At 61.9% G+C, this 112,055-nt stretch carries 112 protein-coding genes (2 of these 112 cut by a window edge); 30 read left to right on the top strand and 82 right to left on the bottom strand.

Features of this window, described 5'->3' with window-relative positions; genetic code table 11:
* The 8 genes from PMI07_RS20055 to PMI07_RS20025 all read right to left on the bottom strand — a co-directional run.
* Positions 1-225, bottom strand: the 5' end (the start) of a protein-coding gene (locus PMI07_RS20055) for a mannitol dehydrogenase family protein (RefSeq protein ID WP_007760459.1). The gene continues 1,257 nt to the left of window position 1, outside the view; the window shows 225 of its 1,482 coding nt (coding positions 1-225); the start codon lies at positions 223-225; its stop codon lies beyond the left edge, outside the window.
* 22 nt (positions 226-247) lie between these two features.
* Positions 248-1,252: an ABC transporter ATP-binding protein gene (locus tag PMI07_RS20050; RefSeq protein ID WP_007760462.1), complete on the bottom strand. Its 1,005-nt coding sequence runs from the start codon at positions 1,250-1,252 to the stop codon at positions 248-250.
* A gap of 11 nt (positions 1,253-1,263) precedes the next feature.
* On the bottom strand, positions 1,264-2,088 hold the full coding sequence (locus PMI07_RS20045) for a carbohydrate ABC transporter permease (RefSeq protein WP_007760466.1): 825 nt from the start codon (positions 2,086-2,088) through the stop codon (positions 1,264-1,266).
* Positions 2,089-2,097: 9 nt separating this feature from the next.
* Complete coding sequence (locus PMI07_RS20040) at positions 2,098-2,970, bottom strand: sugar ABC transporter permease (protein ID WP_007760469.1); 873 nt, start codon at positions 2,968-2,970, stop codon at positions 2,098-2,100.
* A gap of 34 nt (positions 2,971-3,004) precedes the next feature.
* Positions 3,005-3,139 carry a hypothetical protein gene (locus PMI07_RS35990; protein WP_280949775.1) on the bottom strand — a complete coding sequence of 45 codons (135 nt, stop codon included), beginning with the start codon at positions 3,137-3,139 and terminating at the stop codon, positions 3,005-3,007.
* A gap of 49 nt (positions 3,140-3,188) precedes the next feature.
* Positions 3,189-4,514 carry a sugar ABC transporter substrate-binding protein gene (locus PMI07_RS20035; RefSeq protein WP_007760472.1) on the bottom strand — a complete coding sequence of 442 codons (1,326 nt, stop codon included), beginning with the start codon at positions 4,512-4,514 and terminating at the stop codon, positions 3,189-3,191.
* Between the two features lie 146 nt (positions 4,515-4,660).
* Entirely contained in the window at positions 4,661-5,614 is a 954-nt protein-coding gene (locus PMI07_RS20030; protein WP_007760486.1) for a sugar-binding transcriptional regulator, read from the bottom strand.
* Positions 5,615-5,754: 140 nt separating this feature from the next.
* A complete protein-coding gene (locus PMI07_RS20025; protein ID WP_245277206.1) occupies positions 5,755-6,138 on the bottom strand; it encodes a Fic family protein in 384 nt (127 codons plus the stop codon).
* On the opposite strand from PMI07_RS20025, the gene PMI07_RS35770 reads away from it, so the two are divergent.
* Positions 6,037-6,285 carry a hypothetical protein gene (locus tag PMI07_RS35770; RefSeq protein WP_245277207.1) on the top strand — a complete coding sequence of 83 codons (249 nt, stop codon included), beginning with the start codon at positions 6,037-6,039 and terminating at the stop codon, positions 6,283-6,285. The genes PMI07_RS20025 and PMI07_RS35770 overlap by 102 nt on opposite strands.
* A gap of 51 nt (positions 6,286-6,336) precedes the next feature.
* Here the strand turns inward: PMI07_RS35770 and PMI07_RS20020 are convergent, their stop codons facing one another.
* The 3 genes from PMI07_RS20020 to PMI07_RS20010 form a co-directional block, all read right to left on the bottom strand.
* Positions 6,337-6,555 carry a hypothetical protein gene (locus PMI07_RS20020; protein ID WP_007760490.1) on the bottom strand — a complete coding sequence of 73 codons (219 nt, stop codon included), beginning with the start codon at positions 6,553-6,555 and terminating at the stop codon, positions 6,337-6,339.
* Positions 6,556-6,670: 115 nt separating this feature from the next.
* Positions 6,671-8,518 carry an ABC transporter ATP-binding protein gene (locus tag PMI07_RS20015; protein WP_007760492.1) on the bottom strand — a complete coding sequence of 616 codons (1,848 nt, stop codon included), beginning with the start codon at positions 8,516-8,518 and terminating at the stop codon, positions 6,671-6,673.
* Positions 8,519-8,532: 14 nt separating this feature from the next.
* Positions 8,533-9,696 carry a M20 aminoacylase family protein gene (locus tag PMI07_RS20010; RefSeq protein WP_024163964.1) on the bottom strand — a complete coding sequence of 388 codons (1,164 nt, stop codon included), beginning with the start codon at positions 9,694-9,696 and terminating at the stop codon, positions 8,533-8,535.
* Positions 9,697-10,021: 325 nt separating this feature from the next.
* Between PMI07_RS20010 and PMI07_RS20005 the strand changes: the two genes are divergently transcribed.
* From PMI07_RS20005 to PMI07_RS19990, 4 genes are all read left to right on the top strand, one after another.
* Positions 10,022-11,731 (top strand): peptide ABC transporter substrate-binding protein, encoded by a 1,710-nt coding sequence (locus PMI07_RS20005; protein WP_007760189.1) that lies wholly within the window; start codon positions 10,022-10,024, stop codon positions 11,729-11,731.
* Between the two features lie 77 nt (positions 11,732-11,808).
* Positions 11,809-12,819: an ABC transporter permease gene (locus PMI07_RS20000; protein ID WP_007760186.1), complete on the top strand. Its 1,011-nt coding sequence runs from the start codon at positions 11,809-11,811 to the stop codon at positions 12,817-12,819.
* Positions 12,812-13,738: an ABC transporter permease gene (locus PMI07_RS19995; protein ID WP_007760185.1), complete on the top strand. Its 927-nt coding sequence runs from the start codon at positions 12,812-12,814 to the stop codon at positions 13,736-13,738. Before PMI07_RS20000 ends, PMI07_RS19995 begins: the two co-directional genes overlap by 8 nt.
* 128 nt (positions 13,739-13,866) lie before the next feature.
* Positions 13,867-14,064: a CsbD family protein gene (locus tag PMI07_RS19990; protein WP_007758233.1), complete on the top strand. Its 198-nt coding sequence runs from the start codon at positions 13,867-13,869 to the stop codon at positions 14,062-14,064.
* A gap of 310 nt (positions 14,065-14,374) precedes the next feature.
* On the opposite strand, the gene PMI07_RS19985 is transcribed toward PMI07_RS19990, so the two are convergent.
* The 3 genes from PMI07_RS19985 to PMI07_RS19975 all read right to left on the bottom strand — a co-directional run bounded on the left by PMI07_RS19985 (position 14,375) and on the right by PMI07_RS19975 (position 16,519).
* Positions 14,375-15,316, bottom strand: coding sequence for a sensor histidine kinase (locus PMI07_RS19985; protein ID WP_245277195.1), 942 nt, complete (start codon positions 15,314-15,316; stop codon positions 14,375-14,377).
* Positions 15,317-15,479: 163 nt separating this feature from the next.
* Positions 15,480-15,644 (bottom strand): DUF1328 family protein, encoded by a 165-nt coding sequence (locus PMI07_RS34365; RefSeq protein WP_007758228.1) that lies wholly within the window; start codon positions 15,642-15,644, stop codon positions 15,480-15,482.
* A gap of 80 nt (positions 15,645-15,724) precedes the next feature.
* Positions 15,725-16,519: a response regulator gene (locus PMI07_RS19975; RefSeq protein WP_007758225.1), complete on the bottom strand. Its 795-nt coding sequence runs from the start codon at positions 16,517-16,519 to the stop codon at positions 15,725-15,727.
* Positions 16,520-16,687: 168 nt separating this feature from the next.
* Here PMI07_RS19975 and PMI07_RS19970 point away from each other — a divergent pair, with 168 nt between their 5' ends.
* Together PMI07_RS19970 and PMI07_RS19965 are read left to right on the top strand one after the other, a co-directional pair.
* The gene (locus PMI07_RS19970; protein WP_037087568.1) at positions 16,688-16,870 is read left to right on the top strand and encodes a NepR family anti-sigma factor; all 183 of its coding nucleotides are present in this window, start codon (positions 16,688-16,690) and stop codon (positions 16,868-16,870) included.
* A complete protein-coding gene (locus PMI07_RS19965; RefSeq protein ID WP_007758222.1) occupies positions 16,867-17,433 on the top strand; it encodes an RNA polymerase sigma factor in 567 nt (188 codons plus the stop codon). Before PMI07_RS19970 ends, PMI07_RS19965 begins: the two co-directional genes overlap by 4 nt.
* Before the next feature lie 23 nt (positions 17,434-17,456).
* Here PMI07_RS19965 and PMI07_RS19960 read toward each other — a convergent pair whose 3' ends face one another.
* On the bottom strand, positions 17,457-17,801 hold the full coding sequence (locus tag PMI07_RS19960; RefSeq protein WP_007758220.1) for a response regulator transcription factor: 345 nt from the start codon (positions 17,799-17,801) through the stop codon (positions 17,457-17,459).
* Positions 17,802-17,935: 134 nt separating this feature from the next.
* Here PMI07_RS19960 and PMI07_RS19955 point away from each other — a divergent pair, with 134 nt between their 5' ends.
* A complete protein-coding gene (locus PMI07_RS19955) occupies positions 17,936-18,694 on the top strand; it encodes a Crp/Fnr family transcriptional regulator (RefSeq protein ID WP_007758218.1) in 759 nt (252 codons plus the stop codon).
* A gap of 16 nt (positions 18,695-18,710) precedes the next feature.
* Here the strand turns inward: PMI07_RS19955 and PMI07_RS19950 are convergent, their stop codons facing one another.
* The 21 genes from PMI07_RS19950 to PMI07_RS19850 form a co-directional block, all read right to left on the bottom strand.
* Positions 18,711-19,166, bottom strand: coding sequence for a hypothetical protein (locus PMI07_RS19950; protein ID WP_007758217.1), 456 nt, complete (start codon positions 19,164-19,166; stop codon positions 18,711-18,713).
* Positions 19,166-19,513 (bottom strand): DUF883 family protein, encoded by a 348-nt coding sequence (locus PMI07_RS19945; RefSeq protein WP_007758216.1) that lies wholly within the window; start codon positions 19,511-19,513, stop codon positions 19,166-19,168. Before PMI07_RS19945 ends, PMI07_RS19950 begins: the two co-directional genes overlap by 1 nt.
* A gap of 231 nt (positions 19,514-19,744) precedes the next feature.
* The gene (locus PMI07_RS19940) at positions 19,745-21,139 is read right to left on the bottom strand and encodes an amidase (protein WP_007758215.1); all 1,395 of its coding nucleotides are present in this window, start codon (positions 21,137-21,139) and stop codon (positions 19,745-19,747) included.
* Between the two features lie 21 nt (positions 21,140-21,160).
* Positions 21,161-21,979, bottom strand: coding sequence for an ABC transporter permease (locus PMI07_RS19935; protein ID WP_007758214.1), 819 nt, complete (start codon positions 21,977-21,979; stop codon positions 21,161-21,163).
* Positions 21,976-22,926 carry an ABC transporter permease gene (locus PMI07_RS19930; RefSeq protein ID WP_007758213.1) on the bottom strand — a complete coding sequence of 317 codons (951 nt, stop codon included), beginning with the start codon at positions 22,924-22,926 and terminating at the stop codon, positions 21,976-21,978. The genes PMI07_RS19935 and PMI07_RS19930 overlap by 4 nt, the downstream gene beginning before the upstream one ends.
* Before the next feature lie 192 nt (positions 22,927-23,118).
* On the bottom strand, positions 23,119-24,648 hold the full coding sequence (locus tag PMI07_RS19925) for an ABC transporter substrate-binding protein (RefSeq protein ID WP_155956571.1): 1,530 nt from the start codon (positions 24,646-24,648) through the stop codon (positions 23,119-23,121).
* A 142-nt stretch (positions 24,649-24,790) separates the two neighbouring features.
* Positions 24,791-25,720 carry a LysR family transcriptional regulator gene (locus PMI07_RS19920; RefSeq protein WP_007775631.1) on the bottom strand — a complete coding sequence of 310 codons (930 nt, stop codon included), beginning with the start codon at positions 25,718-25,720 and terminating at the stop codon, positions 24,791-24,793.
* A gap of 81 nt (positions 25,721-25,801) precedes the next feature.
* Complete coding sequence (locus PMI07_RS19915; protein WP_024163962.1) at positions 25,802-26,551, bottom strand: ABC transporter ATP-binding protein; 750 nt, start codon at positions 26,549-26,551, stop codon at positions 25,802-25,804.
* A complete protein-coding gene (locus tag PMI07_RS19910) occupies positions 26,548-27,399 on the bottom strand; it encodes an ABC transporter ATP-binding protein (protein ID WP_155956590.1) in 852 nt (283 codons plus the stop codon). Before PMI07_RS19910 ends, PMI07_RS19915 begins: the two co-directional genes overlap by 4 nt.
* A 2-nt stretch (positions 27,400-27,401) precedes the next feature.
* The gene (locus PMI07_RS19905) at positions 27,402-28,334 is read right to left on the bottom strand and encodes an ABC transporter permease subunit (RefSeq protein ID WP_007756971.1); all 933 of its coding nucleotides are present in this window, start codon (positions 28,332-28,334) and stop codon (positions 27,402-27,404) included.
* Positions 28,331-29,398: an ABC transporter permease gene (locus PMI07_RS19900; protein ID WP_007756972.1), complete on the bottom strand. Its 1,068-nt coding sequence runs from the start codon at positions 29,396-29,398 to the stop codon at positions 28,331-28,333. Before PMI07_RS19900 ends, PMI07_RS19905 begins: the two co-directional genes overlap by 4 nt.
* Positions 29,399-29,437: 39 nt before the next feature.
* The gene (locus PMI07_RS19895; protein ID WP_007756973.1) at positions 29,438-31,045 is read right to left on the bottom strand and encodes an ABC transporter substrate-binding protein; all 1,608 of its coding nucleotides are present in this window, start codon (positions 31,043-31,045) and stop codon (positions 29,438-29,440) included.
* A gap of 47 nt (positions 31,046-31,092) precedes the next feature.
* Positions 31,093-32,142 carry a dipeptidase gene (locus PMI07_RS19890; protein ID WP_007756978.1) on the bottom strand — a complete coding sequence of 350 codons (1,050 nt, stop codon included), beginning with the start codon at positions 32,140-32,142 and terminating at the stop codon, positions 31,093-31,095.
* A 92-nt stretch (positions 32,143-32,234) separates the two neighbouring features.
* On the bottom strand, positions 32,235-32,912 hold the full coding sequence (locus PMI07_RS19885; RefSeq protein WP_024163961.1) for a phosphoribosyltransferase: 678 nt from the start codon (positions 32,910-32,912) through the stop codon (positions 32,235-32,237).
* A 9-nt stretch (positions 32,913-32,921) separates the two neighbouring features.
* Complete coding sequence (locus PMI07_RS19880) at positions 32,922-34,709, bottom strand: adenine deaminase (RefSeq protein ID WP_024163960.1); 1,788 nt, start codon at positions 34,707-34,709, stop codon at positions 32,922-32,924.
* Positions 34,706-35,647 (bottom strand): nucleoside hydrolase, encoded by a 942-nt coding sequence (locus PMI07_RS19875; protein ID WP_024163959.1) that lies wholly within the window; start codon positions 35,645-35,647, stop codon positions 34,706-34,708. The genes PMI07_RS19880 and PMI07_RS19875 overlap by 4 nt, the downstream gene beginning before the upstream one ends.
* Positions 35,648-35,659: 12 nt before the next feature.
* Entirely contained in the window at positions 35,660-36,685 is a 1,026-nt protein-coding gene (locus PMI07_RS19870; protein ID WP_007750732.1) for an ABC transporter ATP-binding protein, read from the bottom strand.
* Positions 36,678-37,460: an ABC transporter permease gene (locus PMI07_RS19865; protein WP_007750735.1), complete on the bottom strand. Its 783-nt coding sequence runs from the start codon at positions 37,458-37,460 to the stop codon at positions 36,678-36,680. The genes PMI07_RS19870 and PMI07_RS19865 overlap by 8 nt, the downstream gene beginning before the upstream one ends.
* Positions 37,457-38,299, bottom strand: coding sequence for an ABC transporter permease (locus tag PMI07_RS19860; RefSeq protein ID WP_007750738.1), 843 nt, complete (start codon positions 38,297-38,299; stop codon positions 37,457-37,459). The genes PMI07_RS19865 and PMI07_RS19860 overlap by 4 nt, the downstream gene beginning before the upstream one ends.
* A gap of 206 nt (positions 38,300-38,505) precedes the next feature.
* Positions 38,506-39,528, bottom strand: a complete 1,023-nt coding sequence (locus PMI07_RS19855) for an ABC transporter substrate-binding protein (protein WP_037087565.1) — start codon at positions 39,526-39,528, stop codon at positions 38,506-38,508.
* Between the two features lie 11 nt (positions 39,529-39,539).
* Positions 39,540-40,622, bottom strand: a complete 1,083-nt coding sequence (locus PMI07_RS19850) for a LacI family DNA-binding transcriptional regulator (RefSeq protein WP_037087563.1) — start codon at positions 40,620-40,622, stop codon at positions 39,540-39,542.
* 153 nt (positions 40,623-40,775) lie between these two features.
* Between PMI07_RS19850 and PMI07_RS19845 the strand changes: the two genes are divergently transcribed.
* Positions 40,776-42,203, top strand: coding sequence for an amidase (locus PMI07_RS19845; protein ID WP_007750744.1), 1,428 nt, complete (start codon positions 40,776-40,778; stop codon positions 42,201-42,203).
* Between the two features lie 38 nt (positions 42,204-42,241).
* Here PMI07_RS19845 and PMI07_RS19840 read toward each other — a convergent pair whose 3' ends face one another.
* Together PMI07_RS19840 and PMI07_RS19835 are read right to left on the bottom strand one after the other, a co-directional pair.
* On the bottom strand, positions 42,242-42,922 hold the full coding sequence (locus tag PMI07_RS19840; protein ID WP_007750745.1) for a hypothetical protein: 681 nt from the start codon (positions 42,920-42,922) through the stop codon (positions 42,242-42,244).
* A gap of 143 nt (positions 42,923-43,065) precedes the next feature.
* Positions 43,066-43,983, bottom strand: a complete 918-nt coding sequence (locus tag PMI07_RS19835; RefSeq protein WP_007750747.1) for a LysR family transcriptional regulator — start codon at positions 43,981-43,983, stop codon at positions 43,066-43,068.
* A gap of 114 nt (positions 43,984-44,097) precedes the next feature.
* Between PMI07_RS19835 and PMI07_RS19830 the strand changes: the two genes are divergently transcribed.
* Positions 44,098-45,273, top strand: a complete 1,176-nt coding sequence (locus PMI07_RS19830; RefSeq protein WP_007750756.1) for an acyl-CoA dehydrogenase — start codon at positions 44,098-44,100, stop codon at positions 45,271-45,273.
* Between the two features lie 92 nt (positions 45,274-45,365).
* Here the strand turns inward: PMI07_RS19830 and PMI07_RS19825 are convergent, their stop codons facing one another.
* Together PMI07_RS19825 and PMI07_RS19820 are read right to left on the bottom strand one after the other, a co-directional pair.
* Positions 45,366-45,857: an SRPBCC family protein gene (locus PMI07_RS19825; protein WP_007750758.1), complete on the bottom strand. Its 492-nt coding sequence runs from the start codon at positions 45,855-45,857 to the stop codon at positions 45,366-45,368.
* An 11-nt stretch (positions 45,858-45,868) separates the two neighbouring features.
* On the bottom strand, positions 45,869-46,342 hold the full coding sequence (locus PMI07_RS19820) for a VOC family protein (RefSeq protein WP_007750761.1): 474 nt from the start codon (positions 46,340-46,342) through the stop codon (positions 45,869-45,871).
* A 223-nt stretch (positions 46,343-46,565) separates the two neighbouring features.
* Here PMI07_RS19820 and PMI07_RS19815 point away from each other — a divergent pair, with 223 nt between their 5' ends.
* From PMI07_RS19815 to PMI07_RS19805, 3 genes are all read left to right on the top strand, one after another.
* Positions 46,566-47,147, top strand: a complete 582-nt coding sequence (locus PMI07_RS19815) for a cupin domain-containing protein (RefSeq protein WP_007750764.1) — start codon at positions 46,566-46,568, stop codon at positions 47,145-47,147.
* Positions 47,148-47,291: 144 nt separating this feature from the next.
* The gene (locus PMI07_RS19810) at positions 47,292-48,728 is read left to right on the top strand and encodes an NAD-dependent succinate-semialdehyde dehydrogenase (protein ID WP_007750767.1); all 1,437 of its coding nucleotides are present in this window, start codon (positions 47,292-47,294) and stop codon (positions 48,726-48,728) included.
* A gap of 138 nt (positions 48,729-48,866) precedes the next feature.
* The gene (locus PMI07_RS19805; RefSeq protein WP_155956589.1) at positions 48,867-49,964 is read left to right on the top strand and encodes a DNA alkylation repair protein; all 1,098 of its coding nucleotides are present in this window, start codon (positions 48,867-48,869) and stop codon (positions 49,962-49,964) included.
* Here PMI07_RS19805 and PMI07_RS19800 read toward each other — a convergent pair.
* From PMI07_RS19800 to PMI07_RS19740, 13 genes are all read right to left on the bottom strand, one after another.
* The gene (locus tag PMI07_RS19800) at positions 49,961-50,980 is read right to left on the bottom strand and encodes a sulfate/molybdate ABC transporter ATP-binding protein (protein WP_007750771.1); all 1,020 of its coding nucleotides are present in this window, start codon (positions 50,978-50,980) and stop codon (positions 49,961-49,963) included. The genes PMI07_RS19805 and PMI07_RS19800 overlap by 4 nt on opposite strands.
* Complete coding sequence (gene cysW, locus PMI07_RS19795; protein ID WP_007750778.1) at positions 50,977-51,876, bottom strand: sulfate ABC transporter permease subunit CysW; 900 nt, start codon at positions 51,874-51,876, stop codon at positions 50,977-50,979. Before cysW ends, PMI07_RS19800 begins: the two co-directional genes overlap by 4 nt.
* Positions 51,877-51,878: 2 nt before the next feature.
* Positions 51,879-52,700, bottom strand: a complete 822-nt coding sequence (gene cysT, locus PMI07_RS19790; RefSeq protein WP_007750779.1) for a sulfate ABC transporter permease subunit CysT — start codon at positions 52,698-52,700, stop codon at positions 51,879-51,881.
* 81 nt (positions 52,701-52,781) lie between these two features.
* A complete protein-coding gene (gene cysP / locus PMI07_RS19785; protein WP_007750786.1) occupies positions 52,782-53,780 on the bottom strand; it encodes a thiosulfate ABC transporter substrate-binding protein CysP in 999 nt (332 codons plus the stop codon).
* A 207-nt stretch (positions 53,781-53,987) separates the two neighbouring features.
* Positions 53,988-54,191: a DUF1059 domain-containing protein gene (locus PMI07_RS19780; RefSeq protein ID WP_007750788.1), complete on the bottom strand. Its 204-nt coding sequence runs from the start codon at positions 54,189-54,191 to the stop codon at positions 53,988-53,990.
* Between the two features lie 124 nt (positions 54,192-54,315).
* Positions 54,316-55,209, bottom strand: a complete 894-nt coding sequence (mmsB, locus tag PMI07_RS19775) for a 3-hydroxyisobutyrate dehydrogenase (protein ID WP_007750790.1) — start codon at positions 55,207-55,209, stop codon at positions 54,316-54,318.
* A gap of 23 nt (positions 55,210-55,232) precedes the next feature.
* Entirely contained in the window at positions 55,233-56,312 is a 1,080-nt protein-coding gene (locus PMI07_RS19770; RefSeq protein ID WP_007750793.1) for an enoyl-CoA hydratase/isomerase family protein, read from the bottom strand.
* A gap of 24 nt (positions 56,313-56,336) precedes the next feature.
* Complete coding sequence (locus PMI07_RS19765; protein ID WP_007750795.1) at positions 56,337-57,932, bottom strand: GMC family oxidoreductase; 1,596 nt, start codon at positions 57,930-57,932, stop codon at positions 56,337-56,339.
* A 69-nt stretch (positions 57,933-58,001) separates the two neighbouring features.
* Positions 58,002-59,000 (bottom strand): branched-chain amino acid ABC transporter permease, encoded by a 999-nt coding sequence (locus PMI07_RS19760; RefSeq protein WP_007750797.1) that lies wholly within the window; start codon positions 58,998-59,000, stop codon positions 58,002-58,004.
* Between the two features lies 1 nt (position 59,001).
* Positions 59,002-59,889: a branched-chain amino acid ABC transporter permease gene (locus PMI07_RS19755; protein WP_024163958.1), complete on the bottom strand. Its 888-nt coding sequence runs from the start codon at positions 59,887-59,889 to the stop codon at positions 59,002-59,004.
* Positions 59,890-60,157: 268 nt separating this feature from the next.
* A complete protein-coding gene (locus PMI07_RS19750) occupies positions 60,158-60,859 on the bottom strand; it encodes an ABC transporter ATP-binding protein (protein ID WP_007766515.1) in 702 nt (233 codons plus the stop codon).
* Positions 60,859-61,641, bottom strand: coding sequence for an ABC transporter ATP-binding protein (locus PMI07_RS19745; protein ID WP_007766518.1), 783 nt, complete (start codon positions 61,639-61,641; stop codon positions 60,859-60,861). The genes PMI07_RS19750 and PMI07_RS19745 overlap by 1 nt, the downstream gene beginning before the upstream one ends.
* Positions 61,641-62,843 (bottom strand): ABC transporter substrate-binding protein, encoded by a 1,203-nt coding sequence (locus PMI07_RS19740; protein WP_007766520.1) that lies wholly within the window; start codon positions 62,841-62,843, stop codon positions 61,641-61,643. Before PMI07_RS19740 ends, PMI07_RS19745 begins: the two co-directional genes overlap by 1 nt.
* A 181-nt stretch (positions 62,844-63,024) precedes the next feature.
* Here PMI07_RS19740 and PMI07_RS19735 point away from each other — a divergent pair, with 181 nt between their 5' ends.
* Complete coding sequence (locus PMI07_RS19735; RefSeq protein WP_024163957.1) at positions 63,025-64,011, top strand: LysR family transcriptional regulator; 987 nt, start codon at positions 63,025-63,027, stop codon at positions 64,009-64,011.
* Here PMI07_RS19735 and PMI07_RS19730 read toward each other — a convergent pair.
* The 3 genes from PMI07_RS19730 to PMI07_RS19720 form a co-directional block, all read right to left on the bottom strand.
* Entirely contained in the window at positions 63,960-67,121 is a 3,162-nt protein-coding gene (locus PMI07_RS19730) for an efflux RND transporter permease subunit (protein WP_024163956.1), read from the bottom strand. The genes PMI07_RS19735 and PMI07_RS19730 overlap by 52 nt on opposite strands.
* Positions 67,122-67,148: 27 nt before the next feature.
* Positions 67,149-68,306, bottom strand: a complete 1,158-nt coding sequence (locus PMI07_RS19725; protein WP_007770983.1) for an efflux RND transporter periplasmic adaptor subunit — start codon at positions 68,304-68,306, stop codon at positions 67,149-67,151.
* A gap of 69 nt (positions 68,307-68,375) precedes the next feature.
* Positions 68,376-68,978, bottom strand: coding sequence for a TetR family transcriptional regulator (locus PMI07_RS19720; RefSeq protein ID WP_037087558.1), 603 nt, complete (start codon positions 68,976-68,978; stop codon positions 68,376-68,378).
* A 282-nt stretch (positions 68,979-69,260) separates the two neighbouring features.
* On the opposite strand from PMI07_RS19720, the gene PMI07_RS19715 reads away from it, so the two are divergent.
* A complete protein-coding gene (locus tag PMI07_RS19715; RefSeq protein WP_007770985.1) occupies positions 69,261-71,204 on the top strand; it encodes a PAS domain-containing sensor histidine kinase in 1,944 nt (647 codons plus the stop codon).
* Positions 71,205-71,256: 52 nt separating this feature from the next.
* A complete protein-coding gene (locus PMI07_RS19710) occupies positions 71,257-71,532 on the top strand; it encodes a BON domain-containing protein (protein WP_007770986.1) in 276 nt (91 codons plus the stop codon).
* Between the two features lie 66 nt (positions 71,533-71,598).
* Here PMI07_RS19710 and PMI07_RS19705 read toward each other — a convergent pair whose 3' ends face one another.
* A complete protein-coding gene (locus tag PMI07_RS19705) occupies positions 71,599-73,941 on the bottom strand; it encodes a glucose/quinate/shikimate family membrane-bound PQQ-dependent dehydrogenase (protein WP_007770988.1) in 2,343 nt (780 codons plus the stop codon).
* Positions 73,942-74,119: 178 nt separating this feature from the next.
* Between PMI07_RS19705 and PMI07_RS19700 the strand changes: the two genes are divergently transcribed.
* Positions 74,120-74,845 carry a glutathione S-transferase gene (locus tag PMI07_RS19700; RefSeq protein ID WP_007770990.1) on the top strand — a complete coding sequence of 242 codons (726 nt, stop codon included), beginning with the start codon at positions 74,120-74,122 and terminating at the stop codon, positions 74,843-74,845.
* A 113-nt stretch (positions 74,846-74,958) separates the two neighbouring features.
* Here the strand turns inward: PMI07_RS19700 and PMI07_RS19695 are convergent, their stop codons facing one another.
* A complete protein-coding gene (locus PMI07_RS19695) occupies positions 74,959-75,450 on the bottom strand; it encodes a sigma-70 family RNA polymerase sigma factor (RefSeq protein ID WP_245277204.1) in 492 nt (163 codons plus the stop codon).
* Between the two features lie 203 nt (positions 75,451-75,653).
* On the opposite strand from PMI07_RS19695, the gene PMI07_RS19690 reads away from it, so the two are divergent.
* The gene (locus PMI07_RS19690) at positions 75,654-76,502 is read left to right on the top strand and encodes a Ku protein (protein ID WP_007770992.1); all 849 of its coding nucleotides are present in this window, start codon (positions 75,654-75,656) and stop codon (positions 76,500-76,502) included.
* Positions 76,503-76,504: 2 nt separating this feature from the next.
* Entirely contained in the window at positions 76,505-79,021 is a 2,517-nt protein-coding gene (gene ligD / locus PMI07_RS19685; RefSeq protein ID WP_007770993.1) for a DNA ligase D, read from the top strand.
* 61 nt (positions 79,022-79,082) lie between these two features.
* On the opposite strand, the gene PMI07_RS19680 is transcribed toward ligD, so the two are convergent.
* Positions 79,083-79,883 carry a Ku protein gene (locus PMI07_RS19680; RefSeq protein WP_007770994.1) on the bottom strand — a complete coding sequence of 267 codons (801 nt, stop codon included), beginning with the start codon at positions 79,881-79,883 and terminating at the stop codon, positions 79,083-79,085.
* A 108-nt stretch (positions 79,884-79,991) separates the two neighbouring features.
* On the opposite strand from PMI07_RS19680, the gene PMI07_RS19675 reads away from it, so the two are divergent.
* Positions 79,992-80,192, top strand: coding sequence for a hypothetical protein (locus tag PMI07_RS19675; RefSeq protein WP_007770996.1), 201 nt, complete (start codon positions 79,992-79,994; stop codon positions 80,190-80,192).
* 192 nt (positions 80,193-80,384) lie between these two features.
* Positions 80,385-80,564, top strand: coding sequence for a hypothetical protein (locus PMI07_RS19670; protein ID WP_007770999.1), 180 nt, complete (start codon positions 80,385-80,387; stop codon positions 80,562-80,564).
* 18 nt (positions 80,565-80,582) lie between these two features.
* On the opposite strand, the gene PMI07_RS19665 is transcribed toward PMI07_RS19670, so the two are convergent.
* On the bottom strand, positions 80,583-80,912 hold the full coding sequence (locus PMI07_RS19665) for a hypothetical protein (protein WP_024163955.1): 330 nt from the start codon (positions 80,910-80,912) through the stop codon (positions 80,583-80,585).
* A 146-nt stretch (positions 80,913-81,058) separates the two neighbouring features.
* On the opposite strand from PMI07_RS19665, the gene PMI07_RS33725 reads away from it, so the two are divergent.
* Entirely contained in the window at positions 81,059-81,451 is a 393-nt protein-coding gene (locus tag PMI07_RS33725) for a BON domain-containing protein (RefSeq protein WP_007751363.1), read from the top strand.
* An 86-nt stretch (positions 81,452-81,537) separates the two neighbouring features.
* Positions 81,538-82,035 (top strand): ferritin-like domain-containing protein, encoded by a 498-nt coding sequence (locus PMI07_RS19655; RefSeq protein WP_007751366.1) that lies wholly within the window; start codon positions 81,538-81,540, stop codon positions 82,033-82,035.
* 109 nt (positions 82,036-82,144) lie between these two features.
* Here PMI07_RS19655 and PMI07_RS19650 read toward each other — a convergent pair whose 3' ends face one another.
* Positions 82,145-82,393, bottom strand: a complete 249-nt coding sequence (locus tag PMI07_RS19650) for a hypothetical protein (RefSeq protein WP_007751370.1) — start codon at positions 82,391-82,393, stop codon at positions 82,145-82,147.
* A 173-nt stretch (positions 82,394-82,566) separates the two neighbouring features.
* Between PMI07_RS19650 and PMI07_RS19645 the strand changes: the two genes are divergently transcribed.
* Entirely contained in the window at positions 82,567-82,914 is a 348-nt protein-coding gene (locus tag PMI07_RS19645; RefSeq protein ID WP_007751380.1) for a DUF2934 domain-containing protein, read from the top strand.
* A gap of 296 nt (positions 82,915-83,210) precedes the next feature.
* Positions 83,211-84,686, top strand: a complete 1,476-nt coding sequence (gene glgA, locus PMI07_RS19640) for a glycogen synthase GlgA (protein ID WP_051484218.1) — start codon at positions 83,211-83,213, stop codon at positions 84,684-84,686.
* A gap of 28 nt (positions 84,687-84,714) precedes the next feature.
* Here glgA and PMI07_RS19635 read toward each other — a convergent pair whose 3' ends face one another.
* The 3 genes from PMI07_RS19635 to PMI07_RS19625 form a co-directional block, all read right to left on the bottom strand.
* Positions 84,715-85,800: a helix-turn-helix transcriptional regulator gene (locus PMI07_RS19635; protein ID WP_155956569.1), complete on the bottom strand. Its 1,086-nt coding sequence runs from the start codon at positions 85,798-85,800 to the stop codon at positions 84,715-84,717.
* Positions 85,801-85,946: 146 nt separating this feature from the next.
* Positions 85,947-88,025, bottom strand: a complete 2,079-nt coding sequence (glgX, locus tag PMI07_RS19630) for a glycogen debranching protein GlgX (protein WP_037087550.1) — start codon at positions 88,023-88,025, stop codon at positions 85,947-85,949.
* A gap of 72 nt (positions 88,026-88,097) precedes the next feature.
* A complete protein-coding gene (locus PMI07_RS19625) occupies positions 88,098-88,349 on the bottom strand; it encodes a hypothetical protein (protein WP_007751412.1) in 252 nt (83 codons plus the stop codon).
* Positions 88,350-88,463: 114 nt separating this feature from the next.
* Between PMI07_RS19625 and PMI07_RS19620 the strand changes: the two genes are divergently transcribed.
* On the top strand, positions 88,464-88,727 hold the full coding sequence (locus tag PMI07_RS19620; protein WP_007751414.1) for a hypothetical protein: 264 nt from the start codon (positions 88,464-88,466) through the stop codon (positions 88,725-88,727).
* Between the two features lie 74 nt (positions 88,728-88,801).
* Complete coding sequence (locus tag PMI07_RS35985) at positions 88,802-88,924, top strand: hypothetical protein (RefSeq protein ID WP_007751416.1); 123 nt, start codon at positions 88,802-88,804, stop codon at positions 88,922-88,924.
* Between the two features lie 36 nt (positions 88,925-88,960).
* On the opposite strand, the gene PMI07_RS19615 is transcribed toward PMI07_RS35985, so the two are convergent.
* The 5 genes from PMI07_RS19615 to coxB are packed head-to-tail and all read right to left on the bottom strand — an operon-like array spanning position 88,961 to position 94,626.
* On the bottom strand, positions 88,961-90,025 hold the full coding sequence (locus tag PMI07_RS19615) for a c-type cytochrome (RefSeq protein ID WP_007751418.1): 1,065 nt from the start codon (positions 90,023-90,025) through the stop codon (positions 88,961-88,963).
* Positions 90,025-90,666, bottom strand: coding sequence for a cytochrome c oxidase assembly protein (locus PMI07_RS19610; protein ID WP_007751420.1), 642 nt, complete (start codon positions 90,664-90,666; stop codon positions 90,025-90,027). Before PMI07_RS19610 ends, PMI07_RS19615 begins: the two co-directional genes overlap by 1 nt.
* A complete protein-coding gene (locus tag PMI07_RS19605) occupies positions 90,663-91,046 on the bottom strand; it encodes a hypothetical protein (RefSeq protein ID WP_007751424.1) in 384 nt (127 codons plus the stop codon). The genes PMI07_RS19610 and PMI07_RS19605 overlap by 4 nt, the downstream gene beginning before the upstream one ends.
* On the bottom strand, positions 91,043-93,559 hold the full coding sequence (gene ctaD / locus PMI07_RS19600; protein ID WP_007751426.1) for a cytochrome c oxidase subunit I: 2,517 nt from the start codon (positions 93,557-93,559) through the stop codon (positions 91,043-91,045). Before ctaD ends, PMI07_RS19605 begins: the two co-directional genes overlap by 4 nt.
* Positions 93,556-94,626, bottom strand: coding sequence for a cytochrome c oxidase subunit II (gene coxB, locus PMI07_RS19595; protein WP_007751428.1), 1,071 nt, complete (start codon positions 94,624-94,626; stop codon positions 93,556-93,558). The genes ctaD and coxB overlap by 4 nt, the downstream gene beginning before the upstream one ends.
* Positions 94,627-94,827: 201 nt before the next feature.
* Between coxB and PMI07_RS19590 the strand changes: the two genes are divergently transcribed.
* Both PMI07_RS19590 and PMI07_RS19585 read left to right on the top strand, forming a co-directional pair.
* Complete coding sequence (locus PMI07_RS19590) at positions 94,828-95,025, top strand: hypothetical protein (RefSeq protein ID WP_007751430.1); 198 nt, start codon at positions 94,828-94,830, stop codon at positions 95,023-95,025.
* Positions 95,026-95,088: 63 nt separating this feature from the next.
* The gene (locus PMI07_RS19585; RefSeq protein ID WP_007751433.1) at positions 95,089-95,649 is read left to right on the top strand and encodes a type 1 glutamine amidotransferase domain-containing protein; all 561 of its coding nucleotides are present in this window, start codon (positions 95,089-95,091) and stop codon (positions 95,647-95,649) included.
* 1 nt (position 95,650) lies between these two features.
* Here the strand turns inward: PMI07_RS19585 and PMI07_RS19580 are convergent, their stop codons facing one another.
* The 9 genes from PMI07_RS19580 to PMI07_RS19540 form a co-directional block, all read right to left on the bottom strand.
* On the bottom strand, positions 95,651-96,730 hold the full coding sequence (locus PMI07_RS19580; protein ID WP_051484227.1) for a DNA topoisomerase IB: 1,080 nt from the start codon (positions 96,728-96,730) through the stop codon (positions 95,651-95,653).
* An 82-nt stretch (positions 96,731-96,812) separates the two neighbouring features.
* On the bottom strand, positions 96,813-98,513 hold the full coding sequence (locus PMI07_RS19575) for a sensor histidine kinase (protein WP_051484226.1): 1,701 nt from the start codon (positions 98,511-98,513) through the stop codon (positions 96,813-96,815).
* A 169-nt stretch (positions 98,514-98,682) separates the two neighbouring features.
* Complete coding sequence (locus PMI07_RS19570) at positions 98,683-98,904, bottom strand: hypothetical protein (RefSeq protein WP_007751444.1); 222 nt, start codon at positions 98,902-98,904, stop codon at positions 98,683-98,685.
* A gap of 63 nt (positions 98,905-98,967) precedes the next feature.
* Positions 98,968-99,768, bottom strand: a complete 801-nt coding sequence (locus PMI07_RS19565; protein ID WP_007751447.1) for a BON domain-containing protein — start codon at positions 99,766-99,768, stop codon at positions 98,968-98,970.
* Positions 99,769-99,868: 100 nt separating this feature from the next.
* A complete protein-coding gene (treZ, locus tag PMI07_RS19560) occupies positions 99,869-101,728 on the bottom strand; it encodes a malto-oligosyltrehalose trehalohydrolase (protein ID WP_007751450.1) in 1,860 nt (619 codons plus the stop codon).
* Between the two features lie 131 nt (positions 101,729-101,859).
* The gene (locus PMI07_RS19555) at positions 101,860-102,966 is read right to left on the bottom strand and encodes an ABC transporter ATP-binding protein (protein ID WP_007751454.1); all 1,107 of its coding nucleotides are present in this window, start codon (positions 102,964-102,966) and stop codon (positions 101,860-101,862) included.
* Between the two features lie 6 nt (positions 102,967-102,972).
* Positions 102,973-103,854, bottom strand: a complete 882-nt coding sequence (locus PMI07_RS19550; RefSeq protein ID WP_007751459.1) for a carbohydrate ABC transporter permease — start codon at positions 103,852-103,854, stop codon at positions 102,973-102,975.
* Positions 103,851-104,777, bottom strand: a complete 927-nt coding sequence (locus PMI07_RS19545; RefSeq protein WP_007751463.1) for a sugar ABC transporter permease — start codon at positions 104,775-104,777, stop codon at positions 103,851-103,853. The genes PMI07_RS19550 and PMI07_RS19545 overlap by 4 nt, the downstream gene beginning before the upstream one ends.
* Before the next feature lie 111 nt (positions 104,778-104,888).
* A complete protein-coding gene (locus tag PMI07_RS19540) occupies positions 104,889-106,139 on the bottom strand; it encodes an ABC transporter substrate-binding protein (RefSeq protein ID WP_197032547.1) in 1,251 nt (416 codons plus the stop codon).
* A gap of 266 nt (positions 106,140-106,405) precedes the next feature.
* Here PMI07_RS19540 and PMI07_RS19535 point away from each other — a divergent pair, with 266 nt between their 5' ends.
* Positions 106,406-107,458 carry a LacI family transcriptional regulator gene (locus tag PMI07_RS19535; RefSeq protein WP_007751468.1) on the top strand — a complete coding sequence of 351 codons (1,053 nt, stop codon included), beginning with the start codon at positions 106,406-106,408 and terminating at the stop codon, positions 107,456-107,458.
* A 90-nt stretch (positions 107,459-107,548) separates the two neighbouring features.
* Here the strand turns inward: PMI07_RS19535 and PMI07_RS19530 are convergent, their stop codons facing one another.
* The 4 genes from PMI07_RS19530 to PMI07_RS19515 all read right to left on the bottom strand — a co-directional run.
* The gene (locus PMI07_RS19530) at positions 107,549-109,054 is read right to left on the bottom strand and encodes a tripartite tricarboxylate transporter permease (RefSeq protein WP_007751471.1); all 1,506 of its coding nucleotides are present in this window, start codon (positions 109,052-109,054) and stop codon (positions 107,549-107,551) included.
* 10 nt (positions 109,055-109,064) lie between these two features.
* Positions 109,065-109,526: a tripartite tricarboxylate transporter TctB family protein gene (locus tag PMI07_RS19525; RefSeq protein ID WP_007751473.1), complete on the bottom strand. Its 462-nt coding sequence runs from the start codon at positions 109,524-109,526 to the stop codon at positions 109,065-109,067.
* Positions 109,527-109,709: 183 nt separating this feature from the next.
* Positions 109,710-110,693: a tripartite tricarboxylate transporter substrate-binding protein gene (locus PMI07_RS19520; protein WP_007751475.1), complete on the bottom strand. Its 984-nt coding sequence runs from the start codon at positions 110,691-110,693 to the stop codon at positions 109,710-109,712.
* A 209-nt stretch (positions 110,694-110,902) separates the two neighbouring features.
* A protein-coding gene (locus PMI07_RS19515) for a sigma-54 dependent transcriptional regulator (RefSeq protein WP_007751478.1) crosses the window boundary here: on the bottom strand, positions 110,903-112,055 show its 3' portion. The gene runs 218 nt beyond the window's last position; the window shows 1,153 of its 1,371 coding nt (coding positions 219-1,371); its start codon lies beyond the right edge, outside the window; the stop codon is at positions 110,903-110,905.

Raw genomic sequence — 112,055 nt, 5'->3', positions numbered from 1 at the left:
GCGCATGGCCCCGTCGGACGGCATTACGCCGGCGCCGATGATCGCCCAGTCATGCGCCTTGCCGGTGTTGAACAGGTCGTCGAGATAGATCGCCTGGTGGGCGCGATGGAAATTGCCGACGCCGAAATGCAGGATGCCGGCGGTCAGGCTTTTGGGATCATAGGCCGGCACGGCGGCGGTGGCCGCAGCGTCATTCAAGCTCGCCAGCGAAAGCTTCACAGTCATTGTCTTTACTCCAGTCTCGCGCTCAGGCGCGAAGGGCCAGGCCCTTGTCATCGAACCGATGCAACTTGGTCTCATCGGGCGTCATGTAGACCGTATCACCGTGATAGGCGCCGAATTCCCCGTCGCAGCGTGCGGTGATCTGGCCCACACCCTCGACATCAAGGTGCAGGAACGTGTCGGCGCCGAGATGTTCGGCGACCTTCACGACGCCGCGCCAGATGCCGCTGTCCTTCGACAGGCCGAGATGCTCGGGGCGGATGCCGGCGGTCTTGGCGTTCTTCGACTGGGCGTAGGTGCCGGTAACGAAGTTCATGTGCGGCGAACCGATGAAGCCGGCGACGAACAGATTGCGCGGGCTCTTGTAGAGTTCGAGCGGCGAGCCGACTTGCTCGATATTGCCGCGATTGAGCACGACGATCTTGTCGGCCATGGTCATCGCCTCCACCTGGTCGTGGGTCACGTAGACCATCGTCGTCTTGAGCTGGTGGTGCAGGTCGCTGATCTCCAGCCGCATCGTGCCGCGCAATGCGGCATCGAGGTTGGAAAGCGGCTCGTCGAACAGGAAGGCCGAAGGTTCGCGCACGATCGCGCGGCCGATCGCGACGCGCTGACGCTGACCGCCGGAAAGCTGCGAGGGGCGGCGCTCCAGATAGTCGGTCAGGTTCAGCACACGGGCGGCATCCGCCACCTTCTTGTCGATCACCGCCTTGTCGAGCTTCGCCATCTTCAGGGGGAAGGCGATGTTGTTGCGCACGCTCATATGCGGATAGAGCGCATAGGACTGGAACACCATGGCAAGGCCGCGCTCGGCGGGTGCCGCGTCGGTGACGTCCTTGCCGTCGATCAGGATATGCCCGCTCGAAACGTCTTCCAGCCCGGCTATCAGACGCAGCAGCGTGGACTTGCCGCAGCCCGAGGGACCGACGAAGACGACGAATTCGCCGTTGTTGATTTCGAGGTCGATGGACGGAATGACCTTGGCCTCGCCGAACACTTTCGACACTTTTTGGAGCGTGATGCTGCCCATGTCCGTTTTCCTTACTTAACCGCGCCAAACGTGAGGCCGCGAACGAGTTGTTTCTGTGAGAACCAGCCGAGGATGAGGATCGGTGCGATCGCCATGGTCGAGGCGGCCGATAGCTTTGCCCAGAACAACCCCTGGGGACTGGAGAAGGATGCGATGAAGGCCGTCAGCGGCGCCGCGTTGGTGGTCGACAGCCGGATCGTCCAGAACGACTCGTTCCAGGCGAGGATGATGTTGAGGAGCAGCGTCGAGGCGATGCCCGGCACCGCCATCGGCGTCAGCACGTAGACGATTTCCTGCCAGAGACCCGCCCCGTCCATCCGCGACGCTTCCAGGATCTCGCCCGGAATTTCGCGGAAATAGGTGTAGAGCATCCACACCACGATCGGCAGGTTGATCAGCGTCAGCATGACGGTCAGCCCGATGCGGCTGTCGAGCAGGCCGAAATCGCGGAACAGGAGGTAGATCGGCACCAGCACGGCGACCGCCGGCATCATCTTGGTGGAGAGCATCCACATCAGGATGTCCTTGGTCCGCTTGGTCGGCGAGAAAGCCATCGCCCAGGCGGACGGGATCGCGATGATCAGCGCCAGGATGGTGGAGCCGACCGACAGGATCACCGAGTTCATGAACGGCTTCAGGTAATCGCGCTGCGTCTGGACCGTGATGTAGTTCTCGAACGTGCCGGACGGCCACAGGCTGAAGCCCGCGATCGCTTCCGGCTCCGTCTTGATGCTGGTGATGATCGTGTAGAGGATCGGGAAGAAGATGATCAGCGCGACGATCCAGGCGGCGACCGTGGCGGTGATCTTGTGTCTTGTCGTAACGTTGCGTGCCATGATCTTCTCCTACCGGTCCAGGTTCTTGCCGACGGCGCGCATCAGGAAGAAGGCGACGATATTGGCGAGCACGACTGCGATAATGCCGCCTGCCGAGGCGCCGCCGACATCGTAGCCGAGAAGCGCCGTGCGGTAGATCAGGAAGGCGAGGTTGGTGGAGGCGTAACCGGGGCCGCCATTGGTGGTGACCAGGATTTCCGCATAGACGCCCAGCAGGAAGATCGTCTGGATGAGGATGACGACCGTGATGGACCGGGCGAGATGGGGCACCACCAGGTAGATGAAGCGGTTGAGGAAGTTGGCGCCATCCATCTCCGCCGCTTCCTTCTGTTCGCCATCGAGCGACTGCAGGGCGGTGAGCAGGATGAGCGTCGCGAACGGCAGCCACTGCCAGGCGACGATGATGACGATCGAGAAAAGCGGATATTGCGCGAACCAGTCGATCGGCCGGAGCCCGAAGAATTTCGAGATGTCGGCAAATACCCCGTAGCTCGGGTTCATGATCATGTTCTTCCACACCAGCGCCGCAACCGGCGGCATGACGAAGAAAGGTGAGATGATCAGGATGCGGACGATGCCCTGCCCGAAGATGGGCTGGTCGAGAAGCAGCGCGATCGCGATGCCACCGATGACGGTGATCAGCAGCACCCCGCCGACGATGACCAGCGTGTTCCAGATCGACTGGAAGAAGGCCGGGTCGGTATAGAAGAACTGGTAGTTGAAGAGACCCGTGAAGCTGACATTGGACGGATCGAGCAGATTGTAGTTCTGGAACGAGAACCACAGCGTCATCGCCAGCGGCACGATCATCCAGATGAGAAGAAGCAGAACGGAGGGCGCCATCATCAGGCGCGCCAACGTCTTGGTGTTTTGCGTTGCCATATCGACGCCCTCCCATGGAACGTAATCGTTCCAGTTATCCCGCGCCTTTTTCTTTTGGGGAAGGAGACGGACGCAGGATGCAGGTTTTTGTTGTTATCTGGTTGTTACCGGATTGCCCTGCCCGATCATCGGCCCGCATCAAAGCCTCAAGGCGGGTGATCTCGGCCAAGATCCGGCTGTCCGGCGCAGGATTGCCGGACAGCCGTTGGCTCTGGAGGTTACTTCGGATAGCCGGCGCGCTTCATTTCGCGCGTCGTAGCCGTCTGGGCCTGGGCAAGCGCATCGGCGACCGTGGACTGGCCGGCGACGACTGCCGAGAACAACTGACCGACATTGGTGCCGATCGCCTGGAATTCAGGGATCGCCACGAACTGGCCACCGGTATAGGGCACCGGCTTGACGGTCGGCTTGGTGATGTCGGCAGCGCCCATCGCAGCAAGGGTCGGCGCTGCGAAGGCGGCGGCCTTCTGATAGTCCGCATTGTTGTAGAGCGAGGTGCGGGTGCCCGGAGGAACGTTGGCCCAGCCTTCCTTGGCGGCGACTAGCTGGGTATATTCCTTGCTGGTTGCCCAGGAGATGAACTTCTGCGCCGAGTCGGCCTTCTTCGAAGAGTTCGGAACGGCGAGGTTCCAGGACCACAGCCAGTTGCCGTGGTTCTTCAGCTCGCCCTTGGTCGGGAAGAGCGCGTAACCCACCTTGTCGGCAACCTTGGAATCCTTCGGGTTGGAGACGAAGGAGGCCGCCACGGTGGCATCCATCCACATGCCGCACTTGCCCTGCTGGAACAGCGTCAGGTTTTCGTTGAAGCCGTTCGAGGAGGCGCCGGCCGGACCGGCATCCTTCATCAGGTCGACGTAGAACTGCAGGGCAGCCTTCCATTCCGGCTGGTCGAACTGCGGGTTCCACTTCTCGTCGAACCAGCGGCCGCCAAACGAGTTGGTCAGCGCCGTGATGAAGGCCATGTTCTCGCCCCAGCCGGCCTTGCCGCGCAGGCAGATGCCGTTCACGTCAGCCTTGCGGTCGGTGATCTTGCGGGCCGCGTCGCCGATAAATTCCCAGGTCGGGTTTTCCGGCATCTTCAGACCGGCTTTCTCGAACAGGTCCTTGCGATACATGATCATCGCCGACTCGCCGTAGAACGGTGCGGCATACAGCTTGCCGTTGACCGTCAGGCCACCCTTGATCGCCGGCAGGATGTCGTTGGTGTCGTACTTGTCGCCGAGCTTGTTCAGCTCCAGCAGCCAGCCCTGCTTGGCCCAGATCGGAACTTCGTAATTGCCGATCGTCAGGATGTCGTACTGACCGCCCTTGGTGGCGATGTCGGTGGTGACGCGCTCGCGAAGAACGTTTTCTTCGAGCGTGACCCAGTTGATCTGGATGTCCGGATTGGCCTTGGTGAACTCGGCGGTGAGGCCCTGCATGCGGACCATGTCGCCGTTATTGACCGTCGCGATGGTGAGGGTTTCGGCCGAAGCCGCGGTGGAGAAAAGGCCGGCAAGCGCCAGCGCCGAGCAAGCGCCCAGCAAAATCGTCTTCAATGTCATATCTTCCTCCCAGAAGATGAGTAACGAGCATTCGCTTTGCTCATGGGCAATTACCCACTTATTGCCACCAAAAGTCAATCGCCATTCGTCGCTGCATTGCAGCAGAGGAAGGTCATGTCCTTGATTTGACTAACTATAATTTTTGCTCAGCGAGCGAGCAATTGCTCTGCAGTCGCCTCGTCGGTGATCACACCGTTGATGATATTGCCCTTGAGCGCGGCGGAAATCGCCTGGAATTTCTTGCGCCCCTGAGCGATCCCGATAACGGAGGAGGTCTCTCGAGGGGGGATCGGCACGCTGGCGACGCGGTCGTTGATGGAATTGGCGAGAAGCCGGCCCTGGCTGTCATAGACCCAGCCGCAGATCTCACCGGCCGCCCCTTCCTGGACGAGCTTCAGCATCTCCTCCTTGCCGAGAAAACCGTCGACGCAGAGCGGACCGTCAGGCCCAAGTTCGCCGATGCCGACGAAGGTGACGTCGGCCTGCGCCCCGAGCTTGAGCGTCGAGCGTACCAGCGCCTGGTCGTGCAGGGTCTCGCGCTCCTCGGCCGAGGAACAGAGAACCGGCAGCGGCATCGGAAAATGCCGCGCCTTGATCGCGTCTGCCATCGAGAAGATGACGTTATAGAAGGCGGCCGACCCATCCGGCCCGATATTGCCGGTGAGCGACACGATCCGATGCTGCGGACATTCCATCGGCGGCAGCTGGTCGACGGCAGCCTTCAGCGTGCGGCCGGTGCCGACCGCGATGACGATCGGGTCCGGCCGTTTCAGCCAGCGCTCGATTTCGGCGGCTCCGGCTTCGGCGATCCCGACGGTGCTGGAGATCCCTGCCGGGTCGCTCGGCACCACTTCCACATGCTTGAGATCGTATTTCTTGCGCAAGCCCTCGGCGAGTTCCAGGCAGGCGGCGATCGGATGGTCGAGGCGCACCTTGATCAGCCGCTCGGCAACCGCGAGCGACACCAGCCTCTGCGCCGACTGCCGCGAAATGCTCATGGCCGCAGCGATCTCGTCCTGGGTCCGCCCGGCGACATAATAGAGCCAGCCGGCTCTTGCCGCATCGTCGAGCCGCCCCTGCGTATCAGACCGTTTTGCCATGGCAGAAATTCTCCTCCGCGTGTTGCTGCCATGGTTTCGGATGGTCTGTCAAACGGCGAAACGGCGGGGGAAGAGTGATGCAACCTTTATGATATAGCCTGCGGGAACCTCGTGACGACCACTCCCTGACGACCACTCCCTCACGTCAGGCGCAGCGCATCGTTTATCACCCGTCCCATGAGATCGTATTGAGCACGGTGAGCTTCTTTCGACCCCTCCAGCCATCCGGCCGCGTCGATCTTCGTCAGGTCGAGGGGATGGCCTGCCCGCTCCGAAAGCTGTTTCAAATATTGCAGCTGGGTCCGGCCGTTCCCTTCGCGAAAAGGATGGACATAGTTCACGTCGCCGATAATCCGGGCAGCCTCTGTCGCAAATACCGATCGCTCCAGATCTTGCAGAAAATCGGATTTCGCGATGCGGCGGTGAACATCGGCCATGCCGATTTCGATATATTGCCGGAACTGGAATTGGCTCTCGCCCTTGGAAATCTCGACCGTCCGCACCTGCCCCGCCCATTCATAGATGTCCTGGAAAAGGTGGCGGTGGATTGCCTTCAGATGCTTGAGATCGAAATCGCCTCGTGGAATGCCTTGCCGGACACGAATGGTCGAAAACCGACGCTCCGCAAAATCCAGCTCAGCGGGGTCTCTGATATCCAGCTTGTTTCGTAAGATTTTCGTACCTGGATAGACGTACGGATCGTCGCTCATCTAGGCAGCGGGCTATCGTCTGGCGACAGCGGAAACAATCAACTCTTCCTTTTCGCGCATTCGCTTTTTCAGGTCGTCGCGAACATAGGCCAACTGCTCCTCGGTCGAAAACCCTTCACGGTCGAACATCTCGAACATGGCCATGTCGTCCACATCGAGGGGATTGCCCTCGATCATTTGGAGATGCGCCGCTTCAAGAGTGCGTTGCCGGATCGTGTCTTTGTCGCTCATGTGAGAAAGTGTCCTCATATCAAGACGGCAAATCGCCCGGATTTCTGACATCACAAAGATACCAGAAATCCGGGCGACCGGCAAATTCGGCAATCACTGGCAGCGTGGAAAACCCTTACGCCACCTGCACCACATGCCCCGCGGAAACCTCGCGGTACTCCCGCTTCGGCGGCACGTAGTTGACCGGGCGGATGGGGCTCTTGATCTCGTCGGTCGACATGTTGCGCTTGATCCGGCGGCGCGATGGATCAGGCACCGGCACCGCCGACATCAGCTTCCTCGTATAGGGATGCTGCGGGTTTTCGAACACCGCCGCCCGCGGGCCGATTTCCACGATTTCGCCCAGATACATGACCGCCACCCGATGGCTGACGCGCTCGACGACGGCCATGTCGTGGGAAATGAACAGGAACGCGAGATTGAGGCTCTGCTGCAGGTCGAGAAGCAGGTTGCAAACCTGCGCCTTGATCGACACGTCGAGCGCCGAGACCGCTTCGTCGGCGACGATGATCTTCGGGTCGAGCATCAGGGCGCGTGCGATGGCGATGCGCTGGCGCTGGCCGCCGGAAAACTCGTGCGGGAAACGCTTCATCATGTCGGCGGAAAGGCCGACCTTCTCCAAGAGGCCGGCGGCCTTGTCGCGGGCCTGCTGTTTGGTGCCGAGGCCGTGCTCGATATAAGGCTCCATGACCGCCGAACCGATGCTCATGCGCGGGTTGAGCGAGGCAAACGGGTCCTGGAAGACCATCTGGATCGACCGGCGCATCAGGCGCAGCGTCGGCTGGTCAAGCTTCATCACCTCATAGCCGTCGAGAGTGACCTCGCCGCTGGTCGGCGTGATCAGACGGGTGACGGAGCGGCCCGTGGTCGATTTTCCACAGCCCGATTCGCCGACCAGCGACAGCGTCTCGCCCGGGAACAGGTTGAAGGAGACCTTTTCGACCGCGTGCACGGCGCCGGACTTGCGGCCGAACAGGCCGGAATGAATATCGAAGCGGGTCGTCAGGTCCTTGACGTCCAATATCGGCGTCTTGCCCTTGCCGACCGTGTCGGTCACGTCGGCGAGCGGCTGCTGTTCGCCGGTCTTGACGTCGACGATCGGGAAACGCAGCGGCAGCTTGCGCTCGCCCATCGAACCGAGCCGCGGCACGGCGGAGAGAAGCGCGCGGGTATAGGGGTGCTGGCCGCGGTGGAAAATGTCGCTGGTCTCGCCCGTCTCGACTGCATCGCCGCGATACATGACGATGGTGCGGTCGGCGACTTCGGCGACGACGCCCATGTCGTGGGTGATGAACAGGACCGACATGCCCTCCTCTTCCTGCAGCACCTTGATGAGGTCGAGAATCTGGCCCTGGATGGTCACGTCGAGCGCAGTGGTCGGCTCGTCGGCGATCAGCAGCTTCGGCCTGGCGGCGAGCGCCATGGCGATCATCACGCGCTGGCGCATGCCGCCGGAGAACTGGTGCGGATATTCGTCGAAACGCGACGACGCGTTCGGGATGCGCACCTTTTCGAGCAGGCGGATGACCTCGGCCTTCGCATCGGCATTGCTGATGTCGGTATGGACGGTCAGTGCCTCGGCGATCTGCTTGCCGATCGGGAAGATCGGGTTGAGCGAGGTCATCGGCTCTTGAAAGATCATCGAGATGTCTTTGCCGCGCACGCGGCGCATCTGCTCTTCCGGCAGCGACAGCAGCTCGCGGCCGTTGAGGAAGATCTGGCCTTCGATCTTGCTCGTATTCTTCGGCAGCAGTCGCATGATCGACAGCGAGGTGACGCTCTTGCCTGAGCCCGATTCGCCGACGATCGCCACCGTCTCGCGCGGCGCCACATCGAAGGAGATGTTGCGCACCACAGTGCGCCATTCGTCGTTCACGCGGAACGAGGTCGAAAGATTGCGGACCGACAGGACGGGGGTCACCGAACCGCCGCCCTGTTCCATGGAAGTTCCCGAAAGCAGCATGGAGATCTCCTGGTTCAGGCGGCGAGCGCGGTTTCGGCAAGCGTGACCCAATAGCTGACGCCAAAGGGGATAGCCTCGTCGTTGAAGTCATAAGCCGCGTTGTGGAGGCTCGCGGTATCGCCATTGCCGATGAAGATGAAGGCGCCGGGGCGCTTTTCCAGCATGTAGGAAAAGTCTTCCGCGCCCATATGCGGCGCCATGCCGGTCAGCACGGCCTTCGGCCCGGCGACCTTGCCGGCGATCTCGGCCGCAAAATCGGTCTCGTTATCGTGGTTGAAGGTGACCGGATACCCGCGGCGATACATGACGTCGGCCGTGGCGCCATGTGCGATCGCGGTCGATTGCGCCACTTCGCTCAGGCGCTTTTCGGCGAAATCACGCGTTTCCGGCAGCAGCGTGCGCACCGTACCGGTCATCTTCACAAAGGCCGGGATGACATTGCTCGCCTCGCCGCCATGGATGGAGGCGACGGTGACGACGAGCGACTTCAGGGGATCGGTCTCTCGCGACACGATCGACTGCAGCGCCAGCACGATATGCGAGGAGATCAGGATCGGGTCGATCGAATTGTGCGGCTGGGCGGCATGGCTGCCGCGGCCGTGGACGGTGATCTCGAACGTGTCGGCCGCCGCCATGATGCCGCCCTTGCGGATGGCGAAATTGCCGACCGGAAGCCGCGGCTCGTTATGCATGCCGTAAACTTCCTTGATGCCGAATTTCTCCATCATGCCGTCGTTGATCATGGCGAGCGCGCCGGCGCCGCCTTCTTCCGCCGGCTGGAAGATCACCGCGACCGAGCCTTTGAAATTGCGGGTTTCGGCAAGGTATTGTGCTGCGCCGAGCAGCATGGCGGTGTGGCCGTCATGGCCGCAGGAATGCGCCTTGCCGGGCGTCTTGGAAGCCCAGGGCTTGCCGGAGGTCTCGAGAATCGGCAGCGCGTCCATGTCGGCGCGGAAACCGATGACCGGACCGTCGCCCTGGCTGCCCTTGATGATTGCCACGACACCGGTCCTGCCGATGCCGGTCTCGACGATGTCGCAGCCGAAGGCCCGCAGCTTCTCGGCGACAAATTTCGAGGTCTCGTGGACGTCGTAGAGCAGCTCCGGATTCTCGTGGATATGGCGCCTCCATTCGGCAACCTGATCCTGCATTTCGGCGACGCGATTGATGACCGGCATTATACGGACCTCATTGTTTTTCTGCTGTTTCCCACTCTGGTCGGGGCGGATATTGCGACGCGATGGCACGATTTTGCAAGCTTCAATTTTCCGGCTTGAACGGAAAATAGGCCTATGCTTAGATGGCTCAAAATTTGATCATGCTCGCCAAAGGCGGCAGGATACCACATGTTCTTAAGGTAGTTTCGGAGGAGGAAGCAGAGCGAAATAGGCTGCGAAGTCAATAAGTTGAGGAAGGCGACTTCGCAGTCCCGAGGCACAAGAAGCCGGCTTGACCGGCATGCCCAACCACAACTCATAAGAGAACGATAAGGGGAATAGCAGCATGAAAAACCTCAAACTTCTTCTGGCCGGCACCGTTGCCGCCTTGGCCTTTGCAGGCTCGGCCGCCTACGCGGCCCGCGGCACCGACGGGGATCTGAAGATCCTGTTCTGGCAGGCCGTCTCCACCATGAACCCCTACCTCTCCGGCGGCACCAAGGAAGTCTATGCTTCCTCGATGGTCATCGAGCCGCTCGCCCGCTACGACGAGAAGGGCGAACTGGTGCCGACGCTGGTCACCGAGATTCCGACCGTCGAGAACGGCGGCGTCGCCAAGGACCTGATGAGCATGACCTGGAAGATCAAGCCAGGCGTCAAATGGTCGGACGGCACGCCTTTCACGGCCGACGACGTCATCTTCACCTGGAAATACTGCATCGCGCCGGATGGCGGCTGCGCCCAGGCCGCCCAGTATGAAGGCGTCAAGAGCGTTGAGGCCCCGGATCCTCAGACTGTCAAGATCACCTTCACCGAACCGAAGCCCTATCCCTACAGCGCCTTTGTCGGCGCCCAGTCGCCGGTCATCCAGAAGAAGCAGTTCGAAAACTGCGTCGGTGCCAAGGCGCCGGGCTGCACGTCGGCCAATTTCGGCCCGATCGGCACCGGCCCGTTCGTCGTCAAGGAATTCAAGCCGAACGACGTCATCACGCTGACCGCCAACACCAACTACCGCGATGCGGCCAAGCCCGCCTTCGCGACCGTCACCCTCAAGGGCGGCGGTGACGCGGCGTCGGCTGCACGCGCCGTTCTTGAAACCGGTGAATATGACTATGCCTGGAACATGCAGGTAGAGCCGGAAATCCTCGCCAAGATGGTCGCAGCCGGTAAGGGCAAGCTCGAAACCGCCTTCGGCACCCAGGTCGAACGTATCAACCTCAACCACTACAATGCGGACCCGTCGCTGGGCGCAAAGCGCTCCACCAAGGAAGCCGGCCCGCATCCGTCGCTTTCCGACCCGGCCGTTCGCCGCGCACTGTCGCTCGCCATCGACCGCAGCATCATCGTTGAGGCCGGTTACGGCGCTGCCGGCAAGGCAACCTGCAACATCGTTCCCGCACCCGATGCCGTCGCTTCGACCAAGAACGACAGCTGGTGCCTGAAGCAGGATCTCGCAGCCGCCAACAAGCTGCTTGACGATGCCGGCTGGAAGAAGGGCCCGGATGGCATCCGCGCCAAGAATGGCGTGAAGCTCTCCTATCTCTACTCCACGTCCACCAACTCGGTTCGCCAAGCCACCCAGGAACTGGTGAAGGACATGTGGTCGCAGATCGGCGTCGGCGCTGAACTGCGCAACGCCAGCGCCTCGGTCTTCTTCGGCGGCGATCCGGCATCTCCTGACACCTTCCAGAAGTTCTATGCCGATGTGGAAATGTACACCAACAACTTCGACGGCACCGACCCGGAAAAATATCTCGCAGAATGGCTGTGCGACAAGGTTCCGGGCCCGGCGAACGGCTGGCAGGGCCAGAACATCCCGCGTTACTGCAACCCGGCCTACGACAAGCTGGTCGGCGAACTTTCGAAAACCGCCGAACTCGACAAGCGCGCCACGCTTGCCAAGCAGCTCAACGACATGCTGACCGAGGAAGGCGCGCATATCCCGCTCGTCCACCGCGGCAGCGTCTCCTCGCATTCTCTCAAGCTTGCCGGCGTGAAGATGAATGCCTGGGATAGCGAACTGTGGAACGTCGCCGACTGGTCGCGCGCGAAGTAATGCCGATCGCGGGGCCTGCGCTCAGCGCAGGCCCCGCGCCCGCATTTTCTTCTCCGCGCTAGTCTGGAGACTTATTGATGTTCACCTACACTTTGCGGCGATTGCTCTTCGCAATCCCGACGCTGCTGATTATCAGCTTCGTCATTTTCGCGCTGCTCGATCTTGCACCCAACGATCCGACCGGCGACCTGCCGTTGACGATCCCGCCAGAGGTCCGCGAGCAGATCCGCGCATCGCTCGGCCTCGATCAGCCATTCTTCTTCCGTTATCTCTACTGGCTGCAGCAGTTCTTCATCAACGAACCGCTCAACATCCTCGAGCGCCTGACGGGATGGCAGTTCGGCGACGGCAACCGCATGCGGGTGCTGTCCTGGGCGACCAGAAGCCCGGTCGTCGACCTGATCGTCCAGCGCCTGCCCCAGACACTGTGGGTCGTCGGCCTGGCCTATCTGTTCGGCGTCATGATCGCCGTTCCGATCGGGGTCATCTCCGCCTACAAGCAGTATTCCATTTTCGACCAGATCGGCACTTTCCTGTCGATGGTCGGTTACTCGGTGCCGACCTTCTTCACCGGCGTCCTGCTGGTCGTCATCTTCTCCTCCTACCTGCAATGGTTCCCGTCGGTCTATGACACCAATCTTGTCGTCAACGACTTCTCGAGCTTCGTTCAGCAGATCAAGCAGATGGCTCTGCCGGTGACCGTCCTGTCGCTCTTCAACGCCTCGCAGATCACCCGTTTCGTGCGGGCCTCGATGCTGGACAACCTGCATCAGGACTATGTGCGCACGGCGCGCGCCAAGGGCGTCAAGGAAAAGTCGGTTCTGCTCATCCACGTGCTGCGCAACAGCCTGATCCCGGTCGTCACCGTGATCGCGCTCGGCGTGCCGACGATCTTCTCCGGCGCCATCATCACCGAGCAGATCTTTCGCGTGAACGGCCTCGGCCAGCTCCTCATCATCGCGGTACAGGGGGCCGATATCCCGCTCGTCCAGACCCTGACCTTCATCTTTGCGGTGCTGATCGTTCTCTTCAACCTCATCGCCGACGTGCTTTACGGCATTCTTGACCCGAGGATCCGTTATGACTGATGCGACCATAACAGCGACGCCGCCCGCCAAGGCGGCAACCCCCACCCGTTCGGCGTTCGCAGACATGTGGCGCCAGTTCCGCTCCCACAAGGGCGGAGTGGCGGGGCTGATCGTCTTCACGTTCATCGTGCTGGCGGTCTTTGTCGGCCCCTATATCCATCGCGTCGCACCGAACGCCATCAACATCCGCGACAAGAACCAGTGGCCTTCCTGGGCTCATCCGTTCGGAACCGACAATCTCGGCAAGGACATGCTTGCCCAGGTGCTGGCCGGCGGCCGCATCTCGCTGGCCGTCGGCATCACGGCCATGCTGCTGGCGCTTTTCCTCGGAACCCTGGTCGGCGTGGTCTCCGGTTATATCCGCAGGCTCGATGGCCCGCTGATGCGCATCACCGACCTGTTCCTGGCACTGCCGCTCCTGCCGCTGCTGCTCGTCATCCTGATGCTCTTCCGCGATACGCTGAGGGCCGCCTTCGGACCGGAAACCGGTATCTTCATCCTGATCGTCTTCGTGATCGGGATTACAAGCTGGATGCACACCGCCCGTATCGTGCGCGGCGATGTGCTGGCCGTCAAAAGCCAGGAATTCATCCTGGCGGCCAAATCGAGCGGCATGCGGGAATACCGGATCATCCTCAGGCACATCCTGCCCAACGTGCTGAGTTCGATCATGGTCTCGGCGACATTGGGCATCGCCTCGGCGATCATCACGGAATCAGCGCTGAGCTTCCTGGGCCTCGGCTTTCCCTCGGATTTCCCGACCTGGGGACGGCTGTTGTTCGACGGCGCCAACTTCCTGCAGCTGACGCCCTCGCGTGTACTCTGGCCGGGTCTGGCGATCTCGCTGACCGTGCTCAGCGTCAACTACATGGGTGACGCGATCCGCGACGCGCTCGACCCGCGTGCGCTGAAACACTGACCGCAAAACGATCCTCGAAAAATGGCGGCTTCAGCCGCCATTTTTGTTTGGCTGGCTGGAACAGCAGGCCTCGAACGTAGTTTGGCGACCGGCGGAATGGTCCGTCAGCAATCAGGAGGAAACAGGCGATGAACTGGAATCAGGTCGAAGGAAATTGGGAACAGTTCAAGGGCAAGGTCCAGGCGCAATGGGGCAAGCTGACCCGTGACGACATGGACGTGATCGCCGGCAACCGCAAGCAGCTCGCAGGCAAGATCCAGGAGCGTTACGGCAAGGCCCAGGAAGACGCCGACCGCGAGGTCGACGATTGGCTTCGCAAGCACTGAATTTTTTTTCGAACGCCCTGGAACTTATTTCCGGGGCGTTCGTTATCACATTGTTCGAAGGCGACCCCCCGTCCCCCGCCCTACAAAGCCTTCGGACATACTCTTCAATCCCCCTCGAAGAGACGAACTGGCTCGGCTCCGTCAATCGGAACCGGGCCAGCTCAGTTTTATGGGTAGTGGGTAGTGGGTAGTGGGTAGTGGGTAGTGATCGCTACGACGGAGCAGGATTTTGGCAAATGCTTTCGTTGCGAGAGGTCAGCGGGCGACCTCGAAAACTACTCACTAACGACTAGCCACTAACGACCATCCCTCAATCCCCTCCGCTCTCCAGCGGGAATACCAGCCGATAGCTGATGCGGTCGTTCGAGATGACGTATTGCGCCTTGCCGTTGACCGAGGCGGGTACGACGCGTTCCAGCACCGTACTGCCGAAATGCGCCTTCAATGAATCCTCGGTATCATCCGAACTCTGGCTGGCATCCAGCACCTCGTCCCAGATCATTTCGAGCGAGTCATGACCGTTGAGGTGCATGCGGGTGCAGGTGACGTTGATCACCCGGCCGCTGCGCAACAGCGAACCGTGGCTGACCGCATTGACGATCAGTTCGTGCAGCGCCAGCCCGATATGCAGCGAGGCGTTCGGCGTCAACAGGATATTGTCGCCGTGCACGCGCACCAGATGCTTGTTCTCGGGCAGGTATTTTTCCGTCTGCTGCTGCACCAGTTCGAAGAAATAGGCGCCGCGCCAGCTGGAATCGGTGATCAGGTCCTGGCTCTGCGAGAGGGAATAAAGCCGTCCGCGGAACTTGTGCAGGAAGAGTTCCAGCGAGCCGGAATAGCGCGCCGTCTGCAGCGCAATGCTCTGGATGATGGCGAGCAGGTTCTTGGACCGGTGGCTGACTTCGCGCAGCAGCGCGCGCAGCAGCCGCTCGCGATGACGCTCCTCGGAACGGTCGATGATCGTGGTGACGAAATGCAGGCCGCCCTTGGCGAACTCCACCGTCTGGACGCGGAACTCGTAGATCTGCTCGGTGCCGATGGAAATCTCGATATGCCCCTTGCGACCGGGTTCCGTCATGCCGCCCTTGAGGGTCGTGAGTTTTGCACCCACATCGTCGCCGAACAGGCTGATATCGGTCGGGGTCTGAACATGCTCGACGGCCCAGACCTCCGGAAGATGGGTGACGAAGAGATAATTGCCGCCCGCATCCTGGATCATGATGCTGGCGCCGAGATCCACCAAGGCCGGCATGAAAAATTCGCGTAACTTGTCATCACTCTGACCAGCCTGCTGCCATGTCAGGGGATGCACCAAATTCCTCACTCCGTCTGCGGGCTTTCCGGGGAAACCGGGCGCCTGCTGCGTAGGCAGGCGCCCGGATTTATGAGTATGATTATCCACCTTTTATAAGACGTCAAACGCGCCGGAACAACCCGACGACCAGCGATATCAGCAGCAGCGCGAGAAACAGGAAAAACAGGAGCTGCGCGAGACCGGTGGCCGTACCCGCAATGCCGCTGAAGCCGAGCGCACCTGTGAAGATCGCGACGAGCAGACAGACAAGAGCATAATACAACATGGTTTTTCCTTTTCGGATGCGCCAGAACGCCACCTGTTGCATTTTGTTCCGGCCCGCCCGCGCGACTGCCGCCGGTGGAATCAAGCGGCCGCCTTCACTGCTTCGTTGAAGAACAGCGCCTGGCTGATCAACGCCTTCACCATATCCGGGTTGAAAGGCTTGGTGACCAGAAAGGCCGGTTCCGGGCGTTCACCGGTCAGAAGCCGTTCCGGGAAGGCGGTGATGAAGATCACCGGCACGCTCGAAGACTTCAGGATCTCGTTGACCGCGTCGATGCCCGAGCTGCCATCGGCGAGCTGGATGTCGGCAAGCACCATTTTCGGATGCGAGGACTGGAAGAGCGACACCGCTTCCTTGTGGGTGCGGGCGATGCCCGTGACGCGATGGCCGAGATCCTGCACCATCTGCTCGATGTCGAGCGCGATCAGCGGCTCGTCCTCGATGATCATGATGTCGGTTGCGACCTGGCGCGAGATTTCGCGGGTGGCGTCGTCGAGCAGACGATTCACCTCGCCCGTGCTGACATCGAGAACTTCGGCGGCTTCCTCGATGGTGAAACCTTCGACCGAGACCAGCAGGAAGGCATGCCGGGACTGGGAGGGAAGCATCGAGAGATTGGCTGCCGCGCGCTGTTCCCAGGCAAACGGCGATTCGATCGGGCGGATCTCGATGTCGGTGGAACCAAAAATCGCGACAAACAGTTTATAAAGCGAGACACGGTCCTTGGACGTTTCAGGGAAAATCGAAACGTCTGCGATCAACGCTTCCAGGACCGCGGCAACATAGGCGTCTCCCGAAGTCTGTGATCCGGTGACGGCGCGAGCATACCGACGCAGATATGGAAGGTGAGACGCAACGCGTGTGGTGAGTGACATACAAAATCTCCCTCGGTGCCCAGCGGGCAATTGACCTGCAATGAACGTGGGCCTGCAAAAAAAGTTCCGCAAGAGTGGAACTTTTTTTCCCGCCAGGAATTCCTTTGCCCGACGATATCGCAACAGGCTGCCCGCGTGATGAGTGACGAAAATAGAAAAAAAGAAGAGATGACAGAAATCCAGCCCCATGAAGTCCGACCCGGAGCGGTGCCGCCGAACGCTTCCATATCCCGCAAGCTGCGGGACTTCTACGACGCGGTGCAGGAGGAAGGGATTCCGGATCGTTTTCTCAATCTCCTCGAGCGCCTGGAACAGGCGGAGAAGAACGCTAAGCCGGTGAACGCAAAATGAGTAAAGAAGACGAGATCGACGATCGCGGCTTCAAGCGCGACCTTCTCGCGTCGCTGCCCAATCTGCGTGCTTTCGCGGTATCCCTGACAGGCCGGCACGACAAGGCGGATGACCTTGTGCAAGATACGATCATGAAGGCCTGGGCGAACCAGACCAGCTTCACCGCCGGCACCAACATGCGGGCGTGGCTGTTCACCATCTTGCGCAACGAATTCTACAGCCAGATGCGCAAGCGCGGACGCGAGGTGCAGGACAGCGACGGCCTGTTCAGCGAGCGGTTCTCGGTCCATCCCGAGCAATATGGCCGTCTCGACCTGCAGGACTTCCGCAAGGCGCTCGACAAGCTGCCCGACGACCAGCGCGAGGCGATCGTTCTGGTGGGTGCCGCCGGCTTCGCCTACGAGGAGGCCGCTGCGATCTGCGGCTGTGCCGTCGGCACGATCAAGAGCCGTGTTTCCCGCGCCCGTACCCGCCTGCAGGAACTGCTCGGCGTCTCCGGCGAGGGCGATTACGGCCCCGACGCGGGCGACGCGGCGATCACCTCACGCGCCTTTGGCAGCTGATCCGGAAATGGAGAAAACGCCGCTCACACCCGGGCGGCGTTTTTGACGGCTTCGACAAGGTGGTGGTCGTCGAAGGGTTTGGAGACGACGGTAATTCCGTCCCAGCCCTGCATGCCAGCCATATCCTCGAACCCGAGCGTGGTGAAAACCAGGCCTGCCCCGGAGGCTCGCAGTCGACGGGCGGCCTCCCCGTTCTCCGCATCGATCAGCGCGGAATCGATGACGATCACGTTGAACCGGGCGCGCTCCAGCTCGACCGCATAGTTGCGCGGCGTGGCGATCTGTACTTCGCAGGGAAGGGCCTCGGCAAGCACGGCCTCTACTTCCATGGCCACCAGAAATTCCCGATCGACGACGAGGATCCGCAAAGAAATGTCCGCCCTAAATTTCGACAATGAAATCGGGCTAGACCACCGAAAGATCGCGTGGTCATTTAAAAAAGACACAGACGGTGGGAAAACAGCCTACTATTGTTCGTGGGTTCCTTCTTTCATTGAGTCCTATGGCAAATCCCAAACCCGTCGTCCCCACCCGCATACCCTGCGAGCAATGTCCGCTGCGCCAGCGCCCCGGTTTCCGTGACTTTACGCGCGAGGAGCTGGCCTTCGTGTCGAGCTTCAAGATCGGCGAATTGCTGGCCGATCCGGGCATGTCGATCATGGTGGAGGGCGAAAGCAATCCGCAGCTCTATACGGTGCTGTCCGGCTGGGGTTTTCGCTACAAGATTCTGGAGGACGGGCGGCGGCAGATCCTCAACTACGTGTTGCCGGGCGACCTGGTCGGCCTGCAGGGCAATATCATGGTGGAGATGCAGCATTCGGTCGAAGCGCTGACGAAGATGACGCTCTGCATGTTCGAGCGCGACCGGCTCCCGACCCTGTTCCAGAACCACCCGTCGCTGGCCTACGACATCACCTGGCTCGCCGCGCGCGAGGAGTCCATGCTCGACGAACATATCCTGAGCATCGGGCGGCGGACCGCGCGGGAACGGGCCGCGTATCTGCTGGCATTCCTCGATGCGCGCGCCAAGGCGACGGGTGCGGCTCCAGCGGACAAGCCTGCGCCACTGCCGCTGACACAGCAGCATGTGGCCGACACCCTGGGCCTGTCGCTCGTGCACACCAACAAGACGTTGCGAAAGCTCGTGGACCAGGGACTGGTCCGCTGGCTCGACCGAGGTTGCGAGGTGCGGAACCGCGAGGGGCTTTATCAGGTCGCGGAATGGCGGCCGCCCGCGGAAGGCAGGCGGCCGTTTATCTAGATCAGATCAGCCGCGCCTATTCGGCAGGATCGGAATACCGGCGGTTGGAAGCGCCCATGGTCTTCGTAGCAAGGAACCCGAGACCACCAACGATCGCAACAAGCAGCAGCGGGCGCGATTTGACGAGCAGCGGCAATGCCGTCAGAGCCGCCGTCATCATCAGCGCCTTGGAACTGTTGGAGGCTGCGGCTTCCCGCTTGCGACGCTGCTCGGACGCGTTGGCGATGACCACGCAAAGGTAGAAGATCAATGCCAGCAGCAGCGCACCGCCGGCAACCGCAAGCAGCGCGATCGGCGGTCCCCAGATTCCGGCGAGATAGACGGCAAGCGCCGCCACCGCCAGCCCATAGGCCGTCAGCAGGAAAAGCAGCACGAAGGCATAGAGCATCGCGTTTCTTTTGAGCTTGCGCGCGAACGCCGCGATATCCATCGCGGCGAGCGAAGCCAAAAGGGGACCAAGGCCTGTCATCATCAGCGACGCGTCAGCAGCGCGAACAGGAACCCGACGCCGGCGGCGATGGCGACGGCCTGGATAGGGTTGGTGCGAATCTGGCGCTCCAGGTCCTTTTCCATCGACAGGGCCTGATCGCGGGCGGCTTCCACCATCTGCATCGAAGCGTCTGCGGCATCGTTGGCGACCCGGCGGGCCTTGCCCTTGTATTCGCTGGCCTTCTCGTTACCGACGGCGGCAACGCTGCGGGCGAGCGCTGCGATATCGTCCCGGAGCTGCTGGATCTGGGCTTCGACATCCTTGTTGGTTGCCGAGTTCGGGCCGGTGCCATTGCGGGTGAAGTCGGTCGTGGGGTTGGCTGCAGGCATATCGATCTCCTTGTTTTGCGGACCTTAGAGGATGCGCGCCGGGGAAGGCTTTGCGCGGGATCAAACGACGTTGGAAACGCGGAAGGGATCATTTTCCCAAGCAAGCAAACGCACGACCCGCGCATCCTGCTCACGTTGCGTTTCTGTGGCCGCCGGTGAACGCGGCAAAAGCGCGATTGTTCCCCCGTGCCAGCGCACGGGAGGTGAAATAGCCGAATAAGCTGGAGAGGATCAGGCGGCCGGCGGTTCGGGCCAGGCGGTGACGCCGCCGGTCCATTGCTCGAAGGCGCGCGACAGTTTCAACACCCTGAGGTCGTCGTAGCGCGGGCCGACGATCTGCAGGCCGATCGGCATGCCGGATTTCGAAAAACCGCAATTGATCGAGGAGGCCGGCTGTTCCGACATGTTCCACGGCACGGTGAAGCCGATATGCTCGAAGGGCAGCGCCGGATCGTTGGTAGGGGACGCCCATTCCGCCGGATAGGAGACGATCGGGTTGGTCGGCGAGATCACCGCATCGACGGTGGAGAACAGGCGGCCGCACGTCTTGCGCATCTCGATCGTCTGGTTGAAGCCGCGCACCGCCTCGACGCCGGAAATGGAAGTGCCGCCTTCCGCCCACTGGTAGATATAGGGCAGGATCAGCGCCCGACGTTCTTCCGGCATGGTCTCGATGTCGCCCCAGAACCGCGAGCGCCAGAAACTGTCGAGCCCGTCGAGCATGACGCGGGTGATCACCGGCCCAACTGGAATGATGATCGCGCCCGCCTCCTCGAAACGTTTGGCGGCGGCCACCACGGCATCGCGGACCTCCTCGTCCACGGCAAGGCCGATGCCGGCATCGAGCATCAGGCCAATCTTCATGCCCTTCACGTCGATATCGAAATCCAGCCAGTCGAAATCGTTGGGCGGCAGCGAGGTGCCGTCGCGCCAATCGGGCCGCGACAGCGTCGCCATGGAATAGGCGGCATCCCCGACCGTGCGGGTCATCGGCCCGGCGCAGCGCCCGACATAATAGGGATCGACCGGGATGCGGCCCTGGCTCGGCTTGAAGCCGAACAGCCCGGTCCAGCCGGCCGGCAGGCGCACGGAGCCACCGATATCCGTGCCGATATGCAAGGGGCCGAAACTGGCGGCGCCGGCGGCAGAAGCGCCGGCGCTCGAACCGCCGGGGTTCTGCGTCAGGTCCCACGGGTTGCGACTCAGATGGTGGAAACTCGACAGGCCGGAGGAGAGCATGCCGTAGTCCGGGCACGTGGTCTTGGCGAAGATCACCGCACCGTCCTCACGGCAGCGGGCCGCGATCGGCGCATCTTCGGCCGCAGGCGTCAGTTCGACGGCCGCCGTGCCGAGCGGCACCGGCTGGCCCTTGGTGGCAATCAGCTCCTTCAGCGTCACCGGAATGCCGTCCAGCACGCCCAGCGTCTCGCCCTGCATCCAGCGTTCGGTCGAGGCAGCGGCCTGCGCCCGCGCACTCTCCGGATCATAGAGGTAGAGCGCCTGCACATGCGGTTCGAAGGCGGCGACGCGATCCTCGACGGCCAGCCAGTATTCCGAGGGCGACAGCTTCTTGGCCGAATAAAGATCGAGCAATTCGTGGATCGTCAATTTCAGGAGGTCATTCATGGCAATATCTTCGTTTCGAAATCAGGAATTGTCGCGGGGATCGAGAAGGTCGCGCAGGCCGTCGCCGAGCATGTTGAGGCCGAGCACGGCAAGCGCGATCGCAAGCCCCGGCATCAGCGCCAGCCACGGCGCCTGGCCGAGGAAGGTCTGAGCATCCGCGAGCATCCGCCCCCAGGTGGGCGTCGGCGGCGGCATGCCGAGGCCGAGGAAGGACAGGCCCGCCTCGGTGAGGATAGCCAGGCCGAGCTGGATCGTCACTTGCACGATGATCTGGTTGGAAATGTTCGGCAACACATGCACGAGCGTGATCTTTGCTTTCGGCCGCCCCATGCTGACGGCGGCGGTGACATAGTCCCGCGTCCAGATCTGCAGGGCAGCGCCGAGCGAGAGCCGCGCGAAGACCGGCACCATGAACACGCCGATGGCGATGATCGCCGTGAAGCGTCCTGAACCGATGAAGGCGCCGAGCATCATCGCCGACAGGATCGGCGGCACGGCGAAGACGATGTCGCAGCCGCGCATGACGACGAGCTCCAGCCAGCCGCGCCGCATGGCAACGATGACGCCGGTTGCCGTGCCGATGCTTGCGCCGAGGAGGACGGCGAGGATGGAGGTCGACAGCGAGTTCCAGGCGCCGACCATCAGCATCGAGGCGACGTCGCGGCCGAACTGGTCGGTACCGAGAAGGCCAAAATCGAGCGGGGCCTTCAGCTTCTGGACGATGTTCATCTTCGTCGGCGGAAACGGCGTCCAGACGATGGCGACCAGCGCCACGGCAAACAGCGCGAGCGTGATGGCGAGCCCGATGAGGAAGACGGGGCGGCGGAGAGCTTTCCTCATTGAGCGCCTGCCCTCAGACGCGGATCGACCACCAGATAGGCGAGATCGACCAGAAAGTTCATCAGGATCACCAGGGCCGAGAAGAACAGCACGACGTCCTGCATGACGATGATATCGCGCTGGGAAAGCGCCTGATAGGCGAGCCGGCCAAGGCCCGGCAGGTTGAAGACGTTCTCGACCAGCACCGCGCCGGCGATCAGGAAGGTGAATTGCAGACCGAGCATGGTGAAGACCGGCACCAGCGCATTCGGCACCGCATGCCGCCAGATGGCGACGCCGTCGCTCACGCCCTTGGCGCGGGCAGTGCGTACGAAATCCTCGTTCATCACTTCCAGCACCGCAGCGCGGGCGACCCGGGTCAGCACGCCGGCCTGCGGCAAAGCGAGCGCTACAGCCGGCAGGATCAGTGCCTTGAGGCCGGCGAGAAAGCCGGCATCCCAGCCCGGAAACCCGCCGGCCGGCATCCAGCCGAGCATGGTCGAGAACAGGATGATCAGCAGCAGCCCGACCCAGAAGGCCGGCACCGCGATGCTGATATAGGAGAAGAGGCCGGCTGCGAAATCGAACACGCCGTTATGCTTCCGTGCCGCCTGAACCCCGAGAGGGATGGCGATCGCCACCGAGAGAACGATCGCAATGAGCGCCAGCGGCAGGGTGACTGCAAGCCGCTCCGCGATCAGCCCTGCGACCGGCACGCCATAGGTATAGGACTGCCCGAGATCGCCCCGGAAGACCCCGGCGAGCCAGGCGAGGTAGCGCACGGGAAGCGGCTGGTCGAGACCCAACTGTTTCTGGAGTGCGGCAAGCGTTTCCGGGCTCGCCGAGGTACCCAGCATGATCGCCGCCGGATCGCCGGGCAGCAGGTCCATGACGGTGAAGATCAGCAGCGAGACGATGAGCAGCGTGACGGCAAGGCTGAGGATGCGGCGGATGAGGAGGGAGATCATGGGCGGCATACTCCCTCTGATCTCCCCCCTTGCGGGGGAGATGTCATCGGAGATGACAGAGGGGGGTGGCGCCGCGAACACAATTGTCGAAGAATATGGGGAACTACCCCCCTCTGCCCTGCCGGGCATCTCCCCTTCAAGGGGGGAGATCGGTCTGCCGCACGCACTTCACTCCAACTCATCGCGTGAACTTCACTCTTCCCAATGCACATCCGTGAGCACGTTCGAGGGGATCGGTTCGTTTTCCCACAGGCCCTTCACCTTGCCGTCCCAGACGCCGAGCTTCGGCATGACGAACAGGAAGAGCGCCGGCACGTCGTTGGAAAGGATGGTCTGTGCCTCGCCGTAGAGCTTTTCCTGTCCGGCGGCATCGGAGGTCATCTCGACCTTTTTCAGCACATCGTTGAAGGCCGGGTTCTTGTAGTTGAAGTAGTAGGGATCACGGGAATAGATGTCGATGTCCATCGGTTCCGCATGGGCGACGATGGTCATGTCGTAGTCGGCGGCCTTCAGCACGTCGGCCACCCATTTCGCCGGGAATTCGGTGGTCTCGATGTTCATCGTCACGCCGATTTCCGCAAACATCGCCTGCAGCACCTGCGAGGTGCGCTGCGCATAGGCCATCTGCGGCGCCTTAATGGTGAAGGTGAAGCCATTCGGGAAGCCGGCTTCGGCCAGCAGCGCCTTGGCCTTGGCGGCATCATAGGGATAGACGCCGGTGAGGTCCTTGTAGCCGCGGTCGTTCGGCGTGTAATGGCTGCCGATCGGCGTCCCGAAACCGGACCAGGCGCCTTCGACCACGGTAGCGCGGTCAACCGCCATCATCAGGGCCTGACGCACCTTTTTGTCGCTGAACGGCTTGCGGGTGTTGTTCATGCCGGCGACGACCTTGAGCTCGGTATTGCCGATGACCGTCGTTAGCCGCTTGTCGCCCTCGAAGGACTTGATCAGTTCCGGCGCGCCGAATTCCGGGAAGGCATCCACATCGCCGGCCTTGAGAGCCGCGGCCTGGGCCTGCGGATCACTGATGAAACGGAAGGCGGCGGTATCGAGCTTCAACGAGATGCTCTTGTTCCAGTAGTCGGCATTCCTGGCGAGATCGACCTTGGAACCCTTGGACCAGCTGACGAACTTGAACGGGCCGGTGCCGACCGGGGTCGTCTTGTTGTCGGCGGCCGATTTCGGCTCAACAATCGTCGAGGACGGCCAGCCGAGCCAGTAGAGCAGGCTGCCGGCCGGCTGCTTGAGCTTCAGGACGAGCGTCGAAGCATCCGGCGTCTCGACCGTGTCGATCGAGGCGAAATAGCGCTTCTGCGGGTTGACGGAATCCGCACCGCGGGCGCGGTCGATCGAGTACTTGGCGACGGAAGAATCGAAAGCCACACCGTTATGGTACTTGACGCCTTGGCGGAGCTTGAATGTGTAAGTCAGGCCATCGGGCGAGATCTGCCAGCTTTCGGCAAGCTGCGGCTTGACCTTGCCGTCCTTGTCGATCGTCGTCAGGCCCTCGAAAATATTCTGCCAGGTCACCTGACCGATCGCCACCGGTGCGGCGATCGTCGGATCGAGCCCGGCCGGTTCGATCGCCATACCGACGGTGATTGCGGTCTTTGCCGCCGCCTCTGCCCCCGTCTGTCCCAAAAGAAGGCCTGTGCTCATCACAAGGCCGAAGGCTGCGCTTTTCAGAAAAGTCGCGGAGCCCAGAAACGTCGTCCTGCCCATCATCATCCCCTTTTTGACATGCGACCCAGCCTGATCGGCACCTGCAGGATCATCAATTGCAAAAAGTGTGTCATTTCGCAGGTGCACACACAATGCAGAATTTTGTGTTCTCTGTGTAGCCGAAAACGCTACACTGGAGCACTTAAGCAGTCGCTTTCCTGAGCGTCGATTTGCGGGTATCCGCACCGCGCATGAAACGCTCGATAAAGTCGACCAGCTTGCCTGCCGCGAAAGAGAGCTGCCGGTCGGGCGCGACGCAGAGATCGATCGGCGTGCGCACCGCCTTGCCGGCGGCAAGCGGCACCGCGGCAAGCTGGCCGGCATCGATTTCCCGTTGCACGGCGAGTGCCGGCAGAAGCGTGACCGCCGCGCGGCGCAACACGAGTTCCTTCAGCATTTCCAGCGAGCCGGTGACGAACACCGGATCGAGTTCCAGCCCGTCCTTGGTGAACAGTTCCTCGAAGGCCTGCCGAGCGCCAAAGTTCTTGTCGGGCAGAGCGAGCGGCATGTGGATCAGGTCGCGCAGGGTGAGTTCGCTTGCGCCGGCGGACGGATGGTCGGCGGCCATGATCACGTCATAGGTAATTTCGGAGCGCAGCCGCACCTTCACCCCGGATATCTTCGGCGCAAACAGCGTCACGACAAGATCGGCTTCGGCGGCGGCGAGCGCCTCGACCGCCTCGCGGGCGCTGGTGATCGCCACCTCGAACCGGAGCTTCGGATAGCGAAGGCTGAATTCGGCAAGCACCGGAGCGATCAAATTGGCGACGGTCGCACCGTTGGCATAGATCACCACTTTGCCGCGCTGCAGGCCCTGCAGATCGTCGATCAGTTGGTGGACGTGCTTGAGTTCGCGCAGCGTCCGCCCTGCCCGCGCCGCCAGCAGTTCGCCGGCCGCCGTCAGCTTGATGCCGCGATTGCTGCGCTCGACGAGCGGCGTGCCGAAATAATGTTCGAGATTCTCGATTTGGCGCGACACGGCAGTCGCCGCGACGTTGAGATTTTCGGCCGCCGCCCGCATGGAATTGGTGCGGACCAGTTCGTCGAAATACATAAGAGCCCGAAGCTGCATGCGATCCTGCCGGCTGAAACATGTCGCCCGAAAGCGGGGGCCGGTTTCGGGATGGTGACATACATAAAATCGAGACGCCCGTCAGCCGCGGCGGAAACCTTCGCTGGCGACGAGCAGCTGGCGGGTATACTCGGCTGAAAACTCGCGGTTTTCCAGTGCTTTCCGCGGCACCGTCTCGACCACCTTGCCGGTTTTCATCACCGCAAGCCGTTCGCACATATGGCTGATCACGCCGAGATCGTGGCTGACCATCACGAAGGTGAGGTTGCGGTCGCGGCGCGCCTGTTCGAGCAGGTTGAGGATTTCCGCCTGGATCGAGGCGTCGAGCGCCGAGGTCGGCTCGTCGAGCAGCAGGATCTTCGGCTCCAGGATCAACGCCCGGGCGATCGCGATGCGCTGCCGCTGGCCGCCGGAAAGCTGGTGCGAATACCGGAAGCGGAAGCCGGACCCGAGACCCACCTCGTCCAGCGCGCGGTTGATGCGTGTCTCGATATCGGTGAAACCGTGGATGACCAGCGGTTCCAGCAGCAGCCGGTCGACCGTCTGGCGCGGATGCAGCGAGCCATAAGGGTCCTGGAAGACCATCTGGACGGTGCGGTAGAACTCCTTGTCGCGCTTGCGTCCGGAATAAGAGCGGCCGGCAACGCTGAGCGTGCCTTGGTCGAAAGAGGCAAGGCCGGATATGGCGCGCAGGAGCGTCGATTTGCCGGAGCCGGATTCGCCGACGATGCCGAAGGATTCGCCGGTGCCGATATCGAAGCTGACATGATCGAGTGCGGCGAACTCATCATAGGTGACGACCATGTCGCGGATCGAAAGAGCCGATGTCATAGCGCCCACTCCGGCTTGCGGTCGAGAACCGGCAGCGGATGCCGGTCGGAACCGATGGTCGGCAGGCAGTTCAACAGCCCGCGCGTATAGGGATGCTGCGCATCGGAGAGATTGGCGGCTGGCAGTTCCTCGACGATCCGGCCGGCATACATGACGATGACGCGGTCGCAGAAGGAGGAGACGAGCCTCAGATCATGGGAGATGAAGATCAGCCCCATGCCCCGGTCGGCCACCAGCTTGTCGAGAATACCCAGCACTTCGAGCTGCACGGTGACGTCGAGCGCCGAGGTCGGCTCGTCGGCAATCAGCAGTTCCGGGCCGCAGACCAGCATCATGGCGATCATCGCCCGCTGCCCCATGCCGCCGGAAACCTCGTGCGGATAGAGCGAGAAGACCCGTTCCGGATCGCTGATCTGCACCGCCTCCAGCATGGCGAGCGCCCGGGCCTTGGCGGCCGAGGTCGAGATTCGCTCATGCGTCCTCAACGTCTCGACGATCTGCCGGCCGATGGTCATCACCGGGTTCAGCGAATATTTCGGATCCTGCAGGATCATCGCCACCTGCTTGCCGCGCAGCTGCCGCCGCTCGCGGGCCGGCATGGTGAGCAGGTCTCGGTCGCCGAAGGCGAGTTTTCGCGCGCTGATCTTCGCATGGCCGGGCGTCAGCCCCATGATCGCGCGGCCAGTCTGCGACTTGCCGGAACCGGATTCCCCAACGATGCCGAGCCTTTCGCGGCCAAGCGCGAAGGAAACGCCGCGCACGGCCTGCACGTCGCCGGTGCGGGTCGGAAAGGTGACGCGAAGATCCTCGACCGTCAGAAGCGGGGCCTTGGAGACCTGCTTTGCCATTCTCATTGACCGGCCTCCTTAGGATCGAGCGCATCGCGCAATCCGTCGCCGAGCAGGTTGAAACCGAGGCTGACGATCAGGATCGCAAAACCCGGCATGGCAGCGACCCACCACTGGTCGAGAATGAAGCGGCGGCCGGAGGCGATCATCGCGCCCCATTCGGGAAGCGGCGGCTGGGCGCCGAGGCCGAGAAAGCCGAGACCGGCTGCTGTCAGGATGATGCCCGCCATGTCGAGCGTGACGCGCACGATCAGCGACGAAATGCAGAGCGGCATGACGTGGCGCAGCACGATGCGGAAGGGCGAAGCGCCCATCAGCTTTACCGCGGCGATGAATTCCGAATTGCGGAAGGTCATCGTTTCGGCGCGGGCGATGCGCGCATAGGGCGGCCAGGAGGTGACGGCGATTGCAAGAATGGCGTTCTCGATGCCGGGGCCGAGGGCTGCCACCAGCGCCAGCGCCAGCACAAGCTTCGGGAAGGCGAGGAAGATGTCGGTGATCCGCATCAGCACCGCATCGATCCAGCCGCCCGCATAGCCGGAGACCGTGCCGACGATGAGCCCGATCGGGGCTGCGATGATCGCCACCAGCACCACCACCAGCAGCGTGAGCCGCGAGCCGTAGAGCAGCCGCGAGAGGATGTCGCGGCCCTGGTCGTCGGTGCCGAGCAGATAACCCGGCGAGCCGAGGGGCAAGAGGCGGGAATTGCGCAGGTCGCCGACAACGGGATCGTGGGGGGCCAGAACGCCCGCGAATGCGGCGACGAATATAAGCCCGAGGATGATCACCAGCCCCATCAGCGCCAGTCGGTTTTCGGCAAACCGGCGCCAGACGATATAGGCCCGTCCGAAACGCGCCTGGCGGCGCGAGGTCGGCCGGTCGGAGAGCAGCCATTCGCGGCTATAGGGTTTGAGACTGGTTTCCGCGATACTCATCGGCTGCGCGTCCTCGGATCGAGTGTCCGGTAGAGAAGATCGGAGAAGATGTTGATGCCGACGAAGACGGCGCCGATCACCAGCGTGCCGCCGAGCACCGCATTCATGTCGGCATTCTGCAGCGAGTTGGTGATGTAGAGTCCGAGCCCCGGCCAAGAGAAGATGGTCTCGGTCAGCACCGAGCCTTCCAGCAGGTTCGCATAGGAAAGCGCAATCACGGTCACCAACGGCACGGCGGCATTGCGCAGCGCATGGAACCAGATGATCCGCGTTTCCGACAGACCTTTCGCCCGCGCCGCCACCACATATTCCTGAGAGAGCTCGTTCAGCATGAAAGAGCGGGTCATGCGGCTGATATAGGCAAGCGAGAAATAACCGAGCAGTCCGCCCGGCAGCGCGATGTGGCGGAACAGATCCCACATCACCTCCCACTGGCCCTGCATGGCGGCATCGAGCAAATAGAAGCCTGTCTGCGGCGTGAAACTGTATTCGTAGACGATGTCGACGCGGCCCGGGAAGGCGACCCACCGGAGCTGTGCGTAGAACAGCACCAGCGACAGCAGTCCGAGCCAGAAGATCGGCACCGAATAACCGATCAGGCCGATGACGCGCACGATCTGGTCCGCAATGCTGCCGCGCCGGACGGCGGCCAGCACTCCGAGCGGGACACCGACGATCGAGCCGATCAGCGTACCGATGGTGGCGAGCTCCATGGTTGCCGGAAAGACGCGCCGGATATCCTCCAGAACGGGATTGCTGGTCAGCACCGAAGTGCCGAAATGGCCGGAAAGCGCCTGTTTCGCATAGATAAAGAACTGCTGGTAGATCGGCAGGTTCAGGCCGAGCTCGATCCGGGTTCGCTCATAGAGGTGCGCCGGCGCCCGGTCACCGACGATCGCCAGCACCGGGTCGATGGGGATGACCCGGCCAATGAAGAAGGTGACGACCAGCAGGCCGAAGATGGTCGTGACCACCGTCACCGCGAAACGCAGGACGGAGGTCGCGAAGGACGATGCACGGCGCCGATTGCGCCGTGTCGCCACGGAGGTTTCAGGTAAGGTCAAGGAATTCGCCTTTCGGGCTCAGGGCCTGCAACCGGACCCCTATTCCTTGGAGACGTTGAACACGTAGTTCGTATCGAAGGTCGGGCCGAGCTTGTAGCTCTTCACGCCCTTGGCCACGCCTGCGACTTCCGTCTGCTGGAAGACCAGCACGAACGGTCCGCTCTGCAGCACCTTTTTCTGCAAATCCTCGTAGATTGCTGCGCGTTTGGCCGAATCCCGTTCCAGGAAACCGGTCTTGGTTTCCTTCGTCAACTCCGGAACATCCCAGGCATTGCGCCAGGCCAACGTCTTCGTGGTGCCGTCGTCGGCATTGTTCGGGTTCGACGTGAAGGTTTCCGCGTTGGAGTTCGGATCCCAGTAGTCGACGCCCCAGTAGCCGATATAGATGTCGTGGGTGCGGGCGCGGTATTTGGTCAGCGTCTGCTTGCCGTCGCCGGGGATGATTTCCATCTTGATGCCGGCCTGGGCGAAGGTCTGCTGGATCGACTGCGCGATGCCGGTGGTCGGCTCGTTGTTGCGCACGTCCATGGTCACCGAGAAGCCGTCCTTCAGGCCCGCCTTGGCAAGCAGTTCCTTGGCCTTGGCAACGTCGAGCTTGTAGGGCTTGTCGTCGATCGAACCGAGAATGCCCTTCGGCAGGAAGGTCTGGTGGATCTGGCCGACTCCCTTGATCAGGGTCGAGCCGATCGCGTCGTAATCGACGAGATATTTCATCGCTTCGACGACTTCAGGCTTCTTGAGGTTGGGGTTCTTCTGGTTCAGGCTGAAATAGAAGACCGAACCCTTGGGCGTGCTGGTGACCGCCGTGCCCTTCTTGGAAACCGCGTCGATATCGTTCGGCTCGAGGTTGCGGGCAACGTCAATGTCGTTGTTATCCAGAGCCAGGCGCTGTGCCGCGCTTTCCTTCATATGCCGGTAGATGACGCGGTTGAGCGGCGGCTTCTCGCCCCAGTAATTGTCGTTGCGCTCCAGCACGACCACTTCGTTGGCGCGCCATTCGCGGATCTTGTACGGGCCGGAGCCGGCGAAATTCGTCTTCAGCCAGGCATTGCCATAGTCGTCATTGGTGACGTGCTGCGAAACGACCTTCTTGTCGACGACGGCAGCGACCGTGGCGGTGAGGCAGTTCAGAACGAAGGACGGAGCGTAGGACTGGTCGACGGTCAGCACGAAGGTATTGGCGTCCTTGGCGACTGCCTTGCTCGTGATATTGTCCTTCTTCAGGCCGAACTGGTTGAGGATGAAGGCCGGCGGGCCGTCGATCTTGACCGAGCGCTCGAACGAATAGGCGACGTCTTCCGCCGTAATCGGGTTGCCGGAGGCGAACTTCAGGCCCTGCTTGATCTTGAACGTGTAGGTCAGGCCGTCATCGGAGACAGTCCAGCTCTCGGCGAGGTCCGGCTTGACCTTGGACGTGTCGGCGATGTCCAGGCGCACCAGGCGGTCATAGCTGTTGCCATTGACTTCGCCGGCCGAGAATTCGAACGCCTGACCCGGATCGAGCGTAATGATGTCGTCGAAGGCAAGCCCGATGACGAGTGTGTCCTTCGGCGTCACCGCGAAGGCCTGCGGTGCGGCAAGCAGCATGAGCGACAGCGCCGCGCTCGCGGACAGCAGACGGACTCGTCCCTGAAGTGCATGAATCATGGTCGTTTTTCCCCTTTTGGTTATTTGACCTCTGGGGAAAACCAGCCTTATTCGTGCCAGGCCTTCCCCAAAACTCTCAGCCAGTTTTCCCGGCACAGCTTTTTTAGCTCTGCATCAGCGTAGCCCGCTCCCTTGAGCGCCGCAACCAGATTTTGATTTCCTGCAGCATCATGTATTTCTTCAGGAATCGAGGCCCCGTCGAAGTCCGATCCCAGCGCCACGTGATCGATGCCCATGCGTTGCACCATATGATCGATATGGCGCACCATCTCCGAAATCGGCGTGGCGACATTGTCGCGTCCGTCCGGACGTAGCATGGTCACCGCATAATTGAGGCCCACGAGGCCGCCGCTCTCCTTGATGGCATCAAGTTGGCGATCCGTGAGGTTACGGGCGACCGGCGTCAGCGCATGTGCATTCGAATGGCTGGCAATCAGCGGCTGGTCGGAAGTCTTGGCGACATCCCAGAACCCCTTCTCAGTGATATGGGCAAGATCGATCAGGATGCCGAGCGTGTTACAGGCCTTGACCAGTTCGAAGCCATGGTCGGTCAGGCCGGGGCCAGTGTCGGGCGACATCGGATAGGCGAAGGGTACGCCGTGGCCGAAGATGTTGTGCCGACTCCAGACCGGGCCGAGTGAACGCAGGCCGGCGGCATGGAAGACTTCGAGATTGTCGAGATCCGGATCGATCGCCTCGCAGCCTTCCATATGCATAACAGCAGCGAAGATGCCTTCGTCCATCGCCTTGCGGATGTCGGCGGTCGAACGGCAGAGCCGCCAGGCGCCCGCGCGGTCGAGGCGCAGCGCGATCGAGGCCTTTTCGAGCGCGATCGTCAGCGAGGGGAGATGATCGAGCGGGGTGGACAGCGGCGTGACGTAATGGCCGTTCTGGTCGGGCTCCTTGAGCACCAGTTCGCCGGACGGGATATAGATGGCGCAGAGGCCGCCGGCGAGACCGCCGGCCTTGGCGCGCGGTCCGTCGATATGGCCGTTCGGCGTGCCGTTTGCAAATTCGGCGATCGGATCGCCGCCCGCCTTCATGTTCCGCCAGAGCCGCAGGAGCACGTCGTTGTGGCCGTCGAACACCAGTTCCATGAAGTCTATTCCCGATTTTCTTGTGAAAGTTCCAAGGTGAGCAATGGGCCGATCCTAGCCAGCCCCTTCTCTTTCGCAAGCCGGAAAACGCGTCAGGCCGTCCAGCTCCCCTCGCCCGCCTTTTTCAGCATCGGGGTTGTGAAAACACCGGCTACGCGCGGCCGCCACTCCGGGCCGAACGCATCGAGCTTGTCGTGCCAGCGCTCCGATTGCAGCATGGCGGCACCGACGACGACCGGCTCGATGCCGAGCGAGACCATCAGCGTCAGGCCAGAGACGATCGAGGTGCCGCTGGAAATCACATCGTCGATCAGCGCGACCCGCTTGCCCTGGATCAGCGGCAGCATGCGCGGATCGACATAAAGCCGTTTCTGCTGTTCCGGCGTGGTGATCGAGGACAGCGGCACCGATAGGCTTTCGTCGTACCAGAATTTTCGCGAGGTCCCGAGCGGCACGTAGCGCGCATAACCGAGCGCGCGGGCGACGGCTGCAGCAAGCGTCAGGCCCAAGGTCGGCAAGCCCACGATGACTTCCGGGCGGAAGGCTGCAATCTTCGGCGCCAGGTCAGCGGCAAGCGCATCCTGAACGTCGAAACTCGCCTGGTTGATGATCAGAGAGGCAAGCGCGTGCTCTCCGTCGGCAAGCGGCCGGATCGGCAGCCGGATCTGGCTGCCGTCGTCCAGTGTCGCGGGGAAGAAGCCGGAAAACGGCCCTGCCCTGTCGAAAGAACCCACTGGGTGGACGTCCTGCCAGAAATCATGCGGCTGCATGCGCTTTTCCTATTCGAGAATTTCGAGGATCGGCGATTCCAATAGCGTGCCGGTGGCGACATCGGCAATGCCGCGATCGGTCTGGTGCGGGCCGGGATTACAGGCGAGCGTCGCGCCGAAACAGGCCTTGAACACGAGATAGGGCGGCTGCCAGTCGACAATGCGGTCCATGACGGCGCGGATATTTCGGAAGCCACCGGCAACCTCTGCCATCGGCGCCTCCGAAACGAGGCCGGAGAGCGGCAGCGGCAGGAGCACTTCGACCTTGCCGCCAGTTGCCACCGCCATGCCGCCGCCGGCTTCGATCACCGCGTTGGCGGCAGCAGCCATGTCGGCTGGGTCGGAACCGAAGACGGTGAGGTTGTGGCTGTCATGGGCAAGCGTGGTGGCGAAAGCCCCTTTCCACGTACCCCAACCGGTGAGGAACCCAAGACGGGTGCGGCTGTCGGCCCGGCCGTGGCGGTGGGTCACGGCGATCAGTGTCGTGCCCTCCGGGGATACCACGTAGCCATCGACGACATCCGCATCCGTCTGCCCCCAGTTCGTGAAGCGCGGACGATCGATCGTCGCAAGCCTGACTTTGCGTCCCTCGGCCGGCAGCTTGAAATCTTCCTCCCGAAGCGGGTCGAGCTTGACCGAACCCTGCAGCAGGCAGGGGTCGGTCGTGTGGAGTTCGACGGTCATGGCGCCGTCACGCGCAATCAGCGTGCCGCTGGCAAAGACATGGCGGGCGCGGAAATCCGTGAGATCCTCGAAGAGCACGATATCGGCCCGGCGGCCTGCGGCGATCAGGCCGAGGTCGGGACGGCCGATACGCGCAGACGCGTTCAGCGTGGCGGCCTGCAGCGCCCATTCCGGTTTCATGCCATAGCGCACCAGCCGGCGCACCACGTCGTCGAGGCCGCCGCCCTGAACGAGGTCGTCTGGAAAGACGTCGTCCGTGCAAAGCGTCACCGTCTGCGGCAGACGGCCAAGCGCGTTGAGCGCCTCGACGAATTCCGGCAGCAGATGGTCGTGAGAACCGCGCATCTCAATGGTCAGGCCGGCACGCAGCTTGGCCATCAGGTCGGCGGCGGAGACGAGCTCGTGGTCGGAGGTGATGCCCGACGCCATGAAGGCGGCAAGGTCCGGCCCGACGAGACTGCGGGCATGGCCGCAGACCAGCTTTTCGGACACCAGCGCGGCCTGCACGATGCCGCTCATGCGCGGATCGCGGTCAATGACGCCGCGCATGTTCATGACCTCGGCAAGCCCGCCGATCTTCGGCCAGAACAGCATTTCCTCGATCGTCGCCGCGTCAAAATCGGCCCCGGCCATTTCGAGGCCCGGCGCAGACGGCACGCAGGATGGCGCCAGAACGACGGCGCGCAAAGGCAGCGGCGTCACCGCTTCGAGCGCCCAGGCGACCCCTTCTGTCCCATTCACATTGCCGAATTCATGCGGATCCCAGACAATGGTCGTCACCCCGCGCGGCAGCACGGCGCCGGCATAGGTCGCCGGCGTCACCATCGAGCTTTCGATATGCATATGCGTATCGATGAGGCCGGGCGAGATGAAGGCGCCCGTCGCGTCGACGATCTCCGCGGCATCCGAGCGGGAACCGGTCTCGTGGACGCTGGCGATCACCGGTCCGACGAGACCGATATCGGCCGGGCGCAGCTCGCCCGTCACCATGTCGACCAGCGTGCCACCCGATATCAGGATATCGAACGGCGCATCGCCGCGCGCCGCGGTGACGGCACGGTCACGCAAAGCGGGTTCCGTGAATTCCTGTACGCTTGAGATGATGTTCTTCACCAGCTCGCCTCCGCATGCAAAGTCTCGAGAATGACCGCCTTCGCCTTTTCGACGTCGATATCGACGCCGTAGGTGGCATTGAATTCGCCCCGGCCAGTGCGCGTCTCGACGACCGTGCGGCCGCGCGTCAGCGTCCCGGAAAGTTCGATATCGATGCGCGCCTCGCGCCAGGTGACGTGTTCCGGAAACACGAAGGCGACGGCCGCGACCGCATCGTATAGCGCCATGGCCGGACGGCCGCGGCTGGTGGCGATGGCGACGAAACCGGCCAGCAGATCGGCGACCAGTTCTGCATTGCGCCCGCCCGCAGCCCGGATCGGAGCGACGTCGTCGGGAGCGCAAAGCACCTTGCGACAGAGATCAAGATCGACCATCCGCAGCGGGATCTGGTGGGCGAGCACGATCGCCAGCGCTTCCGGATCGGCAAAGGCGTTGAACTCGGCGGACGCCGTGTGGTTGCCGGTGGTGACACCGCCGCCCATCCACGTGAGATCGGTGATCTTGGCCGCAAGATCCGGCCGGGCGAGTACCACCGCCGCGATATTGGTGAGCGGCCCGAGCGCCATGATGCGGCGCTCGCCCTGCTCTTCGCCATCACCTTTACCCTTTTCAAGCCAGGCACAGAGCGCTTCGAATGCGTCGGTATGGAACGTATCCGGGGCTTCCGGCAGGGCTTGGCCGGCGGTCGGAATGCCGGTCTTGCCGAGAATGTTGGTCGCGGTCTCCAGCCTGGCCAGCACCGGTGCGGCGCGGCCGGCATGCACCGGGAACGGCCAGACGAAGGCCGATGCCGCGCCCGCCGCATTGTGGCGGACGTGGTCGAGCGGCGCATTGCCGAAGACCAGGGAAACGCCGTCTATGCCAAGCCCCGCATGCGCCGCGACCATGATCGCGGCGATGTCGTCAAAGCCCATGTCGGTGTCGATCCAGATACCCATGTCAGCCGCTCCTTACACGAACCGCAGGAGCGGCGCAGCTTTTTCGGGCGGCAGATCGAAGAACAGGTCGGCACCCAGCGCATGCGCCGGCTGGCTCGCCTCCACCTCGGCCTTGATCGGGCCGAGCGAGGTGTCGAGCAGGTATTCCCTGCTGTCGCCGGCAAAGGATGTACCGCGCACGGTGCCCTGGAAAGGACCTGTCCCCAGGGACACCATACGCGGCCGCCAGGCAAGACCCGCCGCTGAAGGGGGCTTGCCCGAGAGATCGATGAGACCTGCACTGGTCTTCATCTTTCCGTTTTCGAGCGGGAAAATGTTTTCGAACCCGACAAAATCCGCAACGAAGGACGATGTCGGGCGGTTGTAGATGTCTTCCGGCGAACCGATCTGCTCTATCTTACCGCTCTTCATGACCACAATGCGGTCGGCGAGCGCCAAAGCTTCGGCCTGGTCGTGAGTGACGAAGATCATCGTCACGCCCGTCTCCTTTTGGACACGCTGCAGTTCGGTGCGCATTTCCAGCCGCAGCCGGGCGTCGAGGTTAGAGAGCGGCTCGTCGAGCAGCAGCACCTTCGGCTCCATCACCATCGAACGGGCGAGTGCGACGCGCTGCTGCTGGCCGCCGGAAAGCTCGGCCGGCTTGCGGTTCGCGAAGGTGGACAGACCGACAGACTTGAGGCCGGACTGGACCTTGGTCTCGAGCTCCGGCCCACGCATGCCCTTGAGCTTCAACCCGAAGGCGACGTTCTCGTAGACGGAGAGATGCGGGAACAGCGCGTAGGACTGGAACATCAGGCCGACGGCGCGTTTGTTGGCGGGAACGCGGGTGATGTCGGCGCCGTCGAGGCGGACATGACCGCTCTTGACCGCCAGCAGGCCCGCGATCGCCCGCATCGTCGTCGTTTTGCCGCAGCCCGACGGGCCGAGAAGCGCGATCAGCTCGCCCTTGCGGATGTTGAGATCGAGGTTGGCGACGGCGACGGAATCGCCATAGGCGAGCGTCAGCTTTTCGAGCGAGAGATAGGACGCGTCAGACATAGCGGGAGAACCCCAGGAAACGTTCGGCAACAAAAACGATGCCGATGGAGAGGAAGGCGAGCAGCGAAGAGAGCGCTGCGACGGACGGATCGAAGACGATTTCCATATAGGCGATCATGTCGACCGGCAGGGTGCGCACGCCAGGCCCCGAGAGGAACAGCGACACTGGCACCTGGTTGAAGCTGGTGACGAAGCCGAGGATGAAGGCCGACATGATGCCGCCGCGGATGTTCGGCATCACCACACGGAAAAAGGCACCGAGTCGCGAGGAACCCAGAAGCACGGCCGCTTCCTCGATATCGGAGCGCAGGTTGTCGAGGCTCGCCGAGACGACCCGCACCGCATAGGGCAGGACCAGCGCGGTATGGGCGAGGAACAGCGCCAGCGTGATACCGACCTGGAAGGGCACGACGATGTAACGCAGCAGGGCCAGGCCCACGATGATTCCTGGCACGATGATGGGCGCCGAGACCACGGTGCGGACGATCTCCGCTCCCGGCAGCTTGTAGCGCGACAGGGCATAGGAAGCTGGGATGCCGAGGATGAGTGCTGCCGCCGTGCCGCCGATCGCCAGAAACAGCGACATGCCGAACGAGGCGCGGAAACTCTCGACCGTGAAGACCTTTGCGATCCAGCGCAGCGAAAAGCCCTGCGGCGGGAAGGCAAGCGTCTCGCCGGCAGAGAAGGAGGCGGCGACGATGATCAGGAACGGCCCGATCAGGAAGGCGATCACCAGAAGAAGCGTGATCGGGATGAAGAGGCTGCGCAGCGTCATGCCTGGCTCCTCTGCTTGTTGCGCGCCGTGGCGACTCGCTTGAGAAGGATGTTGGCGGCAAAGCTCATGACGATCAGGATGAAGGCGATGACGCTTGCCGCGACGAAATTGTTGGAGACCGCAACCTGCTGGTAGAGCAGTGTTTCGAGCATCAGCACCTTGGAGCCGCCGAGGATGGCGGGGGTGATATAGGCGGTCAGCGAACCGGTGAAGACCAGCGTGCCGCCGATCACGAGGCCTTCCTTGGTGAGCGGCAGCACGACCTTCCAGAACACCTGGAACCAGTTGGCGCCGAGCACCCGGGCCGCCGGAATGGCGTCCTTCGGCATGTTCTCAAGCGCCGAGATCAGCGAGATGATCATCAGCGGCAGGAAGAGCTGCAGCAGGCCGATGAAAATAGCCGTCTCGGAAAACAGGATGCGCAGCGGCGCTTCGGTGATGCCGAGCGCCTGGAAAGCCTGGTTGACGATGCCGGTGCGGCCGAGGATGACGATCCAGGCATAGGTGCGGGCGACCGGCGAGATCATCAGCGGCAGCACCACGAGGCCTGTGACCTTGCCCTTGGCGCCAGGCTCCAGGCTGACGATCGCAAACGCCGCAGCATAACCGATCACAGCCGAGGCGATCGTGACCAGGGCGCCTAGCCGCAACGTACGCAGGAAGACGGCCTGGTTCAGCGAATTGGAGAAGAAATCCGTATAGGCGGAAATCGTCCAGCCGCCGGTCGGCACGCGAAATCCATCGGACAGCAGGATCACGACAGGCACGAGAAACACCGCCGCCGCGAAGATCGCGGCCGGCAGCGCAAGTGCCAGCGCTTCAGTCCTGTTCTGGAACATTGGTCGTCTTCTCCTGCGCCCCCGCGCCAAGCGGAGGGTGTTGTAAAAAAAACCCCTTCTGGCCTGCCGGCCATCTCCCCCACAAGGGGGGAGAAAACTCGTGGCACCATCTCGCCCAATTCAAGCTGCGAGGGCGCGGCAGGTTAAGCCCCTCCCCCTTGTGGGGAGGGGTTTGGGGCGGGGTCTTATTATGGTTCGGCCAGCCCTTACTGCCCCACCTTCTCATTCCAGGTCTTGATCCAGCCGGCGCGGTTGTCGAGAGCGACAGCAGACGGAATCAGCTTCAGGCTCTTGGCCGTTTCCTCGCCATAGGTGAGGTTGTTGGCGATCGCGTCGGACAGCTTGACGTCCTTGTTGGCCGGGCTGTCGATCAGCTTTTCGGCGAGCTTGGTCTGGACTTCGGTGGAGATCCAGTAGTCCATGAACTGCAGCGCCAGGTCCTTGTTCTTCGAACCCTTGGTGGCGACCATGACATTCATGCCGCCGGTCTGACCTTCCTTCGGCATGGCCCAGGCGATCGGGAAGCCGAGCTTGGTGAAGGGCGCCCAGGTGAAGCGGCCGATCGGCGCGGCCCAGATTTCTTCCTGCTGCATCAGCTGCACGAGCTGCGAGGACTTCTCGTAGAAGGTGACGATTTCGGCCTTCTTGGCGCCGACCGCTTCGATCGGGGCCTTCAGGTCAGCCGTGTCCTTGGCGAGAGCCAGGCCCAGCATGTAGAGCGCCGGCGGGCCCTGGTTGGTGGTGACGTTCGGCCATGCGACATGGCTTGCATATTCCGGCTTCAGGAGATCGGCCCAGCTGTCGATCTTCATCTTGTCGGAACGATAGGCGATCGAGGTGGCGTAGAACGTGTAGCCGACGCTCATGCCGTCCTTGTTCGGATCCTTGGCCACGTCATAAAGCTTGCCGAAGTTGGAGAGCTTCGAGGTGTCGACCTTGTCGATCAGGCCGGCGCGCGAGGCAGCCAGCGCGTCTGCCATCGAGATGACGGCCATGTCTACGACCGGGTTGGCCTTGTTGGCCTCCATCTTGGCGAGGCGCTCGACGCTGTTGCCGGTCTCGACGACCAGCTTGCAGCCGCAGATCTTCTCGAAGGGATCGTAGACGATCTGCTTGTATTCGTCCTGGGCGAGCGCATAGACGGAAATCGTCAGCGTCTTCTGCTGCGCCTCGGCGGCACCCACGGTGAGCATCAGGGCAGCGCCCGATGCGAGAATGACCTTGTTCATGGCTTGTATTGTCATGGCTTGAGTTCTCCTGCTGTCGGCTTGTTTGGGGTTCTGGCATGTAAATTCGGCACGCCGTCGGCGTGCGGAGCACCCGTGGACTGGCGCACGATGAGCTGCATCGGGACCCGGTCGATCTCGGAGGTCACCTTGCCGGCGGCCTCCTCCTCTTCGCCCTCGGATTCGATTACGCGGATGAGGGCCGCAATCGCCAGATCGGCGATAACGGCCATGTCCATGCGCACGGTGGTAAGCGCCGGCGTGACGACTGCCGACCAGATGAGATCGTCGAAACCGGTGACGCTGACCATTTCCGGCACGCCGATACCGGCGCGCTGCAGCTCCGTCAGTGCCCGAAGCGCCGAAAGATCGGAAACCGCCGCAAAAGCCGTGAAACCGGCCGCGGCCTTCTCCGCAAGACCGAGCGGGCAGCCTTCGCCTGAAACCGCCTCGACCCTTTCGATCCACATCGTATCGCATTCGACGCGGGCGCCGAGCCCGGCCTTCAGCCCGCCGATGCGGTCGTTCTGCACGTTCGAGGATACACTGGTGCCGATCAGCAGGACCTTGGCGTGGCCGAGCGCTGCGAGATGCCGGCCCATCTGCGCCCCGCCCTCCCAGTGGTCGGCGGCAACCGTGTTGCCGGGCGTGGAAGGCGTATCGATGACCGCGACCGGACAGCCGACATCGGCAATCCGCGTGCCACGCCGGGGAACGATGACCATGCCGTCCACGCCGCGTTCGAGAAGCCTGCCGATCGCCTCCGTCTGGGCAGCGATGTCGCCACGGGAGTCGGCGATCAGCACGCCATAGCCAGCATTCGAGGCGGCGTTCTCGATCGCCTGGGCGATCTGCGGGAAGAGAGGATTGGCGATGTCAGGCAACACGAGGCCGAGCACGCCGGTACGGCCGGTGCGCAGCGCCCGCGCGGTCAGGCTCGGCACGTAACCCAGTTCGCTTGCCTTGGAACGCACCTTCTCGATAAGCTCCGGCGATACGCGTCCCTTGCCGGAAAGCGCATTCGACACGGTCGCGGCCGACACGCCGAGGGCGGCGGCGATCGCGCTCATGTTGGGTCCGGGACGAGGTGAAGCCATAGGATGCTCTGATTAAACGTTTAAGCACGAATACTTTGCTCAAAAGGCTTTGTCGAGTCGTTTGTAATTGTGGGCCGACGCTATCCCCACATCCTGCCTTGACTCCTCGACCTCCACCAGTGGAAATCCTCGGATATTCATGAGGGAAGAGCGATGCACGACGACGAGATCACCGGGCTTTCGGCGACAGCCCTTTCGGAAGCGATTCATGACGGCCGGGTCTCCTGCGTGGGAGTGATGACGGCCTATCTCGACCGGATCGACAGGCTCAATCCGGCGATCAACGCGATCGTCAGCCTGCGCGGCCGGGACGAACTCCTGGCTGAGGCCGCCGCATGCGACGTCGAGCTTGCTTCCGGCATATCACGCGGCTGGATGCACGGAATACCGATCGCCATCAAGGATCTCTGCGAGGTCAAGGGCATCCGCTGCACCTACGGCTCGCCGATCTTTGTCGATTTCGTGCCCGACAAGGACGAGGTGATGGTCGAGCGCATCCGGGCGGCCGGCGCAATCATCATCGGCAAGACCAACACGCCGGAACAGGGGCTCGGTTCGCAGAGCTACAATCCCGTCCACGGCGTCAGCAGAAACCCCTACGACCTGTCGAAAACCGTCGGCGGATCGAGCGGCGGTGCGGCAGCCGCCCTTTCGGCGCATCTCCTGCCAATTGCCGACGGCAGCGACCAGATGGGCTCGCTGCGCAACCCCGCCGCCTTCAACAATGTCGTCGGTTTCCGCCCGAGCTTCGGCCGCGTCCCCTCCTCCCTGAAGCCCGAAAACTTCTTAGGCCAGCTTTCGGTGCTCGGACCGATGGGCCGCACGGTGCGCGACGTCGCCGCCCTGCTCTCGACGCAAGCCGGTTACGATCCGCGCGATCCGCTGTCCTTGCCGACCGAAGACCTGATGCCGCGGGAAGACCGCGATTTCTCCGGCGCCCGCATTGCCTGGCTCGGCGATCTCGGCGGTTACCTGCCTTTCGAACCGGGCGTGCTGGAACTCTGCCGGGCGACGTTGCCGGTCTTCGAAAGGATCGGCTGCACGGTCGATGACGTCGTGCCGGACTTCGACATGGCTGACGTCTGGCGCTCCTGGACGACCCTACGCAGTTGGCTTACCGCAAGCGGCATGCGTGACAACTACGACGACCCGGCCAAGCGCGCGAAGATGAAGCCCGAGATCATCTGGGAAATCGAGCGCGGGCTCGACATGACCGCACGCGAGGTGCATTTCGCCTCCAAGCGCCGCAGCGCCTGGTATCAGTATCTGCTGACGACGTTCGACCGCTACGACTACCTGATCCTCCCCGCCGCCCAGGTCTTCCCCTTCGATGCCGACACCCATTGGCCGAAGGAAATCGCCGGACGGACGATGGACACCTATCACCGCTGGATGGAAGTCGTGATCCCCGCCTCGATGGCCGGCCTGCCGGTCGCGGCCATGCCCGCCGGGTTTGGGACAAATGGTTTGCCGAACGGCATTCAGATCATTGGGCGGCCGAGAGGAGATAAGGCTGTCCTGGAACTGGCGCTGGCTTATGAGGCGGCGACGGATTGGTTGAGGAGAAGGCCGAAGCTTTAGGTGTAGACTGCCGCTCTTTTGGAATGACGGCCATGCGGTCATTCTTTCTTGACAATTGACTTCGGCAGCAAATCGACGATTTTTGTCGCTATTCCACCGACGATATCAACTTTGGCCAGGACCGCCTCAAGAATGTCTCGCCCAGGTTTTAATGGAATCACACCCAGACAATCGCTAGCGTAATCCGAATAAGCTTCAGATAGTGCATCAATACCTTCATTGTACAACTCGTATGCAGGAATGACGGAATTCGTTATAATGTCGCGATATTCCAACGCCATTTTCGTTATGATATCATTCTTTTTGGTCCAATAAGCTTCATCTTTGCCTTTCGAATTATATCCTCCCTCCAATATAGCAAGTGAACGCCTATGGCCGCTCATCGATGTCAACGCAGATTTATGAGAAGCCTTGATTAAGCTATGGCTTTTTTCCAGCTCTTTTCGAGATTTATCCAGGTCAACAAAAGAACTTTCGAAAAATACACTCCACGTGCCCCGCTTGCACCGAGCGACCATACGCTCTGCGTTTCGATAACGTTTGGCTACTGATTTGGTTTCCTTGTCCACCGGCAGCCATAGATCATCGATCCGCTCGAAAGAGCTGAGCTCTTTGTTAAGATCTCCATTTACGGAGGCATCACCACTAGAAGCATGCGCAACTACAGATCCACATGTAAATATTATAGCGATCACAGCATTTCTAAGAGTTATTTTCATAGTCCCTCACAACGTCAAACAATCGTCAACAAAAATAGCCATTAACAACCATAGGTATGAAAGATAAAAATACAACCTGAATTATTGGGGGTTTTATACTTTAGTTCAGAGACATATGAATTTGAGCAAGGCTCTATCCCGCCTCACCACCCCACCACGTCCTCCCGATACCGCCCGATCTCCTCCAGCAGCCACGCCCGGAATGCCACCACTGGCCGGAAATCCGCCTTGCTCATCGGCGCGACTGCATAATAGGCGCTGGTGCTTCTGACCTGATGTGGAAAAGCCTCGACGAGTTGGCCGCTCGCCAGCTCCGAGTCGATCAGGAACAGCGGCATCAGCGCCACGCCCAAGCCGGCGATACAGGCCTGCGCCACGCTGCCGAACTGTTCGAACCGCATGCCCTGCAACGGCGTGCCGGAGACCCCGAGGCTCTCGAACCAGTGATTCCATGCGCCCGGCCGCGAGGCCATGTGCAACAGCGGCAGGCGCAACAGGTCCTCTCCCTTGCGGATCGGATGCGCGGCGAGGAAGGCCGGCGAGCAAACCGGCGCCACCATTTCCTCCATCAGGAAGGTGCATTCCGCCCCCGGCCAATCCGGCTGGCCGATATGGATCGCCATGTCGATCCCGTCGCGGTCGAAATCGAAGACCCCGATGCGGGTGGCGAAATTCAGCGTGATCTCCGGGTGCCTGGCGACGAATTGCGGGATGCGCGGCATCAGCCAGCGGGTGCCGAAGGTCGGCAGGATCGCGAGGTTCAACTGGTCGCTATGCCGTTTGGTCATGACGGCTAGCGAGGCCGAACGGATCTGCGACAGGGCGTTCGCTACCGCCTTGGCATAATCCGCCCCTGCCGAAGTGAGGCCGACGCCGCGGCTGGTGCGGTCGAACAGCTGCACGCCCAATTGCTCTTCCAGCCCTGAAACCTGTCGGCTGATTGCCCCTTGCGTCAGCGACAGCTCTTCCGCAGCCGCCGAGAAACTGCCGAGCCGCGCGACGGAATCGAAAGCGGCGAGCGCCGAGGTGGAGGGAAGCAGTTTTCGCGAGAGGCTGACCATGCCCTATTACTATAGATCATGACCGGATGAGTAAACGGTGCTTGCTCTTCGCCTGCCGCTAGCGATAATTCTTCAAACTTCAAATTGCCCGATTTCAAACCGGAGGCGAGACCCGTGGCTTTTTCCTGGAATGATCCCTTTCTTCTCGAAGACCAGCTGACTGAAGAGGAGCGGATGATCCGCGACGCGGCGGCCGCCTTCGCCAAGTCCGAATTGATGCCGCGCGTCAATGAAGCCTATCTTGACGAGACGACTGACAAGGGCCTGTTCAAGCTGATGGGCCAGACCGGCCTGCTCGGCGTGACGCTGCCGGAAGAATATGGCGCGGCCAACGCTTCCTACGTCGCTTACGGCCTCGTTGCCCGCGAGATCGAACGCATCGACTCGGGCTATCGCTCGATGATGAGCGTGCAGTCGTCGCTGGTCATCTACCCGATCTTCGCCTACGGCTCCGACGAGCAGAAGAAGAAATATCTGCCGGGCCTCGTCTCCGGCGAGCTGATCGGCTGTTTCGGCCTGACCGAACCGGATGCCGGTTCCGATCCGGGCGGCATGAAGACCCGTGCCGAAAAAATCGAGGGCGGTTATCGCCTGCGCGGTTCGAAAATGTGGATTTCCAACGCGCCGATCGCCGACGTCTTCGTCGTCTGGGCGAAGTCGGAAGCCCATAACAACGAGATCCGCGGCTTCGTGCTCGAAAAGGGCATGAAGGGCCTGTCGGCCCCGAAGATCGGCGGAAAACTGTCGTTGCGCGCCTCGATCACCGGCGAGATCGTTTTGGACAGCGTCGAAGTCGGCGAGAATGCGATCCTGCCGAACGTTTCGGGCCTCAAGGGCCCCTTCGGCTGCCTCAACCGCGCCCGCTACGGCATTTCCTGGGGCGTCATGGGTGCGGCGGAAGACTGCTGGTTCCGCGCCCGCCAGTACGGCCTTGATCGCAAGCAGTTCGGCAAGCCGCTCGCCGGCATGCAGCTCTACCAGAAGAAGCTCGCCGACATGCAGACCGAGATCGCGCTCGGCCTCCAGGGTTCGCTGCGCGTCGGTCAACTGATGGACCAGCACAAGATGGCCCCGGAAATGATCTCGATCGTCAAGCGCAACAATTGCGGCAAGGCGCTGGATATCGCCCGCCAGGCCCGCGACATGCACGGCGGCAACGGCATCCAGATCGAATACCATGTCATGCGCCACTCGCAGAACCTGGAAACGGTCAACACCTACGAGGGCACGCATGACGTCCACGCACTGATCCTCGGCCGCGCGCAGACGGGTATTCAGGCATTCTTCTGAGAAAGCGTTGCCTTTTCGGCAAACCGGCCCGGCCGCCTACCAGCGCGCCGGGCCTTCTTATGACCGCGTTTCAGCCAAACAGCGATCGTGGGTTAGGCGCTCGCGCCCAGGGTGACGAGAAGTTCATCCAGCTGCCCGAACTGTTCGGGCATCGCACCTTCCATGCCGGCACAGGATTCGTCGCACGCCTCCTTGGAAGGATAGAGCTCGTGCAGGACCAGCAGCGTCCTGCCGTCCTGCTCCTCGAAGGTGACCGTAGTGACGGAGCCGTTTTCGCTTTCGTCATTCGTCCAGACGAGGCGCGAAGGCGGCGACACTTCGAGATATTTGCCGAAGAAGGTCATCGAGCTGGAGGCGTCCTGTCCGAATGTGACACTATAGCCGCCTCCGGTGCGCGCATCCATCTCGCAGGCAAGAAGCGGAACGCCGCTGGATTTCGGTGCCCACCACTGCTTGAACAATTCCGGCTTGGTCCACGCATCGAACACGAGGCGAACCGGAGCGTTGAAGCTGCGCGTCACGACGAGTTCGCGCTCGGACCTCCGTTCGACCGCCGTGCGCCCGTCACTCGCTTTCTTGTCCATCGATTTTCTCCTTAACCGCGGCGGGCGGCTTCGATAGCGGCAACGTCGATCTTCTTCATGGTCATCATCGCATCGAAAGCGCGTTTCGCCTCGGCGCCACCGGCAGACATCGCTTCCATGAGGACGCGAGGCGTGATCTGCCAGGAGATGCCCCATTTATCCTTGCACCAGCCGCACTCGCTTTCCTGGCCGCCATTGCCGACGATGGCGTTCCAGTAACGATCGGTTTCCTCCTGGTCTTCGGTCGAGATCTGGAAGGAAAAGGCTTCGTTGTGCTTGAAGATCGGCCCGCCGTTCAGGCCGATGCACGATACACCCGCAACGGTGAATTCCACCACCAGCACGTCTCCCTGTTTGCCGTCCGGGTAATCACCGGGCGCGCGGGTTGCAGTGCCGACTGCACTATCCGGAAAAGTCTCGGCATAGAAGCGGGCAGCCTCCTCTGCATCCTTGTTGAACCATAAGCAGATCGTGTTCTTTGCCATTTCAGTTCTCCCTTTCAATCCTGACTACGAGGCCGTCAGTCACGACCGCTCCTTAAAGACGTACCTACTTTCGGCGATCCGACATCCAGCGCGAAAAAATCTCAAATTCCCTCACACCCCACGCCGTTTTTCGTCATTGGCGAAATTTCCGCCTTCGGTGTATCAGTGAAACGGGCTCCCCTCGCGGGGCTGAGCAGGGATGGAATAAAGGTCGATTGGAAGAATGCATGCCACGGAGAATGCGGCTGAAAGCGCCGAGGGCGGTTTCGATGTCGGTGAACGGCTTCGCCTGGTGCGCAAACAGCACGGCCTTTCCCAGCGCGCGCTGGCGGTCAAGGCGGGCGTCACCCATTCGCTGGTCTCGCTGATCGAGAAGAACAAGGTGAGCCCTTCGGTTGCCTCGCTGAAGAAGATCCTCGAGGCGATCTCCTACCCGCTCACAGATTTCTTCGCCCTAACCCTGCCACCCGTAGACCAGATCTTCTATCGCGCCGACGAGTTGACGCCGCTCTCCACCGGCGCACTGACGCTGCTGCAGGTGGGGGATGCGAAATCCCACAGCGTGCAGATCTTCCACGAGTTCTACGAACCGGGCGCCGATACCGGCGAAACCATGCTGAGCCACGAGGCCGAAGAAGGCGGAGTGGTGGTTGCCGGCGAGCTGGAAGTGACCGTGGGCAGCCAGACGCGCATCCTGAAAAAGGGCGACGCCTTCCTGTTCGACAGCCGTCTGCCGCATCGGTATCGCAATGTCGGAAATGAGCGCTGCGAGGTAGTAAGCGCCGTAACACCACCCTATCTTTAATCACAGCGCGCCAAAGATTTTCATCCTGCGCATCTGAATATTGATTGTTCCTGTCAATTATTTTAGGTCAGATCAACACACCCTCATCTCCTCCCCGCGCCGCCTCCCCGGCCATTTCCAGCGATCAACCGAAAGTGGACACCCATGCATAGCTATCCCGACGTCAAGCTTTTCATCAACGGCGAATGGCGCGATGCCATCGGCGGCGAAACCATCGATGTTTCCGACCCCGCGACGGAAGAAGTGATCGGGAAAATAGCCCATGCCCGCAAGGTGGACCTGGACCTGGCGCTGGAAGCCGCCGAAAAGGGTTTCAGGATCTGGCGCGATACCTCGCCCTTCGACCGCTCGAAGCTGATGCGCAAGGCTGCCGACCTGCTGCGCCAGCGCGTCGACCAGATCGCCTATTACATGACCCGCGAACAGGGCAAGCCGCTCGCCCAGTCGAAGATGGAAGTCATGGGCGCCGCCGATACGATCGACTGGTTCGCCGAGGAAGCCCGCCGCACCTATGGCCAGGTCATCCCAGCCCGCTTCACCGGCGTTTCGCAACTCGCGATCAAAGTGCCGGTCGGCCCGGTCGCCGCCTTCACGCCCTGGAATTTCCCGCTCAACCAGGTGGTCCGCAAGCTCTCCGCAGCCCTTGCGACCGGTTGCTCGATCATCGTCAAGGCGCCTGAGGAAACTCCGGCATCGCCGGCCGAACTGATCCGCGCCTTCATCGATGCCGGTGTGCCTGTAGGCGTCGTCAACCTTGTCTACGGCATCCCGGCCGAGATTTCCGAATACCTGATCCCGCATCCGGTTATCCGCAAGATCTCGTTCACCGGCTCCACCCCGATCGGCAAGCATCTGGCGGCGCTGGCCGGCAAGCACATGAAGCGGGCCACGATGGAACTCGGCGGCCATGCGCCGGTGATGATCTTCGACGATGCCGATCTCGAAAAGGCGATCGAGGTCACCGCCATGTCGAAATTCCGCAATGCCGGCCAGGTCTGCGTCGCGCCGACCCGCTTCCTCGTGCAGGACGGCATCGCGGACAGGTTCACCGCCGGCTTCGTCAAGGCGGCCCAGGCGATCAAGGTCGGCAACGGCCTGGAAGAGGGCGTCGGCATGGGACCGCTCGCCAACGAGCGCCGCATCCCGGCCATGGAAGCGCTTATCCAGGACGCCGTCACCCATGGCGGCGAACTGAAGACCGGCGGCCACCGCATCGGCAACAAGGGCCATTTCTTCGAGCCGACTGTTCTTTCCGAGGTCCCGACTTCGGCCAATATCATGAACGAAGAGCCCTTCGGTCCGGTGGCGATCATCAACCGCTTCTCGCATTACGACGATGCGATCGCCGAGGCCAACCGCCTGCCCTTCGGCCTCGCCTCCTACGCCTTCACCGGCTCGGTACGGACCGCCCATGCGCTGAGCCGCCAGGTGGAAGCCGGTATGCTGACCATCAACCACAACGGTCTCGCCCTGCCGGAAGTGCCGTTCGGCGGCATCAAGGATTCTGGCTACGGCACGGAAGGTGGCTCGGAAGCCACCGAAGCCTATCTCGAAACCCGTTTCGTCAGCCAGATGAGCTGATCTGACGGCTTTCGAACCGAGTTCTCAACGCCGGTCGGTGCTGACGCATCGGCCGGCGTTTTCTTTTGCCCCTTGCCGGTTTCATGCGAGTCGAATACCAAAACAAACAGTGAACATTCGGATAAGCCCATGGCCGAGATTGAGACCGAAGCAGCACCGCTCCTCAAGGAAATCTTCAACCGCGACCGCCTCGAGCATTTCGCCCGCGAGACGGTTGCCGTGCATCCGGATTTCGACGGCGCACGTTTCCTGACGCTCGCCTCCATTGGCCTCGACGATCTCAGCATCATGCAGCGGCTGCGGCAGATTGCGGTCGTCTATCACGACGTTCTGCCCGGCGGTTTTGCGACCAATCTCGAAATCCTCCGAGCCTTAGCGCCGCGCATCAACCACGGTTTCGCTTCCATGGTGCTCTCGGAGTATGTGGCGCTCTATGGCCAAGACCACTTCGACCTCTCCATGGATGCGTTGGCCTTCTTCACCCGCTTCGGCTCGTCCGAATTCGCCGTCCGGCATTTCCTCTTAAAGGACCTCGCCCGGACGCTGAAAGTGATGGAGCGCTGGTCGCGGGACGACAACGAGCATGTGCGCCGGCTGTCGAGCGAAGGTTGCCGGCCGCGCCTGCCCTGGTCCTTCCAGCTGAAAGACCTGATCTCCGATCCCTCGCCCGTTGCGCCGATCCTCGAAAACCTGAGAAGCGATGCGAGCCTTTATGTGCGCAAATCCGTCGCCAATCACCTGAACGACATCACCAAGGATCATCCGGCCTGGGTGTTCGACAAGATCGCCGACTGGCCGAAGGACGATCCGCGCACGTCCTGGATCATGAAACAGGCGCTGCGCACGCTGATCAAGAAGGGCGACGCCCGGGCACTCCATTTCTTCGGCGCGGGCCACAAGGCGGAGGTGACGGTCGACAGTTTTTCCGTGACGCCGTCGTCGTTGAAACTCGGGGGCGCGGTGAAGATAGCCGTCAGGCTCATATCGACCGCGTCGGCATCGCAAAAACTCGTCATCGACTACGCGGTCCACTACGTGAAGAAGGCCGGCGGCACGTCCAAGAAGGTCTTCAAGTGGAAGGAGGTCACGCTTGGTCGCGGTGAGACTTGCGACCTCGCCATCAGCCGCGCCATCCGCGATTTCACCACCCGAGTCCACTACGCCGGACGGCATTCGGTGGAACTGATCGTCAATGGCGAGGTGTTGGCGGATTGCGCGTTTGAGCTGACGACCTAGAGCGCGAACACCTTCGCCCTGCGCAACGTCACGAAACCGCCGTCGCCGGCCTTCAGTCCACGTTCCGGCTCGACGTCAAATTCCAGCTGTTCTCCGGTTTCGGCAGTCGCCAGCACCCGCCGGCCGTCCGGGCGGTCGAGGACGCGGGTGATGCTGGCCGGGATGCCCGGCCCCTGTGCAGACCAGTCGAGATCGGCCGGACGCGCGTAAAGTTCGGCCTTGCCGTCCGCCATGCCGAAGACGTCGATCGCCGCGCCGCTCGCATAGGCCCTGCCGTCGCGCACTTCGGCGGCGAGCACATTGGCATCGCCCAGGAATTTCATCACGAAGGCGGATTGCGGGTTGCGGCAGACGTCCTCCGCGGTGCCCTGCTGGATGATGTGGCCGTCTTTGAGGATGACGACGCGATCCGCGAGATCGAGCGCCTCCTCTTGGTCGTGGGTGACGAAGATGGTGGTGATGCCGAGCTCGCGGTGGATCTCGCGCAGCCAGCGGCGCAGGTCGTGCCTCACATTGGCATCGAGCGCGCCAAAGGGCTCGTCGAGCAGCAGAACCTTCGGATCGACCGACAGGGCACGGGCCAAGGCGACACGCTGCCGCTGGCCGCCGGAAATCTGCGCCGGAAACCGGTCACCGAGGCCTTCGAGGCGCACAAGCCGCAGCAGGTCGGTAACCCGCACCTCGATCGCGGCCTTCTCGCGCTTCACTCTGGAAACCTTCATGCCAAAGGCGATGTTTTCGGCAACCGTCATATGCGGGAAGAGCGCGTAGTGCTGGAAAACGAACCCGACGCCGCGGTCGCGCACCGGGATGTCCGTCGCGTCCTGATCGCCGAAATAGATATGGCCGCCGTCGGCATATTCGAGACCGGCAACCATGCGCAGGATGGTCGTCTTGCCGGAACCCGACGGGCCGAGCAGCGCGACGAGCTCGCCGCTTTCGATCTCCAATGAGACGTCACGCACGGCGCGAAAGGTCTCGAAGGTTTTGACGACGTTTTCGAGGCGGATTTTCATGAAGTTTTCTCCGCGGGATTGGCAACGAGAGCGGGCCGAGTGGCGGAACTGCGAACGCGGCCGGCCCCCTGGCGCTCCAGCGCCACCTTGGCGATGATGGTGAAGACGGCGATGAGCGCCAGGATGGAGGAGGCGGCAAAGGCGCCGGCCGCCTGGTAGTCGTGATAGAGCAGCTCGATATGCAGCGGCAGCGTATTGGTCTGGCCGCGGATATTGCCCGAAACGATTGAGACCGCACCGAACTCGCCCATGACGCGGGCATTGCAGAGCACAACGCCGTAGAGCAGCGCCCATTTGATGTTCGGCAGCGTCACCGAGAAGAAGGTGCGCCAGCCGGATGCGCCGAGCGAGGTTGCCGCCTCTTCGAGATCGCGGCCCTGCGCCTGCATCAGCGGGATCAGCTCGCGGGCGACGAAGGGTGCGGTCACGAACATCGAGGCGAGGATGATGCCGGGGATCGCGAACAGGATCTTGATACCGTACTCGTCCAGTGTGGGACCGAATATGCCCTGCAGGCCATAGACGAACAGATAGGCGACACCGGCGACGATCGGCGAAACCGAGAACGGAATCTCGATCACGACCAGCAGAAGACGTCTGCCCCGGAAATCGAACTTGGTGATCGACCACGCGGCCGCCACCCCGAAGGCGGTATTGACCGGCACGGCGACGAGCGCCGCAAACACCGTGAGCCCGATCGCATGCAGCGTATCGGGGTGAATGATCGTATCGCGATAGACGGCCCATCCCTTGGAAAAGGCCTCGACGCCGATGATCAGCAGCGGCGCGAGGATAAGGATGGCGCCGATCACCAGCACGATGCCGATCAGCAGGCGGCGGAAGAGCGGCCCGTCGCCGACGCGCGGCGGTTTGCGGCGTTTGGGTGTGGCACTCATGGTCAGTTCCTCACCGTATAACGAAGCGCCCGCGACTGCATCCAGTTGGTGAGCGCCAGCATGACGAAGGCGGTGACCAGCAGCACCGAGGCCACCGCCGCGGCCGCCTGGTAGTCGTATTCCTCCAGCCGGATGAAGACGAGAAGTGCGGTGATCTCCGTCGACATCGGCTGGTTCCCGGCAATGAAGATGATCGCGCCGAATTCACCGAGCGAGCGGGCAAAGGAGAGCGACACGCCGGCCAGAAGCGCCGGGGTCAGGAGCGGCAGGATGACCTTGCGGAAGATTGTCCAGTCCGAACCGCCGAGCGATTGCGCCGCCTCTTCCAAAGCCGGATCGAGATCCTCCAGCACCGGCTGCACGGTGCGCACGATGAAGGGCAGCGATGTGAAGCACATGGCGATCATGATGCCGAGCGGCGTATAGGCGACCTTGATGCCGAGATCGGCGAGGATGGAGCCGAACCAGCCGTTGGTGGTAAACAGCGCGGTCAGCGAAATGCCGGCGACCGCCGTCGGCAGCGCGAAGGGCAGATCGACCATCGCATCGACGATGCGCCAGCCGGGGAAACGGTAGCGCGTCAGCACCCAGGCGAGCGCGAGGCCGAAGAACAGGTTGAAGATCGTGGCACCCAGCGCGCACAGAACGGTGACGCGATAGCTCGCCAGCGCTCGGGTGGAGGAGACGATCCGCCAGTAATCCTCCGGTCCGAGGCTCGCCGCCTTGAAGACGAGTGCCGCGAGCGGCAGGACGACAATCAGCCCGGCGTAAAGCAGCGTCACGCCCAGCGACAGGCGTAATCCGGGCAGGACATTGCGTCTCAAGCGATCGTTTCCTCTTTGCACGGCAAAGCCCGGCGAACCCTCGTTCGCCGGGCAAAGATGAATTGAAACTCCAGTGAGCGCTTAACGGCTGCCGTAGAGCTTGTCGAGAGTACCGCCCGAAGCGAAGTGATCCTTCTGGATCTTGTCCCAGCCGCCGAAGACGTCGTCGACATTGACGAGACGGATCGCCGGGAACTGATCCTTGAACTCAGCCGCGACCTTCTCGTTGTTGACGCGATGGCCGAACTGAGCGGCGATGCGCTGGCCTTCCTCCGTATAGAGGAAGTCGAGATAAGCCTTGGAAAGTGCTTCGGTGCCGTGCTTCTTGGCAACCTTGTCGACCACCGCGACCGGGAATTCGGCGAGCAGGCTGACCGACGGGATGACGCTCTCGACCTTGGAAGCCCCATACTGCTTGGCGATGCCGCGGGTTTCAGCCTCGAAGGTGATCAGCACGTCGCCGGTTTCGCGCTCGACGAAGGTTGTGGTGGAGGCGCGGCCGCCGGTATCGAAGACGGGAACGTTGTCGAAGATCTTGGTGATATAGGCTTCGATCTTCTCCGCGTCGCCCTTATAGGCTTCCTTGGCCCAGGCGTAAGCCGCGAGATAGGTGTAGCGCGCATTGCCCGAAGTCTTCGGGTTCGGGAAGACGGCATGCACGTCGGCGCGGGCGAGATCGCCCCAGTCCTTGATGTTCTTCGGATTGCCGGCGCGCACCAGGAAGGACGGGAAGGAATAGAAAGGCGAGGCGTTGTTGGGATACGCCTTGGTCCAGTCCTTGGCGACGAAGCCGTTCTTGGCGAGGAAATCGATGTCCGTCGACTGATTGAAGGTCACGACGTCGGCTTCGAGGCCTTCGAGGATCGAGCGGGCCTGCTTGGAGGTACCGGCATGCGACTGGTCGATGGTGACGCCCGGATGGCTCTTGATGAAGGCCTCGTTCTCGGCGACGAACAGTTCGCGTGACACGTCGTAGGACGCGTTGAGCAGTTTCGTCGGGGATTGCGCCAGCGCGGGGGTGACGAAAAGCGCGGCCAGGGGAGCAATAAGGGCGGCGCCGAGGATCAGGAGGCGGTTCATGCAAGTCTCCGGTGTTCGATGGTGACGGTGAAACTACCGGTACCTCCATCAAACCGCGAGGAACCTCGCACCCTGCTTTGTGAGCGCCTTAGAAATTTTGTCCATTTTTCGCCATGTTGGCGGAGCTTTTCGCTCAAGCACTAGAAGCGCTCCCTCCACCAAAGGAGGAAGCGCCATCGAAGCTACGCCAGCTCGATCACGGATACCTCAGGCGACACTACGCGACGGTTCCATCTCGTGGATGGCCTTGGTGATTTCCGAACGGAACTCCGGCGTATCCTGATGACCGTGTACGGTAATGGCGTGCTGAACCGCCGCGTTGACGAGTTCGTCCATGCTGTCGGCCGAGATGGCTACGGTGCATTTCATCTCGCTCGGAAACTCGCGGCAATCGATAAATTTGCGTCCCATGCTGACCTCCATCCCAAGTCCTGACATTGATCTGCCAGGAAGACACGGATTTTACTCTCTTTGCCCGGAGGAAACATACCCCAAAGGGTTTACCCACGCGGCTTCCAAGACACTGGCGACCCACTCAACCGTTCCTGCCTGCCTTCTCTCGCAGCATGTGGATAATGGCGGAAAAATCGTCCGCGCCGTGCCCGGCCTTTTCGAACTCGGCATAAAGTTCGGCCGCGTGTGCGCCGAGCGGCGTCGCCGCACCGGACTGTCTTGCCGCCTCCTGCGACAGCGTCAAGTCCTTCAGCATTAGCGCCGCGGCAAAACCCGGCTTGTAGTCGTAGTTTGCGGGCGAAGTCGGCACCGGGCCCGGCACCGGACAATAGGTGGTGAGCGACCAGCACTGGCCGGACGAGGTGGAGGCGACGTCGAACAGCGCCTGATGCGAAAGGCCGAGCTTTTCCGCCAGGCCAAATGCCTCGCAGACGCCGATCATCGAAATGCCCAATATCATGTTGTTGCAGATCTTTGCCGCCTGGCCGGCGCCCGCGCCGCCGCAATGGACGATCTTCTTGCCCATCGCCTCGAGGATCGGCAACCCAAGTGCAAACGCCTCTTGCGAACCGCCGACCATGAAAGTGAGCGTGCCGGCCGCAGCGCCGCCGGTGCCGCCGGAGACCGGCGCGTCGAGCGAGATGCAGTTCATGACATCCGCCAGTTCATGCGCCTTGCGGGCGCTTTCCACATCGACGGTGGAGCAGTCGATGATCAGAGTACCCTCGGGGATGAGCGTGGCGAGGTCGGTCCAGACCGCGATCACGTGCTGACCCTTCGGGAGCATGGTGATGACGCAATCCGAATCCGAAACGGCTTCGGCAAGAGCCACAGTCCCCTTGACGCCCGTCTCGATCGCCGCCTTCACCGACGCTTCCGAGAGGTCGAAGCCACGCACTTCATGGCCGGCCTTTACCAGATTGGCGGCCATCGGCCCGCCCATATTGCCCAGCCCCACGAAAGCGATCTTGGTCATGTCTTCCTCCCGTCCTTCTTGTCTTAAAGTCTGTGATCCGGAAACAGCACCGGATGGCGCGCGGCAAAATAGCGGTCGAGATCGGCCTGGCCGACATCCTCCAGCCTTGCCGGAGACCATTTCGGATTGCGGTCCTTGTCGATGATCGCGGCGCGCACGCCCTCGTAGAAATCGTGGTTGCGCAGGATTTCTGCGCCCGCGGTGAATTCCCGCTCCAGGCACTCGACCAGGCTCGAACTTTCGCGGCCGCGACGAAGCAGCCGCAGCGCCAGCTTGAGGCTGGTCGGCGAGCGCTTGGCGATGGTCCCGCGCGCCGCGATGGAGAAGGCATCATCCTCCCTGTCGAGAGCTTTCACAATCTCCTCGATCGAATCGAAGCAAAAAGTCCGGTCGATCAGTTCGCGATGGATTTCCAGCCGGCTTTCGCCGGGCGTGACGGCAAAACGGTCGATCACCGCCCTCACCTGCTCGTCGGATGCGCCGCCCTTCAGCTCGCCCAGCGCCTCGACAAGTGCTGTGAGCCGTTCCGAGGGCACGTTGACATCGGCGAGACCAGCATAGATGGCGTCCGCCGCGCCGATCACCTCGCCCGTCAGCCCCATCCAGGTGCCGGTTTCGCCCGGCGCGCGGGGCAGCAGCCAGGTGGCGCCGACATCCGGCACGTAGCCGATGCCGGTCTCGGGCATGGCGAGCCGGGTGCGCTCCGTGACGATCCGATGCGCGCCATGCGAGGCGACACCGACGCCGCCGCCCATGACGATGCCGTCCATCAACGCCACATAAGGCTTGGCGTAATGCGAGATCGCGTAGTTCAGCGGGAATTCCTCCCGCCAGAACCGCGTGACCTCGGGATCCGCCGACCTGCCGCTCTCGTAGATGACGCGGATATCGCCGCCGGCGCAGAGGCCGCGTTCCCCCTCGCCAACCAGTATGACACAGGAAATCTCCGGGTCGTCGGCAAACCGCTCCAGCGCCGCCTTCATCGCACGCACCATGGAAAGGCTGAGGCTGTTCAGCGCCTTCGGCCGGTTGAGCCAGATGACGGCCGCCGAGCCGATGCGGTCGATGAGGACCTCGTTATTCTGCATAGGGGTATCGGGCATGCGTGTCTCCGCTTCGGCGCCAGTTCAGCGATTATCCGCCAGGATCATCTCGGCCGCTTTTTCGGCGATCATGATCGTCGGCGAATTGGTGTTGCCGGAGGTTATATTAGGCATGATCGAGGCATCAGCGATACGCAGCCTTCCGACTGCGCGCATTTTCAGGCGCGGATCGACGACGCTGTCCGGGTCGGATCCCATGCGGGCGGTGCCGACCGGATGGAAGATCGTCGTGCCGATATCGCCCGCCGCCTTTTCGAGATCCGCGTCGGTTTCGTAGGACGGGCCAGGCCTGTATTCTTCCGGGTGGTAGCGGGCGAAGGCCGGCCTCTTGACGATCTCGCGGGTGATCCGGATCGACTTGACGGCGACATCTCGGTCGGCGGCGGTCGACAGGTAATTCGGGTGAATGCCCGGCGCTGCGGCGAAATCCGGGCTCTTCAGATGCACCGAACCGCGGCTTTCGGGACGCAGGTTGCAGACGCTGGCGGTCATCGCCGGGAAGGAATGGACCGGCTCGCCGAACTTGTCGAGCGACACGGGCTGGACGTGATATTCGAGGTCCGGCGTCTCCTTGTCCGGCCCGGACTTGGTGAAGATGCCGAGCTGGCTCGGCGCCATCGACATCGGACCGGACCGCTTGAGCGCATATTCGAGCCCGATCGAGGCCTTGCCGATCAGGCTGGAGGCCTTTTCGTTGAGCGTCGGAACCCCGGTCACCTTGTAGACGAGGCGGAGCTGCAGGTGGTCCTGCAGGTTTTCGCCCACACCCTTGACCTCCTTGACCACGTCGACGCCGGCATTGGCAAGCACGTCGCCACGGCCGATGCCGGAGAGTTCGAGGATATGCGGCGTGCCGATCGCACCGGCGCTGAGCACGGTTTCGCGTTTCGCAAAAGCCTTCTTCGCCACGCCGTCGTGCTGGAACTCGACCCCCTTCACCTCGCCGTTCTCGATGATCAGGCGGCGCGCATGCGCTTTGGTAAGTACGGTCAGGTTCGGCCGTTTCATCGCCGGGCGCAGGAAGGCCTTCGACGTGTTCCAGCGGATGCCGGAGCGCTGGTTGACGTCGAAATAGCTGGAACCCTCGTTGCTGCCGCGATTGAAATCGTCGACGATCGGGATCCCCGCCTCTTCGGCTGCCTTCTGGAAGCTGTCGAGCACCGCCCATCGGAGGCGCTGCTTTTCGATGCGCCATTCGCCGCCGGTGCCGTGCATGTCGTCGGCACCCTTGTAGAAATCCTGGCTTTTCTTGAAGATCGGCAGCACGTCGTCCCAGCCCCAGCCGGTGCAGCCCATCTGCCGCCACATGTCATAATCGTAGGCCTGGCCGCGCATGTAGATCATGCCGTTGATCGACGAGCAGCCGCCGAGAATCTTTCCGCGCGGATAGGAGAGCGAGCGGCCGTTCAGGCCTTCTTCCTTCTCGGTCGTGAAACACCAGTCGGTGCGCGGATTGTTGATGCAGTAAAGGTAACCGACGGGAATATGCACCCAATGATAATTGTCGTTGCCGCCCGCTTCGAGGATCAGCACCCGGTTGCCGGGATCCTTCGAGAGCCGATTGGCCAAGACACAGCCGGCGCTACCCGCGCCGATGACAATATAGTCGTAATTTTCCATGCTCATGCTCCATGGAAAAGCGCCCCGCGAACCATGTCCGCAAGCCGCCTCCCCCGCCCTCCCTCAATCCTAGCGTCTATGCTCGAAGCCGAGCTTTCGGCCGAGGCGGGATGCGTAGAATTCTCCGATGATGCCGCGCCGGAAGACGAGGACGCAGACCATGAAGACGACGCCGGTGATGATGGTGACCGGGAAATCCGAGGTCGCCAGGTAGTTCTGCAGCGTGACCACCAGGCCGGCCCCGAAGATCGGCCCGATCAGCGTGCCGATACCGCCGAGCAGCGTCATCAGGATCACCTCGCCCGACATCTGCCAGGCGACATCCGTGAGCGTCGCGAACTGGAAGACCAGCGCCTTCAGTCCGCCGGCAAGACCAGCCAGGGCCGCCGACATGACGAAGGCGCCGAGCTTGTAGCGGGCGACGGAATAGCCGAGCGAGATGGCGCGCGGCTCGTTCTCGCGGATCGACCTGAGGATCATGCCGAAGGGCGAATTGATGAACCGCCAGATGATCACCATGCCGATCAGGAACACCGCCAGCACGAAATAGTACATGTTGGTCGAGCTCAAGAGATCGATGAAGCCGAACAGATGGCCGCGCGGCACCGACTGGATGCCGTCCTCGCCTTGCGTGAACTTCGCCTGCAGGCAGAAGAAGAAGAACATCTGCGACAGAGCGAGCGTGATCATCGCGAAATAGATGCCCTGCCGGCGGATCGCGAAGAAGCCCATGACAAGGCCAAGAAACGCCGCACCGACGACGCCGGTCAGGATGCCGAGTTCCGGCGTAAATCCCCATTCCTTCACCACATGCGCGGTGAAATAGGCAGCCCCGCCGAAGAAGGTCGCATGGCCGAAGGAGAGCAGCCCGGTATAACCGAGCAGCAGGTTGAAGGCGCAGGCAAACAGCGCGAAGCAGAGGAGCTTCATCAGGAAGATCGGGTAGAAGAACATCGGCGCTATGATCAGGGCCGCAAGCCCGATGATCAGGAAGATCGCATAGGTCCTGGCGGCGGTGGCCGACCGTTCGATACGCGGCTTGGCAGCTGTCTGGGTCATTTCGCTCATCTCACGCATCCCGTCCGAAGAGGCCGGCAGGCCGAAGCAGAAGCACGATCGCCATGATCACGAAGATCACGATATTGGATGCTTCCGGATAGAACACCTTGGTGAGGCCTTCTGCAATGCCGAGCATGTAACCGGTGAGGATCGCCCCCATGATCGAGCCCATGCCGCCGACGACGACCACCGCGAAGACGACGATAATGATGTTCGACCCCATCAGCGGCGAGACCTGGTAGATCGGCGCGGCAAGCACGCCGGCAAAGGCGGCAAGTGCGGCCCCAAGCCCGTAGGTCAGCGTCAGCAGCACCGGCACGTTGACGCCGAACGCCTGGACCAGAACCGGGTTTTCCGTCGCCGCCCGCAGATAGGCGCCGAGCTTGGTCTTTTCGATCAACAGCCAGGTGCCGATGCAGGCGACCAGCGAGACGATCACCACCCAGCCGCGATAGATCGGCAGGAACATGAAGCCGAGATTGGTGCCGCCGGCAAGCTGCGTCGGCACCGCATAGGGCTGGCCGGAAGAGCCATAAAGATAACGGAACGTGCCTTCGATGGTCAGCGCCAGGCCGAAGGTGAAGAGCAGGCCGTAGAGCGGATCGAGATTGTAGAGCCGCGACAGCATGGTGCGTTCGATGAAGGCTCCGAACAGGCCGACGACGATCGGCCCGAGGAGCAGCGCGAACCAGTAATTGATGCCGAAATATTGCAGCATCAGCATCGCCGCAAACGCGCCGAGCATGTATTGCGCGCCATGGGCGAAGTTGATGACGCGCAGCAGGCCGAAGATGACCGCAAGGCCGAGGCTGAGCAGCGCGTAGAAGGACCCGTTGATAAGGCCGATCAAAAGCTGCCCGAGAAAAGCCTGAAGCGGTATGCCGAAGATCATCGTCATGGGGCGAGGCTCCTGGACGGGTCGGTCAAGTGCGGAATGAGGGTGCGGCAAACGCCCGATCTCCCCCCTTGAGGGGGAGATGTCACCGGAGGTGACAGAGGGGGGTGGCGCCGCACACTCAATTGTCGAAGAGTATGCCGCAGCACCCCCCTCTGCCCTGCCGGGCATCTCCCCCTCAAGGGGGGAGATTGGTATGCCGCACCCGCTCCACCTACATCCAACAGACCTGATTTACGGACAGAAGCGTAATTTCCAATCTTCATCGGACCTACACCCCCAAGACTTTGTGCAGCATGTCCATGCGATCAGGTAGCTCGCCGACCGGGAAATCCGCCACCATCCGCCCGTGATCCATCAAGTAGAAGCGGTCCGCGACCCGGCTGGCGAACCGAAAATTCTGCTCCACCAGAAGCACCGTCATGCCGCGCTCCTTCAGCGTCTTCAGCACTTCGCCGATGCGCTGCACGATGACCGGCGCAAGCCCCTCGGTCGGTTCGTCGAGGATCAGCAGCTTGACGCCGGTGCGCAGGATGCGGGCGATCGCCAGCATCTGCTGCTCGCCGCCGGAGAGTTTGGTGCCGGGGCTGGAACGCCGTTCCTGAAGGTTCGGGAAGAGTTCGTAGATCTCGTCGAGCGACATGCCGCCTTCGGCCACCACCGGCGGCAGCATCAGGTTTTCCTCGACCGTCAGCGTCGAAAAGATGCCGCGCTCTTCCGGCACGAAACCGATGCCGTTATGCGCTGTCTTGTGCAGCGGCACGTTGGCCATGTCCTTGCCCGCAAAGCGGATCTCGCCCTTGCGCTCGCGGATGATGCCGACGATGGTCCTCAGCGTCGTCGTCTTGCCGACGCCGTTGCGGCCGAGGATGGTGATCGTCTCGCCTTCCCCGACCGTCATGTCGACGCCGTGCAGGACGTGGCTTTCGCCATACCAGGCATTGAGGTTGGAAACCTGCAAGAGCGGTGCCATCAAGCCTCCTCCGTGCCCATATAGGCGGTGCGGACGCGCGGGTCCTGGCTGACGGTGGCGTAGTCGCCTTCGGCGAGGATCTCGCCGCGCTGCAGAACCGTCACGTGGTGGCAGATGTCGGCGACGACGGAGAGATTGTGCTCCACCATCAGCACCGCGCGGGTCTTGGCCACCTCGCGGATGATGTTGGAAACGGTGCCGATATCCTCCTGCCCCATGCCGGCCATCGGCTCGTCGAGCAGCAGCACCTTCGGATCGAGCGCCAGCGTCGTGGCGATCTCCAGCACGCGCTTGCGGCCATAGGAAAGGTCGGCGGCGAGCGCATTGCGTTCGCGCTTCAGGCCGACCGACTCGATCAGCTCGTCGGCGCGGGCATTCAGCCGGTCGAGCGAGGAGACCGGCAGCCAGAACTGCGTCGAAAGCCCGTTCGGCCGTTGCAGCGCGACACGCACATTGTCGAGCACTGTCAGATGCGGGAAGACCGCCGAAATCTGGAACGAACGGACGAGCCCCATCCGCGCGATCCTGTCCGGCTGCGTCTTGGTGATGTCCGTGCCCAGAAGCGTGATCGAGCCCGCAGTCGGCTGCAGGAATTTTGTCAGCAGGTTGAAGACGGTCGTCTTGCCGGCCCCGTTCGGGCCGATCAGTGCATGGACGCGCGCATGCCGGACGTCGAGATCGACTTGTCTCACCGCCATGAAGGCGCCGAAGCTCTTCGAAAGGCCGCGGGCGGACAATACCACCCGCGGCTCTTCCTGTCTTGCTGTCGCGGCGACCGCCATTACTTCACCAGATCGCAGCCGCTCTTGGCGGGATCCATGTAGGCGTCCTTGCCTGGAATGGTGGCGAGTACGGTGAAATAATCCCAGGGCTCCTTGCTTTCGCCCGGCTTCTTGACCTGCAGCAGGTACATGTCGTGGATCATCCGGCCGTTCTTGGCGACCGTGCCGCCACGGGCGAAGAAATCGTCGACCGGCATTTCGTGCAGTGCCTTGGAAACGGCATCCGTATCGTCGGTGCCGGCCTTCTGGATCGCCTTCAGATACTGCGTGACCGCCGAATAGGTGCCACTATGGACCATGTTCGGCATCTTCTTGGTGCGGGCGAAGAACTTTTTCGCAAACTCCCGGCTCTTGTCGTCGAGGTTCCAGTAGTACCCCTCGGTCAGGGTCAGACCCTGCGCCGCCTGCAGACCAAGGCCGTGCACTTCGGCAAGCGTGAAGAGCAGTGCCGCGAGGCGCTGACCACCGGCGGTGATGCCGAATTCCGCCGCCTGCTTGATGGCGTTTGCCGTATCGAGGCCGGCATTGGCAAGACCGATGACCTTTGCGCCGGAGGACTGGGCCTGCAGCAGGAAGGACGAGAAGTCCGTGGTGGCGAGCGGATGGCGGACCGCGCCGACGATCTTGCCGCCGGAGGATTTCACGAAGTCGCCGGTCTGCTGCTCGAGCGAATAACCGAAGGCATAGTCAGCGGTGAGGAAGAACCAGCTGTCGCCGCCCTGCTTGACGAGCGCGCCGCCGGTACCGACCGCGAGCGCATGGGTGTCATAGGCCCAGTGGAAACCGTAGGGGCTGCAGGCCTTGCCGGTCAAATCGGTGGTCGCCGCACCCGTGACGATATCGATCTTCTTCTTTTCCTTGCCGATCGCCTGCACTGCAAGCGCCACCGACGAGGTCGTCAGTTCCATGATCGCATCGACCTGCTGGGTATCGTACCACTGGCGGGCGATGTTGGAGGCGATATCCGGCTTGTTCTGGTGGTCGGCATCGACGATCTCGATCGGCTGCCCCAGAACCTTGCCGCCGAAATCCTCGACCGCCATCTTGGCCGCCTCGACCGACGACTTGCCGCCGAAATCGGCGTAGACGCCCGACTGGTCGTTCAGGATACCGATTTTCACCTTGTTATCGGATGCACTCTGCGCGAATGCCGCGCTGCTTGCGAGAAGGACGGCCAGTGATGTCAGAATTGTCTTGTGCATGATTTCTCCTCCCAGAGAATGTGCCCAGAAAATTTGAAAGGTCTGTTCAAAATTGGTGAGCCGTTCTCCTCAAAGCGGCTGTTCCAGATTGCATGGTTCAGGAAAACCGCCGTTGACGCAAGCAGGCTGCTGTAATTAATTGCAAACAGCATCTGTGCATTTTTGAACAGACGGGAACATCTTGAGCAACAATCAGAACTTCACCTGGGACGATCTGCAATATTTCCTGGCCGTGGCACGCAGCGGGCAGTTGTCGACTGCGGCCCGTCAATTGCGCACCAGCCACGCGACGGTCTCCCGCCGCATCGACCGGCTGGAATTCGCTCTCAAGGTCAAGCTCTTCGAGCGCAATCCGCGTGGATATGTCCTGACCGGCATGGGCCAGCGCTTCATCGAGACGGCGGAGCGGATCGAGACGGAGGCGGACCGGCTGCAGGCGGATGTCGCCTCAGGCACCACGGCGCAACGCGGCGTGGTTCGCTTAAGCACGCCGGAAGGGTTTGCGAATTTCTTCTTCGCCGACAAGATCCGCAGCTTCTGCGACAGCCACCCGAACATTTCGCTGGAACTGGTAACGATCCAGCAGATCATGTCGCTGTCGCGCAAGGAGGCGGATATCGCCGTGTCGCTCGATCCGCCGAAGGAAGGACCTTACCTGACGGAAAAACTGACCGACTACAGTCTCAACGTCTACGGCACGAAGTCCTACCTGGCGAAGGCCGACCCGATCCGCAGCCGGCAGGATCTGCTATCGCATCCGTTCATCGGCTATATCGAGGATATGATCTTCGCGCCAGGGCTCGACTATCTCGGTGACGTCCATCCGGGCATCAAGGCACGCTTCCAGAGCTCCAGCATCTTCGCGCAATTGACCGCGACGCTGAACGGGCTTGGACTCTGCGTGCTGCCGCATTTCATCACCCGGGTGCAGCCCGACCTCGAAATCGTGCTGCCGGACGAGGTGGAGCTAAGACGCAGCTATTGGCTGATGTGCCATCGGGATCTCAGCCAGATCCCGCGGGTCAGAATGGTGACGGACTATATCGTCCAGTCCGTCAGGGCCAATCAGCACGCCTTCCTCAGGAATTACCAGGCTCCCGAGGAAGGCGCTCGCCGTCACTCTGCCGCCATGGGCAGGTCGTCACGGCTGTCGAAAAGGTCACCCTGATTGGCGGGCGTCCGGTCGTCCTTATCGTCTTTCTTCTTGGGCTCGCGGCCGAAGAACAGGGCATAGGCGGCCGGCAGGACGAGGATGGTCAGCACGGTCGCGACCAGGATGCCGCCCATCATCGCATAGGCGAGCGGCCCCCAGAACACCCCGCGCGAGATCGGGTAGAGCGCCAGCACCGCAGTCATCGCGGTCAGCATGATCGGTCGGAAACGACGCACGGCCGCGCCGACGATCGCCTCCATCCGCTCCATCCCCGCCGCGATGTCCTGGTCGATCTGATCGACCAGGATGATCGAGTTGCGGATGATGATGCCGAGCAGCGCGATGACGCCGAGGATCGCCACGAAGCCGAACGGCGCGCCGGTCATAAGCAGCGCCATGGCAGCGCCGATGATACCGAGCGGGCCGGTGGCCAGCACCAGCATCGCCTTGCCGAAATGCTGCAGCTGGATCATCAGCAGCACGAGGATGACCAGGAGCATGATCGGCGCCTTGGCGGCGATCGAGTTCTGGCTTTCGGCCGCATCCTCCGCACCGCCCTGGATCTCGACCTTGTAACCGGCCGGCAGGTTGGCCCGCAGATCGGCCATGCTGTTGTAGAGGTTGAGCGACACCTGGGTCGGTTCGACACCGTCCGGCAGCGTCGCCTTGACCGTGATCGTCGGCAGGCGGTCGCGGCGCCATTCGATGCCCTGTTCGAGAACCGGCACGACCTTGGCAATCTGCGAGACCGGCACGAAGCCGCCGAAATCCGTCGGCACATAAACCGACTGGACCGCCGAGAGCAGGTTACGGGTGGCATCCGGCTCGCGAACGACGATCGAGACGGTTTCTTCGCCATCGCGGAAGTCGCTGATCGGCGCCCCGGCGGTAGCGGCCTGCAGCATCTGGCGGACACGCTGCGAGGTGACGCCCAGCGCCCGGGCACGGTCCTGGTCGATGACCAGTTTCATGGCCGTCACCGGTTCCATCCAGTCGTCATGGATCGCGCCGAACAGCGGCTGCTGCTGGTAACGTTCCTTGACCTGGTCGGCGATACGACGGACTTCCGACGGGTCCGGACCGGTGATGCGCATCTGGACCGGCCAGCCGACCGGCGGACCGAGGAAGAGGCGGTCGACCTTGCCGCGCACGGTCGGAAAGTCCTTGGCCAGGATATCCCTGAGCTTGACGATCAGCCGTTCGCGGGCGTCGACATCCTTGGACATGATCAGGAGCTGCGCATAGTTCGGGTTGCGGAGCTGCTGGTCGAGCGGCAGGAAGAAGCGCGGCGCGCCCTCGCCGATATAGGTGGCGACGAAGGTCTTGTCGGTGTCGGGCAGGATCTTGTCTTCGAGAGACTTCGCCTGGCGTTCGACTTCCTCGATCGCCGTGCCTTCCGGCAGCCACAGATCGACCAGGATTTCCGGCCGCGATGACTGCGGGAAGAAGCTCTGCGGGATGAACTGGAAGGACCAGAGACTTCCGAAGAAGGCGCCGAAGGTCAGGAGAAGCACCATCGCCTTGTGACGCACGGACCAGCCGACGGCATGTCGGACGCCGCGGTACATGCGCGTGTCATAGGCATCGTGATGGGTACCGGCGTGCGCCCGCTGCTTGAGGATCATGTAGCCGAGCCAGGGGGTGAAATAGACGGCCACGAACCAGGACGTGACGAGCGCGATGCCCACCACATAGAACAGCGAGCGCACGTATTCGCCGGCGGTGGAATCGGCGAACCCGACCGGGATGAAGCCGGCAGTGGTGATCAATGTGCCGGTCAGCATCGGGAAGGCGGTGGACGAATAGGCGAAGCTCGCCGCGTCGAGGCGGGCGAGCCCCTCCTCCAGCTTGCGTTCCATCATCTCGACGACAATCATCGCATCGTCGACCAGCAGGCCGAGCGCGATGATCAGCGCGCCGAGCGAGATCCGCTGCAGCTCGATGCCCATGTAGAACATGATTGCGAACGTCGCAGCCAGCACCAGCGGGATGGTGATGGCGATGACGATGCCCGAACGCCAGCCGATCGAAATCAGCGAGACGATGAGGACGATGACCAGCGCTTCGATCAGCGCCTGGGTGAACTCGCCGACCGCTTCGGTGACGACTTCGGGCTGGTTGGAGACCTGCTCGACGGACACGCCGACCGGCAGCGTCTGTTCGAAACGCTCATAGGTCGCTTCGACCTCGTGGCCGACATCGGTGACCTTGAACCCGGGCGCCATGACGACACCGACCTGGACGCTGTCGTGACCGTTGAAGCGGAACTTGCGCTGATAGGGGGTTTCGAGGCCGTCAGTGACGGTGGCGACATCGCCGAGCCGGATCACCTGGTCGCCGGCCTTTATGCGCAGTTCGCGGATGTCTTCCGGCGTGGTGACGCCACCTTCGACAGCGATGCGTACCGAGCGCTCGGCGGTCTGAACGCTGCCGGCGGGATCGATATTGTTCTGGCCCGACAGCGCATCGCGGATGTTGAGGACCGTGAGGCCCCGTTCGGCGAGAGCCTTGGAGGAGACGTCGATGAAGATCTTCTGCGGCTGATCGCCGAGAATGACGGCCTTTTCGACGCCGGGCGTGGCGAGCAGCATGTCGCGGGCCTGGATCGCGAACTGCTTGAGTTCGGGATAGCTGTAACCTTCGCCGCTGATCGAGTTCAGCGTGATGTAGGTGTCGCCGAACTCGTCGTTGAAATAGGGACCGAGCAGGCCGGCCGGCAGATCCTGGGTGATATCGCCGATCTTCTTGCGGACCTGGTAGAAGGCGTCCTTGACCTCGGCGGTATTGGTATCGCCCTTGATCTGCACCGTAGTGATCGCCACGCCGGCGCGGGTATAGGACTTGACCCAGTCAAGATGCGGGGTTTCCTGCAGCTTGCGCTCGATCTTGTTGACCACCTGATCCTGCATCTCCTGGATGGAGGCGCCGGGCCAGACGGTCTGCACGACCATGACGCGGAAGGTGAAGTCCGGATCTTCCTTCTGGCCCATGTTCATGACGCCGAGCGCGCCCATGACGATGATGAGGCCGAAGAGGAAACGGGCAATGCTCGGATGGGCGATCGCCCAGCGGGACAGGTTGAACCGGGCCTTTTCCGAGGGATTGGCCTGATGAGAGGAGCTCATGGTCTTAGGTCCTTTAAGCCGGGGCGATCAGGGCGCGAGCGATGCGGTGGTAAGGCCGCTGACGCTGCCGAAGCGGGAGGCGACGGTTTCCGGCAGCTTGACCTTCATGTCTTCCTTCATGAACTGCGTGCCGGCCGAGACGACGAGGTCGCCTTTGGCAAGTCCTTCGGCGACGCGAACGCCGTTATCCGAGAAGTCGGCGACCTTGACGGCACGCGAGTTGACGGTGCCCTTGCCGCGATCGACGATCCAGACGACGGACTGGCCGTCCTTCTTGGAAAGCGCCGCAAGCGGAATGGCATAGGTGGCGACGGCATTGTTTTCGGCGGCTTCGATCGTCGCGGTCATCCCGAGCAGGACACGGCTGTCCTCAGGCAGGCTGACGCGGACCGCAAAGGTGCGAGACTGGGCGTCGGCGCTGCCGGCGACCTCGCGGACCTTGCCGTCGAGCACCAGATCGGTGGCGGACCAGAAGCGGGCCTTCACCGTCTTGCCCGGCGTGAACTGGGCGACATCCATTTCGGGAACGGCGATCTGCACTTCCTTGCTGCCCTCGACGGCGACAGAGAGGACCGGCGTGCCGGACGCGACCACCTGGCCGATATCGGCGCTGACCGCGGTGACGATGCCGTTCTGGTCGGACTTCAATTCGGTATAGGCAACCTGGTTGCGGGCCTGGTCGAGCGCCGACTGGGCCGATTCCCTTTGCGAAACGGCCTGGTCATTGGCGAGCTGCGCCTGTTCGAGCTGCGATTGGGACGAAATACTCTTCTCGACAAGCGTCTCAGCCCGGCGGCGGGCGAGCCCGGAGATTTCCACCTGCTTCTGAGCGGATGCGAGATCGGCCTCCGCGCGGCGCACGGCGAGCTGGTAGTCGACGGCGTCGAGCTTGGCGAGCACATCGCCGGGGCGGACGCGCTGGCCGACATCGACGAGCCGTTCGGTGATCTTGCCGGCGACGCGGAAGCCGAGGTTCATCTCGGTGCGCGCCTTGACGGAGCCGGAATAGTCCATCTTGCGGCCGTGATCGGCAGCAGCGACCTCGGTCACCTTGACCGGACGGACGATTTCCGGGGCTTCAACTTTCTTCTCTTCCGAGCAGGCCGCCAGCGCGCCGAGCGCGGTCGCAACTAAAAGGCCCTTGAAGAGAAACGAGACATCACGTCTGGTCTTTACGAAAAACATAGTCCGCACTCCTGATGGCGGGTTTTCGATCAAGACGCCCCTGTAAACAGTGGGAGTGGGCGCCGGTGTTTACTTGAGGGCCCTGAGGGCGAATTCGACGAGATCGGCCGGCATCATGCGCCGGTCCTCGATCAGGCATTCAGCGACGATCTGCGGATGGCAGAGCGTGACGACACTGGCACACATGCACTCCGAGGCAAGAATGGCATCCTGCTCACGAAATTCGCCGACGGCGATACCCTCGCGGATGACGCCGGCGACGATCGCCTGCAACTGCTTAATGTGATCCTCCACGACGGACCATTGTTCTTCGATGGCAATGACCACCATCTCGTGGACCTTGTTTTCATGCAGAAAGGTTTCCACCGTGATCTGATGCTGCTGCAGGAAATGGTCGCGCAGACGCTCCGTCGCACTGACCGGACGGGCCGCATTGGCACGCGCCACAGCACGGCTGGCTTCCAACATCCGATGTGCCAGCGCTTTGTGGATGTCCGCCTTCGACGAGAAGAAACGGTAGATATTGGCCGGCGACATGCCGAGATCGCGGGCGATGTCGGCAACATTGGTCTTGGTGTAGCCGTAGTGCTTGAACAGCCGCTCGGCCGCATCGAGGATGCGGGTGATATTGTCCTGCCGCGACGTGTCCAGCGTATTTTCGTTGGTATCCATACCGCTGATGGCTTTCGTTTTACGTGTGACGATTTTCATCTTTCGTCAGTCGTAAACGGAAAATCGTCATTCGTCAAGCCGTCTCATGTCGCCGCCGCTTCGGCGCAAGATAAAAATTTTCCGAAAGATGGAACCAAAATGGGAATCAGACATTATTTCGCGTTGGACCACCAATGCGGTGGCCCGGGGACAATAAATGAGCAGGCTGCAGAGTTACGACGTCTGGGACGTCGCATTGTCATGTTGCGTTAGACCACGAACGTCGTGGGCTGGGGACAGTAAATGAGCGTGCCGAAAGGTTACGATGTTTCGTTGCTTGACGAAGAGCGTTATCGTCTTCTCGTGGACGCGATCACCGATTACGCGATCTACATGATTGACGCTGACGGCAAGGTCGCCAGCTGGAATCCCGGCGCTCAGCGCTTCAAGGGATACGAGGCCTGGGAAATCCTCGGCGAACACTTTTCCCGCTTCTATACGCCTGAAGACAGGTTGGCGCGGGCTCCCGAACACGCTTTGCGGACCGCTGCGACAGAAGGCCGTTTTGAAAAGGAAGGCTGGCGCGTCCGCAAGGACGGCACCCGCTTCTGGGCGCATGTCATCATCGATCCGATCTGGAGCCGTTCCCGCGAGCTCATCGGTTTCGCCAAGGTGACCCGCGATCTGACCGAGCGGAAACAGGCCGAGACGGAACTCCGGTTGAGCGAGAAGAAATTCCAGATCCTCGTCCAGGGCGTCACCGACTACGCCCTCTATATGCTCGACCCGGATGGTTACGTCAGCAACTGGAACCCCGGCGCCACGCGCATCAAGGGCTATACGGCTGACGAAATCGTCGGCCAGCATTTTTCGCAGTTCTATACGCCGGAAGACCGCGAGCGTGGCGAACCGACCCGGAGCCTGGAAACCGCACGGCGCGAGGGGCGGTTCGAAAGAGAAGGCTGGCGGCAGCGCAAGGATGGCACGCGTTTCTGGGCGCATGTGATCATCGACGCGATCCGCAACGAGGAAGGCAGGCTTCTCGGCTTCGCCAAGATCACCCGCGACATCACTGAAAAGGTCGAGGCGCAAAAGGCCCTCACCCAGGCGCGCGAAGAACTTTTCCAATCCCAGAAGATGGAGGCGATCGGCCAGCTGACAGGCGGTGTCGCCCACGATTTCAACAATCTGCTGATGGCCGTGCTGGGCAGCCTGGAAATTCTCAAGAAACGCCTGCCCGACGACTCGGCGCTGATGCCGCTGCTGGACAATGCCATCCAAGGTGCCGAACGGGGCGCAGCGCTCACTCAGCGCATGCTCGCCTTCTCCCGCCGGCAGGAATTGAACATGCAGGCGATCGACGTGCCGGCACTCGTGAACGGCATGATGGATTTCATGCAGCGCTCGCTCAGCGCCTCAGCCTCCGTCGAGACCCACTTCGCCGAAAACCTGCCACCTGTCTCGAGCGATCCAGTTCAGCTTGAGACAGCGCTTCTGAACCTTGTCGTCAATGCTCGAGACGCAATGGCTGGCGGCGGCACGATCATCATCGGCGCCGAGGAATATTGGGCCGACAAGGACACCGGCAGGCTGAAGCCCGGCCGTTACGTGCGACTGGCAGTCACCGACAGTGGCGAGGGCATGGACGAGGAGACCCTCATTCGCGCGACGACGCCCTTCTTCACCACCAAGGGCGTCGGCAAGGGAACCGGGCTCGGACTTTCCATGGTGCAGGGTCTGACCGAACAGTCGGGTGGCAAACTCGAGATCGAAAGCCAGAGGGGCAAGGGCACGACGGTTTCGCTCTATCTCCCCGCGGCAGATGCAAACGAATGTCCGCAGTCTTCGGAGAAACCCATGCCTTCGCCCGCCACAGCCCCCAGAGGACGCCTCACCATTCTTGCCGTCGACGACGACGCGCTGGTATTGATGAACACGACGCTGATGCTGGAAGATCTCGGCCACACCGTGATCGAGGCTTATAGCGGCGCCGATGCTCTGAAGGAACTGAGAGGCGGCACCCATGACATCGACATCGTCATCACCGATCATTCCATGCCGCGCATGACCGGCTCGGAACTGGCCGCCGTCATTCGCGAAGAAAGGCCGGGCCTGCCGGTGGTGCTGGCGACCGGTTATGCGGAATTGCCCACAGGCGGCGACAACCGCCTGCCGCGATTGCCGAAGCCCTTTTCGCAGAGCCAGCTTCAGGAGATCATCGCCACGGTTCTGAGCGGAGGCCGCTGAACCAATCGCCCCCGCCGCGCGTTGTCGTGCCATGTCAGAACGGAGAACGACAATGGTCTTCAAGCATCAGCATTTTCACGAGACACCCCCTGAGGTAGAGGCGGAATTTCCCCCGAGCGCAACGCTCGAAGGGGCGGTCTCCGATGCGCTCGCTTCGACCGGCGGTGTCGATGCAAGCGATGTCACCGTCACCGCCAGTGGATCCGAGATCACGCTGGGCGGGACCGTCCAATTGGAGACAGAAGTGGCGCGAGCCGAAGAAGTGGCGCTGAGCGTTGCTGGCGTGACGGACGTTCGCAACGAAATCCGTTTCACTGGCGTCGCCTAATTCAGCCGAAGCCGAATGCAGAAAGGTCCGGACGCCAGACATCCGGACCTTTTTTGTTGAGCTCTCCTATCGCGGCAGGGCGTAGGCGATCACGTAGTCGCCGGGCTTGGTGCCGACGGAGCCGTGACCACCGGCCACCATCACCACGAACTGGCGGCCGTCATCCACCGCATAGGTCATCGGCGTCGCCTGACCGCCGGCCGGCAGCCGCGCCTTCCAGAGTTCGCGACCGTTGGTGAGGTTGTAGGCACGCAGATAGTTGTCGACCGCAGCGCCGAGGAAAACGACACCGCCCTTGGTGATCATCGGCCCGCCGATCCCTGGCACCCCAACTTTGAAGGGTAGCGGCAGTGGCGTCATGTCATAGACCGTGCCGTTGCGGTGTTTGTAGGCGATCTCCCCGGTGCGCAGATCGACGCCCGAGACATATCCCCAGGGCGGCGCCTGGCAGGGGATCTGCAGCGGGCCGAGGAACGGCCCCATGAAGACGCCGTAGGGCGCACCGTCGTTGCGGTTGAGGCCCTGTTCGCTGGCTTTCTCGTCCTCGCCCTTTGGCGGAATGTCTGCGCGTGGAACCAGCCTCGAGGTGAAGGCGAGATAGGTCGGCATGCCGAACATCACCTGCCGTTCCGGATCGACCGCGACGCTGCCCCAGTTGAAGGTGCCGAAATTGCCCGGATAGACGATCGAGCCCTTCAGCGACGGCGGCGTGTAGCGGCCGAGATAGTTGTACTGGTGGTACCAGATGCGGCAGACCATCTGGTCGAACATGGTGATGCCCCACATGTCCCGTTCCTCGAGCGGCCGCGGCTTGAAGGTCAGAGCCGAGGTGGGCTGCGTCGGCGCAGTCCGGTCTTCCGGGATAGCCCCGGCCGGCGCCGGCTCCTCGGTGACCGGGATGATCGGCTCGCCGGTGCGCCGGTCGAGCACGTAGATGTCGCCCTGCTTGGTTGGGCCGACCAGCGCCGGCACGACCGTATTGTCCTGCTTGGTGATGTTGAGGAGGACCGGCTGAGCGGGGACGTCCATGTCCCAGAGATCGTGATGCACCGTCTGGCGCACCCAGCGATCGGCGCCGGTATTGAGATCGAGCGCGACGATGGAGGAGGAATATTTCTCGACATTCTCGCTGCGGCCCATGCCCAGTTGGTCCGGCACCTGGTTGCCGAGCGGGATATAGACGAGACCCAAGTCTTCATCGACGCTGAACACCGACCAGCTGTTCGGCGAATTGGTCGTATAGGTCTGGCCCGGCGGCAGGGGTTGTGTCTGGCTGGGATTGCCCGAATCCCAGTTCCAGATCAGCTGTCCCGTCTTGACGTCGAAGGCCCGGATAACGCCGGATTGCGACTGGGTGGAATAGTTGTCGTTGACCGCTCCGCCGATGATGATCTTGTTGCCGGCGATCGCCGGCGGCGAGGTCGAGTAGTAGTAACCGGCCGGATTGTACTGCATGCCGCTGGTGAGCTGCAGCGTTCCGTTGTCGGCAAAGGACGTGCAGACCTGGCCGTTGGCGGCATCGAGCGCGATCAGCCGCGCATCCGAAGTCGGCAGATAGACCCGTTCCGCACACGGACTGCCGGCAGCGGCGGCCGCGTCCTTATAGTAGCTGACGCCGCGGCAGGTCTGGTGCTGTCGGTCCGGGTTCATGCCGGAATTCGGATCATATTTCCACTTCTCCTTGCCGGTCGTCGCATCGAGCGCGATTGCGAGATTGTGCGGCGTGCAGAGATAGAGCGAATTGCCGACCTTGAGCGGCGTCACCTGATAGGTGGTCTCCCCGACATCGTCCGGCCGTTTCACGTCGCCGGTCTGATAGCGCCAGACTTCGGTGAGGTGAGCGACATTGTCGACCTTGATCTGGTCGAGCGGCGAATAACGTTGGCCAAAGGGCGTTCGCCCATACTGGTGCCATTCGCCGGGCGGCACGTTGCCCCCCATCGGCGGAGCGGCGGCGACGGACTGTTCGGGAAGCGCGCCGCTCTGGTCGTGCGGATCAAGGAACATCGAGACGATGGCGGCGACGATCGCGATCATCAGCGAAATGCCGAGCGGCAGGGCGCTGGCGCCGTAACGCATGCCCGTCGGGCTCGAAAAGCCGAGCGGGGTGCGAATCCAGGGGGTCAGGAGCCAGAGGCCAAGAAGGATAATCAATCCGCCGCGCGGGCCGAGCTGCCACCAGTCGAACCCGACTTCCCAGATCGCCCACACGAGCGAGGCGAGCACCAGGACGGTATAGACCCTGAGCGCCATGGCGTTCCTGAGAAAAAGCAGGATGGCGGTCAGCACGAAGCCGAGACCGCAGATGATGTAATAGGCGCTGCCGCCGAGCAGCACCAACTGCCCGCCGCCGATGGCCAGCGCCACCCCGATCAACGTGAAAAGGATCGCGGTAATCCTGATAGCCATATTCAAAACCCTGTCCAAAGGCGAAACTGCCGGGCGCGAAAACGTCGCGACACCATCCGCCCCTTTCAACCCAACCTCTGTGCAAAAGTTCCAACTTGTGCTGCCGTCAGGCAGATTTAAAGGAACAGTCACACGGGAAAGCCGGTTGTGCCTTCACTTAAGGGAGTCCGAAACTGAAATGACCTACGAGCTTTATTACTGGGACGGCATTCAGGGCCGTGGCGAATTCGTGCGGCTGGCGCTGGAAGAAGCCGGAGCCGACTATGTGGATGTTGCCCGGGGAGATCGTGGCACCCCGAAAATGATGGACTATATCCATGGCAAGCACGGCTACGACATGCCCTTCGCGCCGCCCTTCCTCAAGGATGGAGACATGATCGTCTCGCACGTCGCCAACATCCTCCATTATCTCGGGCCGAAGCTGGACCTCGTGCCGAAGGACGAGAAGTCCCGCATCTTCGCCCATGCCCTGCAGCTGACAATCACCGATTTCGTCGCGGAAGTGCACGACACGCACCACCCCATCAGCACCGCCGACTATTACGAGGATCAGAAGCGAGAGGCCAAGGCCCGTTCCAAGGCGTTCCTGAAACATCGGGTGCCGAAGTTCATGGGTTATTTCGAGCGCATCATCGCGGCCAATCCGGCAAAGAGCGGCCACACGGTGGGCGACGCCTTGAGCTATGTCGACCTGTCACTCTTCCAGATCGCTGAAGGCCTCGCCTATGCTTTTCCGCGCGCCATGAAAAACTTTGACAAGGATTACCCACTCGTCGCCGAGCTGCGTGACGTGGTCGCCAAACGCCCGAACATCGAAGCCTATCTCAAGTCCAAACGCCGGCTCGCCTTCAACGAGTCGGGCATATTCCGGCATTACCCGGACTTGGACGAGGATCCGGCCTGATCGGCCTAGATGAACGCAAAAACCGGGGCGATCGTCACCAGGACGACCACCGCCGCAATCAACATAAATTTCATGACGACCTCCAAAAAACTGAGCTGCGGGATTGCGGCAGATCAGTTCGTTTCTTCCCCCAATTCCTGCAGAATTTGATGCCGCGCCCGATTGAGGCGGCTTTTCACCGTGCCGACCGCGCAGTCGCAGATCTCGGCCGCCGCCTCGTAGCTTTCTCCAAGGATCGCGACCAGCGTCAGCACTTCGCGGTAGTGCGGCGGGAGTTTCTGAAGTGCCCGCTGGACCTCGCGGGCTCTGGCCGCCATCTCCTGGTTTGCTGCAACCGGCGTATCCCCCGAAATGTTCTCCTCTATCCCCGGAGCCTCGCGGCCAAGCACCTTGATGCGCGTATAAAAGGTGTTGCGCATGATGGTGAAGAGCCAGCTCTTCAGCTTGGTGCCCGGCTCGAACTTGTCGAGATTGGCGAGCGCCTTCATCAGCGTCTCCTGCACCAGGTCGTCTGCATCGCTGGGATTGCGGCAGAAAGTACGGGCAAATGCGCGGAGAGCCGGAATTAGCCTCACTATGTCTGCACGTGCAGGATCACCATTCAACTGTGATTCAGACACCGTTGCCTACCTCTCCGAAGTCTTCATGGCTGGAATGACGGGGGCAAACGCACGCCTTGCGTATTTGGTTCCCCTAAGATGAATGCCCTGTTCATCTTCCTGACAGAAACCCTTGTCGCTTGCGCGGAACAAACAGGCCGGCAGGCCTGTTGATAAGGCTTTCACTGAGTTCTGCCGGGAGTTCTGATATGGCGCCGCGTGCAAACTGGAAAGGGTATCTGAAGGTCGGAGAGCTGAGCTGCCCGGTGGCCCTCTACACGGCCGCCTCGACATCCGACCGTGTCAGCTTTCACATCATCAATCGGGAGACGGGCAACCGCGTCCATCGCCAGATGGTCGACGCCGATACCGGCAGGCAGGTCGAAAGCGACGACATCGTCAAGGGTTACGAGGTTTCGAGCGGCCAATACGTCTTTCTCGAGCCGGACGAGGTGAAGGCGGCGGTGCCGGAGAGCGACAAGACCCTCGAGCTCGAAACCTTCATACCCTGCGACGGCATCGACACCATCTTTATCGATCGCCCCTATTACCTGGCGCCAGCCGACAAACCCGCCGCGGAAGTCTTCGAGTTGATCCGCAAGGGGCTGAGCGAAAAGAATGTCGCAGCACTTGCCCGCACGGTGCTCTTCCGGCGGCTGCGGACAGTGCTTATCCGCCCAAGCGAACAGGGCATGACCGCCAGCACGCTCAACTACGACTACGAAGTGCGGCCGGCCAAGGAAATCTTCTCCGACATCAAGAGCTTCGAGATCGAGGGCGAGATGCTCGATCTCGCCGAGCACATCATCGACACCAAGCGCGGCGAGTTCGATCCGGCCGGGTTCGACGATCGATACGAGGCAGCGCTCGCCGAGCTGATCAAGGCGAAGATCGAGGGCCGCAAGCTCAAGAAGAAGCCGAAGCCGGAACCGAAAAAGGTTTCCAGCCTGCTCGATGCACTGCGCCAAAGCGCCGGCGACAAGAAGACTGGACCGAATAAGCCCGCCAAGAAAACCGTATCTCGTAAGACTGCCGCCCCGCAGAGAAAGGCGAGCTGATCATGGCGCTCGAAACCTATAACCAGAAGCGGAACTTCAAGGTTTCGCCGGAACCCCACGGCCGCAAGGCCAAGGCATCGGGCAACAGTTTCGTGATCCAGAAACACGACGCCACCCGCCTGCATTACGATTTCCGGCTGGAGATGGATGGCGTGCTGAAAAGCTGGGCCGTCACCCGCGGCCCGAGCTTCGTACCGGGCGAAAAGCGGCTGGCGGTGCATGTGGAAGACCACCCGCTCGATTATGGTGGTTTCGAAGGCATGATCCCGAAGGGCAATTACGGCGCCGGAGCGGTGCTGTTGTGGGATCGCGGCACCTGGGAACCGATCGGCGATCCTCACAAGGCCTACAAGAAAGGCCACATGGAGTTCGAGCTAAAAGGCGAGAAGCTCGAAGGCCGCTGGCACCTCATCCGCATGGCCCAGCGGCAAGGCGAAAAGCGCGAAAACTGGCTGCTGGTCAAAGGCGAGGACGAATTCGCCCGCGCCGAGGGCGACAAGGACATTCTTGAGGAAATGCCGCTTTCGGTGAAAACCGGCAAGACGCTCGACGACATCTGGGGCCGCGAGGGATCGGCGGCCAAGGGTGCCGCCAAATCGAAAACGAAAGCTAGGCCTGTTCCCGAACCGGAAAAATCCGACATTGCAGTTTCTGAGATCAAAGGTGTCAGGAAAGCCGAACTTCCGGATTTCATCGAGCCCCAACTGGCGACGCTGGTGAAGGGTGCCCCCTCCGGCAAGCGTTGGGTCCACGAGATCAAGCTGGACGGCTATCGACTTCAGGCGCGTATCGCTGACGGCAAGGTGACACTGCTGACGCGGACCGGGCTCGACTGGACGCACAAATTCGGCGCGGAGATCGTTGCGGAATTCGCAAAGCTTGCCGCTTCCGGCGCGATCATCGATGGCGAAGTGGCGGTCGAGGCAGGTTCTGGCGCTACCGATTTTTCCCTGCTGCAACAGGATCTCAGCGAAGGCCGGGACGACCGGTTCACCTTCTACGCCTTCGACCTGCTGCATATCGACGGCTACGACCTGACCGGCGCAACACTCCTGAAGCGAAAGGAGGCGCTCGAAACCCTGCTGGCCGACAGCGGCCCGGCGTTGCGCTACAGCGAGCATTTCGGCGACGAAGGCGGGCTGGTACTGAAACATGCCTGCCGGCTGAGCCTCGAAGGCATCATCTCCAAGATCGCGGATGCGCCTTATCGACCCGGCCGCGGCCGCGACTGGGTGAAGTCGAAATGTTCGGCCCGGCAGGAATTCGTGGTCGCGGGGTTTGTCCCCTCCTCCGTGTCCAGGACCGCGATCGGATCGCTGGTCATGGGATATTACGACAAGGGAAGGCTGCGGCATGCTGGCCGCGTCGGCACCGGTTATTCGAATGCCGTGGCGCAATCGCTCTTCAAGCGCCTCAACGAGATCCAGGCCAACGAAAGCCCGTTTGACGAAAAGCTCGTCGGGGTGGAAAAGAAGGACGTCGTTTTCGTCAGGCCCCAACTGGTGGCGGAAGTGGAATTCCGCGGTTGGACGGCGGATGCGCATATCCGCCATGCGGCCTTCCGGGGCTTGCGCGAAGATAAGGACCCGAAGGATATCGTCCGGGAAGGAGGGCCAGTGAACGTAGCGGAACAATCCAAGCCGCCGAAGCGGACGGTCAATCTCACCCATCCGGATCGGGTCTACTGGCCGGACGTCGGCGTGACCAAGGCCGGGCTTGCGGACTATTACACCGAAGTCTGGCGGCTGATGGCGCCCTTCGTCGTCAACCGCCCGCTGGCGCTTTTGCGGGGTCCCGACGGCATCGGCAGTCAGCTTTTCTTCCAGAAACATGGCTGGAAGGGCATGACCAAGAACGCCGTGCTCGTGAAGGACCCCGCCGATCCGGCGGAAGAGGATATTACCATCCGCAACCTCGACGGGCTGCTCGGCCTTGTTCAAGGCGCGACGCTGGAAATCCACCCCTGGGGTTCCAATCTCGACGACTGGGAAAAGCCGGACATGGTCAATATCGACCTCGACCCCGGCGAAGGCGTGTCCTGGACCGATATCATTGCCGCGGCCCATGACGTGAAGCGCCGTTTCGAGGATATGGGGCTGGTCGCCTTCGTCAAGACTTCGGGCGGCAAGGGCCTGCACGTCGTCGCACCCGTCAAACCCAAGGCGGAATGGCCGGAGGTGAAGGCGGCGATGAAGGCGCTGGCCGACGGCATGGCCGGCGACGATCCCGACAAATATGTCTCGACGATTACCAAGTCGAAGCGAAGCGGCAAGATCCTCATCGACTACCTGCGCAACGGCCGCGGCAACACCGCGGTAGCTCCTTATTCCACCCGTGCCCGGCCCGGCGCACCGGTCTCCATGCCGGTCGGGTGGGACGAGCTCGGCGGCGCGATCGGCCCCAACTATTTCACGGTCATTAACGCCCCGGCGCGCGTTGCCCAGCAGACGAAGGATCCCTGGGGGGATTTTCGCAAAGCGGAAGCGGTGATCGAGTTCAAAATGAAGAAGAAACGGTGAAGGCTGAGGCGAGACGGTGCGTCTTGCCAATCTCCCCCGCAAAGGGGGAGATCAGGGTGTCTCACCGCCCCTTTCGCTCAGCTTCCAGGCTCTTCTTCAGCGCGGCGGTGATATCGATCACATTGCTGCTGCGCTCCGGCGCCTTCTCCTCGACCTTCTTCCTGGTCTTGCGGCTCTTCTTGCGTTCGGCGATGATTTCGAGCAGCCGGTCCTGGACGGGGTCGTCCGCCATGGAAGGCTTCCAGGCTTCGGTGCGCTCGTCGATGATCTTCTTCATCATCGCCAGATGCTCGACATCAGCCTTTTCCTTCGGTTCTTCGACGGCGTATTCGTCGGCGTCGCGCACTTCGTCGCCGTACCGCAAGGTCCATACGACGATCCCCTTGTCCTTGGGCAGCAGCAGAACCGCCCGCTCGCGACGATACATGACGAGCCGGGCAATGCCGCCGGTATTGGTCTTCGCCATGGCTTCACGGATCACCGCGAAGGCCTCTGCGCTCACCTCGTCGTCGGGCGCCAGATAGTGCGGCCGGTCGTACCAGATCCAGTCGATCGAGCCTGATGACACGAAAGTCTCGATATCGATGGTGCGGGTGCTTTCCAACCCGACATCCTCGATCTCCTCGTCTTCCAGGAGAACATAGTCGTTTTCGCCCTTCGGATAGCCCTTGACCTGATCTTCGTCCTCGACCGCCTCGCCGGTCTCGGCATCGACATACTGGCTGAGGACGCGATTGTTGGTCTTGCGGTTGATGTTGTGGAACCGCACCTTGGCCCCTTCGGAGATAGCCGGCGTCATCGTCACCCGGCAGGTGACGAGCGAGAGCTTCAGATAACCTTTCCAGAATACGCGCGGTGCCACGGGAAAACTCCTTCGTTTGCCCGATAACCCGCGCTGCCTTCGCTTGGTTCCGGAACAAACGCACGATCCAAACCGTTTTCGGGATGAAACAAGCCAGGAGCCAATCAGATGAGCATCAACACCACCCCGAACTCTGCGCGGAAAGAGCCCGACAAGAAGGCCGAGCAGTCGGTTCGCGAGCGCGGCGAAAAGAATGAACTGGATGAACAGCTCAACGAAGGCCTGGAAGACACGTTTCCGGCGAGCGATCCGGTGTCGAGCACGGTGACATCCATTCCCACCGGCACGCCAAAACCGCCCAAGCACTAACCTTTTTAAAAATCTTTGGAACAAAAAGGGCGGCTTCCCGGATAGGAGGTCGCCTTATTTCATTTTTCCTCTGTGACTTTTTCGGGATATCCGGGATCGACCCTATTGATGTATGGGAGCTGATATAGGGTTATAACGGGCGGATATGGTAGCGGCATCGGATATTCCGGTGGGGACGCATCAGAGGTCGGGATGACGAAACAGAACACTCCGCTTGCGGAAGAAGACATCAGGATGGGACGGCGGGTCAGCCGTCAGGTCTCGGTTCTTCTGACCGAAATTGAAAAGGAAGACGTTCCTGATCGTCTGCTCGAACTGGCCCGCGAACTGCAGAAGGCGCTCAACGAAAAGATCGACGGCCACGCCGACTGACTCTCTCCGCCACGCCGGTCAGAGCTGGGTTGAAACCACGTTGTCGATGCGCACACGGCCACCGATCACGCCCCTTGGTCCGTTCGGCGCGAACCGGCAGCTCGTATCCTCGATCACCGTATAGAGCTTGTCGCTGCGGAAGGCGCTCGCCATTTCGGTCGAATTGCCTTCGCTTGGCGAAGCATCGATTTCCATGAAATCCAGTTCCGCCTGGCTCGCCACGAGCCGCGCATCGCCGGCGGTCTTGGCCCGGACCACTACTTCGCCATGTGGCGGCGAGTTCTGCCAGTTCGGATCGTTAGGCGCGGCCGTCGGCACCAGCCGATAAATCTTCAGCCTGTCCTGCATGTCTCTCTCCCGTCGCAAGCAGTTTTCTAGTTGAAGACCTAAACGCGGTTCGGGCGTTCCGGTTCCATCAACTCGCGCGGAACTTTTCCGGCAACCATGGGTTTCTCCGCTGCGGGCGATCATGCCCCCTGAGAAGGAGAAAGCCGATGAAGAATGAGCAGCCGAAAGCTGGCCGTCCCGGCGAGACCTCGCAATGGCCTCGGTGGGAGGGCCCGGCAGAAAGCCGCCCGAGCGGTTATCTTCAGGGCGAAGCCAATATCTTCGCTGAGGGACCGGAACAGGAAAAGCAGATCGGAAAGGGGCCGAGCGGTTACGACCGGCCCGACGATCTGATCGCACGGGACGTAAACCAGCAACTGACTCAGGACGCCTTTCTCGACCCGGCCAACATGACGGTCTCCGTGGAGAACGGCGAGGTAAGGCTGGAGGGTTATGTCGCCCACCTTGCCGACAAGACCCGGGCAGAAGAGGTCCTCCTCGACATCGAGGGGGTCACCGCCTGCCGCAACAATCTTCGGATTGCGCCCGAAAGGCACTGATCCCCGTGGAACCTGTGAGGCACCTGCTCGTTAGGTGCCTCGCAATCCCTTGCCATAAGAATACCCATCAACAAGGAGAGAGACCAATGGCTAACAAGACCCTCGACGACCTTTTCCATGAAACCCTCAAGGACATCTATTACGCCGAGCGCCAGATCGTGAAGGCGCTGCCGAAGATGGCGCGCGGTGCCCAGGATCCGAAGCTGAAGGCGGCATTCGAGAAGCATAGGGAAGAAACCGAAGGCCAGATCGATCGCCTGAAGCAGGTGTTCGAGATCATCGGCAAGCGGGCCCAGGGCAAGACCTGCCCGGCGATCGACGGCATTATCGAAGAAGGCGAGGAAATCCTGGACGAGTTCAAGGGCACTTCCGCTCTCGACGCCGGTCTGCTCGCCGCAGCGCAAGCGGTCGAACATTACGAGATCAGCCGCTACGGCACGCTGCGCGCCTGGGCTCAGCAACTCGGCCACCGGGACGCCGTAACGCTTCTCGAACAGACGCTCGCCGAGGAAAGCAAGACCGACGAGGCTCTGACGGTCCTTGCCAAGACCGCGGTCAACACGGCTGCCAAGAAGGCCGCGTGACATCGAACGATCAGCAGAAGGGCGCGGCTTTGGCCGCGCTTTTTTCGTGGGTCCAGACACACAAAAAAGCCCGACCGAAGCCGGGCTTTTCCTCCCTTTCCCGACCTCCTCAAGCCGGGAAAGATCGCCTCAAAACCGAAGCGTCGGTGTTTCCGTGCAGGGGCGGAACCGGCAACATCTCGCCATTCAGCGCCTGCCGGCGGAAAATCTCAACCCGCCCGCTTCGGTCGCGCGCCACATGGGCCTTGGCGGCCTCCATGGCGAGTTCATATGTGTGGTAATAAGACGCAGACTGGACGCCATCTATGACATAGACCCAGCCAGTTGCGTGTGGGACGATATCGCAGTATTTTCCCATTGGATGTGTCTCCTTCCCGGCGGCCATAAGTATATTCGACAGCCAAAAGTTCCGCGTCCGGGGAAGTTTTTTTCGAGTGGTGGCCGCGTCGTGGCCGGTTGCGATTTTTCGTTTTTACCAGGGAACTTTTCTGCGCCGAGCGCGTTGGGGCGCTTGGGCGAATGGAGACAATAATGGCGGAATCCGAAGAAATCTGGATCAAAAAACGGGCCTACACTTTGTGGGAAGAAGAGGGCTATCCCTCAGGCAAGGATCGGGAGCACTGGGAACGGGCCAAGCTGGAATATGCCACGCTCGGGCCAACCGCTTCCAAGAAGCCTGCGGCAGCGTCGCGCGGCAAGTCCGCCACCGCCGCGAAGCCGCCGAAAGCGGCGGCCAAGGCTGCTCCAAAACCGGCAACGAAAACGGCCGCTGCCAAGGTTTCTCCGGCGAAGACAACGTCCAAGGCACCGGCTGCTGCCGCGCCCGAAGCCGCCGAACCGGCCAAGAAACGTTCCAAGAAGGTTCCGGCTGGCGCTTGACGCCACCCGGCCACCCAATTTCATCATCATCGTTATCGGTCGCGGCGACTGACATCGCGACCACGGATTCGTTTACCCTGGAAAAATCGAATGGCTTTTGCGTCTGAACCTGGCCTCGGTTCCGCCCTGACGGGGAACGTTGGCCAGGGCGGAAACGTTCTGGAGGGTGAGATTGGCAGATGGCGGAGGCACGCATGATGAACGCTTACGTCCCGATCGACGACCCTCGTCGAGATGAGCGGAGCGCGGCGGAACAGGGGAACAATACAGGTTATGGAAAGCGGGGGCTTCCCGGAATGAGAGTTCTTTCGGTCACCTCCGAAATCTTCCCCCTTGTGAAGACGGGTGGCCTTGCAGACGTGACTGGCTCCCTGCCCAAGGCGCTGAGCCCCCTCGGTATCGAGACAACCTCCCTGATCCCCGGTTACCCCCAGGTCATGCAGCAGCTGAAGAGCGCCATGCCACTGGTCACATTCGACAATCTGCTTGGCGAGCAGGCAGCCCTCCTTCATACCCGCGTCGAGGGCCTCAGCCTTTTCATCCTGGATGCGCCCGCTCTCTACGATCGGCCGGGCGGCCCCTATGTCGACGAAGAAGGCATCGACCATCCAGACAACTGGAAGCGTTTCGCCGCACTTTCCCTCGCCGCGGCAGAAATCGCCGATGGGTTACTCCCTGGCTGGGTTCCCGACCTCGTTCACACCCATGACTGGCAGTCGGCGCTGACCTCCGTCTACATGCGCGAGCGCGGCTGCAAGACGCCGGTGGTGTTGACCATCCACAACCTGGCCTTCCAGGGCCAATATCCTGCCGGTGTGCTGATGAGCATCGGCCTGCCACCGGAAGCCTATTCCATGAACCGCATGGAGTATTTCGGCGATATCAGTTTCCTGAAAGGCGGGCTGCAGACGGTCGACGCGATCACCACGGTCAGCCCAACCTATGCACGCGAGATTCTCACCCCGCGCTTCGGCATGGGCATGGACGGCGTTCTGAACGCGCGTGTCTCCATCCTCCGGGGCATCGTCAACGGTATCGACCTCGATATATGGGACCCATCGACCGACCCTCACCTGCCGCGCAACTATGATATCGGCACGTTGCGCCGCAAGCGCGAGAACCGCGCCGTGCTGCTCGAAAAATTCGGGCTGGACGCGTCGCAGGAAGGGCCCGTGTTTTCCGCCGTCAGCCGGCTGACATGGCAGAAGGGCTTCGACATGTTCGCCGATACGGCGGACGAGGTCATTCGACACGGCGGCAAGGTGATCGTCTTCGGCCAGGGCGACCGGGAGATCGAGCGCGCCCTCACCGATACCGCTGCGCGTTTTCCTGGCCGGATGGCGGTGCATTTCGGCTATGACGAGCCAACGGCGCATCTGGTCCATGGCGGGTCGGACGCGATCGTACAGCCCTCCCGTTTCGAGCCCTGCGGGCTGACCCAACTCTATGCGCTCCGCTACGGCTGCGTACCGGTCGTCTCCCGCACCGGCGGGCTGTCGGAAACGATCATCGATGCCAATGACGCGGCCATGTCGGCCCGCGTCGCCACCGGCTTCCAATTTCACCCGGTGACCACCGACGGACTGCGGCTGGCGCTTCGCCGCGCATTGCACGCCTATGCCGACCCGAAAATGTGGGCACGCCTGCAGAACCAGGGCATGAAGGCGAAATTCTCCTGGGAGCGCAGCGCCCAGCAATATGCCGCCGTCTATGCCAGTCTGGCGCTCAAGTCCGGCCATGTCGCAAACGATATCCGTCGCGCCACGCTCTGAATAGAGCGCGCGCGGAAAGCTGGATCAGCTAGGGAAGAAGCGGGAGGCCTCTCAAGAGCAGGACCAGTTGCGCCTGAGTGCGCACGCCGGTCTTCATCATGATGCGCTTGAGGTAGGTTCTGACAGTTTCCCGGGAAACGGCGTGCTTTTCCGCCGCCAGTTCCACGGTGCCACCGGAGCCGATTTCCCATGCGATCCGGGCTTCGGCGGGTGTCAGGTCAAAAAGACCGCGCAGGACCAGGGGATCGAGCGTCCCGCTCGCGCCGACCTTCGTGACGAGCAGGACTGCCAGCGATCTGTTGAAAATGTCGCGCGACCGTTTCTTGATCGGGACGACATTGATGATCAACGGCACCTCCTCTTCCTTACTGGCCGGCAAGGGAATGCTCTGGACGATCGGCACGTCTGCATCGCGCAAAGCCGCCATGGATGTCTTGAGAAGCAACTCGGCGGCCGGACTGGAAAGCCTGATCCTGTTGCGGGCGCCGATGACGACCTGCGGACCCAGGCCCCCAAACTGCGGATTTGCTTCGAGGACACCGCCCTCGTCACCGATGACGGCTGCCGGCATCCCGATCAATTCGAGCGTATCGACGGTATTGCGGGCCTGCCTGAAAGCCAGGCGGGAGGCGAGCCATGCAGCCCGCGTTATATCCGGCTTCAGCCTGTTCATGACTGCCATATCGCTCGGCTGGAACGGGCCGGCAGCGGTCTCGCGAAGAAGATCCACGATCAGGAGGTGTCCCGAAGGCTCCTGCTGGACGTCGCCGGCCGTCCAGCCGAACCCGAGCGGCCTGAGGCGCTCCCTGTAGATCGGGTCCTCTTCGATCTCCTGTTCCGTCATCAGGTCGATATCGCGCAGAAAGGAAAACTTCCGCGACTGGATATGTCTTTCCGGCCTGATATTCTCGTACCGGATTTCGCTGGAGCTGAAATCGAGCAATGCCTGGTGAATGCGTGGGCTGCAGACCCATCGATATTGATGATGATTGTCGACAGTCGCGATAGCCGCAGAATGGGCGCCGGCCAGGCCCGCCATGGTTTCGCATACGGAAGGCCAGAGTTCGGGTATGAACGCCGCCTCATAGAGCTGCTCGGGAAAATCTACTGACACCAACGAATGTTTCCGCCCTTCAAAAGTCGTGCCAGTTCAGTGGGATCGCTCCGTATTTGTCAATATGCATATGTACTTAGATGAAAGCCGCAACATAGCAGGCCACGACTCGAAGATGGTCTTCCGGAAAGAAAAAGTCAGCCGTTTCACGGCCGGCGGAAGAGCGCGAGACTGCGGCCTTCGAGCTCGAAATCCTTCTCCTTGGTGATCACCAGACCGCGCTTGGAAAGGTCGGAGGTGGTGAGTTCCAGCACCCAGCCGCCCTCGCCGAACTGCGGGATGCGGAACGGCACATTGCCTTCGAACGGGTTGAAGAGCAGCAGCACGTCGTGCCAGATGCCTTCCTCTTCCTTGAGGTCGGGCCGGCCGATATAGAGCCCGAGCGTCGAACCCTCGTCCCACTGTTCGGGCGTCTGGAAGCCGCCACCGGCGTTGAACCATTTGATGTCCAGGCCGTCCCGCCAGTTCTCGCGGCGCAGCAGCGGCTGTTCACGGCGCAGCTTGATGAGCTGGCGGGTGAACTCGCGAAGCTCCTCGCAGCTCTCCGGCAGGTTTTCCCAATGCACCCAGGAGATTTCGCTGTCCTGGCAATAGCCGTTGTTGTTGCCCATCTGGCTGCGGCCGAACTCGTCGCCGGCAAGCAGCATCGGCGTACCGTGCGAGAAGAACAGCGTGGCGAGAAAGTTGCGCTTCTGGCGGTCGCGCACCGCGTTGATGCCCTCGTCCTCGGTCGGACCCTCGGCACCGTAATTGTAGCTGCGGTTGTCGTTGTGGCCGTCGTTGTTATCTTCGCCGTTATCCTCGTTGTGCTTCTCGTTATAGGAAACAACGTCGTTCAGCGTGAACCCGTCATGGGCAGTGATGAAGTTGACGCTCGCCCATGGCCGGCGGCCGCGCTGATCGTAAAGATCGCCCGAGCCAAGCACGCGCGCGGCGAAATCCGTCGGTACGTTGTCGCCCTTCCAGTATTCGCGCACCGTGTCGCGATACTTGTCATTCCATTCGGCCCAGCCGGGCGGAAAACCGCCGACCTGATATCCGCCGGGACCGATGTCCCACGGCTCGCCGATCAGCTTCACCTTGGAAAGCACCGGATCCTGGGTGATCGCGTCGAAGAACCCGCCGCGCTCGTCGAAACCCTGCGGTTCACGGCCGAGGATGGTGCCAAGGTCGAAACGGAACCCGTCGACATGCATGCTCTCGGTCCAGTAGCGCAGCGAATCCATGATCAACTGCAGCACGCGCGGATGCGAGGTATTGACGGTATTTCCGGTGCCGGTGTCGTTGATGTAGTAGCGATGCTGGTCGGGCATGGTCCGGTAGTAGGAGTAATTGTCGATGCCCTTGAAGGACAGTGTCGGCCCGAGTTCGTTGCCCTCGGCCGTGTGGTTGTAGACCACGTCGAGAATGACCTCGATGCCGGCATCGTGGAAAGACCGTACCATGTCGCGAAAGCCCTGAATGCCTTTCGGGCCGTAATAGCGGGACGCGGGCGCGAAAAAGCCGAGCGTGTTGTAGCCCCAGAAATTATGGAGCCCCTTGTCGAGCAGGTGCTGGTCATCGGGGAAATAATGGACAGGCATCAGTTCCACGGACGTAATGCCGAGGCTCTTGATATAGTCCACCGAGGCCTTGTGGCCCATGCCTTCGAACGTGCCGCGCAGGTCCTTGGGAATGCCCGGATTGAGCTGGGTGAAGCCCTTCACATGGGTCTCGTAGACGATCGTCGCCGGCCAGGCGATATTCGGCCGGTTCTGGTCCTTCCAGTCGAACTCGTTCGGATCGATGACCCGGCATTTCGGCATGTAGGGCGCGCTGTCCCGCTCGTCGAAGACCAGGTCCTTGTCTTCATGCAGGAGATCATAGGCGAAATGCGCCTCGTTCCAGTCGACATCGCCGACGAATTCGCGCGCATAGGGGTCGATCAGAAGCTTGTTCGGGTTGAAGCGATGGCCGTTTTCCGGATCGTAGGGTCCGTGCACCCGGAAGCCGTAGAGCGCACCCGGCTTCAGCCCCGGCACATAACCGTGCCAGACCTCATGAGTGTATTCGGGAAGTTCGAGCCTCGCGATCTCTATCTTACCGCTCGGGTCGTAGAGACAAAGCTCCACGCGCTCCGCATGGGCGGAGAAAATCGCGAAATTGACGCCCTCGCCGTCAAAATTGGCTCCAAGCTGAAGCCAGGAGCCGCGCTCGATAACCAAGTGGTTTGATCTCGTATCCATGCCACACCCAATTGAAAGACTGACGTCATAATGGTGCGGCACAGCATTTCGTTCCCTGAGCGGGTAGATAAACTACTTCCGCCGATGCGCGTCGAGCGCAATCACCTTCTCGACCGCCGCGACATCTTCGGCTGTTGCGGCAGGGATCGGATCGCCGGCGATGGCTTCCAGAACCTCCGGCGCCAGCGCGCCGTTGCGGATGACGTATTCCAGCGCCTCACGGGTCTGCCGCTCGGCCCTTAACTGCGCGTAAAGCGCCAGGATCAGCCGGTCGCGGACGTCGCGCTGGTCGTGGCTGCCTCCTGTCTTGGCGAACTCTGCCATGGTCTTCCTCCATGTTCATGATCAAGGGTGAACTTTCGGTCGCCGCGATTGTTCCCTCCGCCAAAACCTCCCCTATCTCCTTGAAGAAGCGAAACACGGGATGAGGAGGAAACCATGTCGGAGCTGACACCGCATGAACTGGAAGGGCGACTGAATGCCCATCGCGAAGTACTGATCGAGCTCTTGTCGGCCATGATCGGCGGTGAAGTGACCATCACCTCGTTCCTCAGAAGTCTGCGCGATGACGCCACGTTCAAGGACAACGAGGAGGACCCGGGCCTGTCGCCGGATGGAGCCTTCGCGATCGAGAATTCCGCCGCCCGCGAGGTGCGCTCAATCCTGGAAGCCGCCCGCGCCAGGGCCGACGCGGACAAATAGTAAGACCTTGTTAACCAAGCACTTTCACATTTAAGGCGATATCGCCACGTTTATGGCCATTTCGTGGAACTACAATGCGACTTTCTCGTTCATTCACGACCGAAGCGATGGAGGCGACGATGGTCAGAGAATGGGTAGAAGCGGCAGGTTTCGTTCTGGTGATCGCCGCCTGTTACATGATGGTCATCCCGGTCTAAATTTTTAAGCTCCTGGGGAGGAGAGCGGCCTTGAACTCAAGGCCCACTGCTCTCGCGGCTGGCAAAAAAGGCCGCGAGAGCGGCAAAATCTTCATCCGCCAAGTTTTTTGCCACCGCGGTCATCAGGTGGCTGAAGGAAGACCCGCCTCGGACACCCATGTGAAAAAGGCGGAGCTGACGCTCCAGATAAGGGGCGTTTTGACCCGAAATGCGCGGATAGGCGGGATTGCCGCCGGGCTTTTCGTGGCAACTGAGGCAGGCGGGAATTTTGTCTGCCGCTCTTCCCCTTTCCGCGATCTCGCGGCCCTTTTCCGCGAGCTGCGCGTCCACCGGCGCAGCAGGCCTTTGCGGCCTCGCCTGCCTGGCATAGTAGCGCGCAAGCTCGGGCAGGCTTTCCTCCGTCAAGCTACCGACCGCCACTTTCATGATGCCGCTTGCCCGTTCGCCATGCGCATAGGCGCGCAGACTGTTCAGGAGATAGGCTTCCGATTGGCCAGTGAGCCGCGGAATGACGCTGTTCGCATCGAGCCGCTTTTCCGCGTGACAGCTCTCGCAGGTGATCGGCAGCGGCGAAACTTCGCCCGCCGTCCCGATACCATGCAGGCCGGACATCCGCAGATAGGCGTCGCTGTCCATCCCCGGAAGCTTGCGCAGAAACGCCACCATGTCCCAGACCTCGTCGTCGCGCACCTGCGCCGGCCAGGCCGGCATGCCGGTGAAGCGCACCCCATGCTTGACGATCTCGAAGAGCTGCGCGTCGCTCCAGCTGGGCACCACGGTCTTCAGGTCCGGTGGCGGCGGCAACATGGCGAGCACGGCGCCGGAGCGCCCCTGTGCCGGCGAGCCATGACAGATGGCGCAGCCGGTTTCGAAATGGCCGGCAGCCGGCGGCAGCCAGGCCGGGTTGTCGAGCGGCGGCACTTCGACAGCAAGCGCCGCGGTGCGGATGGAATTGCGCATCACCCAGTGCAGGAACCAGTCGGTCACCGCCCAATGGCCGGTGCTCGCCTTGACGCTCATCAGCCCGGACCAGGCGAACCCCAGCCCCAGCAGCGGCGCCACGATCACCAGTATCGCGAGATATTTCCAGCGGATCGTCATCAGCCATTCCTCCCCGAAGGCTCCGGCACCCGGTCATTGAGCGTGCGGGCGAGAAGCGCCACGCCGCCGACGAGATAGACCACCGCTCCGACCAGCAGCATGACAACCCCGCCGGCCTGCTGATCCGCTGCCGCCGAAAGCGTCACGCCGAGACAGCTCACCTCGCCCTCACCGTAAAGCGCACGCGGCGAAAGCGCCAGCAGCGCGCCAAGCAGCGTCATGTGCATGGAGGTGAAGAGCAGGCCGAACGTGCCGGCAAGCCGCCGCTCCTCCCGGCCCGTCGCCGCCCCGCCGAGGCAGGAGAGCCAGAGAGCAAGACCTGCAGCCAGAAAGACGACTTGCTCCAGCGCCGCAAGAAACGGCGAGGTCTCCGGCAGAGCCCGCAGGGCAGGAACATGCCACATCCAGACGGCGAAGAGTTCGATAAGCGAAGCGGTGAGCGGAGTCAGCCAGCGCTGGTTTGCGGAAAAATCGAAACGCGTCCCCGACAGGCCGATGGCGATCAGCGGCGCCGCACCCGCAACGACGCCCATATGGGCGATCATATGCACCGAGAAGGATGACCGGTCTACAAGCGGCAGCAGGACGGCCCAGAGGGCAAACACCACAACCAGGCCGCTGATCAGCGCGGCCTTCCTCATGACTGGCACCCCGCGATGAAGATCATCGGGATCGCCATGTAGAGGACGGCGACGAAGCTCAAGCCGGACAGCAGCAGCGTCGCGAACCCCTGGAACAGCGTACGGGCATGGCGGGTCGCCTCGTCATGGAGCGGATCGCCGGCGCCGAAACCCCATTGCCGCCAGGCGAGCCAGGCAGAGAACACGATCACCGCCAGCGCCAGCGCGGTTATGACGCCGAGCGCGATCCGCACTGTGTCGAACGAAACCTCCGAAGCGAGGCCCTTGGCGCAGAAGACCGCGACCGTTGCGTAGCAGACGATGAAATGCAGCGCCCAGACGGTCGGGGCGGTGAAGAGGGTCCAGAGGGTTTCGACCTCGCGCGGAATGAAGCTCTTCATGTGCTTACCAATGGAAACAGGCCGAGGACCACGAAGGTGACGACGGCGGTAAAGGCCATGAAATGCCAGTAGAGCGTGACGTTGCGGATGTCCTGATCGTATTCGGCAGTCATCCGGCCGGCAAGGCTGCGTGCCAGGCAATAGGCCTGCATGATCGCGCCGACCACACCATGCGTGACCGTCCAGATCGCGACGATCCAGACAATCGCGGGATAGACGTGCGCTGTGGGATCCATGGCGTGGACATAGGGACCGACAAGACCTGCCAGCGAGGCGGCGACCGCGACGGCAAAGGCTGCCACGAGTGCCAACCGCGCACCTGTTGGGCCTTTCTCGTTGAGTTCACGCGCCAGGAGTGTCAGGCCCCAGGCGAAGACGTAGAGCACCAGCGCCACCATCGGCCACAGGACGCCTGGTCCGTCCGCGATCGTGGTGAAGTCATTGTGGATGGTCCAATAGAAGAAATAGCCGAAGACCAGGCTTGCGAAGGCCGTGCCGTCACCGACCATGGTGATGAACATCGCCCACCAGCCGACCGAGGCCGGCCCTGAAACGTAGACTGGCAATTTGAGCCCAAGCCCGACATCGATTTCCGGCGCTTCCGGTATCGGTGCGGTTCCGTTCCAGAGCCAATGGATAATCGCGATGAAAGTGATGATCGCGAAGACGATCGTGGTGATCCACAATTTGAACGTCAGCGCGATGAAGACACCGCCCAGCGCCAGCGCCGCGATGATCGTGACATGGGAAACGCCGCCGACCCGCAGGCACTGGATCGGCTCGGCATCGAGAACCGAGGTCACCAGCGTCTCGCGTTTTCCTGATTTCGCATCCGGCAGATAGAAGCGCCCTGCCTCGATATCCGCCTGCAGGTCAGGCTGGTCCCAGAGCGGATAGCGGCTGGTGATGATCGGCACCGAGCGCATGCCCCAGCTTTCGGACGGATCGTTCGTCCATTCGAGGGTGCCCGAATTCCATGGATTGAGGTTGCGCCCCTCAGGCTCCGGCTTCGGGCGAAAGATGTCGATCAGAACGGTCGCGACGCCCGCCGCGAAGATGAATGCGCCGATGGTGGAGATGAGGTTGAACCAGTCCCAGCCGATACCTTCTGGATAAGTGAAGACGCGTCGCGGCATGCCGCGCAGCCCGGAAAAGTGCATGGGGAAGAAAGCGATGTTGAAACCCGCAAACATCAGCCAGAAGGCGGCCTTGCCCCAGGCATCGCCGAGCTTCTTTCCCGTCACGAAGGGAAAGTAATAATAGATACCGGCAACGACCGGAAACAGCATGCCGCCGATCAGTACGTAATGCAGGTGGGCGACGATGAAATAGGTATCGTGCGCCTGCCAGTCGAACGGGACGAGCGCCACCATGACGCCGGTCAGCCCGCCGACCACGAAGATGATCAGTCCCCCTGCCCCGAACAGCATCGGCACCGAAAAAATGACGCGGCCGGCGAGCATGGTGGCGATGAAGACGAAGATCTGCACCCCGGTCGGGATGGCGACCGCCTCCGACGCTGCCGAGAAGAAGGCGAGCGAGATCTGTGGCAGGCCTGTCGCGAACATGTGGTGCACCCAGAGCCCGAAGCTCAGGAACCCGGTGCCGACAGCGGCGAGCACGATCCAGGAATAACCGACGATCGGCCGCTGCGAGAAGGTCGGAACGATCATCGCCATCAGCGCGATGGCGGGCAGGAAGATGATATAGACCTCCGGATGGCCGAAGATCCAGAACAGGTGCTGCCAGAGAAGCGGATCGCCGCCGCGCGTCGCATCGAAGAACGGCCAGTCGAACATCCGCTCCATCTCGAACAGGATGTCGCCGGCGATCAGCGGCGGGAAGGCGAAGAGGATCATGCCTGCGACGATCAAGAGGTACCAGGCGAACATCGGCATCAGGTTGATGCGCATGCCGGGCGCCCGGCATTTCATGATGCCGACGATGATTTCGACGGCGGCGGCGATCGACGCCACCTCGATGAAGGACAGGCCGAGCAGCCAGATATCCGCGCCGATGCCAGCATATTCGTCGTCGGTCGCCAGCGGCGGATACATGAACCAGCCCGCATTCGGCGCCGCGTTGAAAAAGATCGAGCCGCAGACGAAGACGCCGCCGATCAGAAAACTCCAGAAACCGAAGGCGGACAGACGCGGGAACGGCAGTTCCCGGGCGCCCAGCATCGACGGCAACAAGAAGATCGCCACGGCCTCGAAGATCGGCACGGCGAACAGGAACATCATCACCGTACCATGCAGCGTGAAGGCCTGGTTGAAGAGTTCCGCGGAGATGAAATCGTTCTCGGGCACCGCCAGTTGCAGGCGCATCAAAAGCCCGAGCAGGCCGGCGAACAGCATGAAGGCGAAGGCGGTGACGCCGTACCAGAGGCCGATCTCGCTGTTGTTGACCGACGTCCAGTAGCGGATGCCCTTCGGCGTTTCCCACACCTTGCGGAGCCGCTCCTCCTGCGCCGTGCGCTCTTCCGGCGAAAAATTGCCGAGTTCCACGGTCATCTGAGCCCCTTCAGATAGGCGGCAATCCGCTCGATTTCAGCATCCGGCAGCATGGAAAAATGCGGCATGCGGGCTTCCGGTTTGATCTTCCCCGCATCGCGGATGAAGCTCGCGATATGCTCTTCCAGATTAGGCCGCGTCCCCGCTCCCACCGAGCCGCGCTCGCCGAAGGCAGTGAGATCCGGCCCGATCGTGCCACGCGCTTGCGTGCCGGAGATCGCGTGGCAGGCGGAACAGCCGTGGCGGAGAAAGGACGCGAGCCCTTCGGCATCCCGAGCGCCGGACGAAGCCCGCCGCGCCGCGATCCAATCCTCGAAGGCTTGGCGCTCCATGGCGAGCACGGTGAAGGCCATCAGCGCATGCGAGGCTCCGCAGAATTCGGCGCAGACGCCGCGATAGATGCCGGGCTTTTCGGCGAGCAGCGTCAGCCGGTTCTCGCGGCCAGGGATCATGTCCATCTTGCCGCCGAGCACGGGGATCCAGAAGGAATGGATGACATCGGGCGATTTCAGCGAAAAGACGACGCGCTCGCCCACAGGAATACGCACCTCGTTGGCCGTCTCGAACGCCGGTTGGCCGCCTTCTTCCAGATACCGGACCCGCCACCAGAACTGCTCGCCGGTGACGTCGATACGGCGCATGCCGCCGTCCGCGCCCCCGAACCAGGGGCGGACATTCGGCATCAGCCAGACCGCGTAGGAGAGCAGGGACGCGAGGATGACAGTCGGCAGGAGCGCGCCGCACCAGAGAATGACCCGCGCTGCCGCCTTTTCGGAATGCACCTGCCTCTTGCGCACCGCATAGAACAGCATGCCGACCACGCCGGCCCAGATGGCCACGCCGCCGATCAACATCGTGAAAAACAGGGTGGCGACATCCGCCGCTTCGCGTCCCGCCGGATCGAGCGCCGACTGGACACCGGAGCAGGCGGAAAGAAACGGACAGAGGATGAGGATGAAGAAACTCGGCCGAGTCTTCTGCCGGGGGCCGCCCGGGACGCCTTGCCGTCTGAAACTGCGTCTTGATCGGATTGGCCGGCTGCAGCCGGTCAAGCGGTCATCATTCATCCGACATGTACCCGGCAGGTCCAATCCGCAGCCGAAGAGCCGCGAAAACATTCGGGCCCGAACGTGCTGCCCGGGATTTTGTTCCAGCCGCCGGATAACTTTATGTAACCGACTGTGAAAAAGATGGAACGAATCCTTTTGCGATGGGTTTGCTCCCCTGTGAACGGGCCAACCGCCCAGCTTTCGCGACGGGAGAAAATCATGAGACACTTTCTAAAAATGCTCAGAAACAGGCTCACCGGCACTCAGCAGAAGAAGACGTTTGCCGTGGCCCATCCGGAAGAACTGCAGGTCGTCGTACCCGGTGCCGTGGTTCTTCCTTTGCCCAAGTCACCCCGCGAAGAAATCAGCGTCCCCGCCTCCATCAACGGCCGGGACCTTTCGACCGGTCGGCTTTGAAGCCGTCGGTTCCACCCAGAAAAGATTTTGAACGACCAGACTGTCCAACAAAAGGAGACCAGAATGACCACCATCGAGTCCGCCAACATCCTGATCCTCGCGGCCGACGGCTACGAACGGTCGGAGCTGCGCGTCCCCATGGAGGAACTGAGAAAACGCGGGGCCGAGGTCAAGATCGCCTCCATCAAGGCAGGCGAGATCAAGAGCTGGGACAAAAAGGACTGGGGTGACAGCGTCCCGGTCGATCTGGAAGCCAGGGACGTCAAGGCGGAGGACTTCGATGCCCTCGTTCTGCCGGGCGGCCAGATCAACCCCGACATCCTGCGGAACAACGAAGACGCGATGAAGGTCGTGCGCGATTTCGTCAAAAGCGGCAAGCCGGTCGCGGCAATCTGCCATGGCCCTTGGCTGCTGGTGGAAGCCGATGCACTTCGCGGCCGCAAGGCGACATCCTATCGTTCGATCCGCACCGATATCCGCAACGCCGGCGCATCCTGGAAGGATGAGGCTGTGGTGGTCGACAACGGCATCATCACCTCGCGCTCGCCGGAAGATCTGCCGCAATTCGTGGCGAAGATCGTCGAGGAAGTCCAGGAAGAACGCCAAAATCGCCGGGCAGCGTAACTTAAACGCAAACCTGGTCCCGGCCGCCCGCAACCTCCTCGCGGGCGGTCGTCGCGCAAGTTGCCGAGACTTCCTTGAGGAAAGCCAGGAGCCGCCGTTCGTTGGCACGCAACTCCTTTGGCCCGTTCAACACCGCCTTATTCCTCATCACCTTTTCCAGCGGCGAAACGTCCTCTGACAGAGCAAGAATGCTCGGATGGATATAGCTCGACCGACAGACAGCCGGCGTGTTGTGCAAGGCATGCGACGCCGCCTTGCACATCGCCTTGATCTTCGGGCGCCTGCCCTCTTCTTCCACCACCTCCCAGGCTGCCATCAAGGCAGCGAGACTGCCGCCCCAGGTGCGGAAGGTCTTGGCCGAAACCGCAAACCCAGCCGCCTTGGCGAGATAGGCGTTCAGCCGGCCTGAATCGATCGCATGCGGCACGCCCTGCTCGTCCGGCCAGGAAAACAGCTGCCGACCCGGCAGGTCGGCGATCTCCTCGAAAATGCGTTGCAGACGGGGATGTTTCAGCGTGTGCTGGACACGCTGACCACCCTTGGCGACGAAGCGCAGCATAATCGCCTCGCCTGACAGCGTCATGTGGCGTTTCAGGAGCGTTGTCGCGCCATAGGTCTTGTTCTCCTTGGCGTAGAGACGGTTGCCGACCCGCAGATGGGTCGCGTCCATCAGCGCCACCAGCGCGGCGATCACCGCATCGGACTTGTCGAGGCCGAGTTCCAGATCGCGTTTCGCCTTGCGGCGGATGCGCGGCAAAGCTTCGCCGAACCGGACGAGCTGATCGAACTTGCGCTCGCTGCGGAAGTTCTGCCAGTCGACATGATAGCGATACTGCTTGCGGCCGCGGGAATCGTAACCGGTGGCCTGCAGGTGCCCGCGCGGATCGAGGCAGATCCAGACATTCTCATAGGCGGGCGGCAGCCCAAGTGAAGAGATCCGCAAGCGATGCTCCGGATCGGCAAGCAGGGTGCCGTCCGGCAGACGGTAGGTGAAGCCCTTGCCGCGTTTGAGCCGGCGGATACCGGGCTCCGTATCGCTGACATAAGTAAGGCCGATGGTTTTCAGGGAATCTTGATCGATGTCGATGGTGGTGAGCATGGCGTCCATGGCCAATCAAACGGCAAGGACCGCTCCTTCGTTCCGGCGCTGCCGATCACAACAGCTAGACGGCAATGTCCTTGAGGCTTTCGGCGCCCTCGCCTCTTTCGAAGGAAGCGCGCGGCGCGTTCAAGGTCCAGCAAAGCCCCTCCTTGCGGAAGTCCACCTCGACATGGCCCGCAAAAGCCGCGGCTGCATGGCGCTTGATGATCGTCGTGCCGAACCCGGTACGGGAAGGCTCGCGAACCGCAGGACCGTTCTTCTCTTCCCAGACCAGTTCCAGCCGGCTCTCGCCATCGTCTTCGTCAATCAGGTCCTTCCAGGCGATGTGCACCTCGCCCCGCGGCACGGAAAGCGCGCCATATTTCACCGAGTTGGTCGCAAGCTCGTGGAGGATCAGTCCGAAATTCTGCACTGCTTCGGCTTTCAGGATGAAGTCCGCGCCCTGCATCTGGACGCGGTCGGCCGCATCCGCGAATGTACTCATGTGGATTTCGATGACCCGGCGGATCGAGACCCCGGCCCACTGTTCCTTCGCCAGCGCCTCGATCGACTTGCCAAGGCCCTGGAGACGGGTGCTGATCGCCTTCTGGAATTCCTCCATCGTGGTGTCCTGGCGCGACAACTGGCGCATCATCGCCTGGATCAGCGTGAGGATGTTCTTGGTACGATGCACCAGCTCATGCAGGATAAGGTGGATCCGGTCTTCCGCCTCGCTGCGGTCGAAGGAGGCATTCGAAAGTGCTACCGCGACCTGGTTGGCCTCGCGGATCTTCGTCTCCACCGGAGAGACGATTTCGCCCTTGCCGATCCTCTCCGCCATTTCGGCGATCTGCCGGATCGGGATGCGAAGCTGGCGGCCGACGAGCCAGGCGATCAGCATGCCCACGGCAAGGAAGATGGCGCCGCCGGCGATCAACTGCCGCCACGTGGTGAGAATACTCGCCTGCGCCGCATCAATCGGCCCCCAGACGACCGCCTTCCAGGTCCAGCCGGTGATCTGCGCGTAACCGTACATTTGCCGGCGGTCGCCGTCGACATCCTCGATCGTGCCCTTGAAGCCCGTCATCAGCTTGAGCGTATCGGACGGAAACGGCGTACCGGAACTGAGCGCATGGGCGCCGAGCGAGGTCACCACCTGCCCCGCTCCGTCGATGACCGCTACCGACCAGCCGGCCGGAAGACCTTCCGTCGAGATGAGCTTCTGCAGGTCCTCGGCATTCTGCGTCATGATCATCGCGGAACCCGAATAGGAAATCTCCCTGGCCAGGGGCATCGTGATGTTGAAGACATGCTTGCCGCTGGTGTTGCCGAAAAAGACGTTGGAGACCTCGGTCACGCCGCTGCTCAGAGCGGATTGGAGCGCAGGCATGTTGGAGATCTTGCCGAGCGGCGTCTCGAACGGAACGCGGGTGTTGAGCCGTTGCTGGCCGTCCGCATTGACGACGAGAATATAGAGAGAATTGGAGCGGAGGCTGTTCTGGGTCCGGTTGTGGAAAGCGCGAAGGTCGCCCGCCTCAAGTTCCGGCGAGGTCACCAGCAACCTCAGCGTCGTCGCCATGTCCTGCAGTTCGCGATCGATCGAGCGGGCGATGAGCTGAGCATCCTCGGCGGTTTCGCCCGCGAGAATTTCCCGCTCGTTCGCCTCCAGCTCCATCATCAGATAACCGACGAAGATCAGCAATGGCAATGCGACGCCAGCCGCCAGAGCGACCAGATAGGCACCGATCGGCGCCGTCGGGAAAAACCGCGAAATTCTAAACATCCCGCGCATTTACCCTATAGAAAAAGCTGCAGGTGCCTGTGCTACCTGCCGGCATTGTGCATTTCCGTTTCCCGCCATCTGCTAATATTCCCGCCGGCTTTTCTAGCCGGTTTTAGACGTCGGGCCAAGGATTGATTGCCGGCGATGCGTTTTCGGCGGAAGGCGCAGCTCAACTCTGCCGGGACCGTTCCTCGACGTCGAAATTCACGTCCCAGTCCTTTTCCAGCACCTTTTTGCCAGGTGGATTGCGGTGCGTCGTCGCGTCGTCGGAACCCGTGATTACCGTCGGCTTGGCGCTGGCAACGCCATTTGCCTTGCCGTCGGCTTGGGATTTGGCGTACTGCCCCTCCGCATCCTCGTGGATTTTGGCGGTGTCATTGTTCTCGGTCATAATGTCTCCTTGCCGATTGAAATCAGGCCACCGGCAGCGGCCTGACGCGTGGACCACACCGGATCAGATCGTGGTTGAACCGGTCAGCGTATCGGTCGAACTATTGTTGATCCGCAGGTTGTTCTGGACGTGCCGGACGCCGGACACGTCATCCACGAGATCCTCGGCGCGGCGCTTGTCCCAGCGGCTCGATACGAAGCCGTCGAGCGTCACTTCAGCCGCCTGAACCGTCACGGTGATGTTGGACGCGTCCAGCACCGGGTCGTCGCTCAGGCGATCGTTGACGTCTTCCTCGATACGGGCGTCGGAGCGCTGGTAACCCTTCGGCCCCTTGCCGCGATGCTCGTCCATCTTCCGGCGACGTTCAGCGTCTTCATCACCGAACCAGGAGGCAACCTCATCGCCAGCCCGCTCCATGAAGCCGCGCTGACGTCCATTGTCTTCCGAACCACGGAAGCGGCTGTCCGAACCCTGGCGGCTTTCGCCGCTGAACCGATAGTCCGAACCGTAGCGGTCGCCATAGGCCTGGTTGACGCGATTGCGGCCGGGCTCATAACTGAACGAGGAAGGCCGGCCACGATAGGATTCACGAGCCCAGGCCTGCGAGCGGTCCGAATCACCATAACCCGCCTCGAACCCGCCATCGTCGGAAGCCCATTGCTCGCCGCGGCCATAACGGGAGAAACGCGAACGATCGCCATCCTCGCGATTTGCATTGCCGCTCCGCTCATCGTCACTGAAACCACGCACATAACCTGTATCGCCCGGGCGATAGTCGCTGGAGGACTCGCGTGCGAAATCACGCTCGTCGCGCATACGGTCGTTCCGATACCCGCCCGATTGGGAATAATTTCCACTAGCCATTGTCTGTCTCCTCGGTCTGGTTTGGTCCCCTTTCGCATGGGACGCTGACCCAACCCCGCCTTCCCCGGATTGTTCCGTTTTTTCGCAGGAATGCGGGAGCTCAGAGAGGGGATACGGCCATGAGCATGGAGAGGCCGGGAAGAGTTTCGCCGGCAGCGATTTTTGCCGGTTCGACGTGGATGACGACTCCGGAAACGGGCGGGATCGGCCTCTCCTCTTTTGAGAGATTGGCCCGGAGCTTCAGCCGGCGGTTCGCCAGCCGCCAGTCGATGGCGATCACGCCGTCTTCGGTATCGAGCATCTTGCCCGAAGAAGGAGGAATCGCCCGAAGCCCGGGCACGACATGTTCTCGACGCTTTGCGATCAGCATGCGCAGGCGGTTGCGACGCGCCTGGCCTTCGGGCTCCCTAGCTTGGTTCCAACGCAGCTTAGAGCGTTCGAAGGTTTCAACCGCATTCGGATCGGCAATATCCTCCGGTTTCGCAACACTCTCAGGGATGCCACCGAAATTCGCAGCCTCGTTGATGCGGTTATCCCAGACGGCCTTGGCAAGCTCACCTTGGTAATCGCTGAAGAAGCGGAAATCCCGGGTCTCGCCGTAATCCTCGCCCATGAACAGGAGCGGAACCTGCGGGGACAGGATCAAGATTGCCGTCATCACCCGCAACATCTGCGGATCGGCGAGCGAGATCAGCCGCTCGCCGAACGCCCGATTGCCGACCTGGTCGTGGTTCTGCAGGAAGTTGATGAAGGCAATGGGCGACAGGTGACCGCTCGGCTCGCCGCGCACCTCGTCGTTCGGCGATGTTTCGCCCTGATAGATGAAACCCTCCGCGAGGCCACGGCCAAGCTTGCGTACCGGATCGTTCGCAAAGATGCCGACATACCCGGCGGTCTCGCCGGTTGCGATCACGTGCGCGGCATGGTGGATGTCGTGGTTCCAGTCCGCTTCGTAGAGCAACGCATTGCCGCAGCGGTCGCGCTCCAGGTAGTGGGCGATATTCCGGTGATCCTCCATCACGAGATGCCTGCGCCGGCCCGTCACCTCGCGCTGAACCCGCTTTGCCAGTTCCCACAGGACGTGCATCTGCGAGGCGTCGTCGTTGATCTGGTCGACCGCATCCAGCCGCAGACCATCGAGGTTGAATTCCTCCAGCCAATAGAGCGCATTCTCGATGAAGAACTGCCGCACCGGGCGCTGGCTGAAATCAATCGCAGGTCCCCAGGGCGTCGCACGATCGGGATCGAAAAAGGCCGGCACATAGGGCTCGAACAGGGTGCCGCGCGGGCCGAAGTGGTTGTAGACGACGTCGAGCATGACCGAGAGACCGTGCCGGTGCGCGGCGTCGACGAAAGCCTTCATGTCGTCCGGTTCGCCATAGGCGTGGTGCGGCGCATAGGGCAGCACACCGTCATAACCCCAGCCGCGTGCGCCCGGAAACTGGTTGACCGGCATGACCTGCAGCATCGTCACGCCAAGCGAGGCGATCTCCCGCAGCCGCTCGGCGGCGGCGCGAAACGTGCCTTCTTCGGTAAAGGTACCGATATGGATCTCGTACAGAACCGCCTCTTCCCACGCATGACCTTGCCAGTCGGGCCGTTCCCACCGGTAGGAGGCCGGATCGATGATCAGCGAAGGGCCGTCGACGCCGCCATCCTGGGCGCGCGAAGCCGGGTCCGCCATTGCGACACCATCGGGCATGACGAATTGATAGGGCGTGCCCTGCGCGATTCCGTCCGTGGTCAGCGTGAACCAGCCCTCGCCCGCCGGCAGCATCTCCCGGTTACGGCCGGCGATCTGCACCCGCAGGCGCTCCAGATCCGGTGCCCAGATTCGGAAAAGCACTTCGCCGTCACCCAGATATTCCGCCCCCCAGGACTTGGGAAAGATGCGGCGGGACTGGCGGGCGGAACCTCCGTCCCGCGAATCGAATGGCGTGAAATCTCGCGTCAGCGACATGACATCTCCTTGGCTGCAATTGTTCCAAGGGAATACAAGTCCGCGGGGAAAAGTTCCCCGCGGAACGATAACGCCTTGTTATCGCTTACCTAAAATAAGGCAGCAGGCCAGGAGGTCAGGCGCCCGACCACTCAGTCGATGCGGCTGGTCGTCTGCGGATCGAAGACCACGGCCTTGTCGAGATTGAAGGAGAAGGGGAATTTCTGGCCGAGCGCGACATGCACGTCGGAGCGGGTGCGGGCGGTGAAAGTCGCGCCGTCCAGCCTGCCGGTGACGAAGGTGTCGGAACCGGTCGGCTCGATCATTGTGACTTCGGCCTCGATATGGGCAGTGGCGCGTGCCTGCGGATCGACGAGACCGGCATCGGTGATCGTCTCCGGGCGCAGGCCGAGAATGACGTCCTTGCCGTCTGCAAGGGTCGTGGTGACCGATGGCGGCATAGCGACCGTCAGACCGTCGTTGCCGAACAGGGCGATGCTTTGCCCCGCTCCCGACGAGACCACCTTGCCTTTCAGCATGTTCATCGCCGGCGAGCCCATGAAATCCGCGACGAAGAGGTTGGCCGGGCGGCCGTAGATTTCCGCCGGAGTGCCGACCTGCTGCACCATGCCCTCCTTGAGCACGACGATCTTGGTCGCGAGCGTCATTGCCTCGATCTGGTCGTGGGTGACGTAGACGATCGTGGCATGGGTATTCTGGTGCAGCGCCTTGATTTCCGCACGCACCTCGACGCGCAGCTTGGCGTCGAGATTGGACAGCGGCTCGTCGAACAGGAAGACGCGCGGCTGGCGCACCAGCGCGCGGCCCATGGCGACACGCTGGCGCTGGCCGCCGGAAAGCTGGCTCGGACGGCGCTTCAGGAGATGCTCGATCTGCAGGGTCTTGGCGACCTGCTTGACCGCCGCCTCGCGCTGCGCCTTCTCGACGCCGCGCATTTCGAGCGCGAAGGCGATGTTCTCTTCCACCGTCATGTTCGGATAGAGCGCATAGGACTGGAAGACCATGGCGATATCGCGCTTCGACGGATGCAGATCGTTGACCACCTGGCCGTCGATGACGATATCGCCCGACGACGGCGGCAGCAGGCCGGCAATCGCATTGAGCAGGGTCGACTTGCCGCAGCCAGACGGGCCGACGAGAACCAGAAAGCCACCCTTTTCGAGCTCGATATTGATGCCCTTCAGGATCTCGTTATTGCCGATCTTCTTGCGAATATCCTTGATTTCAAGAAAGCTCATGTGCGGTTATCCCTTGACTGCGCCGGCCATCAGGCCACGCACGAAATAGCGTCCGGCGACGACATAGACGAACAGCGTCGGAAGCGCTGCGAACACCGCAGCCGCCATATCGACATTGTATTCCTTGACGCCGGTGGAGGAGGCAACGAGGTTGTTCAGCGCGACCGTCATCGGCGAGGATGTGCCGGACGAAAAGGACACGCCGAACAGGAAGTCATTCCAGATATTGGTGAACTGGTAGATGATCGTCACCACGATGATCGGCCCGGAACTCGGCAGCAGGATGCGCCAGAAGATCCGGAAGAAACCCGCGCCGTCGATCATCGCGGCCTTCACGAGTTCGTCCGGAAACGCCTCGTAATAGTTGCGGAAGAACAGCGTCGTAAAGCCGAGACCGTAGATCACGTGGACCAGGACGAGGCCGGTGGTGGAGTTCGACAGGCCGAACGTGCCGAGCACCCGCGCCATCGGGATAAGCACCGCCTGGAACGGGATGAAGCAGGCAAACAGCATCATGCCGAACACAAGCTTGTGGCCCGGGAAGCGCCACTTGGTGAGCACGTAACCGTTGAGCGCACCGAGCAGGGTGGAGATCAGAACCGCCGGAACCACCATCTTGATGGAGTTCCAGAAATAGCCCTTGATGCCGACGCAGCTGACCCCGATGCAGGCCTCACCCCAGGCGCGGACCCAGGCGGCGATCGACGGATCACGCGGCGGCGCCAGCATGTCACCGCCGCGGATTTCGTCGAGCGATTTCAGGGACGTCGACAGCATCACGTAGAGCGGCAGGAGGTAGACCAGCGCCAGAATGATCAGCGCGGCATAGATGAAATAACGGCCGGTACGGGCTCCGCCGGCGCTGACGGTTTCTTGTGTCGCGCTCATTGCTTTCTCTCCCGCAGTTCCGAATAGAGATAGGGCACGATGATCGCGGTAATGCCCATCAGCATCATCACGGCGCTCGCCGATCCGACATTCATCTGGTTACGGGTGAACGTGTAGGAATACATGAAGGTGGACGGCAGCTCGGTCGCATTGCCCGGTCCGCCGCCGGTCAGCGCGATGACCAGGTCGTAGGACTTGATCGCCATATGCGCGAGCACGATGAAGGCGGAGAGGAAGACGGGACGCAGGAGCGGGATGATGATCCGGCGATAGATCGAGACACTCGATGCGCCGTCGATCTGCGCCGCCTTGATGATCTCGCCGTCGATGCCGCGAAGACCGGCAAGGAACATCGCCATGACGAAGCCGGACGCCTGCCAGACCCCGGCAATGACGACGGTGTAGATCGCCATCTTGGGGTTGACCAGCCAGTCGAACTTGAAGCTCGTCCAGCCAAGATTGTGCATGGTGTTCTCAAGCCCGAGGCCAGGATTGAGGAACCATTTCCAGGCGGTGCCGGTCACGACGAAGGACAGCGCCATCGGATAGAGGAAGATCGGACGCAGCACGCCTTCGGCACGGATACGCTGATCCATCAGGATGGCGATGGCAAGGCCGAGCGCGATGCAGATGCCGATGTAGAGAACGCCGAAGATCGCCAGGTTCTGCATTGCCACATACCAGTTCGGCTGCGACCAGAGGCGGTAATAGGCGTCGAACCCGCCCCATTTATAGACCGGCAGGATGCGCGAGGTGGTAAAGGAAAGGTAGACCGTCCAGAGAATGAAACCGTAGACGAACAGCAGGATCACCGCGAACGACGGCGCCAGCACGATCTTCGGCAGCGCGTTCCTCAGCCCGTCAGCAAACGAGCGGCCCTGTCTTTGCGGCACCACGACGGGAACCGGTTCGATTGTCGTCATCATGACCTCCGGCAGACACCAGATAAGAAGAATTACCGGCAAGCCGGAATTTGAAAAGTGGCCGGGGGTTGTCCCCGGCCACTCGCATGTCAGAATTGTGCGATCAGGCGATCACTTGGCAGCCTTCACCGCTTCCGGCAGTCGCTTCAGCGCTGCTTCGGTGGTGAGCTGGCCGTTGAGATGCTGGGTGATGACGTCCAGCATGGCTTCCTTGATGGCAGCCGGCTGAGCGTAACCATGAGCGAGCGAGCCCATCAGCGTACCCTTGGAAGACGCTTCGGCAAGGTCCGCCATGCCCTTCTTGCCGCAATCGTCGAACTTTTCGTTCGAAACGTCGGTACGGGCAGGAACCGACCCCTTGACCGTATTGAAGGCGATCTGGAAGGCCGGATCTTCGACGGCGGACGCCATCTTGAGCTGGGCCTTTTCAGCGTCCCCACCAACGTCGAACATCATGAACTGGTCTGCATTGAACAGGACCGAGCCCTGCGTGCCGGGGAAGCGGATGCAGACGAAATCGGTGCCCGGCTTCTTGTTGGCGCGCAGCCATTCACCCTTGGACCAGTCGCCCATTTCCTGGGCGCCGGCCTTGCCTTCGATGACGAGAGCGGTCGACAGGTTCCATTCGCGGCCCGAGAAGTTCGGGTCGAAATAGGTGCGCAGCTTCGACATCGTGTCGAAGACCTTCTTCATCGTGTCGCCGGACAAAGCGGCCGGGTCGAGGTCGAGAACGGCCTTCTTGTAGAAGTCCGGACCGCCGGTCGAAAGCACGACGGCTTCCCACAGCGTGCCGTCCTGCCACGGAACGCCACCATGAGCGAGAGCGGTGAGGCCCTGGCCCTTGAAGGCGTCAAGCATGGTGATGAGTTCGGCAAGATTGGTCGGGGCCTTGCCGCCGGCCTTGTCGAGAGCGGCCTTGTTGATCCACAGCCAGTTGGTGGAGTGGATGTTCACCGGAGCAGCGATCCAGTGGCCGTCAAATTTCGAGAAGTTCTGGAGAGCAGCCGGGATGACCTTGTCCCAGCCTTCCTTCTTGGCGAGGTCGTCGAGGTTCGCGGCGACGCCCATCTGGGCCCAGTCGCGAAGGTCGAAGCCGAGCAGCTGGACAGCGGTCGGCGGATCGCCGGCCGTGACGCGGGCGCGCAGCGCGGTCATCGCAGCAGAGCCTGCACCACCGGCAACCGGCATGTCTTTCCAGGCAACGCCCTGCTTCTGGAGGTTTTCCTTCAGCACGTTGAGTGCGGCAGCTTCGCCGCCCGAAGTCCACCAGTGCAGGACTTCGACCTGTTCTGCGGCCTTGGCGGCCCCAGCAGTCATGGCAATAAGTGCCGCACCAGCGGCGAGTTTGGCAATCATTCGAATCTTCATTGAGAATCTCCCTTTGCATCCGGGCTCCTCTCCGGATATGGCGATTTATAACGATATAATTGCGGTCGGTGTCAACCCGGCCAAAGGAGTTTTTTACATCATCATCGATTCAGCTAACACCATGGAAAAACTTGTAAAATTAGCAGTTGGCAAAATTTTCCTCAGGAATCGAGAAAAATTCCTGGCGACTTCCGGAAAATTTGTAACGATATAGGTGAGGCTCGCTCCGGTTTCGGAGCGGGAACGGAGGAGAAGAGGATATGTCGCTGGAAGACCTGGGGGGCAAGGGTCGGCGGGCGAAGACGGAGCGGGTAACCGGAAAATCCGGCGCTGATGCGAAGCCGACCCTGAAAACGATCGCCGAACTGACCGGCCTTGCCGTCACGACCGTATCGCGGGCGCTTGCGGACGCACCCCAGATCGCGCTCGATACCCGCCAGCGCGTCCGCCAGGTCGCGGCCGATATCGGCTATCTGCCTGACCGCGCGGCACAGCGCCTGCGCACCGGTCGCACCAATGTGATCAGCCTGGTCCTTGATCCCCACGAGGAAATCCTCGGTTATGCCACCTCGATGATCAACGGCCTCACCGAGGCCCTGCGCGGCACGGCCTATCACCTCGTCATCACACCCCATTTTTCCGATACGCCGCAGATCGAACCGGTGCGCCACATCATGCGAAACCGCATGGCCGACGGCATCGTCTTCACCCGCACGGAGCCAATGGACGAGCGCGTCAAACTGCTGATGGAAAACAATTTTCCGTTCATCTGTCACGGCCGCACCGAGCTTGCCACGGCTCACCCCTATGTCGACTACGACAATTACGGTTTCGCCTATCAGGCCGCAAAAAAGCTGATCGCCGCCGGCGCAAGCAAGCTCCTGATCATCCTGCCGCCGGAGCGCTTCACCTTCGCCCACCACCTGCGGCACGGCTTCATGACGGCGGTGCGCGAGGAAGGCGTCGGCTTCGAGATCGCAAAGGGCGTGACGCTCGACAGCAAGTCCGACGACATTCGCGACTATCTCTTCCGCCGCATGGGCGAGCCGGACCGGCCGGACGGCTATATCTGCGGCGGCGAGGTATCGGCGCTCGCGGTCATGGCATCCGCCTACGACCATAAGCTTGAGCTGGACAAGGATGTCAGGCTGGTGGCGAAACAGACCTCGGGCCTGTTCGACCAGATCCGCCCCCGCGCCGAGACGATCTACGAAGACCTGACTGAAGCCGGCTTGCTGATGGGAAAGCTGCTGCTGAAGCGGATCGGCGGCCCTGTCCCCATCCAGGAATTGCAGGTGCTCCAGACGGTTTGAATGCCCGGAGCACCGTCCGCACGACCCGTCAGGAAGTCATGCGAAGGTTCAGCGCCGCACGGTCCTCCGCGCGGCGCTGTCCGCAGCTTCTCAATCCTCTTCCTGGAATACGACCTCACGCTTTGCCTTGACGCTCGGCAAGAAGACGATGACGAGGACGAGGGCCGCGAGGAAGAGAAGGGCTGCGCTGATGGGACGCGTGACGAACGTCGTCGGATCGCCGCGCGAAAGGATCATCGCCCGTCGGAGATTCTCTTCCAGCAGCGGCCCGAGCACGAAGCCGAGCAGCAGCGGCGCCGGTTCGCAGCGAAGCTTGAGCAGCGCGTAGCCGATGAGGCCGAAGAAGGCGACGGCATAGAGATCGTAGACGTTCGAGTTGACGCTGTAGACCCCGATCGAGCAGAAAGCCATGATGATCGGGAACAGCACGTAGTAGGGGATGGTCAGCAGCTTCACCCACAGCCCGATGAGGGGCAGGTTGAGGATGACGAGCATCAGGTTGCCGATCCACATCGAGGCGATGATGCCCCAGAACAGCGCGGGCTGTTCGGTCGCGACATTCGGACCGGGCACGATGCCCTGGATGATCATCGCGCCGACCATCAGCGCCATCACCGGGTTCGCCGGAATGCCGAGGGTGAGCAGCGGGATGAACGAGGTCTGCGCGCCGGCATTGTTGGCCGATTCCGGACCGGCGACGCCGGCGACAGCGCCATGCCCGAATTCTTCCGGATGTTTCGAAACCTTCTTTTCGACCGTGTAGGAGGCAAATGCCGCAAGGATGGCGCCGCCGCCCGGCAGGATGCCGAGGATCGAGCCGATGGCCGTGCCGCGGATGACCGGTCCGACCATCGCCCTGAAATCCTCTCGGCTCGGCATAAGATCGCTGACCTTGGCCATCAGCACCGTGCGGGTCTTTTCGCTTTCGAGATTGCGCAGGATTTCCGCGATGCCGAAGACGCCGACTGCGACCGCCACGAAGTTCAACCCGTCCGCATATTCACGGATGCCAAGGGTGAAACGCGGCGTGCCGGTATAGATGTCGGTGCCGACGAGGCCGAGCAGCAGGCCGAGCGACACCATGGCGAGCGCCTTGATGATCGAGCCATGGGCGAGCGCGATCGACGAGACGAGGCCGACCACCATCAGCGAGAAATATTCCGCCGCGCCGAACTTGAGCGCGATCTGGGTGAGCGGCGGCGCAAAGATTGCCACCAGGAAGGTCGAGACCGTGCCGGCGAAGAAGGAACCGATCGCGGCGATCGCGAGCGCCGCCCCCGCCTTGCCCTTGCGTGCCATCTGGTACCCGTCGATGGCGGTAACGGCAGACGAGGATTCGCCGGGCATGTTGATCAGGATCGCCGTGGTCGAACCGCCGTATTGCGCACCGTAATAGATGCCGGCGAGCATGATCAGCGACGAGACAGGCTCGAGCTGGAAGGTGATCGGCAGAAGCATGGCGATCGTCGCCGTGGCGCCGATGCCCGGCAGCACGCCGATCAATGTGCCGAGCAGCACGCCGATCAGGCAGAAGAACAGGTTTTCGAAGGACGACGCGGTCGCGAAACCGAGCGCGAGATTATTGAACAGATCCATCACTCAACCCTCAATAACCGAGCCAGGGCCCGAAACGACGGAACGGAAGGCCGAGGCCATAACTGAAGACGGCGACCGAGAAGATCGTCAGCGCTGCCGACAGGACGAGTGCCGTCAGCGGCTTCATGCGACCGGAGGCGAAAGAGGCGATCAGCGCGGTGACGAAGATCGACGGCACGAAGCCGAGGCCGCGCACGGTGAGGCCGAAGAAGATCGGCGCCGGCAGGATGAAGAACATGCCGCGCCAGGCGAGCGCTCCGACCGGCGTTCCCTCCACCCGCATCGCCTGGACGAGGATGATCGCGCCGAACAGGATGAGCGCGCAGGCAAGAATGAACGGGAAATAACCGGGCCCCATGCGCAGCGCCGTACCGAGTTCGAGTTCGAACGACTGGTAGGCGAAGTACAGGCCTGTCGCGATCAGCAGCAGCCCGCAGATCAGATTGACGGTGTCGAATTTCAGGGAATTCATGGTGTCTCCGTGAATTGGGAGATGCTTTGCCGCCAACTCCCCTCTCCCCCCTTGCGAGGGAGATGTCACCGGAGGTGACAGAGGGGGGTGGTGCGACTAATTTAACGGGAGTGTGGTGAAACACCCCCTCTGCCCTGCCGGGCATCTCCCCCGCAAGGGGGGAGATCGGCCAGACGCACCAACTTAGTCCGCGTACTGGCCGGCGGCCTGGATGACCGGCTTCCAGCGGGTGATTTCGCTCTCGAGCTTGGCCTTCAGCGCCGCCGGGGTGACGTCGTTGTCCGGCGACGGCTCGGTGCCGAGTTCGGCGAAGCGGGCGGAGACGTTCGGGTTCTTCAAGGCCGACTTGAGGGCCTTGTTGAGCTTGTCGATCGCCTCCTTCGGGGCACCCTTCGGCGTGTAGAGACCGTGCCAGATACCGACTTCCATCTGCGGCAAGCCCGCTTCCTTGACGGTCGGGATGTCCTTCAGGACGTTGAGGCGTGCCGGCGAGGTGACCGCATAGGCCTTAACCGTGCCGCCCTGGATCTGCTTCGTGGTGTTGGTGGTCTGGTCGCACATGATGTCGACCTGGCCGCCGAGAAGATCGGTCATTGCCGGACCGGTGCCCTTGTAGGGAACGGTGACCAGCGAGGTCTGGATCGAGCTCATGAACAGCATGCCGCACAGATGCGAGGCAGCGCCGATGCCGGCATTGGCGACGGTCACCTTGTCCTTGTTGGCCTTGGCATATTCGACGAGACCCTTGAGGTCGGTCGCCGGCATGTCCTTGCGCGCGAGAAGCGTCATCGGAACATCGGTGACGAGACCGACATAGTCGAAGGCGTTCAGCGTGTCATAGGGCAGCTTGCGGTAGAGCGAGGCGCTGGTCGCCATGCCGATATGGTGCAGGAGAACGGTGTAGCCGTCCGCTTCCGCGTTCGCCACGCGGGCAGCCCCGAGAGTGCCGCCGGCACCGCCGACGTTTTCGACGATGACCTGCTGGCCGAGATCCTTCGACATGGATTCGGCGACGAGACGCGCGACCGTGTCAGTCGGGCCGCCGGCCGCAAACGGCACGATCATGGTGATCTGGCGTTCAGGATAACCGGCAGCGTTGACGGAAGCGGAGAAAAGGGAAAGCGCCGCAAGAGCGGTTGCGCCGATAACGGCGTTCAGGATTTTCATCGGGGCTCCTCCAGGATGAAATATGGACCAGCGAGCGCACAAATTTCCTCCGGCGCCAACCTGAGGACCATTTGCGGCAAGGCGCCGAGCGCGCGCAATCGTTGCGGAAGTCTTAAAACATCATTTCGGTAAATATCGCGCCGCAGCATGGGTGGATTCGGAAACAATCCGCAAAAAGCATGGGTGGATTTCCACACATGCGGCCCCAATCAGCCATCCCTGTCATCCTGCAGCATATGCTCCGGACCAAGCAGTTTCTTGTCGAGCCCGTATTTCTGCATCTTCTCATAGAGTGTCTTGCGGGAGATGCCGAGAGATTCGTAGACCGGTCGGAGCGCGCCCCCATGCGCGGCGATCTCGCCGGCAATGAGGTTTCGCTCGAAGGCCGCCACCTTGTCGGCGAGCCGCCCTGCCCCATCCTTTGCAGCGCCGGTTTCGCCGGGCTTCGGGTCGAGGCCGAGCACCAGCCGGTCGGCGGCATTGCGGAGCTCCCGGACATTGCCCGGCCAGTCACGCTGGGCAATCGCCGAAATCACGTCGGCCGGCACGTCCAGATCTTCGCGGCCGTAGCGTGCCGCGGCCTCCCGTACCAGCTGGAGAAAGAGAAGCGGAATATCCGGCCGCCGTTGCGCCAGCGAGGGCACATGGATGGTCGCGACGTTGAGACGATAGAAGAGGTCGGCGCGGAACCGGCCGGCCGCCATTTCCGCCTCGAGATCCACCTTGCTAGTGGCGATGAAACGCACGTCGAGCGGCACGGTTTCGTTGGAGCCGAGCCGGGTAATCACCCGCTCCTGCAGCACGCGCAGGAATTTTGCCTGCAGGTCGACCGGCATCGAGCCGATCTCGTCGAGCAGGATCGTGCCGCCGCGGCCATGTTCGAATTTGCCGTAACGGGGTCTCAGCGCTCCGGGAAAGGCGCCGGCCTCATGGCCGAACAGCTCGCTCTCGATCAGGTTTTCGGGAAGGGCCGCGCAATTGATCGCAATGAAAGGCCTGTTGGCGCGCGAACTGATGTCGTGGAGGGCTCGCGCCACCACTTCCTTGCCGGCGCCGGTTTCGCCGATGATCAGCGTATCGGCATCCGCGGCCCCGATGGCGCGGATACGGTAGCGGAGATCCACCATCACCTGGGTGCGGCCGGGAAGCCGGGCCTCGACATCGTCGCGCTTGCCCGCGACAGCCCTCAGCCGGCGGTTTTCCAGCACCAGGCTGCGCCGGTCGAGCCCGCGGCGGATGATGCCGGCAAGGTGCTGTGGCGTGAACGGTTTTTCGAGGAAGTCATAGGCGCCCTCCCGCATGGCCTTGACTGCAAGCTGCACGTCGCCATGGCCGGTGACCAGGATGACCGGGATTTCCGCA

The organism is Rhizobium sp. CF080, from assembly GCF_000282095.2.
Lineage (GTDB): Bacteria > Pseudomonadota > Alphaproteobacteria > Rhizobiales > Rhizobiaceae > Neorhizobium.
This window is presented reverse-complemented; position numbering and strand designations above follow the sequence as displayed.

Excerpts from the sequence above, each read along its gene's own strand:
- PMI07_RS20050 (WP_007760462.1), bottom strand. The coding sequence starts at position 1,252 with ATGGGCAGCATCACGCTCCAAAAAGTGTCGAAAGTGTTCGGCGAGGCC.
- PMI07_RS20045 (WP_007760466.1), bottom strand. The coding sequence starts at position 2,088 with ATGGCACGCAACGTTACGACAAGACACAAGATCACCGCCACGGTCGCC.
- PMI07_RS20040 (WP_007760469.1), bottom strand. The coding sequence starts at position 2,970 with ATGGCAACGCAAAACACCAAGACGTTGGCGCGCCTGATGATGGCGCCC.
- PMI07_RS20035 (WP_007760472.1), bottom strand. The coding sequence starts at position 4,514 with ATGACATTGAAGACGATTTTGCTGGGCGCTTGCTCGGCGCTGGCGCTT.
- PMI07_RS20030 (WP_007760486.1), bottom strand. The coding sequence starts at position 5,614 with ATGGCAAAACGGTCTGATACGCAGGGGCGGCTCGACGATGCGGCAAGA.
- PMI07_RS20020 (WP_007760490.1), bottom strand. The coding sequence starts at position 6,555 with ATGAGCGACAAAGACACGATCCGGCAACGCACTCTTGAAGCGGCGCAT.
- PMI07_RS20015 (WP_007760492.1), bottom strand. The coding sequence starts at position 8,518 with ATGCTGCTTTCGGGAACTTCCATGGAACAGGGCGGCGGTTCGGTGACC.
- PMI07_RS20010 (WP_024163964.1), bottom strand. The coding sequence starts at position 9,696 with ATGCCGGTCATCAATCGCGTCGCCGAAATGCAGGATCAGGTTGCCGAA.
- PMI07_RS20005 (WP_007760189.1), top strand. The coding sequence starts at position 10,022 with ATGAAAAACCTCAAACTTCTTCTGGCCGGCACCGTTGCCGCCTTGGCC.
- PMI07_RS20000 (WP_007760186.1), top strand. The coding sequence starts at position 11,809 with ATGTTCACCTACACTTTGCGGCGATTGCTCTTCGCAATCCCGACGCTG.
- PMI07_RS19995 (WP_007760185.1), top strand. The coding sequence starts at position 12,812 with ATGACTGATGCGACCATAACAGCGACGCCGCCCGCCAAGGCGGCAACC.
- PMI07_RS19990 (WP_007758233.1), top strand. The coding sequence starts at position 13,867 with ATGAACTGGAATCAGGTCGAAGGAAATTGGGAACAGTTCAAGGGCAAG.
- PMI07_RS19985 (WP_245277195.1), bottom strand. The coding sequence starts at position 15,316 with ATGCCGGCCTTGGTGGATCTCGGCGCCAGCATCATGATCCAGGATGCG.
- PMI07_RS34365 (WP_007758228.1), bottom strand. The coding sequence starts at position 15,644 with ATGTTGTATTATGCTCTTGTCTGTCTGCTCGTCGCGATCTTCACAGGT.
- PMI07_RS19975 (WP_007758225.1), bottom strand. The coding sequence starts at position 16,519 with ATGTCACTCACCACACGCGTTGCGTCTCACCTTCCATATCTGCGTCGG.
- PMI07_RS19970 (WP_037087568.1), top strand. The coding sequence starts at position 16,688 with ATGACAGAAATCCAGCCCCATGAAGTCCGACCCGGAGCGGTGCCGCCG.
- PMI07_RS19965 (WP_007758222.1), top strand. The coding sequence starts at position 16,867 with ATGAGTAAAGAAGACGAGATCGACGATCGCGGCTTCAAGCGCGACCTT.
- PMI07_RS19955 (WP_007758218.1), top strand. The coding sequence starts at position 17,936 with ATGGCAAATCCCAAACCCGTCGTCCCCACCCGCATACCCTGCGAGCAA.
- PMI07_RS19950 (WP_007758217.1), bottom strand. The coding sequence starts at position 19,166 with ATGATGACAGGCCTTGGTCCCCTTTTGGCTTCGCTCGCCGCGATGGAT.
- PMI07_RS19945 (WP_007758216.1), bottom strand. The coding sequence starts at position 19,513 with ATGCCTGCAGCCAACCCCACGACCGACTTCACCCGCAATGGCACCGGC.
- PMI07_RS19940 (WP_007758215.1), bottom strand. The coding sequence starts at position 21,139 with ATGAATGACCTCCTGAAATTGACGATCCACGAATTGCTCGATCTTTAT.
- PMI07_RS19935 (WP_007758214.1), bottom strand. The coding sequence starts at position 21,979 with ATGAGGAAAGCTCTCCGCCGCCCCGTCTTCCTCATCGGGCTCGCCATC.
- PMI07_RS19930 (WP_007758213.1), bottom strand. The coding sequence starts at position 22,926 with ATGATCTCCCTCCTCATCCGCCGCATCCTCAGCCTTGCCGTCACGCTG.
- PMI07_RS19925 (WP_155956571.1), bottom strand. The coding sequence starts at position 24,648 with ATGGGCAGGACGACGTTTCTGGGCTCCGCGACTTTTCTGAAAAGCGCA.
- PMI07_RS19920 (WP_007775631.1), bottom strand. The coding sequence starts at position 25,720 with ATGCAGCTTCGGGCTCTTATGTATTTCGACGAACTGGTCCGCACCAAT.
- PMI07_RS19915 (WP_024163962.1), bottom strand. The coding sequence starts at position 26,551 with ATGACATCGGCTCTTTCGATCCGCGACATGGTCGTCACCTATGATGAG.
- PMI07_RS19910 (WP_155956590.1), bottom strand. The coding sequence starts at position 27,399 with ATGGCAAAGCAGGTCTCCAAGGCCCCGCTTCTGACGGTCGAGGATCTT.
- PMI07_RS19905 (WP_007756971.1), bottom strand. The coding sequence starts at position 28,334 with ATGAGTATCGCGGAAACCAGTCTCAAACCCTATAGCCGCGAATGGCTG.
- PMI07_RS19895 (WP_007756973.1), bottom strand. The coding sequence starts at position 31,045 with ATGATTCATGCACTTCAGGGACGAGTCCGTCTGCTGTCCGCGAGCGCG.
- PMI07_RS19890 (WP_007756978.1), bottom strand. The coding sequence starts at position 32,142 with ATGGAACTGGTGTTCGACGGCCACAACGACGTGCTCCTGCGGCTCTGG.
- PMI07_RS19885 (WP_024163961.1), bottom strand. The coding sequence starts at position 32,912 with ATGCAGCCGCATGATTTCTGGCAGGACGTCCACCCAGTGGGTTCTTTC.
- PMI07_RS19875 (WP_024163959.1), bottom strand. The coding sequence starts at position 35,647 with ATGGGTATCTGGATCGACACCGACATGGGCTTTGACGACATCGCCGCG.
- PMI07_RS19870 (WP_007750732.1), bottom strand. The coding sequence starts at position 36,685 with ATGTCTGACGCGTCCTATCTCTCGCTCGAAAAGCTGACGCTCGCCTAT.
- PMI07_RS19865 (WP_007750735.1), bottom strand. The coding sequence starts at position 37,460 with ATGACGCTGCGCAGCCTCTTCATCCCGATCACGCTTCTTCTGGTGATC.
- PMI07_RS19860 (WP_007750738.1), bottom strand. The coding sequence starts at position 38,299 with ATGTTCCAGAACAGGACTGAAGCGCTGGCACTTGCGCTGCCGGCCGCG.
- PMI07_RS19855 (WP_037087565.1), bottom strand. The coding sequence starts at position 39,528 with ATGAACAAGGTCATTCTCGCATCGGGCGCTGCCCTGATGCTCACCGTG.
- PMI07_RS19850 (WP_037087563.1), bottom strand. The coding sequence starts at position 40,622 with ATGGCTTCACCTCGTCCCGGACCCAACATGAGCGCGATCGCCGCCGCC.
- PMI07_RS19845 (WP_007750744.1), top strand. The coding sequence starts at position 40,776 with ATGCACGACGACGAGATCACCGGGCTTTCGGCGACAGCCCTTTCGGAA.
- PMI07_RS19840 (WP_007750745.1), bottom strand. The coding sequence starts at position 42,922 with ATGAAAATAACTCTTAGAAATGCTGTGATCGCTATAATATTTACATGT.
- PMI07_RS19835 (WP_007750747.1), bottom strand. The coding sequence starts at position 43,983 with ATGGTCAGCCTCTCGCGAAAACTGCTTCCCTCCACCTCGGCGCTCGCC.
- PMI07_RS19825 (WP_007750758.1), bottom strand. The coding sequence starts at position 45,857 with ATGGACAAGAAAGCGAGTGACGGGCGCACGGCGGTCGAACGGAGGTCC.
- PMI07_RS19820 (WP_007750761.1), bottom strand. The coding sequence starts at position 46,342 with ATGGCAAAGAACACGATCTGCTTATGGTTCAACAAGGATGCAGAGGAG.
- PMI07_RS19815 (WP_007750764.1), top strand. The coding sequence starts at position 46,566 with ATGCATGCCACGGAGAATGCGGCTGAAAGCGCCGAGGGCGGTTTCGAT.
- PMI07_RS19810 (WP_007750767.1), top strand. The coding sequence starts at position 47,292 with ATGCATAGCTATCCCGACGTCAAGCTTTTCATCAACGGCGAATGGCGC.
- PMI07_RS19800 (WP_007750771.1), bottom strand. The coding sequence starts at position 50,980 with ATGAAAATCCGCCTCGAAAACGTCGTCAAAACCTTCGAGACCTTTCGC.
- cysW (WP_007750778.1), bottom strand. The coding sequence starts at position 51,876 with ATGAGTGCCACACCCAAACGCCGCAAACCGCCGCGCGTCGGCGACGGG.
- cysP (WP_007750786.1), bottom strand. The coding sequence starts at position 53,780 with ATGAACCGCCTCCTGATCCTCGGCGCCGCCCTTATTGCTCCCCTGGCC.
- PMI07_RS19780 (WP_007750788.1), bottom strand. The coding sequence starts at position 54,191 with ATGGGACGCAAATTTATCGATTGCCGCGAGTTTCCGAGCGAGATGAAA.
- mmsB (WP_007750790.1), bottom strand. The coding sequence starts at position 55,209 with ATGACCAAGATCGCTTTCGTGGGGCTGGGCAATATGGGCGGGCCGATG.
- PMI07_RS19770 (WP_007750793.1), bottom strand. The coding sequence starts at position 56,312 with ATGCCCGATACCCCTATGCAGAATAACGAGGTCCTCATCGACCGCATC.
- PMI07_RS19765 (WP_007750795.1), bottom strand. The coding sequence starts at position 57,932 with ATGGAAAATTACGACTATATTGTCATCGGCGCGGGTAGCGCCGGCTGT.
- PMI07_RS19760 (WP_007750797.1), bottom strand. The coding sequence starts at position 59,000 with ATGAGCGAAATGACCCAGACAGCTGCCAAGCCGCGTATCGAACGGTCG.
- PMI07_RS19755 (WP_024163958.1), bottom strand. The coding sequence starts at position 59,889 with ATGACGATGATCTTCGGCATACCGCTTCAGGCTTTTCTCGGGCAGCTT.
- PMI07_RS19750 (WP_007766515.1), bottom strand. The coding sequence starts at position 60,859 with ATGGCACCGCTCTTGCAGGTTTCCAACCTCAATGCCTGGTATGGCGAA.
- PMI07_RS19745 (WP_007766518.1), bottom strand. The coding sequence starts at position 61,641 with ATGGCGGTCGCCGCGACAGCAAGACAGGAAGAGCCGCGGGTGGTATTG.
- PMI07_RS19740 (WP_007766520.1), bottom strand. The coding sequence starts at position 62,843 with ATGCACAAGACAATTCTGACATCACTGGCCGTCCTTCTCGCAAGCAGC.
- PMI07_RS19730 (WP_024163956.1), bottom strand. The coding sequence starts at position 67,121 with ATGAGCTCCTCTCATCAGGCCAATCCCTCGGAAAAGGCCCGGTTCAAC.
- PMI07_RS19725 (WP_007770983.1), bottom strand. The coding sequence starts at position 68,306 with ATGTTTTTCGTAAAGACCAGACGTGATGTCTCGTTTCTCTTCAAGGGC.
- PMI07_RS19720 (WP_037087558.1), bottom strand. The coding sequence starts at position 68,978 with ATGGATACCAACGAAAATACGCTGGACACGTCGCGGCAGGACAATATC.
- PMI07_RS19715 (WP_007770985.1), top strand. The coding sequence starts at position 69,261 with ATGAGCGTGCCGAAAGGTTACGATGTTTCGTTGCTTGACGAAGAGCGT.
- PMI07_RS19710 (WP_007770986.1), top strand. The coding sequence starts at position 71,257 with ATGGTCTTCAAGCATCAGCATTTTCACGAGACACCCCCTGAGGTAGAG.
- PMI07_RS19705 (WP_007770988.1), bottom strand. The coding sequence starts at position 73,941 with ATGGCTATCAGGATTACCGCGATCCTTTTCACGTTGATCGGGGTGGCG.
- PMI07_RS19700 (WP_007770990.1), top strand. The coding sequence starts at position 74,120 with ATGACCTACGAGCTTTATTACTGGGACGGCATTCAGGGCCGTGGCGAA.
- PMI07_RS19690 (WP_007770992.1), top strand. The coding sequence starts at position 75,654 with ATGGCGCCGCGTGCAAACTGGAAAGGGTATCTGAAGGTCGGAGAGCTG.
- ligD (WP_007770993.1), top strand. The coding sequence starts at position 76,505 with ATGGCGCTCGAAACCTATAACCAGAAGCGGAACTTCAAGGTTTCGCCG.
- PMI07_RS19675 (WP_007770996.1), top strand. The coding sequence starts at position 79,992 with ATGAGCATCAACACCACCCCGAACTCTGCGCGGAAAGAGCCCGACAAG.
- PMI07_RS19670 (WP_007770999.1), top strand. The coding sequence starts at position 80,385 with ATGACGAAACAGAACACTCCGCTTGCGGAAGAAGACATCAGGATGGGA.
- PMI07_RS19665 (WP_024163955.1), bottom strand. The coding sequence starts at position 80,912 with ATGCAGGACAGGCTGAAGATTTATCGGCTGGTGCCGACGGCCGCGCCT.
- PMI07_RS33725 (WP_007751363.1), top strand. The coding sequence starts at position 81,059 with ATGAAGAATGAGCAGCCGAAAGCTGGCCGTCCCGGCGAGACCTCGCAA.
- PMI07_RS19655 (WP_007751366.1), top strand. The coding sequence starts at position 81,538 with ATGGCTAACAAGACCCTCGACGACCTTTTCCATGAAACCCTCAAGGAC.
- PMI07_RS19650 (WP_007751370.1), bottom strand. The coding sequence starts at position 82,393 with ATGGGAAAATACTGCGATATCGTCCCACACGCAACTGGCTGGGTCTAT.
- PMI07_RS19645 (WP_007751380.1), top strand. The coding sequence starts at position 82,567 with ATGGCGGAATCCGAAGAAATCTGGATCAAAAAACGGGCCTACACTTTG.
- glgA (WP_051484218.1), top strand. The coding sequence starts at position 83,211 with ATGAGAGTTCTTTCGGTCACCTCCGAAATCTTCCCCCTTGTGAAGACG.
- glgX (WP_037087550.1), bottom strand. The coding sequence starts at position 88,025 with ATGGATACGAGATCAAACCACTTGGTTATCGAGCGCGGCTCCTGGCTT.
- PMI07_RS19625 (WP_007751412.1), bottom strand. The coding sequence starts at position 88,349 with ATGGCAGAGTTCGCCAAGACAGGAGGCAGCCACGACCAGCGCGACGTC.
- PMI07_RS19620 (WP_007751414.1), top strand. The coding sequence starts at position 88,464 with ATGTCGGAGCTGACACCGCATGAACTGGAAGGGCGACTGAATGCCCAT.
- PMI07_RS35985 (WP_007751416.1), top strand. The coding sequence starts at position 88,802 with ATGCGACTTTCTCGTTCATTCACGACCGAAGCGATGGAGGCGACGATG.
- PMI07_RS19615 (WP_007751418.1), bottom strand. The coding sequence starts at position 90,025 with ATGACGATCCGCTGGAAATATCTCGCGATACTGGTGATCGTGGCGCCG.
- PMI07_RS19610 (WP_007751420.1), bottom strand. The coding sequence starts at position 90,666 with ATGAGGAAGGCCGCGCTGATCAGCGGCCTGGTTGTGGTGTTTGCCCTC.
- PMI07_RS19605 (WP_007751424.1), bottom strand. The coding sequence starts at position 91,046 with ATGAAGAGCTTCATTCCGCGCGAGGTCGAAACCCTCTGGACCCTCTTC.
- ctaD (WP_007751426.1), bottom strand. The coding sequence starts at position 93,559 with ATGACCGTGGAACTCGGCAATTTTTCGCCGGAAGAGCGCACGGCGCAG.
- coxB (WP_007751428.1), bottom strand. The coding sequence starts at position 94,626 with ATGAATGATGACCGCTTGACCGGCTGCAGCCGGCCAATCCGATCAAGA.
- PMI07_RS19590 (WP_007751430.1), top strand. The coding sequence starts at position 94,828 with ATGAGACACTTTCTAAAAATGCTCAGAAACAGGCTCACCGGCACTCAG.
- PMI07_RS19585 (WP_007751433.1), top strand. The coding sequence starts at position 95,089 with ATGACCACCATCGAGTCCGCCAACATCCTGATCCTCGCGGCCGACGGC.
- PMI07_RS19575 (WP_051484226.1), bottom strand. The coding sequence starts at position 98,513 with ATGTTTAGAATTTCGCGGTTTTTCCCGACGGCGCCGATCGGTGCCTAT.
- PMI07_RS19570 (WP_007751444.1), bottom strand. The coding sequence starts at position 98,904 with ATGACCGAGAACAATGACACCGCCAAAATCCACGAGGATGCGGAGGGG.
- PMI07_RS19565 (WP_007751447.1), bottom strand. The coding sequence starts at position 99,768 with ATGGCTAGTGGAAATTATTCCCAATCGGGCGGGTATCGGAACGACCGT.
- treZ (WP_007751450.1), bottom strand. The coding sequence starts at position 101,728 with ATGTCGCTGACGCGAGATTTCACGCCATTCGATTCGCGGGACGGAGGT.
- PMI07_RS19555 (WP_007751454.1), bottom strand. The coding sequence starts at position 102,966 with ATGAGCTTTCTTGAAATCAAGGATATTCGCAAGAAGATCGGCAATAAC.
- PMI07_RS19550 (WP_007751459.1), bottom strand. The coding sequence starts at position 103,854 with ATGAGCGCGACACAAGAAACCGTCAGCGCCGGCGGAGCCCGTACCGGC.
- PMI07_RS19545 (WP_007751463.1), bottom strand. The coding sequence starts at position 104,777 with ATGACGACAATCGAACCGGTTCCCGTCGTGGTGCCGCAAAGACAGGGC.
- PMI07_RS19535 (WP_007751468.1), top strand. The coding sequence starts at position 106,406 with ATGTCGCTGGAAGACCTGGGGGGCAAGGGTCGGCGGGCGAAGACGGAG.
- PMI07_RS19530 (WP_007751471.1), bottom strand. The coding sequence starts at position 109,054 with ATGGATCTGTTCAATAATCTCGCGCTCGGTTTCGCGACCGCGTCGTCC.
- PMI07_RS19525 (WP_007751473.1), bottom strand. The coding sequence starts at position 109,526 with ATGAATTCCCTGAAATTCGACACCGTCAATCTGATCTGCGGGCTGCTG.
- PMI07_RS19520 (WP_007751475.1), bottom strand. The coding sequence starts at position 110,693 with ATGAAAATCCTGAACGCCGTTATCGGCGCAACCGCTCTTGCGGCGCTT.